The organism is Streptomyces sp. CA-142005, assembly GCF_050942335.1.
In the GTDB taxonomy this organism is placed as follows: domain Bacteria; phylum Actinomycetota; class Actinomycetes; order Streptomycetales; family Streptomycetaceae; genus Streptomyces.
On sequence record NZ_CP192078.1, the window covers coordinates 6,838,799 to 6,952,088 of the forward strand.

Consider the following 113,290-nt stretch of genomic DNA (forward strand, 5'->3'; position numbering starts at 1 on the left):
CCCCGACGGACGGCTACGACGTCGGCGTGGTCGTCGTCGGCGAGACCCCGTACGCCGAGGGCGTCGGCGACGTCGGCAACGGCCACAGCCTCCAGCTGTCGGCGGCCGACCGGGCGGCCGTGGACAAGGTGTGCGCCGCCATGAAGTGCGCGGTGCTGATCGTCTCCGGCCGCCCGCAGCTCGTCGGCGACCGGCTCGACGAGGTCGACGCACTGGTGGCCTCCTGGCTGCCCGGAACCGAGGGCGAGGGCGTCGCCGACGTCCTCTACGGCAAGCGCCCCTTCACCGGACAGCTCCCCGTCACCTGGCCGAGGTCCGAGTCCCAGCTCCCGATCAACGTCGGCGACGCGTCCTACGACCCGCAGTTCCCCTACGGCTGGGGCCTGAGCACGCTCACCGACGTCCCGCGGGGCGGTACGGCCACCCTGAAGGCGCTGGGCGCGGCGGCGACGGCGGCCGAGCGCAGGGGCGACGACCGGGCCGGCCGTGAGCTGGTGACCGAGGCGCGGCTGCTGGTCCAGCAGAAGATCGGTGACCGGATGGCACAGACGGTGGCGAAACCCTTCGCCGACGCCGACCACCTGCTGCTGACCGGCCGCTACGGAAAGGCGGTGGGGAAGCTGATCGAGGCGTACGGGGCCGCGTAGATCAGCGCGGTATGACCGATCAGGGGAGGCTTCGGGTAGCGTCGAAGGATGAAGGCCGTCCTGCGGACCCGAAGCCTCCCAGCCCTGTTGCTGGCCGCCCTCGTCCTGGCCGTCGCGACCCTGTTCGCCCCCGCGGCGGGCGCGGACACGAGCATCAACTCCGTCGCCCAGGCCCTCCGCAAGAGCCCGGTCTACGTCGACCCGGCCGCCTCGGCCCAGCTGCCGAAGGCCGATGCCGACGCGCTCGCGAAACGCATCAAGGACGCGAACAAACCCCTCTTCATCGCGGTGCTTCCGGCCGGCTACCCGACCGCGAACCTCTTCTCGGACCTGCGCGCGGCCACCGGTATCACCGGCCTGTACGGCATCCGCCTCGGTGACCGCTTCGACGCCCGCGCCGACTCCTCCGTCATGTCGGCGACGGCCCGGCGGAACCTGGTCCAGAGCGTCCAGGGCGAGCCGGCCAAGGCCCAGCTCTCCGACTTCACCGACCGCGCCCTGGCCAACATGGGCGGCCATGCCCCGTCGAGCTGGGGCGGCTCCGGCGGGGGCTCCTCCGGTACGGCCCTGATCGTGGTGGCCGCGGTGCTGGTGGCGGGCGCCGCCGGCGCCTACGCACTGGTGCGCCGCAGCCGCCGGCGGCGCGCGGAGGAGCAGCGGGCCGCCCTGGACCGGCTGCGGGTGGTCGTGGACGAGGACATCACCGCCTTCGGCGAGGAACTGGACCGCCTCGACTTCCAGCCGGCCGAGCCCGGCGCCGACGACGCGATGCGCGCCGACTACGAACACGCCCTGGACGCCTACGAGACCGCCAAGCAGCACATGGCCGCCGCGAGCCGCCCGGAGGACGTCCGAACGGTCACCGAGACCCTGGAGGACGGCCGCTTCTCCCTGGCCCGGCTGGCCGCCCGCCGCGAGGGCCGGCCCCTGCCCGAGCGCCGCCCGCCCTGCTTCTTCGACCCGCGGCACGGCCCCTCGGTGACCGACGCCGACTGGACCCCGCCCGGCGGAGCCCCGCGCCAGGTCCCCGTCTGCGCGGCCGACGCCACCCGGCTGGCCGACGGCCGGGACCCGGTCATCCGCGAGGTGGACACCGACTACGGCCGCCGCCCCTACTGGGACGCGGGCCCCGCCTACGGCCCCTGGGCGGGCGGCTACTTCGGCGGCGGCATCCTGCCCGGCCTGCTCGTCGGCACCCTCCTCGGCAGCATGATGGCCACCCCCTCGTACGCGGCCGACTACGGCACCGGGTACGGCGACTTCGGCGGTGGCTACCAGGGCGGCGACGTCTCCGGGACGGACTTCGACGCCCAGGACTTCGGGGGCGGGTTCGGCGACGGCGGCGACTTCGGCGGGGGCGACGGTGGCGGGGGCGACTTCGGCGGGGGGTTCTGAACGCCGGACGCGCCGGACCCTGCCCGTCCGCCACCGGCGCTCGCCCTCTCCGCCCGTCTCCAGCGACCCCAGCCGCTCCACAGCACGGACCGGCGCCGGTCGTCCGTCCCCCGCTCCCGCACCGGTGGCTGTGCCGTTCGCCGGCAGCGTGCCACCAGGCGGCGGAGAAGGTCCGTTGGCCGCCACGTTCCGGCCGTGGGTACCGTCGCCGGCAGGACACGCGAGCGCCCGCCTCCCGCAGCGGCGCTCGCCCTCTCCGCCCGTCTCCAGGGACCCAAGCCGCTCCATCGGCCCGGCCACTTCCCGCTCCAGTGCCCGCCGTCGGGACTCGGTGAGCGACAGCACGGACCGGCGCCGGTCGTCCGTCCCCTGCTCCCGCACCGGTGGCTGTGCCGTTCGCCGGCAGCGTGCCACCAGGCGGCGGAGAAGGTCCGTTGGCCACCACGTTCCGGCCGTGGGTACCGTCGCTGGCAGGACACGCGAGCGCCCGCCTCCCGCAGCGGCGCTCGCCCTCTCCGCCCGTCTCCAGGGACCTCAGCCGCTCCATCGGCCCGGCCGCCGGCGCCGGCACGCCGCGCTCGGTCTCGCCGACCGACCCGAGGGCCCCGGTCGGCCGGGCGTCCCGCTCGGCCATGTCCCGCTCCAGTGCCCGCCGTCCGGACTCGGTGAGCGACAGCACGGACCGGCGCCGGTCGTCCGTCCCCTGCTCCCGCACCGGCGGCCGTGCAACGCGAGCGCCCGCCTCCCGTTTCCGGGGGCGGGCGCGCTCACGGTGGTGCCGGCCGAGCGGCCGGGGCTCAGGCCTGCTTGATCGCCGAGATGTCGAAGTGCAGCTTGATCTTGTCGGAGACGAGCATCCCGCCGGTCTCCAGCGCCGCGTTCCAGGTGAGGCCCCACTCGGAGCGCAGGATCTCGGCCTTGCCCTCGAAGCCGACGCGCTCGTTGCCGAACGGGTCCTTCGCGGCGCCGTTGAACTCCAGGTCGATGGTGATCGGCTTGGTCACGCCGAGCAGGGAGAGGTCGCCGGTGATGCGGTAGTCGTCGCCGCCCAGGGCCTCCGCCTTGGTGGAGCGGAAGGTCATGACCGGGAACTCGTCGATCTTGAAGAAGTCGGACGACTTCAGGTGGCCGTCCCGGTCGGTGTTGCCGGTCTCGATGCTCTCCATCTTGACGTCGAGCGTGGCGGTGGAGTTGGCGGGGTTCGCCCCGTCCAGGTGCAGGGTGCCGGTGAAGTCCTGGAAGGAGCCCTTGACGTTGGTGACCATCGCGTGGCGCGCCACGAAACCGATCGTGGTGTGCGCGGGGTCGATGGTGTAGTCGCCGGTCAGCGCGGTCAGGTCGGGACCGGCGGCGGGGGCCTGCGGGGTGTTCTCTTTGCGGCTGAAGATGCCCATGACGTTCTCCTGGAGGTATCTGTTTAACGTTCAACGAACCCAACGAGTTCGACCGTAGACCTATTCCGTCCGGTTTTCAACATCATCCGCAGAGTGACTTTGCGGTAACCTTTGGTCACCGAATGTCCCCCGAGCCGACAGGTACGGTGGGGTGCGGTGGTCCTTTCGGCGGGCAGCCGTCCGGGGTCGTCCGTCACCCCGGCGATGGCATGCGCCGGCCGTGAATGTGGGGCGGCTCTCAGGTGACGCCTTTGTGGCGCCCCTACAACCCCGATGCCCTGTGAGCAGTCGGAACGGCTGCACGCGGCCATGGTTCTGTTCACTCGTACCAGGAAAACGGGCCGGAGACTGTACGGAGTCAACGGCCCGCTTTCCTTGGTGTCCTTCGTAAGGTCGCTACATGACCGTTTTGGAAGAGACGACGGGTGAGCCGACCGGCGAGCCGACGGACGCACGCGGACGGGTCGCCGAGCTGCACGACATCCGTGCGCAGGCCGTGGCGGGCCCCGGCGAGAAGGCGACCGAGGCGCAGCACGCCAAGGGCAAGCTGACGGTGCGGGAGCGGATCGGACTGCTCCTGGATCCGGGGTCCTTCCAGGAGGTCGAGCAGCTGCGCCGGCACCGGGCCACCGGCTTCGGCCTGGAGGCGAAGAAGCCGTACACCGACGGTGTCGTCACCGGCTGGGGCACGGTGGAGGGTCGTACGGTCTTCGTCTACGCGCACGACTTCCGGATCTTCGGCGGTGCGCTGGGCGAGGCCCACGCCACCAAGATCCACAAGATCATGGACATGGCCATCGCGGCCGGCGCGCCCCTGGTGTCGCTGAACGACGGCGCGGGCGCCCGCATCCAGGAGGGCGTCTCCGCCCTCGCCGGCTACGGCGGCATCTTCCAGCGCAACACCAGGGCCTCGGGCGTCATCCCGCAGATCTCGGTGATGCTCGGCCCGTGCGCGGGCGGCGCGGCCTACAGCCCCGCCCTGACGGACTTCGTCTTCATGGTCCGCGACACCTCGCAGATGTTCATCACCGGCCCGGACGTGGTCAAGGCGGTCACCGGCGAGGAGATCACCCAGAACGGCCTGGGCGGCGCCGATGTCCACGCCGAGACCTCCGGCGTGTGTCACTTCGCCTACGACGACGAGGAGACCTGCATCGCCGAGGTGCGGTACCTGTTGTCGCTGCTGCCGCAGAACAACCGGGAGAACCCGCCCCGGGTGGAGTCCTCGGACCCGGCCGACCGCCGCTCGGACGTGCTGCTGGACCTGGTCCCGGCCGACGGCAACCGCCCGTACGACATGACCAAGGTCATCGAGGAGATCGTCGACGACGGCGAGTACCTGGAGGTCCACGAGCGCTGGGCGCGGAACATCATCTGCGCACTGGCCCGCCTGGACGGCCAGGTCGTCGGCATCATCGCCAACCAGCCGCAGGTGCTGGCGGGCGTCCTGGACATCGAGGCGAGTGAAAAAGCTGCGCGCTTTGTCCAGATGTGTGACGCTTTCAATATCCCGATCGTCACCTTCCTGGACGTGCCGGGGTTCCTCCCCGGTGTCGACCAGGAGCACGGCGGAATCATCCGCCACGGCGCGAAGCTGCTGTACGCCTACTGCAACGCGACCGTGCCGAGGATTTCGCTCATCCTGCGCAAGGCGTACGGAGGTGCCTACATCGTCATGGACTCCCAGTCGATCGGCGCCGACCTCACCTACGCCTGGCCGACCAACGAGATCGCCGTCATGGGCGCCGAGGGCGCCGCGAACGTCATCTTCCGCCGGCAGATCGCCGATGCGCCGGACCCCGAGGCCATGCGGGCCCGGATGGTGAAGGAGTACAAGGCCGAGCTGATGCACCCGTACTACGCGGCCGAGCGCGGCCTCGTGGACGACGTCATCGACCCGGCCGAGACCCGCGAGGTCCTGGTGAAGTCCCTGGCCATGCTGCAGTCCAAGCACGCCGACCTGCCCTCCCGCAAGCACGGCAACCCCCCGCAGTAACCGAGCGGACCCGCCGCGGCAACCCCGCGGACCTCTCTCTCACGGAGACTGACACCCATGAGCACTCCTGACATCCGCGTCGAGAAGGGCCACGCCGAGCCCGAGGAAGTCGCCGCCATCACGGCCGTCCTCCTGGCCCGCGCGGCCGCCCAGCCGGCGCCTTCGGTCCACATCCACCGAGGCCGTGCCAAGGCCGCTTGGCGCCGCCTGGAGCGCGAAGGCGGCTTCCGGGCCCCGCACAGCTGGCATTAGGCTGCGCCGCTCCACCGGTTCTTGAAGGGGCCCCTCCACTGCGGAGGGGCCCCTTCTCGCTGAGTACGCCGCCGAGCAAAAAGAAACCCCGCGCCCCGTGCGGGGCGCGGGGAACCGCGCGAGCGACCAGGAACCACCGCGGACGGCGTACGACCTGCCGTGGCGGCCCAGCGGCCGAACTACCGAAGCCGAGCCATCAGAGCGTGCTCCACGAGAGTGATCAGCGTCGACTTGGCGTCAGCCCTGTGGCGGGCGTCCGTCGTGATGATCGGGGTGTCGGGGCCGATCTGCAGGGCCTCGCGGACCTCGTCGGGGTTGTACGGCTGGTTGCCGTCGAAGCCGTTGAGGGCGATGACGAAGGGCAGGCCGCTGTTCTCGAAGTAGTCGACGGCCGGGAAGCAGTCGGCGAGGCGCCGGGTGTCCACGAGCACCACCGCGCCGATCGCACCGCGTACCAGGTCGTCCCACATGAACCAGAAGCGGTCCTGACCCGGCGTACCGAAGAGGTAGAGGATCAGGTCCTGGTCCAGGGTGATGCGGCCGAAGTCCATGGCGACGGTGGTCGTCGTCTTGTCTCCGGTGTGGGTGAGGTCGTCGATGCCGGCCGAAGCGGACGTCATGACGGCCTCTGTGCGCAGCGGGTTGATCTCCGAGACGGCGCCGACGAACGTGGTCTTGCCCACGCCGAAGCCGCCCGCCACCACGATCTTCGCGGAGGTGGTGGAGCGGGAAGGACCGCCGCTAGAGCTTGCGAAGTCCACTGAGCACCCTTTCGAGCAGTGTCACGTCTGGCTGGCCACCGGCGTTCTCGTCGCCGCCGGGCTGATGGATGGCGACCAGGCCCGCCTCCGCCAAGTCGGCGACGAGGATCCTGGCCACGCCGAGGGGGATCGTCAGGAGCGCGGAGATTTCGGCTACCGACTTGATCTCCCGGCACAGGTTGCAGATCCGCTGATGCTCGGGCAGCTGGCCCTGCATCTGGTGCGGAGCGGCGGTGGTGTGCACCAGTGCCTCGATGGCGAGCTGGTAGCGCGGGCGGGTCCGGCCGCCGGTCATGGCGTACGGACGCACCAAGGGGTTGTTCGATGCGGTCACGGGCGCCTGCTCGGGGCGGCGCTGCGGTTGCACCGGCTGGATCCGCGGGGCCGGCGGCTGCTCGTACGGCGAGGGGCCGGGGCCCTGCGGGGCGTACGGGTGCCGATGGCTCGGGGCGGAGGGAAAGTTGTACCGGTTCGCCGAGCCGCCGTCCTGACCCTGGGCAGGGCCGTACGACCAGTTGCCCGAAGACGAACCGCCTGGGGGTGTTGCCACTTTCTCCTCCTCCGACTGCGCCGGGCACCCATCCGTGTGGAGCCGCGTCCCGAAACCTTACGGCCCCGGGACGCGTATACGCACCGTTCGTCTGTTAGTTGAGAAGGCTTCCCTGGAGCTCTGCGCGCAGATCCGGGGTGAGGACCGTGCCCGCGCGGTCCACCAGAAGGGCCATCTCGTACCCGATGAGACCGATGTCCGCTTCCGGGTGGGCCAGTACGGCGAGGGACGAGCCGTCGGAGATGGACATGATGAAGAGGAATCCCCGCTCCATCTCCACAACCGTCTGATTCACGCTGCCCCCCTCGAAGATCCGGGAGGCGCCTGCCGTCAGAGACGTCAGACCGGAGGCGACGGCCGCGAGCTGGTCGGCGCGGTCGCGGGGGAAGCCTTCGGACATCGCCAGAAGGAGTCCGTCGGCGGAGACCACCACCGTGTGGGACACCCCCGGGGTGTTGTCCACGAAGTTGGTGATCAACCAGTTCAGGTTCTGTGCCGCCTGGCTCATCGGGCTCACACTAACGCTCCTGGTTGTAGGTGCTGTCAGGACCGAAGCCCTGGCCGTTCGTTTCACTGCCTGCACTGCGTCCGCGCTGGACGCCCCTGCGCAGGTTGCTCAGCCTGCCCCGGACGTCCTCCGGGGCGCGGGAGACCTGTGGGCCCCCCTGGGGGGTGGTTTCGGCGGAACCCGAGACCAGGTTGGCCTTGGGCACCCGCCGCGGCAGGCCCGAGGCGGTGACCCCGCCTGCCTTGGGCTTCCGGAGCTGCGACGCCTGCTGCCAACGCTCGTCGTTCTGCGAGCGCCAGCCGCTGTCGCCGCCCGCCGCCGGGGTGTTGCCCGGTGCCGGAGCTTCCTGCTGCACGCGCGCCGTGCCACCCGTGGGGGCCGAGCCGTTGGAGCCGCTCGCCGCGGATCCGCGGCGGGGCAGCCCGGCGTCGGTCAGCTCGTGGGCGGCGGGAGAGGCCGGTCCCGGACGGTCGAAGCCTACGCGGTTCCGCTCACTCGCGTCACCGGCCTGCGAGGATTCCGTTTCCGGAGCGTAATGAGCCGGATAGCCGTTGCGGAAGCCGTCCTGCTGCGGCTGCTGCGGCCAGTCGTCCTGGAAGGACGGGGCCTGCGGCTGCTCCGCATAGGCGGGGTCCGGGTAGCCGCCGTTGGGCGCGTAGTACTGCTCGTCGTACGGCTTGTCGTACGACTGCTCCTCGAACGAGGCCTGCTGCGGCTCGGCGTACGTCTGCTCCTCGTACGTCTGCTGCGGCTGCTCCTGGTAGGCCTGCTCCTCGTACGACGGCCGCGGCTGCTCCTGGTAGCCCTGCGGGCCGTCGAAGAGCGGGTCGGCGTAGTCGGCGGGGGCCTCCGTGGCCTCCTGCTGCGGCAGGCCCGGCTGCTCGCCGTGCGTCTGCGCCTCCAGGGCCGCCCGGCGCTCCTCGCGCATCAGGGAGCGGCCGACCGGGTCCAGCTCGCGGATGTCGTCGGGGACGTCCACGTACCGGCTGTCGTCGAAGCCCAGTTCGGCGGCGGTGCGCAGGGGCTGCTGATGGTTGAAGTTCTCACCCTGGAACTGCTGCTCCGGGATGATCTGCGAGACGGTGAACTCCTCGCGGTCCAGCGGGACTTCGCCGCCGCCGCCGTGCGTGATCGCGTCCGGCAGCATGACCAGCGAGGTGGTGCCGGCCTGCTCGCCCGAGGGGCGCAGCTGGACGCGGATGCCGTGCCGGTCGGACAGCCGGCCGACCACGAACAGGCCCATGCGCTGGGAGATCGCGGCGTCCACGGTCGGCGGGTTGGCCAGCTTGTGGTTGATGTCCGCGAAGTCCTCGGCCGTCAGGCCGATGCCCTTGTCGTGGATCTCGATCATGATGCGGCCGTCGGGCAGCCGCGTCGCGGTGACGCGGACCTTGGTCTGCGGGGAGGAGAACGTGGTGGCGTTCTCCAGCAGCTCGGCCAGCAGGTGCACGAGGTCGGTGACCGCACGGCCGTGGATCTCGGCCTCGGGGACACCGGACAGCTCGATGCGCTCGTACTGCTCCACCTCGGAGGAGGCGGCGCGCAGCACGTCGATCAGCGGGACCGGCTGGTCCCAGCGGCGGCCGGGCTCCTCGCCGGCGAGGACCAGGAGGTTCTCGCCGTTGCGGCGCATACGGGTGGCCAGGTGGTCCAGCTTGAAGAGGTTCTCCAGCTGGTCCGGGTCGGCCTCGTTGTTCTCCAGGTCGGTGATCAGGGTCAGCTGGCCCTCGATCAGCGACTGGTTGCGGCGCGAGAGGTTGGTGAAGATCGCGTTGATGTTGCCCCGCAGCAGGGCCTGCTCGGAGGCGAGCCGGACCGCCTCGCGGTGGACCTGGTCGAAGGCGCGGGCGACCTCGCCGATCTCGTCCTTGGTGGTGATCGGGATCGGGGCGACCCGGGTGTCGACCCGGCCGGGGTCGGTGCGGGAGAGCTGGTCGACCAGCATCGGCAGGCGCTGCTCGGCGATGCCGAAGGCGGCGTTGCGCAGCTGGCGCATCGAGCGGCTCATCTGCCGGGCCACCGCACCGGCCAGGACGAAGGCCAGCAGCAGGGCGACCACGACGACGGCACCGGTGATGAACGCCGAGGTCTTGGCGTTGTCGGCGATGTCCGAGGCCTCGTTCACCGCCTTGTCGGCCATGTCCGACTCGATGTGGCGGTAGGCGTCGAACTTGAGGGTGTTGACCGCCCACCAGTTCTCCGGGGTGACGCCCTTCAGAGCGAGCCCTTGGAGCGAGGCCGGAGACGGGGAGTCCAGCGAGGCGAGGTCCGTGACCATGGCCTGCGGCTTGGACGGCGGGGGCACATAGTTCGGGTTCTTGCTCTTGGCCTGCTGCGCCATCGCCGCGGCCTTGGTCTCGATGTCCCTCTTCTCGGCGTCCAGCCTGTCGGCGTCGGCCTGGGTGCCACCGCCGAGGTACTCCTCGACGGCAATGCCCTCCAGGTAGGCGTAGGAGGAGAGGGCGACCCGCTGGCTCGCCAGGTTGGGGGCGTCCGGACCCGGCTTGACCAGCATGTGCATGCCGATCGAGCGGTCCAGCGACAGCGCCGCCTTGGTGAGCGACATGGCGTAGACGGTACGGCCGTAGGAGGTGATGTTGCCGGTGCCGAGGCCCAGTTCGTTGGCGAACTCCATCAGCGGGTGGGCGACCTTGACGTAGCCCTCCTCGGTGTCCACACCCTTGAACGTGCTCGTGTACGCGCCCGCACGCAGCGTCCGAAGGTACGGCTCGACCTGCCGGAACAGCTTCAGCCGGCGCTGCAGGCCGGACTCGTTCGGCATGTTCTGCGCGGCCTGGTCGAAGGCGTCGGCGGCCTGGTCGGTCTCGTTGCGGGCCGCCTTGATGGTCGCCTTGTCCTCGGGCTTCGCCAGCTTGCCCTTCAGCAGCGGGGCCGCGGTGACGTCACGCTCGTTCTCGAGCGCGTTGGCGTACGTGAGGGAGGCACGCACCAGGCGGGCGGTGTTCTCGGCGTCGCGGGCCTGCTGCCAGGTGTCGATCGAGCTCTTCACCTGGAAGCCGCCCATGACGAGACCGACCGTCACGGGTATCAGCAGGATCGCGTTCAGCCTGGTCGGTACGCGCCAGTTGCGCGGGGAGAACCGGCCGCCGCTCGGCGCGGGAGCGGCCGCCGGCTCCGCACCGGTCACAGGGGAGGGCGCCGCAGCGCGCGGCGGCGGGGTGAAGTTGCCCCGTGCCGACGGCTCGGGACCGTTCTTGCTTCGCCTCACTCGACCAACAACCTCTCGGCGGTCGGCACCTACGTCGTGCCGCAGTCTCTCAGAGCCCGCTTCGTCATCGACACTTGAGTACGTCTTTGACTATTGGGCAGTTCAGGCATTCCAGCACGTGGACCAGTGCTCTTCCAAACAGCGGAAACCCGTTCGTGATGCTCTTGTAAGGCCCAGATAAAACGGTCATAAAGAGCGAGGCCCGGCAAAAGGCGGGGCGATTGTGAGCACAGCGGTACGGCGCGACCGCGTCGCGTGGTGATACCGGGGGATTCCTCTGCCGAACTGTTATGAACACCGGAGCCGACCGTGTCAAAGGCCACAGTCGGCTCCGGCTTTCTTTACGACAACTGCCGTATGTGACGTCGTACTTGAGTACGTACGCCCGTGCTACTTGAGGCGCGCCATCAGGGCGTGCTCGACCAGCGTGATCAGCGCACTCTTGGCGTCCGCGCGATGCCGGGCGTCCGTCGTGATGATCGGGGTGTCCGGGCCGATCTGCAGCGCTTCCCGCACTTCCTCGGGGGCGTAGGGCTGCTGTCCGTCGAAGCCGTTGAGGGCGACGACGAACGGCAGGCCGCTGTTCTCGAAGTAGTCCACCGCGGGGAAGCAGTCGGCGAGGCGCCGGGTGTCCACGAGCACCACCGCGCCGATCGCACCGCGCACCAGGTCGTCCCACATGAACCAGAACCGGTCCTGACCGGGGGTGCCGAACAGGTACAGGATCAGGTCCTGGTCCAGGGTGATACGGCCGAAGTCCATGGCCACCGTGGTGGTGGTCTTGTCCCCGGTGTGAGTGAGGTCGTCGATGCCGGCCGAAGCGGACGTCATGACGGCCTCGGTGCGCAGCGGGTTGATCTCGGAGACGGCGCCGACGAAGGTCGTCTTGCCGACGCCGAATCCACCCGCCACCACGATCTTCGCGGAGGTGGTCGCCCGCCCTCCGTCAGAGCTTGCGAAGTCCACTGAGCACCCTTTCGAGCAGCGTCACGTCCGGTGCGCCGCCGTTGTTCTCGTCGCCACCCGGCTGGTGGATGGCGACCAGGCCGGCCTCGGCGAGGTCGGCGACCAGGATCCGGGCCACTCCGAGCGGCATGGTCAGCAGCGCGGAGACCTCCGCGACCGATTTGACCTCACGGCACAGGTGGCAGATGCGCTGGTGCTCCGGGAGCAGTCCCATGAGCGCTGCCGGGTCGGCCGTGGTGCTGATCAGCGCCTCGATCGCGAGCTGATACCGCGGCCGGGTCCGGCCACCGGTCATCGCATACGGCCGTACCAGTGGCTGGTCGCCCTCGTCCCCGTACGGCTCCGCGTACGGATCGTGATGGGCGGTGGGCGGGGTCATGAATCCTCCGGGCGGGACAGCAAGTCGGTCAGTCAAGCCGTCGGACGAGGCCGGTGGGGGGATTGTGGCGGCCGGACGGTGGTTTGGTGAGGTGGGTGGTGCCGGGGCCGGTCAGTGAAGCAGAGTGCCTTGCAGTTCGGCTCGCAGGTCCGGCGTGAGTACCGCCCCTGCGCGGTCGACGAGCAGAGCCATCTCGTAGCCGACGAGACCGATGTCGCACTCCGGGTGGGCCAGCACCGCGAGGGACGACCCGTCCGAGACGGACATCAGGAAGAGAAACCCGCGCTCCATCTCGACGACCGTCTGCGCCACGTCGCCGCCCTCGAAGATCCGGGAGGCCCCGGCCGTGAGGGAGGTCAGACCGGAGGCGACGGCCGCGAGCTGGTCGGCGCGGTCGCGCGGGAAGCCTTCGGACATCGCCAGCAGAAGGCCGTCGGCGGAGACCACCACCGTGTGCGACACCCCTGGGGTGTTGTCCACGAAGTTGGTGATCAACCAGTTCAGGTTCTGTGCCGCCTGGCTCATCGGACTCAACTAACGCTCCTGCTGGTGAGTGGGGCTCGGGAAGCTGCCGGTCTGGCCGCTGCCGGCCTGACGGCCCTGAGCGATGCCCCGACGGAGATTGGTCAGCCGTCCGCGTACGTCATCGGGCGCACGCGAGACCTGCGGACCGGTTTGGTGCTGTTGCTGCTGAGCCGTGCCCGGGACGAGGTTCGCCCGGGGCACCCGGCGCGGCAGGCCGGAGGTGGTGACACCGCCCGCCGCGGGCTGCCGGACGCGTTCTGCCTGGCGGACGAACTCGTCGTTCGGCGAGGTGCGCCAGGAGCCGGTGGTGGAGCCGTTGCCGTTCGTGCCCGCGGGACGCTGCGGAGCCGGGGCGGACGCCGGCTGCTGCTGCGCGGGCTCCTGCTGCTGCGAACCGCCGTGGAACCAGTTGGTCTCCAGCGTGTCGTACAGCGGGGTACGGCCGTCGACCGGGCCGCTCGCCGGCGGCAGGGCCTCCGGCTCACGGTGGACCGGACGCTGCTGCTGCGGGACCTGCGGACGCTGGCCGCCGAAGCCGTCCCGGCCGGTCGGCTGCGGGCGCTCGAACTGGCCGGTGTGGGCCGGGTTCTGGCGCCCGGGCAGGGCGTGGCGGCCGGTGGAGCTGCCGTCGTAGCCGCCCTCGTAGCCCTGCGGGGCCGCGAACTGGCCCGTGTTGTGGCCCGAGTTGCGCGCGGGGTCGTCCTGCCGCGGCGCCGGCGTGCCGAAGACGTCGGAGCGGACGAACTGACCCGAGCCGTCCCCGGCGCCGGGACCGTCGAACCGACCGGGCAGCTGAGGAGCGTCGGGGCGGGCGAACTGACCGGTCTGCTGCGGGTTTTCGGGACGCGCGAACTGGCCGGTCTGGTGCGGGTTCTCGGGACGCGCGAACTGACCGGTGTGCTGGGGACCGCCCAGGCCGTTCAGGTCCGGGCGCGGGAACTCGCCCGTGGCGGACGGGCCCTGTGCGTCGATCCGGGGCATCTCCGCGGTCGAGCCCGGACCCTGCCGGTCGTCGACGCGGGGCATGCGCGCGGTGTGCGCCGGGTCCTGCTCGTCGTGGCCGCGCGGGGCGTCCAGCGAGGCACGCGACAGCGGGCTCTGGGCGTCGGCCCAGTCCGGGGTGCGCGGCTGCTGGTCACCGCCGGGCAGCTCGGCCCGCGGGCCGCCGCGCGGCGGCAGCTGGGGCTGGCGGCCCTGGTCGGAGGCGGCACCGGGCCGCTGCGCGCCACGGCCGCCGAAGGCGTCCTGCTGCGGGCCGCCCGGGTTCGCGGACTGCATGCCCTGCGGGGCGCCGGGCGCCTGACCGCCGAAGCCGCCCGCACCCGCGCCCGCGGGCGCCGGCCGGCCCAGCGGGCCACCGAGACCGGGACCGCCCTGGGGGCCGCGGGCACCGCCCGGCGCACCGGGACGGCCACCCTGACCGGTACCGGGCAGCGCGGCCCGGGGACCCTGGCCGGCGCCGACCTGGCCGCGCGGAGCGGAACCCGCACCGTGCAGACCGCCACCGGACGGGGCACCACCGAGGGCACCGCCGCCCCCGTTGCCGGCCTGGCGCCGGGCCGCGGCCGCACCGGCGGCCGCCTGCGCGGCGGCCGGGCCACCGGTCGCGACGGGCGCGCCCGGCTTGCCGGAAGCCGGCTTCTTGCCGCCCTGGGCCACGTCCACCGGCAGCATGACCAGCGCGGTCGTACCACCGGAGTCGGACGGGCGCAGCTGGATGCGGATGCCGTGCCGCTGGGAGAGCCGGCCGACCACGAAGAGGCCCATGCGGCGGGAGACGGAGACGTCCACGGTGGGCGGCGAGGCGAGCCGCTCGTTGATCGCCGCGAGGTCCTCGGGGGACAGGCCGATACCGGTGTCGTGGATCTCGATCAGCACCCGGCCGTCGGGCAGCGCGTGACCGGTGACCTTGACCTTGGTCTGCGGCGAGGAGAACGAGGTGGCGTTCTCCAGCAGCTCGGCGAGCAGGTGGACGAGGTCGTTGACCACGCGGCCGGCGACCTCGGTGGTCGGCACGGAGGCCAGCTCGATGCGCTCGTACTGCTCCACCTCGGACGCGGCGGCGCGGAGCACGTCGACCAGCGGGACCGGGCGGGTCCAGCGGCGGCCGGGCTCCTCACCCGCGAGGACGAGGAGGTTCTCACCGTTACGGCGCATACGCGTCGCGAGGTGGTCGAGCTTGAACAGCGAGGACAGCTGGTCCGGGTCGGCCTCGCGGGACTCCAGCTCGGAGATCAGCGACAGCTGGCGCTGGATCAGACCCTGGGAGCGGCGCGAGAGGTTGGTGAACATCGCGTTGACGTTGCCCCGCAGCAGGGCCTGCTCGGCGGCGAGGCGGACCGCCTCGCGGTGCACGTCGTCGAAGGCCGCGGCCACCTGGCCGATCTCGTCCCGGGAGTGCACACCGACCGACTCCACGGAGGTGTCGACGTCCTGCGGGTCGGACTCCGACAGCTGCTTGACCAGCTCGGGCAGACGGTCCTGGGCGACCTTGGTCGCGGTCTCCTGCAGACGGCGCAGCGAGCGGATCATGGAGCGGGCCACGACGAAGGCGCCGACCAGCGACACACCGAGCACGAGGAGGATCAGGGCACCGGAGATGATGGCGTCACGCTGGGTGGCGCTCTTCAGCTCGCGGGCCTTCTGCTCCATCTCCTCGAGCAGCGTGTGCTCGATCTTCTTCATCTGATCGATCTTGGTCGAGCTGTCGTCCACCCAGTCCTTGTACGAGCGGGCGTTCAGGCTCTGGAGGCCGTCGGGGGAGTCGAGGACGCGCTTGGCGTAGGTGTCCGCGGCCTCGATCGTCGGGTTGCCCTCGTCGATCGGCTTGAGGAGTTCCTCGGCGTTGTTGTTCGCGTAGATCTTCCGGAAGATCGCGATCTCGGAGTTCTCGCTCTGGTACGCCGACTGGCCGTAGAGGCGGTCGTTCGTCGACAGGTCGCCCTTGGTGGACGGGGTCGCGGGCAGCGCGGCGGCGATCGTGGCGCGCTGCACGGAGGCGTACTCCTTGGCGGTGGAGAACGCCGCCAGGGCGCGGGTGCGCGAGATCATCTCCGGGTTGCTGGACGCCTGGGCCATGTCCTGGGACAGGTCGATCAGCTGGGTGATCAGCCGGTGGTAGGACTCGATCGTCTGGGTCGAGTTGTCCTTGGTCGAGTAGGCGCCCTTGCGGATCTTGGCCAGCTGGTCGAGCTGGTTGAAGATGCCGACGAGGTTGTCGCGAACGCCCTGGAGCTGACCGTCCTTGCTGGCGGCGTCGATGTCCTGGGTGGAGTTCTCGAAGTTCGACAGGGCCCGGTCGGTCTTGCCCCGGTAGGCCTTGACCGTGTAGTCGTTCGCGCTCAGGCCGTGCGCCATGGGACCGGCGGACTGGTCGCGCTCGTCCTGGAGCGCCTGGGCCAGCTCGGTCGCCTGCTTGGTCATGTCCGTCAGCAGCTTCATGTTGTCGAGCTGCTGGATGTCGGTGATGTTCTGGTCGATGCGCAGCGCACCCAGCGAGGTCGCCGCGACCACGGGGAGCGCGAGCAGCGACACCAGACGCGTGGAGATGCGCCAGTTGCGCAGCGCCATGCGGGAGCCGGGGCCGGTGGAGCCCTTGACGGGCTTGATGGCCGGCGCGGGGGCGGCGCCGGAGGTGCCGGTCCCGGTCGCGGCCGACGTGACCGACACGCCGGGCCGTCCGCCGCGCTCACCGCCGTCCGCGGACGGGGCCGGGCCCGGGTTCTGGGCGTGCTGGGGCGAGGAGCTGCCCTTCATGGGGCCAGTCCCGTCGTGCGACTCCGGCTCCGCCGAAGCGCTGCCATCCCTCTTGAAACGTCCCTGCACTAGCGTCGCAACCTCTGGACCAGGCGCCCCTCCGCGCGAACGGAGGGACACGGTGTCGGCGTGTGGGGAGCGCCCTGAAAACGCCCCCCGATGGTCTTGAGTGACCGGCGCTGGTTCCCCCTGTCTCACCCGCCACTCGGCGCTGCTTCGCGCCCCTTGTGCGCCGGCTCGATCCCCGCGGCGGTCCGTGGAATTCCAGCACAGTGCCGGATCTCCAACAAGAGCCGTGCCCCGAGCTGTGACCTCCGTGACGGGCTGTGAGTGCCGCGTCACCAGCAGTGGACGCAGATCCCCAACATAACGGGCGTATCCCTGCGACTCGCCGCTCGGTGTCAGGTGTCTGAGTCGCCATGATCAGGAGCGGAATGATGGCTTCAGTGGGTCAATGTCCGTTTCGCTGGGCTGTATTGACCAGGAGGTTTGACCGAATTGTCCGCGAGCTCGTGAGCAAACTCACACCCACCTCGGGGGCGGTTGGCGCCGTCGGTGGGGAATTGGATGTTTAGCCTGACGCTTTACAAGAGGGACGACTCTGACAACCCACTCGACCCGAGGGCACAGGATCACAACGGTGAAGACGACGATGATGTTCCACAAGATCGCCAACCCGCGACGCACCACCCTGGCGCATCTGGCGGACGCCGACGAACTGCAGACCCCCGAGTCGCCGGAGCACTCCCTCGAGCTCCCCACCCAGACGGCCAACCCGCGGCGCACGGTGCTGGTGGACGTCCCGGCCGGTGCGACGGCCACCGCCGGAGAGTAGCCGACCTGCCCGGACGGCAGCCGACCGGCGCTCACCTATTCCGCTGAATTTCCGGGATCCCGTTTTCGTACGACACCCGGCCCGGCGGTGACGCGCCCCCCGGAATTCCCTCCGGACCGCTTTCCGGGGCGCCTCGGCGATCATCCGCAGCACGCCGGTGGCCGTGCTCCCACGGCCGCCGGCGCACCGTACGGCCGCAGGCCGGGGCCCGCCGGGGCGCACGCCGAACACCGCGAACCCCGAATTCCGGGCGGCCCGATTCCCGCACCGGAAAAACGCCGGGAGCCCCGTCGCACCGGCCGAACGTCCGGCGGCCCGACCGGTTAACCTGGGGCGTCAGTACGCCGGTTCTCAGTAAGGGGCGCAAGGATCCCGTGCGCATCGCCAGGTTCTCCATCGACGGGAACGTAGCCTTCGGCGCGGTCGAGGGCGACAAGCAGGACGAACTCGTCCTCGACATCATCAAGGGCATCCCGTTCGCGGACTACGAGCTGTCCGGCACGAAGGTGCCGCTGAGCAAGGTCAGGCTGCTCCCGCCGGTACTCCCCAACAAGGTCGTGGCGTTCGGCCGCAACTACGCCGAGCACGCGCGCGAGCTGGGCAACGAGGTGCCGGACGCCCCCTTCGCCTTCTTCAAGCCGTCCACCTCGGTGATCGGCCCCGGCGACGACATCCAGTACCCCTCCTTCTCCGAGGAACTGCACCACGAGGCCGAGCTGGCCGTCGTCATCGGCCGCATGTGCCGCGAGGTGCCGCGCGAGCGCGTCAAGGACGTGATCTTCGGCTACACCTGCGCCAACGACGTCACCGCCCGCGATGTGCAGCGCCGTGAGAAGCAGTGGGCCCGGGCCAAGGGCTTCGACACCTCCTGCCCGCTCGGCCCCTGGGTGGAGACCGGCCTCGACCTCGACCGCGCGAACGACCTCACCGTCCAGCTCACGGTCAACGGCGAACAGCGCCAGCTGGGCCGTACGAGCGAGATGGTCCACCCCATCGAGGACCTGGTCGTCAACATCTCCGAGGCCATGACCCTGCTCCCCGGCGACGTCATCCTCACCGGCACCCCCGCGGGGGTCGGCCCCCTGAACGTCGGCGACGAGGTCGCCGTCTCCATCGAAGGCATCGGCACTCTCACCAACAAGGTTGTCAAGCGTGGCTAGCGCATCCGGCTCACCCGTACGCGTCCGTTTCTGTCCCTCGCCCACCGGTAACCCGCACGTGGGCCTGGTCCGCACCGCCCTGTTCAACTGGGCGTTCGCCCGGCACCACCAGGGCACCCTGGTCTTCCGCATCGAGGACACCGACGCCGCCCGCGACTCCGAGGAGTCCTACAACCAGCTGCTCGACGCGATGCGCTGGCTCGGCTTCGACTGGGACGAGGGCCCCGAGGTCGGCGGCCCGCACGCGCCGTACCGCCAGTCGCAGCGCATGGACATCTACGCCGACGTCGCCCGGAAGCTGCTGGACGCCGGCCACGCCTACCACTGCTACTGCTCCCAGGAGGAGCTGGACACCCGCCGCGAGGCCGCCCGCGCCGCCGGCAAGCCCTCCGGCTACGACGGCCACTGCCGCGATCTGAGCGCCGAGCAGGTCGAGGAGTACCAGGCGCAGGGCCGCACGCCCATCGTCCGCTTCCGGATGCCGGACGAGACGATCACCTTCACCGACCTGGTGCGCGGCGAGCTGACCTTCACCCCGGAGAACGTGCCGGACTACGGCATCGTCCGCGCGAACGGCGCCCCGCTGTACACGCTGGTGAACCCGGTCGACGACGCCCTGATGGAGATCACCCACGTCCTGCGCGGCGAGGACCTGCTCTCCTCCACCCCCCGCCAGATCGCCCTGTACAAGGCGCTGACGGAGCTGGGCATCGCCAAGCAGACTCCGCAGTTCGGGCACCTGCCCTACGTGATGGGCGAGGGCAACAAGAAGCTCTCCAAGCGCGACCCGCAGTCGTCGCTGAACCTCTACCGCGAGCGGGGCTTCCTGCCCGAGGGCCTGCTCAACTACCTGTCGCTGCTGGGCTGGTCGCTCTCCGCGGACCAGGACATCTTCACGATCGCCGAGATGGTCGCCGCCTTCGACATCTCCGACGTGAACCCCAACCCGGCGCGCTTCGACCTGAAGAAGTGCGAGGCGATCAACGGCGACCACATCCGCATGCTGGATGTGAAGGAGTTCACCGAGCGCTGCCGCCCGTGGCTGAAGGCCCCGTTCGCCCCCTGGGCGCCCGAGGAGTTCGACGAGGCCAAGTGGCAGGCGATCGCCCCGCACGCCCAGACCCGTCTGAAGGTGCTCTCGGAGATCACCGACAACGTCGACTTCCTCTTCCTGCCGGAGCCGGTCGAGGACGAGGCGTCCTGGGCCAAGGCGATGAAGGAGGGCAGCGACGCCCTGCTCCGCACGGCCCGGGAGAAGCTGCAGTCGGCCGACTGGACCTCCCCCGAGTCCCTGAAGGAGGCCGTCCTGGCCGCCGGCGAGGTGTACGGCCTCAAGCTCGGCAAGGCCCAGGCCCCGGTCCGCGTCGCCGTCACCGGCCGCACCGTCGGCCTGCCGCTCTTCGAGTCCCTGGAAGTCCTGGGCAGGGAGAAGACGCTGGCCCGGATCGACGCGGCGCTGGTGAAGCTCACCGCGTGACCGAAGCGTGCCTAAGGGGCGGCACCCGAGGTTCCGGGCGCCGCCCCTCAGGCGTTGGTCACTGCGTGTCGGCTTCGTCGATCAGGTAGTGGCTCATGAACATGCTTCTCCACGGCATCGCGAACCCGGACGGGCGCCGAGTCCGGGGGCGACGGCCGAGTACCTTCACGCCGCCATGACCCATCCGGCCGAGCGGAGGCGTGTCCGGGCTCTCGCGTCCGGCAGTGCCGCTTCCACGGCCCCTCGAACCGCAGCAGAGCGGCGAACACGCGCACACGCCGTGTGACCTCCGTCACACCCTGTGGTCACGCTTGCCCGGACGCGGGCCGCGGCCCGGCAGTACCGTCGGTGGCATGACGATCAGAGCCGTGGTCTGGGACGTCGACGACACCCTCTTCGACTACACCTCCGCCGACCGTGAGGGGATGCGGGCGCATCTGGCGGCGGAGGGGCTGCTCGCGGGGTACGGCAGCCCCGAGGAGGCGCTCGGCCGGTGGCGGGAGATCACCGACCGGCAGTGGGCGCGGTTCTCGGCGGGGGAGGTCAGCTTCGAGGGGCAGCGGCGCGACCGCGTGCGGGTGTTTCTGGACGCGGAGCTGACCGATGCCGAGTGCGACGCCTGGTTCCAGCGGTACATCGGGTACTACGAGGCCGCCTGGACCCTCTTCCCGGACGTCCTGCCCGCTCTGGAGGCACTCTCCGCCAGCCACCGGCACGCGGTGCTGTCCAACTCCAGCCTCACGGTCCAGGAGCACAAGCTGCGCACCCTCGGCCTCCTCGACCGCTTCGAGGTCGTGCTGTGCGCCGCCGAGCTGGGCGTGTCCAAGCCGGAGGCCGGCGCCTTCCTGGCGGCCTGCGAGGCGCTGGGGCTGCCTCCGTACGAGGTGGCGTACGTCGGTGACCACCCGGAGATCGACGGGCGGGGCGCCGCGGAGGCCGGGCTGCTGTCCGTGTGGATCGATCGCGGGACGGGCGCCGTACAGGCCGTCGGGGAGGTCGTCTGCCGTCGGATCTCGACCCTCGCCGAACTCCCCGCGCTCGTCCGCGCGGATACCCGTTTTGGAGCCCCGTCCACCTTCAGGTAATGTTCTTCCTGCGCCGAGGGGAGCGGGCCGGAAGGCCGGAGCCCCACGGAGCACGCTAGAACGAGACCCCGCAGGGGCTTGAGTTCCAGTGGCCTATGGTGTAATTGGCAGCACGACTGATTCTGGTTCAGTTAGTCTTGGTTCGAGTCCAGGTAGGCCAGCTCGCAGAGCTTATCTGCAAAGCCCCCGTTGTGTAGCGGCCTAGCACGCTGCCCTCTCAAGGCAGTAGCGCCGGTTCGAATCCGGTCGGGGGTACTGATCCTGATCCATTCGGGATCGCTAGGGCCCCCGTTGTGTAGCGGCCTAGCACGCCGCCCTCTCAAGGCGGTAGCGCCGGTTCGAATCCGGTCGGGGGTACGACTGGTCTAAACCATCATTGGTCTATGGTGTAATTGGCAGCACGACTGATTCTGGTTCAGTTAGTCTTGGTTCGAGTCCAGGTAGACCAGCTCGGACCTGCGGAAACGCAGAGTCCACGCCCCCGTTGTGTAGCGGCCTAGCACGCCGCCCTCTCAAGGCGGTAGCGCCGGTTCGAATCCGGTCGGGGGTACGCACAGGGAAGGCCCTCCACCTCGGTGGGGGGCCTTCGCCGTACCCGGTTGCCCTACTCGAAGCCGTACCGCCGGCCCGACTCCTCCTCCTGGGCCAGCCGGCGCAGCGCCTGCAGCATCGGCTCGGTCAGTACGGCCCCGAGCACCGCCGTCTCCACCTTCTCCGCCTCCGACGGATGCGTCTCCACGAAGTCCAGGTCGAGTTTCGCCACCTGGTGCATCAACTTCCCGTACTCCAGCAGCAGTTCGGTGCCCCAGTCGTAGCCGAGCCGGCGGAACGCGGCCACCGCGACCACCAGGGAGCGGTACGCGGGCGAGATGGTCGTCAGCAGCCGGGCGTTGGACCAGCCCAGCGTCTCCAGCAGCCCGTCCGCCTCCTGGTGCGCGGCCCGCACGAAGTCGTCCTCCTCGTCCGGCTCCGGCACCTGCGGCAGCGCCCACAGGGCTGCGCCCAGCCGGATCGTGCGGCTCAGGGACTCGTCGTCGACGTTCCGCAGCACCTCCCGGACCGTGGCCACCGGGAGCCCGCCGACCTGGATCATCGCCCGCACCAGCCGCAGCCGGCGCAGGTGCTCCTCGTCGTACTCGGCCGTGGTCGTGTTGAGCTGCCGGCCCGGCGGCAACAGGCCTTCGCGCAGGTAGTACTTGATCGTCGCGGTGGACACACCGCTGCGTCTGCTCAGTTCGGCCAGCCGCATGTCTTGCGCCCCTTCTTGGATAACGGCACTATCCAATCATTGACACTTGGATAGCGCCGCTCACCAATGAGGGGGAAGTCACGTCATGGTGTCCCGTACGACCGCCGACGCGAAGGGCGAGGTCGTCGTCCTGCTGATCGGCATGCGCATCAACCGCTTCCGGGCGGTGCGTCTGTGGCTGCCGGTGATGCTCGCGATGCTCCGGATGCTGCGGGAGCTTGGAAAGGAGCCCGCACGGGGCCTCCGCAGCCATGTGCTGCTGACGGCTTCGCCGCGCACGTACTACGTCGTGCAGTACTGGGAGTCGAAGGAGAGGCTGTACGCCTACGCGACCGCACAGGACGCCTTCCACCACCGGGCGTGGGCGACGCTCAACCGCAAGGAGCGCAGCGGGAAGCTGCGTGGGCAGGTCGGGATCTGGCACGAGACGTACGTCGTGCCGGAGGGCTCGTACGAGGCGATCTACGGGGACATGCCGGCCTTCGGCCTCGCGGCCGCGCACGGGCAGATTCCGCTGGAGAAGCGGGGCCGGTACGCCAAGGACCGGTTCGCGTACCGCTCACAGCAGGGCGCGGTGACCGAGAAGACCGGCTGACCGGGGGGACCGGGGGAGCAAGGAGGGCCTGCCGCGGCGTTGAGGCAGGCCCTCCTCGGCGTTTCCTCGAGTTCCCGGGTGCGGGCTCAGCCCGAGCGGCGCAGGGCCTCCGAGAGACGGCCGGCGGCGTCGATGACCGCCTGGGCGTGCATACGGCCGGGATGGCGCGTCAGACGCTCGATCGGGCCGGAGACGGACACCGCGGCCACGACGCGGTTGGAGGGGCCGCGCACCGGCGCGGACACCGACGCGACGCCCGGCTCGCGCTCGCCGATGGACTGGGCCCAGCCGCGCCGCCGTACGCCCGACAGGGCCGTCGCCGTGAAGCGGGCGCCCTGCAGGCCGCGGTGCAGGCGCTCGGGCTCCTCCCAGGCGAGCAGGATCTGCGCCGAGGAGCCGGCCTTCATCGTGAGCGTGGAACCGACCGGGACGGTGTCCCGAAGGCCGGACAGGCGTTCCGCCGCGGCCACACAGATCCGCATGTCACCCTGGCGTCGGTAGAGCTGCGCACTCTCGCCGGTGACATCGCGGAGGTGGGTGAGCACGGGGCCCGCCGTCGCGAGCAGGCGGTCCTCACCGGCCGCCGCCGCCAGTTCCGCGAGGCGCGGGCCGAGAATGAAACGGCCCTGCATGTCGCGTGCCACCATGCGGTGGTGTTCCAAAGCCACGGCCAGGCGGTGAGCCGTGGGTCGTGCCAGTCCGGTCGCGCCGACCAGACCCGCGAGGGTGGCCGGACCGGACTCCAGAGCGCTCAGGACGAGGGCCGCCTTGTCCAGAACGCCGACGCCGCTACTGTTGTCCATGCAACGATACTCGCGTCTCACTCTGTGAAACGCAAGTTCAATTTTCCGTGGAACGCGCCACTCTGGAATCACACAGCGGCCCGCAGACCAACGGGCCCGGTGGTGGACGCCCGGAATCACGACACCTGGGGCGCGGGCGTCTCCTCCTCAAGATCTCTAGTTGGGCCGGTGCACGCTTGCCGGCCGGAGGGAAAGCGATGGGTAGGACACTCGCGGAGAAGGTCTGGGACGACCACGTCGTCCGGCGCGCCGAGGGCGAGCCCGACCTCCTCTTCATCGATCTGCACCTGCTGCACGAGGTGACCAGCCCGCAGGCCTTCGACGGGCTGCGCAAGAACGGCCGTCAGGTGCGCCGCCTCGACCTCACCATCGCCACCGAGGATCACAACACCCCGACCCTCGACATCGACAAGCCCATCGCGGACCCGGTCTCGCGCGCCCAGCTGGAGACGCTGCGCAAGAACTGCGCCGAGTTCGGGGTGCGGCTGCACCCGCTGGGCGACGTCGAGCAGGGCGTCGTCCACGTGGTGGGCCCGCAGCTGGGCCTGACCCAACCCGGTACGACCGTGGTCTGCGGTGACTCCCACACCTCCACGCACGGCGCGTTCGGCGCGCTGGCGTTCGGCATCGGCACCTCCCAGGTCGAGCACGTGCTGGCCACCCAGACGCTGCCGCTGGCCCGCCCCAAGACCATGGCCATCACGGTCGAGGGCGAGCTGCCCGAGGGCGTCACCGCCAAGGACCTGATCCTGGCGATCATCGCGAAGATCGGTACCGGCGGCGGCCAGGGCTACATCCTGGAGTACCGCGGCTCCGCCATCGAGAAGCTCTCGATGGAGGCCCGGATGACCATCTGCAACATGTCGATCGAGGCCGGCGCACGCGCGGGCATGATCGCCCCCGACGAGACCACCTTCGCGTACCTCAAGGGCCGCCCGCACGCCCCCGAGGGCGCCGACTGGGACGCCGCGGTCGAGTACTGGAAGACGCTGCGCACCGACGACGACGCCGAGTTCGACGCCGAGGTCGTGATCAACGCCGACGAGCTGTCGCCGTTCGTCACCTGGGGCACCAACCCCGGCCAGGGCGCGCCGCTTTCGGCGTCCGTCCCCGACCCGGCTTCGTACGAAGACGCTTCGGAGCGCCTCGCCGCCGAAAAGGCCCTGGAGTACATGGGGTTGGAGGCCGGCCAGCCGCTGCGGTCCATCAAGGTGGACACCGTCTTCGTAGGCTCCTGCACCAACGGCCGGATCGAGGACCTGCGCGCCGCCGCGGACCTGCTGCAGGGCCGCAAAGTCGCCGACGGCGTACGGATGCTGGTCGTCCCGGGCTCCGCGCGCGTGGGTCTGCAGGCCGTCTCCGAGGGCCTGGACGTGGTCTTCAAGGAGGCCGGCGCCGAATGGCGGCACGCGGGCTGCTCGATGTGCCTCGGCATGAACCCCGACCAGCTGGCCCCGGGCGAGCGCTCCGCCTCCACCTCCAACCGCAACTTCGAGGGCCGGCAGGGCAAGGGCGGCCGTACGCACCTGGTGTCGCCGCAGGTCGCGGCCGCGACCGCCGTCCTGGGCCACCTGGCCTCGCCCGCCGACCTGTCCGACGCCCCTGTGCCCGCTGGAGTCTGAGAAATCATGGAAGCCTTCACCCACCACACCGGCCGGGCCGTCCCGCTGCGCCGCAGCAACGTCGACACCGACCAGATCATCCCTGCTCACTGGCTCAAGAAGGTCACGCGCGACGGGTTCGAGGACGGGCTGTTCGAGGCCTGGCGCAAGGACCCCGAGTTCGTCCTCAACCGCCCCGAGCGGCAGGGTGCGACCGTCCTGGTCGCCGGCCCCGACTTCGGCACCGGCTCCTCCCGTGAGCACGCCGTCTGGGCGCTGCAGAACTACGGCTTCAAGGCCGTGATCTCCTCCCGCTTCGCGGACATCTTCCGGGGCAACTCGCTGAAGAACGGCCTGCTCACGGTCGTCCTGGACCAGAAGATCGTGGACGCGCTGTGGGAGCTCACGGAACAGGACCCCACTGCTGAGGTCACTGTGGACCTTGAGGCTCGTGAGGTTCGTGCGGAGGGCATCACCGCCTCCTTCGAGCTGGACGAGAACTCCCGCTGGCGGCTGCTGAACGGCCTGGACGACATCTCCATCACGCTCCGGAACGAGGCCGACATCGCCGCGTACGAGGCCAAGCGGCCGTCGTACAAGCCGCGGACGCTCCAGGGCTGATCCGGACCCGGCCGGGTCGCGTTTCGGCCACCCCAACACACCCTCTGTACCCCCGATCGCCACGATTGGGGGTACAGCCGTGTCTGCACCCGAACGGCCCCGTGAGCTTCTCACTCGACGCTCAACTCGCCACGTTACGACGGTGGTTGTCTGGGTACGCGAGTGCTGGGATCGCGCCCTGCGCAAGTGCCTGGAAGGCCATTCGAGGCGGCAGTTGCCCCCTGAGCAGGCGACAACTCGCCCCAGATGGCACAATCTGTGCATGGAACACGACGGCCAACTCCAGCTCTATACGGCGGTCGCGAACCAACTGAAGGAAGCGCACGCAAGGGTGCGCGCACTGCAAGTCCCGGAGGGCGTACGGATGGCGCTGACCCGGAAGCTGCTGGTCATTACGGCCGCGGCCAAGCACGATCTCGCCGCTGCGGCAAGGCGGCTCGAGCGGTTCAACGCGGACCTCGACGAGGGTCGGATCCCCGGCGAGGACGACTGAACAGCCCGAGACCACCGAGTCTGTTGCGGCACAAGGGTGATTAGCCCGTTTCGTGTTTGATTTGCGGTATATATCTGCCTAACGTGCGAAAAAGCTTGAACACTTTCGTTCTGGCGATGTCTCCGAAGGGGAAGACGTGAACAAGGCGCAGCTCGTAGAAGCGATTGCCGACAAGGTGGGTGGCCGCCAGCAGGCCGCCGACGCTGTCGATCATGTCCTGGACGCCATCGTCCGCGCGGTCGTCGCGGGCGAGCGGGTCTCGGTCACCGGCTTCGGGTCCTTCGAGAAGGTGGACCGCCCCGCCCGCTACGCCCGCAACCCCCAGACGGGCGAGCGGGTTCGGGTCAAGAAGACCTCCGTGCCGCGCTTCCGCGCCGGTCAGGGCTTCAAGGACCTGGTGAGCGGCTCGAAGAAGCTGCCGCGCGGTGGCGAGGTCTCGGTCAAGAAGGCGCCGAAGGGCAGCCTGACCGGCGGCGCCGCGGCGACGGTCAAGAAGGCCGCCGCGAAGAAGACCACCAAGGCGGCCGCGAAGAAGACCACGGCCAAGAAGGCGGCGCCGGCGAAGAAGGCGCCCGCCGCGAAGAAGACCACGGCGAAGAAGGCGCCCGCCAAGAAGACCACGGCGGCCGCCAAGACCACCGCGGCGAAGAAGACCACCGCCAAGAAGGCGACGGCCAAGAAGGCCCCGGCGAAGAAGGTCACCGCGAAGAAGGCCCCGGCCAAGAAGTCGACGGCCCGCAAGACCACCGCCAAGAAGGCCACCGCCCGCAAGGCGACGTCGTAAGGACGCCAGGCACCCACGCGCCGGGCCGGACTCCCCTGGGGAGCCCGGCCCGCGGCGTATGTAAGGGCAGTTACAGGGTTTGGAGGGTTACGAGGGTGATGCGCAGGGCGTCACCGGTTCCCTCCGCCTCGATCCGCACGCGCTGTCCGGGGCGCAGCAGCAACAGGCCTCCGGCGGTGAACGCGGCGGTGTCGAAGGGCACCGGGGTGCCGTCGTCGAGGAGCACCTGTCCGCTGCGGGTTTCGGGGTCGAAGGTGTATGCGGTGGCCTGCATGGCAGCAGCCTAGTGGCGTCTTCGGATTCGGGGCTCGCCGTGGGGCTGCGGACGTCCGCGCCGCGGGTCCGTCGTGGCTGGGCGCGCCCACGCGGCGCAGCCGCACATCGGCACAGCCCCGCGCCCCCGACAGGGCTCAGGACCCCGGGATCAGCAACCCCGCCGAAACCGCAGCGGTATGCGGGCCGACGCCCAAGGCCAGCGCCGCCCGCAGGTCGTCCCCGGTGTCCACGTCCTGCCGTACCGAATCCACCCCCGCCAGCCGGATTTCCGCCGCTCCGGACGCGCGATGTCGGGAACGGGAATCCACGCCGAACTCCGGCCGCAATTCCCGGTCCGGCCCCGCGGCCAGCAGCGTCGTGCCCAATTGCGCCGCATCCGCGAGAAACGCCCGGGAGAACCCCGCCGCCGCGCCCAGGACGACGGCCAGTTCCGCCGGGCGCAGTGCCGGCAGGTCGGCGTTCAGGGCCGCGACCGGTGTGCGCGGGCGTATGTCCCGTACGACGGCCGCCCCGTGCGCCAGCGCGGCGTTCAGACCGCTCGCCGGCGTGTCCGGGACGATCCGCGCGCCCAGCGCCGCCAGCGCGCGCGCCGCCCGCTCGTCGTCCGTGACGACCGCCACATCCGCCACGGCCGTGCAGGACAGCGCCGCGGCCACCGTGTCCTGAGCGAAGGCGAGCGCCAGCCCGGGGCGCACCCCGTCGCCCGCGGTGTCGGAGAGCCTGCTCTTGGCCCGCGACAGGGGCTTCAGGGGGATGACCAAGGTCCACTGCACCGGCGTACCGTCCCTCTCTGTTCACGATCATTGTCCCCCGCGCCATCTGGCGCCTTCGGCGGCGGGGCGTACGGTGTTCTCGACAGACCGGCGGCCCGGAGCGACACTTGTGCGGCCCCCCGCCGAGGTGACAGCCCTAGAGGAAGGTGTCCTTGTGCCCCGCCGCAGAATCGGCTTCTGGTACCGCTTCGCCGCGGTGATCTGCAAACCGCCGCTGGTGGTTCTGATCAAGCGGGACTGGCGCGGAATGGAGCACATTCCGGCCGACGGCGGATTTATCACCGTGGTGAACCACAATTCCCACGTGGACCCCTTCGCGTACGCGCACTATCAGTACAACACCGGACGGGTTCCGCGATTCCTGGCGAAGAGCGGGCTTTTCAAGAAGGGATTCGTCGGCGCCGCCATGCGCGGCACCGGGCAGATCCCCGTCTACCGCGAGTCCACGGACGCGCTCAGCGCCTTCCGGGCCGCGATCGACGCCGTGGAGCGCGGCGAGTGCGTCGCCTTCTACCCCGAGGGCACCCTCACCCGCGACCCGAACGGCTGGCCCATGACCGGCAAGACCGGTGCCGCCCGCGTCGCCCTGCAGACCAAGTGCCCGGTCGTCCCCATCGCCCAGTGGGGCGCCAACGAACTCCTGCCGCCGTACGCCAAGAAGCCGAACCTCTTCCCGCGCAAGACCCATCACGTGCTCGCGGGACCGCCCGTGGACCTCTCGCGCTTCTACGACAAGGAGATGACCCCGGAGCTGCTCAAGGAGGCCACCGAGGTCATCATGGCGGCCATCACCCGCCAGCTGGAGGAGATCCGCGGCGAGAAGGCGCCCGAGACGCCCTACGACCCGCGCCGCGAGCGGATCGAACAGCGGCGCCGCACCCAGGCGCAGACGTCGCAGACGGCACAGACGGTGCAGACCAAGGGCAAGGAACCGGAGGGGCAGGGCAAGTGAGCAAGGCGGTTAAGGCGGCGGTCTTCAGCGCCGGTTCGTGGGGCACGGCCTTCGGCATGGTGCTCGCGGACGCCGGCTGCCAGGTCACCCTGTGGGCGCGTCGGGCCGAGGTCGCGCAGGCGATCAACGAGACCCGCACCAACCCCGACTACCTGCCGGGCGTCGAACTCCCCGAGAACATGCGGGCGACCACCGACCCCGCCGAGGCCGCGGCCGACGCCGACTTCACGGTCCTGTCCGTCCCCTCCCAGACCCTGCGCGCCAACCTCGCCGAGTGGACCCCGCTGCTCGCCCCGGACACCGTGCTCGTCTCCCTGATGAAGGGCGTCGAACTCGGCTCCACCATGCGGATGAGCGAGGTCATCGACGACGTCGCCAAGGTCGGCTCCGACCGCATCGCGGTCGTCACCGGGCCCAACCTGGCCCGCGAGATCGCCGCCCGCATGCCCGCCGCCGCCGTCGTCGCCTGCACCGACGAGGCCGTCGCCCAGCGCCTCCAGGCCGCCTGCCACACGCCGTACTTCCGGCCGTACACGGAAACCGACGTGGTGGGCTGCGAGCTGGGCGGTGCGGTGAAGAACGTCATCGGGCTCGCCGTCGGCATCGCGGACGGCATGGGGCTCGGCGACAACGCCAAGGGCTCGCTCATCACCCGGGGCCTCGCCGAGACCGCGCGGCTCGGTGTCGTGCTCGGCGCCGACCCGCTGACCTTCTCCGGACTCGCGGGCCTCGGCGACCTGGTGGCGACCTGCTCCTCGCCGCTGTCGCGCAACCACACCTTCGGCACCAACCTCGGCAAGGGCATGACCCTGCAGGAGACCATCGCGGTCACCAAGCAGACCGCCGAGGGCGTCAAGTCCTGCGAGTCGGTGCTGGATCTGGCCCGCAGGCACGGCGTCGACATGCCCATCACCGAGACGGTCGTCGCCATCGTCCACGAGGGCAAGTCCCCGGTGGTCGCCGTCAAGGAGCTGATGTCGCGCAGCGCCAAGTCCGAGAGGCGCTGAAGGAGCCTTCCGCGCGACGCTGAGCGACCGCCCGGGGGACACGGAGTCACGGCGGCCGAGCGGGCGCTGACTCGGGGGATACCAACGGGTACTCTCATCGCGATATGAGCACCGAGAACCTTCCCCAGAGCCCTGAGCAACCGTCGCGCAAGCCGCGCGTGGCCGTCGTGTTCGGCGGACGCAGCTCCGAACACGGGATCTCCATGGTCACCGCCGGCGCCGTCCTGAAGGCCATCGACCGGACGAAGTACGACGTGCTGCCGATCGGCATCACGCGGGAGGGCCGTTGGGTGCTCACCGCCGACGAGCCGGAGCGGATGGCCATCGCCGACCGCCGCCTGCCCGCCGTCGAGGAGCTCGCGGAGTCGCACGAGGGCGGTGTGGTGCTCCCCGTCGACCCCGCCAACCGCGAGGTCGTCTACACCGAGCCCGGCTCGGTGCCCAAGGCGCTCGGCGAGGTCGACGTGGTCTTCCCGGTGCTGCACGGCCCGTACGGCGAGGACGGCACCCTGCAGGGCCTCCTTGAGCTGTCCGGGGTGCCCTACGTGGGCGCGGGTGTGCTCGCCTCGGCCGTCGGCCAGGACAAGGAGTACATGAAGCGGATCTTCACCTCCTACGGGCTCAAGGTCGGCCCCTACGTGGTGATCCGGCCGCGCGAGTGGGAGCGGGACGAGTCCGCCGCCCGCAAGAAGATCATCGACTTCGCCGGCGAGCACGGCTGGCCGCTGTTCGTGAAGCCCGCGCGCGCGGGCTCGTCCATCGGCATCACCAAGGTCGACGACCTGTCCGGCCTGGACGAGGCGATCGCCACCGCGCAGGCCCACGACCCGAAGATCCTGGTCGAGGCCGCCGTGCGGGGCCGGGAGATCGAGTGCGGCGTCCTGGAGTTCGAGGACGGCCCGCGCGCCTCCGTCCCGGCCGAGATCCCGCCGCCGGACGCGCACGCGTACTACGACTTCGAGGCCAAGTACATCGACTCCACGCCCGGCATCGTCCCGGCGCCGCTCACCGGGGAGCAGACCGCCGAGGTGCAGCGGCTCGCGGTCGAGGCGTTCGAGGCGGTCTCCTGCGAGGGCCTGGTCCGCGCGGACTTCTTCCTCACCGAGGACGGCGAGTTCGTGATCAACGAGATCAACACCCTGCCCGGTTTCACACCGATCTCGATGTACCCGCAGATGTGGCAGGCCAGCGGCGTCGGTTACCCGGAGCTGATCGACCGCCTGGTGCAGGCGGCGCTGCGCCGCTCGACCGGCCTGCGCTGAGCGGCCGGCCGGTCACCCGCGCATGGAGGCGATCCCCTCGGGGATCGCCTTCTTCACGGCCGCCGCGAGATCCGTGAGCACCGCCGTGCCCTCCTCCTGCGCGGACATCCCCTTTGGCAAGGCGATCTGCACATAGGCCACGCGGCCCGCGGTGGTGAACCGCCAGGTGCCGTCGCCCTGCTTCTCCATCAGCCAGTCGACGCCGTTCACCCCACCCGCGATGGCGTCCGGGTCGTCGCCCTTGGCCACCTTGGGATCGACCATCTTCGGCGGCCGTACGACACCGCAGCGCAGTATGATCGCCGGGTTTCCCCAGCCCGCCGTGTAGGCGGACCGGGGTTCGGGGTCGTTGCGGCTTCGCCCGTCGAGCTTCCGCGGCAGCACCCGGTGCAGCTCCCGGCACACCTTCGCCGTCTTCGCGTCGGGGCTGGGAACCGCGACGGTCGCGCTGTCGTCTGCCGAGGAGCAGCCCGCGACCGCGATCAGCAGCGCGGGCGCGAGCAGGCCGAAGGGCCGGTGAGCGAAGAACTTCACCGGCCAAGCGTAGACGGGGGCTACAGATGCACGACCGGACAGGTCAGGGTGCGGGTGATGCCGTCCACTTGCTGGACCTTGGCGACCACCATGCGACCGAGGTCGTCGACCGTGTCGGCCTGGGCGCGCACGATGACGTCGTACGGTCCCGTCACGTCCTCGGCCTGGATCACTCCAGGGATCTTGCTGATCGTCTCGGCGACGGTCGACGCCTTGCCGACCTCCGTCTGGATCAGGATGTACGCCTGTACCACGGAACCTCCAGGGCGGCCACGAGGATCATGTGGGGAAAAGGAACGCCACGGTATCGCGTCGCCGCTCCCCGCGGGGAGACCTGCGGGAACCGGGCTTGCGCGCCAGGGCGCAGGCACGACGGAAGTTGACGGTCGCAAGACCGTTCCGACGGTCATCCGGACCGTATCGACAGTCATCTCGACGGTATCGGGGACACTGATGACGCGCGACTGGGCACGGCATGGCAGAGAAGGGGAGCAAGGGCAATGAAGGGCACTGTTGGTGAGCTCGGGGAGTTCGGGCTCATCAGGGAGCTCACCTCCCGTCTCACCACCACCCCGGCGGTCCGGATCGGCCCCGGCGACGACGCCGCGGTGGTCGCGGCGCCCGACCGCCGGGTGGTGGCGAGCACCGACATCCTGCTGGAGGGGCGGCACTTCCGCCGCGACTGGTCCACGGCGTACGACGTCGGCCGCAAGGCGGCGGCGCAGAACCTCGCCGACATCGCCGCGATGGGCGCCGTACCGACCGCCCTGCTGCTCGGCCTGGTCGTCCCGGCCGAACTCCCGGTGACCTGGCCCAGCGAGCTGATGGACGGCCTGCGCGACGAGTGCCAGGTCGCGGGCGCCTCCGTGGTCGGCGGTGACGTCGTGCGCGGCGACACGATCATGGTGTCGATCACCGCGCTCGGCGATCTGCGCAACCAGGAGCCCGTCACACGCGCCGGCGCCCAGCCCGGCGACCTGGTGGCCGTCACGGGCTGGCTGGGCTGGTCCGCGGCCGGTTACGCGGTCCTCTCCCGCGGTTTCCGCTCGCCGCGCGCCTTCGTGGAGGCCCACCGGCGCCCCGAGCCGCCGTACCACGCGGGCCCGGCGGCCGCCGCGCTCGGCGCGACCGCGATGTGCGACGTGAGCGACGGGCTGATCGCCGACCTCGGGCACATCGCCGAGGCGAGCAAGGTCCGCATCGACATCCGCTCGGGCGCGATCGACATCCCGACCCAGATGAACGACATCGGGCAGGCCGTCGGCGTCGACCCGCTGCAGTGGGTGCTGACCGGGGGAGAGGACCACGCGATCGTCGCGACCTTCCCGCCGGACACCAAGCTGCCCGCCCGCTGGAAGGTCATCGGCGAGGTCCTCAACCCCTCCGCGCTGCCTCAGGTGACCGTCGACGGGGCGCCCTGGACCAGCAAGGGCGGCTGGGACCACTTCGGCGGCATCGAGTCATGAGCACCCTGAAAACGCCGCCGAGGGTCCTCACCGTGGCCGGCTCCGACTCCGGGGGCGGAGCGGGGATCCAGGCCGACCTGAAGACGATGCTGGCGTTCGGCGTGCACGGGATGAGCGTGGTCACGGCGGTGACCGCGCAGAACTCCCGCGGCGTGCAGGGCGCCTGGGAACTGCCCGTGGAGGCGGTCCGGGCGCAGTACCGCAGCGTCGCGGACGACATCGGCGTCCAGGCCGTGAAGACCGGCATGCTGGCCTCGGCGGAACTGGTCGAGGCGGTCGCCGAGTTGATCTCCGCCACGGACGCGCCGGCCGTGGTCGACCCCGTGGGCGTCTCCAAGCACGGCGACCCGCTGCTGGCCGCGTCCGCGCTGGACTCCGTACGCACGAAGCTGCTCCCGGCGGCCACCGTGGCGACCCCGAACCTCGACGAGGTGGCGCAACTCACCGGGGTGCGGGTCGAGTCGGAGGACGATCTGCGACGGGCCGCGGCGGCCGTGCTGGAGTACGGGCCGCGCTGGGTGCTGATCAAGGGCGGGCACCTGGCGCCAGACGCAGCGCGGGCGGGCGGGAACCAGGCCGTCGACCTGTTGACCGACGGCTCCAGTGAGCACTGGCTGCGGGCCCCGCGCCACGACAACCGGCACACGCACGGCACGGGCTGCACCCTGGCGTCCGCCGTCGCGTCGGGGCTGGCGAAGGGACAGAGCGTGCCGGAGGCGGTCACGGCGGCCAAGGAGTACGTCACGGGGGCCATCGCGGCCGGGTTCGCACTGGGCGCGGGGATCGGGCCGGTGGACCACGGCTGGCGGTTGAGCGGCCGAACGCGGGCCTGACCCGGGCCCGGGTACGGCAAAAAGCCGGTCCACCCTCGGGTGGACCGGCTCAGTGCAGCGAACCAGGCAGTGGCCGCGCGCTCAGCTGTAGCGTCAGCGCGAGACCTTGCCGGCCTTGATGCACGAGGTGCAAGCGTTCACGCGCTTCGGCGTCCCGCCGACCACGGTACGCACACGCTGGATGTTCGGGTTCCAGCGGCGGGACGTACGGCGGTGCGAGTGCGAGATGTTGTTGCCGAAGCCCGGCCCCTTGCCGCAGACGTCGCAGTTGGCAGCCACGGGTCACTCCAAAGACTTCAGATGCACTTACGGTTAATCCCGGCATGCCGGGATCGAGATCCTAAAACCTGAGATCTTGAGTGGCGTTGCCAGGGGAATGGCCCGATCGGATCGGGCAACCGGAGCAGCATACAACGGCTGCGCCCGTACAACGAAACTACCATGGCAGCTCAGGGCCCCGCCCGCGGCCCTCTTCCGGTGGACACCGCTTCGGGGTCTACGCTGCGTCCCACGTCCAGCCAGCTCAGGGAGGCGCAGGTGGCGCAGGTGCCGCAGACATTCCTCGATGCTCTCGCGGTGCGCACCTGGTGCGGTCTGGCGCTCGGAGCGCTGGGCCGCGCGCGTGAGGAGATCGACGCGATCAACGTCTATCCGGTGGCCGACGGCGACACCGGGACGAATCTCTACCTCACCCTGGAATCGGCGGCCACGGCCGTGGAGGCGGTGTTCGCCGGGTACGAGACGGGCGCCGGGAAGCCGTCCCTGGCGGACGCCGTGCATGCGATGGCCCACGGGGCGCTCATCGGGGCCCGCGGCAACTCCGGGACGATCCTGGCGCAGCTGCTGCGGGGCATGGCGCAGGTGCTGGCGGAGGGCGGTGAGGCGGCGCACATCGACGGCGCGGGCCTGCGGCTGGCGCTGCGGCGGGCCGCCGACTCCGCGTGGCAGGCCGTGGCCCATCCCGTCGAGGGCACGGTGCTGACCGTGGCCTCGGCCGCCGCCGAGGCAGCCGAAGAGGCCGAGGGCGACTGCGGCACGGTCGCGCGGGCGGCCTACGAGGGCGCGCTGACGGCCCTGGCGGCCACTCCGGGCCAGCTGCCCGTACTCGGCCGGGCCGGGGTGGTCGACGCGGGCGGACGCGGGCTCGTGGCGGTGCTGGGGGCACTGGTGGAGGCGTTCACGGGGGAGGCGGTACGGGAGGCTCCGGCGGCACCGGAGAGCCTGGCGGCGGCGGAGGAGAGCGGGCAGGCCCCGGACGCGGTTGCCGGCGGGCACGCGCGCGTGGAGAGCATGGGCGATGCGGACCTCTGTGCCGAGGGGAGCGAGAACGGCGGGCCCGCCTACGAGGTGATCTATCTCCTGGAGGCCGGCGACACGGCCGTGGCCCGGCTCAGGGAACGCCTCGACGCGCTCGGCGACTCCCTGGTCGTGGTCGGCGGCGACGGGCTGTGGAACGTCCATGTGCACGTCGACGACGCGGGCGCCGCCGTGGAGGCGGGCGTGGAGGCCGGGCGGCCGTACCGGATCCGGATCACCCACTTCGGGCTCGGGGACGTCCACACCGGCGGCGAGCGGCCCCCGCGCGAGCGCGCCCAGCGGGCCGTCGTCGCCGTCGTACCGGGCGAGGGACTGGCCGGGCTGTACACCGAGGCGGGCGCCACGACCGTGCTCGCGCGCCCCGGGGAGCCGCCCGCCAGCGGCGAGCTGGTGCAGGCCGTACGGCGGGCCCACGCGCGCGAGGTCGTCCTGCTGCCCAACGACGCCGAACTGCGCCACACGGCCGCGGCGGCCGCCGAGCAGGCCCGCGCCGAGGGCATCCGGGTGGCCCTGATCCCGACCCGCTCGGCGGTCCAGGGCATCGCCGCGCTCGCCGTGCACGCGCCGGACCGCCGGTTCGACGAGGACGTGGTCCAGATGACCGCGGCGGCGGGCGCCACCCGGTACGCCGAGCTCGTCGTCGCCGAACGCCAGTCCTGGACGACGGCCGGCATCTGCCAGGCCGGGGACGTGCTCGGGCTGATCGACGGCGATGTGGCGGTGATCGGCCCCGACGTCACCGCCACCGCCCGGACCGTCCTGGACCGCATGCTCCAGGCCGGCGGCGAGCTGGTCACCCTCGTCGTCGGCGACGGGGCCCCCGAGACCGTCGCCGAGCAGCTGGAGGCTCGCGTACGGGAGTCCTACCTCGCCGTGGACACGGTCGTGTACCGGGGCGGCCGGCAGGGGACCCTGCTGCTCATCGGCGTGGAGTGAGCACGCGCGGGACTCACCGTTCCGGATCGAGCAGCCGGCCGGCCTCCACCCGCCGCGCGCGGACGGTCTCGTCCCCGTCGTCGGCGTCGTCGTAGGCCGCGAGTACGGCACGCGCACGTGCCGCCGCCGAGGCGGGCCGGCCGAGGTCCGCCTCCAGCCATCCGGCGGCGAGTTGGGCACCGGTACGCTCGTGCAGCCCGTCCATGCCCAGCGTGCCGAACAGCGTGGCCGCCCGGTCCAGCTGGACCAGCGCCGCCTCGAACACGGCCTGGATCACACGGTCTTCGGCCTCTTCGGCGGGCTCGGCCCCCTCGGTCGCCGAGCGGGCCAGCAGGTCGCCGAACTGCCGGTGCGTCTGGGCGAGTTCGGCCGTGAGCTGTTCGCGGGACACCGGGTCGGCCGCGGCCTCGCGTGCCCGTTCGCACGTGCGCACCGCCTCCGCCATCAGCTCCTGGGCGCCCTCGGCTGCGCCGTCCACGCCCAGCGCCAGCCAGCCGCGGGCGCGCAGCGAGCGGACGAGGAAGGCCGGGTTGCCCAGCGCCCGCCACAGCTCGCCCGCACGCGCGTAGGCCTGATCGGCCTCCTCCAGCAGACCGGCCTTGCTCAGGGACTCGGCGGCGAGGTGGGCGAGCGTGGCGTGGTCCTGCTGCTCGGGCCAGTGCCGGGCGATCTCGGCCGCCCGCAGCCGGTGTCCGGCGGCCGCACGGTGGTCGCCCAGCTCGCTCAGGCAGTCACCGAGCCACCACTGCGCCTGTACGACGGTCCCGTCCCCGTGCGTCCCGGCGGACAGGTCGGCCAGCGCCGACTCCAGCACCTCGGCGGCCTCCGCCCAGCGGCCCTGGCGCAGCAGCAGCCCGCCCAGCGCATGTCGCGCCCAGGCGCCCAGCGTGCCGCTCTCGCCCGCCTCGTCGGCCCAGTGCGCGGCCTCCAGCGCGTGCCCGGCGGCCTCGACGACCTCGCCCCGGGCACCGACGATCTCGGCGAGCTGCAGATGCAGCTGCGCCCGCCCGACCGGCTCCACGTACGGCCCGCCGTGCTCCAGCGCGGCCCGCAGCGCCCACTCGGCCCCGGCCGGGTCACCGGCCTGGTGCGCCAGTGCGGCGACCTGCACCTCGTACTCCACGGCGAACCACGGCAGCCCGGCGCTCACGTAGGCGTCGGCCGCCCGCCGGAACAGCTCCGCGGCCCTCTCGGCGTCCCCGCGCAGCCCGGCCAGCTCGGCGAGCATGGCCCGCGCCTCCGCGGCCCGCGCGGCCAGCCGCACATCCCCGCCGGTCCGCCCGCCCACGAGCGCCAGCACCTCACGCACGGCCTGCTCGGCCTGCGCGAACGCATCCGGCCCCCGCCCGGACACCGACCCGTCGAAGCCCACCCCGCCCGGCACCGGCCCCTCGCTCAACGGCCGGCCCGCGACCGACGCGTCGGGGACCGGCCCGCCCGGCACGGCGTCGCTGGGCGTGAGGTTGCCAGCGTCCGGTCGGTCTGGTTCCGGGACTTCGGGTCTTGGCCGGGGCGTGGCCAGAGCGTCGGGGACTGGCCCGTTCGTTACGGCGTCCCGCGGCGCGAGATTGCCCGCGTCCGGCCCGGCCGGTTCCGGGACTTCGGGTCCTGGCTCGTCCGCGGTCGCCGACGTGTCGGGGACCGGTCTGTCGGTCGGCGTGCCCTCGGGTGCGGGACCGTCCGGCGTCGGGACCTCCAGCACCGGCGCCCCCTGATGTACCCGCCGCATCAGAACGCGTGCCCGGCTCGTCACCACCGACGCCGTCTGCCGCAGTCCGGTGGCCTCCTCGGCGTACAGCGCGAGGGCCTCGTCGTACAGGGCGGTGACCGTCTCCAGGGCCGCGTCCACCTCGCCCGTCAGGGCGCGGACGTAGGCTCCACGCGCGCGTGCCGCGAGGGCCTCGCCGGGGTCGCCCGCCTCCGCGTACAGGGCCGCCGCCTGCTCGAACAGCTCGATGCCCTCGGGGCCGAGGGCCATCGCCTCGTGGTCGGCGAGCTCCGCGCGGTCGCGCAGCTCCAGCTCCGTACCGTGCGCGGCCCGCCGGACCGCCGCCCAGGCCTCCAGGGCATGCGGCTGCAGGGTGTCCGACAGCCGCCGTGCCTCGGCGAGCAGGGCCGTCAGATCGGGCTCGCCGTCCACCTCGGTCGGCGGGGGCGCGGCCACCGCGCCCGGCGCGGGGCGCACCGTGCGCACGCCCAGCGGCAGGCGGTCCACCAGTGGCCGCTGGTCCATACGCCCGCGTGCCCGGTCGCCGACGCGGGAGGTGCCGTTGCGCCGGTCGAACCGCCCGGCCAGCTCCAGTGTCTCCACGCGCGCGTGGGCGGCGAGTTCCCGCGCCGTCCAGGTCCGCCCGGCCGGCCCCGGCACCCGCTGTCCGGCGAGCCCCAGCTCGGTCAGCCGGTCCATCAGCAGCGTCACCACGGCCATGAAGTCCAGCCGGCTGCGCGGATGTCCGGTGTCCGTGAAGTAGGCGGGCCGCTCGGCGAGCAGCTCCAGAGCGCGTGCCTCGTTCCCGGTCAGCGCGCAGAACTCCACATGGTCGGCGTACGCGCCGCGCATCGACTCCATGGGCCGTACGAGCCGGAAACCGCGCAGATGGTTGGCGCGGGCCTCGTCGAGCCGGCCCAGGCGCAGCAGCGGGACCAGCGAGGAGGCCAGCACGGTGTGCGGTTCGTGCGCGCAGGCGAACTCGCCCTCCAGCACCGGCCGCCACAGCCGGAGCGCCTCCTCGTCCCGCCCGCGCTCGACCTGCCAGAAGCCCTGCCCGTGCAGCTCGCAGGCGTGACAGTCGGCCATCTCGTCGCGGTCCGCGGCGAGCCAGGCCGCGTACGCCCGCTCCGCGCGCGCCAGGTCACCGACATGCGCGGCCACACCGAACTCGGCGCTGCGCACGGCCCGTTCGGAGTGCCCGGCGAGCCGGTAGCGGTGCTCCATCTCGCCGAGCCACTTCTCGATCGAGGCGAGCGGGACGTGCGGCTGGTCCAGCATGCCCGCCGACATCCACTTGAAGACCCAGTGCAGCGAGTGCGCCTCGTACGCGTCGAAGTCCTCGGGCCGTTCGTCCCACATGCGCAGCAGCCGCGCGAACGGGACGAACATCTTGTCGTTCTCGGAGCTGTAGTTGTAGACCCTCAGCTGGTGCCCGAGCGCCTCGATGACGGCCAGCGGGATGCCGAGGCCCTCCGCCGCGGCCAGCAGCCGCTCCGCGCGCGCGTTGCGGGCCGGACCCTCCGGCTGCTCGGAGTTCTCCGCCATCGCCCGGCGCAGCGCGTCGAGGTCCGCGATCTCACTCATCGCCCCTCACCCTCCCCGTGGGTCGCCCACTCCAGCAGGCCGATGAACGCCCGGTTGAGCAGCGCAGAGTCGGCCGGCCTGAGCGGGCGCTGCGCCATCAGCAGGGCCTGCCCGTACAGCGACTCGCTGGCGGTGCCGATCAGTTCCGGGTCCTTCAGCGAACCGATGTGCCGCACCAGCGGGTTGAGATGGTTGAGTACCAGACGCGCGCGTGGTGCGCTGCCGCGCAGCGAGCCGAGGATGCCCGCCCACAGGTCGCCGGCCTGCTCCTCGGCCGCCGCGCGGGCCTGCTCGTGCCGCGCGGAACGGTCGTCCAGGTGCAGCGCGGGCACGGACAGGGGGTGGAAGGCCCGCAGGACCACGTCACAGCCCAGCGGGTCCAGCTTCGCCCGCGCCGCCGTCAGGAAGCCGGACAGGGCGAGCTCCTCGCCCGGGTCGACCGCGTCCAGGTGCGCGGTCACGGTGTCCGCGTCCAGCTCGGCGACCACCGTCCCCGGCCGCACCGACGGCAGCGCCTCGACCAGGTCGCCGTCGTACGTGTAGCCGCCGTTGACCACCCCGACGCCCTGCGCGGAGGCGATCGGCGCGACCTGCCGGTATTCCTCCACGGTCCGCGTGAAGTGCACCACCGGGTGCCGCTGCGCGAACTCCTCCAGGGACAGCTGCCCGTCGGTCGTCTCGAACGGCAGCCAGGGCAGCATCGTGCGCAGCATCTCGCGGTCGTGCCGGGCGAGGGACTTCACTCCCAGGTGGTGCACGGCGAGAAACGCCGTCAGCCGTTCGGGGTCACCGGCCGCGAGGCCCGTGAGCCACGAGCGGATCCTCTCCCCGAGCGCCTCCCGCACCGCGGCCAGCGTCTCGTCCTCGTACAGCGACTCCCGCGAGGCGGTCGGCCGCAGACTCTCGGCGTCCAGCACACAGCGCACGAAGAACGCCCAGTCGGGCAGCAGCTGTTCGGCCCGCTCGGTCAGCAGCATGCCCTTCAGATGCACCCGGTGGGTCGCCCGCTGGGCGGGGCTGACGGCCGCCGGCAGCACGTACGCCACCCCGCGGATCCCGGCCGGCGGCAGGGCCAGGTCGATCGAGTCCAGCGGCGTGAACCCGAACAGCTCGTGACAGTGCCGGGCCAGTGCCACCCTTCTGCTCGAAGGGCTCGGATACGGCCGGTCCCAGGGCGCGGGCAGATCGGTGACCGGCTCCTCTCCCACCCGGACGTCGTACGGCAGCAGCGCGCCGAAGTCCCGGGCCAGGGTCAGGACACGCTCCGGCGCCAGCCACTCGGCCGCCCCGGGGCGCGCGGTCAGGTGGACGGTCGTGCCGGGCTCGGGCCGCGCGGAGCCGGGCAGGCTGCGCACGGTGTACGAGCCGTCGTCGCGCGCCGTCCACTCCACCGGCGGCGCGCCGGGGGTACGGGCGCTGCGGCTGACCACCCGGATCCGCTCGGCGACCACGAAACAGGCGAGCAGACCGATGCCGAACTGGCCGAGGAAGTCCGAACGGGCCTCCTGCAGGCCCTCGGCCCGCTTGGAGCTGCGCCCGATGGTGGCGAGCAGACTGTGCACGTCCGACTCGGTGAGCCCGACGCCGGTGTCCTCCACCCGCAGGCCCCCGCCCTCGGCGTACAGCCGCACCCGGGCCGGGGCGCCGGGCTCCTCGTCCCGCCGTGCCGTGATGGCGTCGACGGCGTTCTGCAGCAGCTCACGCAGATAGACCTTGGGGCTGGAATAGAGGTGATGGGAGAGCAGGTCCACCAGACCGCGCAGGTCGACCTGGAACGTACGGGGTGAGAGGGAACCTTGGGATGGCTGTGAGCTCTGGTAGTCCATCGTCGCGGCGCCGGAGGGGGAGCATCGGCGCGGGGTCGGGCGGTCCCGGGTGGGGCGGTGACCGCGAAGGATGGCCGGAGCGCGCCATCCTAGAGCCCGAACAGCCCGTCCGACCAGGTCCTTCCCAGGACGTATACGGCATTGTCAGTGCCGTGGTGTGCAATGGATCTCGTGCCCGCACTGCAAGAACCACTGAAGCAGCCACTGAAGTCGGTGCTCGGCCCCGCCACCGCGAAGGTGATGGCCGAGCACCTCGGCCTGCACACCGTCGGCGACCTCCTCCACCACTACCCGCGCAGATACGAGGAGCGCGGCCAGCTCACCCAACTCGCCGAGCTCCCCATGGACGAGCACGTCACGGTGGTGGCCCAGGTCGCCGACGCGCGTCTGCACACCTTCGCCTCCGCCAAGGCCCCCCGCGGCAAGGGCCAGCGCCTGGAGGTCACGATCACCGACGGCAGTGGCCGGCTCCAGCTGGTCTTCTTCGGCAACGGCGTCCACAAGCCCCACAAGGAGCTGCTGCCCGGCACCCGCGCGATGTTCGCCGGCAAGGTCTCGGTCTTCAACCGCCGCCTCCAACTCGCCCATCCTGCCTACGAGTTGCTGCGCGGCGACAGCGAGGAAACGGTGGAGAGCTGGGCCGGCGCCCTGATCCCCATCTACCCGGCCACCGCCAAACTGGAGTCCTGGAAGATCGGCAAGGCGGTTCAGACGGTGCTGCCCACCGCCCAGGAGGCGCTGGACCCGCTTCCCGCCTCCCTCCGCGAGGGTCGTGGCCTGGTCCCGCTCCCCGAGGCCCTCCTCAAGATCCACCGCCCGCACACCAAGGCGGACATCGCCGACGCCCGCGCCCGCCTGAAGTGGGACGAGGCCTTCGTCCTCCAGGTCGCCCTGGCCCGCCGCCGCCACGCGGACACCCAGCTCCCGGCCGTCCCCCGCCGACCCGAGCCCGACGGTCTCCTCACGGCCTTCGACGACCGCCTGCCCTTCACCCTCACCGAGGGCCAGCAGAAGGTCTCCAAGGAGATCTTCGACGACCTCGCCACGGAACACCCGATGCACCGGCTGCTGCAAGGAGAGGTCGGCTCGGGAAAGACGCTGGTGGCCCTGCGCGCCATGCTCGCCGTGGTCGACGCGGGCGGTCAGGCGGCCATGCTCGCGCCCACCGAGGTCCTCGCCCAGCAGCATCACCGGTCGATCACCGAGATGATGGGTGAGCTGGCCGAGGGCGGCATGCTGGGCGGCGCCGAGCACGCCACCAAGGTCGTCCTGCTCACCGGCTCCATGGGCGCCGCCGCCCGCCGCCAGGCCCTGCTCGACCTGGTCACCGGCGAGGCCGGCATCGTCATCGGCACACACGCCCTGATCGAGGACAAGGTCCAGTTCCACGACCTCGGCCTGGTCGTCGTCGACGAGCAGCACCGCTTCGGCGTCGAGCAGCGCGACGCCCTGCGCGGCAAGGGCAAGCAGCCCCCGCACCTGCTGGTCATGACGGCCACCCCGATCCCGCGTACGGTCGCCATGACGGTCTTCGGCGACCTGGAGACGTCCGTTCTCGACCAGCTCCCCGCCGGCCGCTCCCCGATCGCCAGCCATGTCGTCCCGGCCGCCGACAAGCCCCACTTCCTCGCCCGCGCCTGGGAGCGGGTCCGCGAGGAGGTGGCGAACGGCCACCAGGCCTACGTCGTCTGCCCCCGCATCGGCGACGACATCGACGAGGCGGCCGATGCCAAGAAGGCCGGCCAGAAGAAGTCCCCCGAGGACGAGGCGGAGAAGCGCCCGCCGCTCGCGGTCGTGGACATCGCCGACCAGCTGGGCCGCGGGCCCTTGCAGGGCCTGAAGGTGGAGGTCCTCCACGGCCGTATGAACCCGGACGACAAGGACGCGGTGATGCGCCGCTTCGCGGCCGGCGAGACTGACGTCCTGGTCGCCACCACGGTCATCGAGGTCGGTGTGAACGTCCCCAACGCCACGGTGATGGTCATCATGGACGCCGACCGCTTCGGCGTCTCCCAGCTCCACCAGCTCCGCGGCCGCGTCGGCCGGGGCTCCGCTCCCGGCCTGTGCCTCCTGGTCACCGAGATGCCCGAGGCCAGCGCGGCCCGCCAGCGGCTGAACGCCGTCGCCTCCACCCTCGACGGCTTCGAGCTCTCCCGCATCGACCTCGAACAGCGCCGCGAGGGCGACGTCCTCGGCCAGGCCCAGTCCGGCGCCCGCTCCTCCCTGCGCGTCCTCGCGGTCATCGAGGACGAGGAGGTCATCGCGGAGGCGAGGCAGGAGGCGACGGCGGTGGTGGCTGCGGATCCCGAGCTGGAGAGCCTTCCGGGCCTGCGTACGGCTTTGGACGCCCTCTTGGACGAGGAGAGGGAGCAGTACCTCGAAAAGGGCTGAGGTGCAGCGCCCCGAAAGGGGCGCGGGGCTGCGTCGATTGCGGCTGCGCCGCGCGGGCGCGAGCAACCACGACGAACCTGCTGCCAAACTGAATCCGTAACCACCCCCGAACAAGGACCGAAGATGACTCGCGTGATCGCCGGCCGGGCAGGCGGACGGCGCCTCTCAGTACCGCCCGGCACCGGAACCCGGCCGACTTCGGACCGCGCACGCGAGGGCCTCTTCTCCACCTGGCAGTCCCTCCTCGGCGGCCCCCTCGACGGCGAACGGGTCCTCGACCTCTACGCCGGCTCGGGCGCTGTGGGCCTGGAAGCCCTCTCCCGGGGCGCGAGCCACACCCTCCTCGTCGAAGCCGACGCTCGCGCAGCGAGAATCGTGCGCGAAAACGTGAAGAACCTGGGCCTTCCCGGCGCCGAAGTCCGAGCGGGCAAAGCGGAACAGATCATCAAGGGCCCGGCCCCGGATGAGCCGTACGACCTGGTCTTCCTCGACCCTCCGTACGTGGTCACAGATCACGATCTTCGCGAGATCCTGCTCACACTCCACTCGGAAGGCTGGCTCGCTGAGCAAGCGCTCGTCACCGTGGAGCGCAGCACCAGAGGCGGCGCATTCCAGTGGCCGGACGGCTTCGAGGCGATCCGGTCCCGTCGCTACGGCGAGGGAACGTTTTGGTACGGTCGCGCCGCCTCTACGTGCGAAGACGCACGATGACCGGACCGGAGAGCGAGGGATCACAAGTGCGCCGAGCCGTCTGTCCCGGGTCGTTCGACCCGATCACCAACGGACATCTCGACATCATCGCCCGTGCCTCCCGTCTCTACGACGAGGTCTACGTCGCGGTGATGATCAACAAGGCCAAGAAGGGCCTGTTCGAGATCGACGAACGGATCGAGCTGATCCGCGAGGTCACCGCCGACTATGCCAACGTCCGGGTCGAGGCCTTCCACGGCCTCCTCGTCGACTTCTGCAAGCAGCGCGACATCCCCGCCATCGTCAAGGGCCTGCGCGCCGTCAGCGACTTCGACTACGAGCTGCAGATGGCCCAGATGAACAACGGCCTCACCGGCGTCGAAACGCTGTTCGTGCCCACCAACCCCACCTACAGCTTCCTCTCCTCCTCGCTGGTCAAGGAGGTCGCGGCCTGGGGCGGTGACGTCTCCCACCTGGTGCCCGCACCCGTGCTGGAGGCACTGAACAAGCGCCTGCGCAAGGACTGATGGGGCTACAGTCGTCCCGTCCGTCTTCAACCCGGCTGTAGAGAGTGGCGAGCACAGGTGGACGTGCAGAAGAAGCTCGACGAGATCGTCTCCACGGTCTCCGGCGCCCGGTCCATGCCCATGTCGGCGTCGTGCGTGGTCAACCGCGCCGAGCTGCTCGCGATGCTCGAAGAGGTGCGCCAGGCGCTGCCCGGCTCCCTCGCGCAGGCGCAGGAGCTGATCGGCGACCGTGAGCAGATGGTCGAGCAGGCCCGCCTGGAGGCCGAGCGGATCATCTCCAACGCGCACGCCGAGCGCGGCTCGCTGATCTCCGACACCGAGATCGCCCGCCGCTCCCAGGCGGAGGCCGACCGGATCCTCGCCGAGGCCCGCAAGGAGGCCGAGGAGATCCGCGCCGAGGCCGACGACTACGTCGACTCCAAGCTCGCCAACTTCGAGGTCGTCCTCACCAAGACCCTCGGCTCGGTCGGCCGCGGCCGGGAGAAGCTCCTCGGCACCGGCCCGGGCCTGGACGAGAACGGCTACGAGGACGAGGACGCCCCCGAGCGCAGCCACGACCCGGAGACCCTGCGGCACAACGCCGACCAATACGTCGACGTCAAGCTGGGCGCCTTCGAGGCGGTACTCGCCAAGACCCTGGAGGCCGTCGGCCGCGGCCGGCAGAAGCTGCACGGCCGGATCGCCACGGACGACCTCGGCGCCCTCGCCGACGACACCACGACCTTCCAGCACTCCAGCGACGCCGACTACCTCGCCGACCTGGCCGCGCTCGCCGACCAGGACGCCTCGGCCGAGCGCCCGGCCCAGCCCGAGCAGCAGCCGCAGCAGCAGCCGTCGTACGAGCCGCAGCCGGCGTACGCGTACGACCAGCAGCAGCCGGACCCCTACGGCGGCTTCCCGCAGCAGCCCGCCTACGGCCAGCAGGACCCGTACGGCTACCAGCAGGCCGACCCCTATGCCTACCAGGGCTATGACCAGCAGCAGGCCGCCTACGACCCCCAGCAGGCCCATCAGCAACAGCAGCCCCAGCACCAGCAGCAGGGCTACGCTCTCGACGAGACCAGCCTCTTCGACACGAGCATGATCAGCGCGGAGCAGCTGAGGGCGTACGAGCAGGGCCGGGGCCTGTAGCGAGCGGAAGGCCGCCGCGCGACCGCCCGCCGACCTCCGGATTGGGCCCTGAGCGAAAGGTCCAGTATCCTGGCTCTTCGGTCGCGCGTACGTCCGCGATCTCCGCTGCCCGCGATACCGAGGGGCGGCGGCCCTCCGAGTTCGAAGATCGAAAGCAGGAATGGCTCCCAACGCCCGCCTCGACCACCGCAACCCCCTCGTGTTCGACACGCACGAGCTGGGTCGGCGTCCTGGCGCGCTGCAGCGCCTGACCCGCACGATCGACGCTCCCGCCGATCTCGGCATCCAGGGGGTCATCGGAGTGCCGGAAGGCGCCCCGGTGGAGCTCGAACTCCGCCTCGAGTCGGTCATGGAAGGTGTGCTCGTCACAGGCACCGCCCGTGCACAGGCCGAGGGGGAGTGCGTAAGGTGTCTGGAGCCGGTCGGGCTGGAGCTCGAAGCGGACTTCCAGGAACTGTTCTCGTACCCTGACGCCGACGACCGGGGCCGTGTGATCGCGGAACCGGGCGACGACGCCGAGGACGACGAGGACAGGTTCTTCCTCGAGGACGGACTGTTCGACCTCGAACCTCTGCTGCGCGATGCGGTGGTGCTCGCACTGCCGATGCAGCCGGTGTGCCGGGAGGACTGCCCGGGCCTGTGCTCCGAGTGCGGAGCGCGGCTCGCGGACGACCCGGACCACCACCACGACGCCGTCGACATCCGTTGGGCGGCTTTGCAGGGACTCGCCGGTTCACTCGAAGACGGCGAGAAGGACGAGATGAGCGGCGCCGAAGCGGGCGTCGACGAGAAGCAGGAGAAGTAGCCGTGGCTGTTCCGAAGCGGAAGATGTCGCGCAGCAACACGCGCCACCGCCGGTCGCAGTGGAAGGCTGCGGTCCCCACCCTGGTTGCGTGCGAGCGCTGCCACGAGCCCAAGCAGCAGCACATCGCGTGCCCGTCTTGCGGCACCTACAACAAGCGCCAGGTCCTCGAAGTCTGAGCGGGCTGGTGAGAGGCACTGTGTCCAGTCCCAAGAAGGCGGAAGACGCCAAGGCGGACGCACCCGCCAGGAAGAAGGCGGACAACCAGGCCTCGTCCCACACGCTTCTGGAAGGGCGGCTCGGCTACAAGGTCGAGTCCGCCCTTCTGGTGCGCGCGCTGACCCACCGTTCGTACGCGTACGAGAACGGCGGTCTGCCGACGAACGAGCGGTTGGAGTTCCTCGGTGACTCCGTCCTCGGCCTCGTCGTCACGGACACGCTGTACCGAACCCACCCCGACCTGCCCGAGGGCCAGCTGGCCAAGCTGCGGGCCGCGGTGGTCAACTCGCGTGCGCTGGCGGAGGTCGGGCGCGGCCTCGACCTGGGTTCCTTCATCCGGCTCGGCCGCGGTGAAGAGGGCACGGGCGGCCGGGACAAGGCGTCCATTCTCGCCGACACCCTGGAAGCGGTGATCGGCGCGGTCTATCTCGATCAGGGCCTCGACTCGGCGTCCGAGCTGGTGCACCGGCTCTTCGACCCGCTGATCGAGAAGTCCTCGAACCTCGGTGCCGGCCTGGACTGGAAGACCAGTCTCCAGGAGCTCACCGCGACCGAAGGCCTCGGCGTGCCCGAGTACCTGGTCACGGAGACCGGTCCGGACCACGAGAAGACCTTCACTGCTGCCGCCCGCGTCGGAGGCGTCTCGTACGGCACCGGCACCGGCCGCAGCAAGAAGGAGGCGGAGCAGCAGGCCGCCGAGTCCGCCTGGCGGTCCATCCGGGCCGCGGCGGACGAGCGCGCCAAGGCGGCCAGGGAAGCGGCCGCCGCGGACGCCGAGGCGGTCAGGGCGGCCAAGGAAGCGGCCGCCAAGGACGGCGACCCGGCAACCGGGGAAACCGGCGCCAAGGACGGCGACCCGTCGTCCGCTCCCGCCTGATCCACAGCAGTACCGAGCGCCCGCCCCGCCGTTCCCGAGGGGGCGGGCGCTCGGCTCGTCCACCGCTTCGTACGGGGGTCCCGATGCCCGAGTTGCCCGAGGTCGAGGTCGTCCGGCGCGGCCTGGCGCGCTGGGTCGCCCACCGCACCGTCGCCGAGACCGAGGTGCTGCACCCGCGCGCCGTACGCCGGCACCTGGCTGGGTCCGACGACTTCACGCACCGGCTCAAGGGCCACCACATCGGCACGCCCAGCCGACGGGGCAAGTACCTGTGGCTGCCGCTGGAGGAGACCAACCAGTCCGTCCTCGCCCACCTCGGCATGAGCGGTCAGCTGCTGGTGCAGCCGCACGAGGCGCCGGACGAGAAGCACCTGCGCATCCGGATCCGGTTCGCCGACTCGCTCGGCACGGAACTCCGGTTCGTCGACCAACGCACCTTCGGCGGGCTGTCGTTGCACGACAACACCCCCGACGGCCTGCCCGACGTCATCGCGCACATCGCCCGCGACCCCCTAGACGAGCTCTTCGACGACGAGGCGTTCCATCTGGCGCTGCGCCGCAAGCGGACCACCATCAAGCGGGCCCTGCTGGACCAGTCGCTGATCAGCGGGGTGGGCAACATCTACGCCGACGAGGCGCTGTGGCGCTCCCGCATCCACTACGAGCGCCCGACGGCGAACTTCACCCGTCCCGTCACCACCGAACTCCTCGGCCACGTCCGGGACGTGATGAACGCCGCCCTCGCCGTGGGCGGCACCAGCTTCGACAGCCTGTATGTCAACGTCAACGGCGAGTCGGGCTACTTCGACCGGTCCCTGGACGCGTACGGCCGTGAGGGCCTGCCCTGCAAGCGGTGCGGCACGCCGATGCGCCGCCGCCCCTGGATGAACCGCTCCAGCTACTTCTGCCCGAAGTGTCAGAGGGCGCCGCGCGTCTCGTCGTAACGCGCGCGTGCCGCGAGGACGTCGTCCATGGCGCCCTCCACGCAGTGGATGAGCGCCAGCAGCCGCTCGGCCACCTGACGGCCCAGGGGGGTCAGTTCGTAGTCCACGCGCGGCGGGTTGGTCGGCTGCGCGTCGCGGCGCACCAGGCCGTCGCGCTCCAGCGCGTGCAGCGTCTGGGACAGCATCTTCTCGCTCACCCCGTCCACGCGGCGGCGCAGCTCGTTGAAGCGCAGCGAGCCCTCGTACAGCGCGCCGAGCGTGAGACCGCCCCAGCGGCCGGTGACGTGCTCCAGCGTGCCGCGTGACGGGCAGGCCTTGGCGAAGACGTTGTAGGCGAGGTCGTCGTGGTCCTGGGCGATCTGGCTCATACCGGCGGTCATGGCACGAGGGTACGCGTGCGCAGCGCTAACCGCCAGGTTGCACTAACTAGAAGTTAGTGCTTTCCTGAAGTCACTGCTTCTGAGCTGCCATGCAGCCGGTGCAGCCCAAGCTGCCCATGCGGCCCATGCGGCCCATTCGAGGAGTCTCTGTGACCACCCCTGTCGTTTCCATCGCCTACCACTCCGGCTACGGCCACACCGCCGTCCTCGCCGAGACCGTCCGCGCCGGTGCCGCCGACGCCGGTGCCGAGGTGCACCTGATCAAGGTCGACGAGATCACCGACGAGCAGTGGGAGACGCTGGACCGCTCCGACGCGATCGTCTTCGGCTCGCCCACCTACATGGGCACCGCCTCCGGCGCCTTCCATGTCTTCGCCGAGGCCACCTCCAAGCGCTGGTTCGGCCAGGACTGGAAGGACAAGCTGGCCGCCGGCTTCACCAACTCCGGCTCCAAGAGCGGCGACAAGCTGCACACCCTGCAGTTCTTCCAGATCCTCGCCGCACAGCACGGGATGAACTGGATCAACCTCGGCCTGCACCCCGGCTGGAACAACAGCGCGGGCTCCGAGAACGACCTCAACCGCCTCGGCGTCTTCGCGGGCGCGGCTGCTCAGACCAACGTGGACGAGGGCCCGGACGCCGTGCACAAGTCCGACCTCGCCACGGCCGAGCACCTGGGACGCCGCGTCACCGAGACGGCGCGGGTCTTCACGCGGGGGCGCGCGGCCTGAGGGGTCAGGGACGCCTCAGTAGCCGAAGTCCTGTGTCCACCAAGGTCCGCCCGGGCCCAAGTGGACGCCGACGCCCAGGGTCTTGAAGTCGCAGTTCAGGATGTTGGCACGGTGGCCGGGGCTGTCCATCCAGGCCTGCATCACGGCCGCCGCGTCGGCCTGGCCGCGGGCTATGTTCTCGCCGCCGAGGTCGGTGATCCCCGCCGCCGCGGCCCGGTCCCACGGCGTCTTGCCGTCCGGGTCGGTGTGGTCGAAGAAGTCCCGCGCCGCCATGTCGTCGCTGAACGACTCGGCCAGCTCGGACAGGGAGGAGTTCGCCGCCAGCGGGCTGCACCCGACCTTCGCCCGCTCCTCGTTGACGAGCTTCAGCACCTCCGCCTCGGCGGCGCTCGCCGTGGAGACCGCCACCGGTGGGGCACTCGTCTTCGGAGCCTTCGGTGCCTTCGGAGTCTTGGACGGCGTACGCGACGGGGTGGCCTCGGGCTTGCCGGCCGGCGTCGCCGGCGGCGTCGGCTGCCCGGTCGCCGTGTTCGACGGGGTGGGCGTGGGCGAGACCGACGCGGACGCGGACGCCGATGCGGACGCGGTCGGGCTCGGGGACGTCGAGCCCCCGGAGTTCAGGCCGGTGCCGCCCCCGGAGGTGTCGGCGCTGCCCGAGGTGCCGCCCTGCTCGGCGGCCGTGTTGCTCGGCGTGTCCACCGTCTGCACCCGCTCGCCGCCGGTGGTGTGCGTGGCGCCGCCGAGCCGGTAGTTCTGCAGGCCCGGCACCACGCCGGTGGCCACCGCGGCCGTACCGAGGGCCACGGCCACGGACACCCCGAGCAGTCCTCCACGCACCGGCCGCCTCGCGGCCTTCTTCCGGCGCCGGTGGCCGGGGGAGGGGTGGCCGGCCGGGGTGAAGTCACCACCCCAGGGGCCGTCCGGGCCGTCGCCCTCCGCCGCGAACAGGTAGGCGTGCGCCCTGGCGGTGGCGTCTGCGTAGTCCAGCGGCCGCAGACCGGTCGCCGGGGTGTAGGCCTCCGGGTTCAGATACGGCGCGATGCCCCGGGGCGCCGGTTCCCGCCGGAGGACCTCACCCGGGACGATCTCACCCGGGTACGAGTCCTGCCACGCCACACCCGCGTACGACCCCTGCCGGGCGCCGCCCGCGTACGAGTCCTGCCACGACGCCTCACCGGTGAAGGGGTCCTGCCACGGCTCACCGGTGAACGAGTCCTGCCACGGCTCACCGGTGAACGAGTCCTGCGGGGTGCCGATCCCGGTGGTGGACCGCCGCGTGGGTATGCCGCCCGTGGGGCGGTTCCTGGCGGCGCGGCCGGCGGCGGAGCGGCGGTGGCGTCCCATGTCCTTGCCCTCTTCCTCGTCCTCGCGGTCGACCGGCGCCTGCGTGGCGAGTGACTCCGCATGGCCAACCCGACTCACTCGATCGAGTGAGTTTCATATGAGATTCATCGGGCGGGACGGTACCGCATGCCGCCGACGGGCGATGTGTCCCGAGCGACATCGGCTGGTTAGGTTGCACCCATGAGCGAGGATGTACGACTGGTGGCCTGGGTGCGTGGACGCGTCCAAGGTGTGGGTTTCCGCTGGTTCACGCGGGCCAAGGCGCTGGAGATCGGCGGCCTGAGTGGTTTTGCTCTCAATTTGGCCGACGGCCGCGTCCAAGTCGTCGCGGAGGGCGCGCGCGAGGGCTGCGAGGGACTGCTCGACTGGCTCCAGGGCGACGACACGCCCGGACACGTGGACGGAGTCACCGAGATCTGGGACACACCCCGCGGCGGCTACGACGGCTTCGCCATCCGCTGAACCGATTCTGTAAAGGGGCGCAGGCGGGCGCACGGGAGACTGCCGGGGGCACATGCGCACAGCAGAAACGACCTGGTGGTTGCCAAGAACGGCCCGGCATGGCAGGCTCCCCAGGAACAGCTGATCGCCACGCCCTGAAGGCCCCGGATGACTCGCTGCGCCGCCGTTTTTCCGGCCGCGCGCCCCGGTTTGCCCGCCAATACAGGGCGTGATCGTGTTGACCGTCAAACTTTTTGGTGAGACGCTGAAAGCCCCGCGCACCTTAGCTGTTTGGCATGGAGCAACAGCAGAGCAACACCCGGATGTGCCAAGCACCGCGGGTGCAATCCCTCACGACCCAACCGCATCGGTCGGTCACTCATTGTGGAGGACCATCCATCATGGCAAAGGCGCTTCTCGGTTACGTCGGCGGCTCCGACCCTCGACTCCTCGCCGAGATGCGACGGCTGCAGCAGCGCGTTCAGGACCTGGAGTCCGAGCTCGTCCGGATTCAGGCGGAGAACGAAGCGCTGACGGCTGCCGCCTCTCAGGACAGGATCATGGAGAGCATCGACGCACACCAGGCGGAGCCTGCGCTCACCTGATCACTGCATCGCTCCACGACAGCAGTCGCAGCGATCGGGCTGCCGTATCAACCGCTCAGTTGATCGGACGACCGCAACCCGGCCGTCAGAGTTTGCAAGGGACGCTTCGGCGTCCCTTCTTTCTTGCCCCGCGCATCCTTTCACTGTCTTTAACGTACGGTGTGCCCTGCATGTTCAATGGCGAAACCGTGGGGTTGCGAGTGTTCGTGGAGTGAGATAGCGGCGCCAGGTAGAGTCCAGCGGCGTGCACCTCAAGGCCCTGACCCTCCGCGGGTTCAAGTCGTTCGCCTCGGCGACCACGCTCCGGTTCGAGCCGGGGATCACGTGTGTCGTCGGCCCGAACGGCTCGGGCAAGTCCAATGTCGTGGACGCGCTCAGCTGGGTCATGGGCGAACAGGGCGCCAAGTCGCTGCGCGGCGGCAAGATGGAGGACGTCATCTTCGCCGGCACCACCGGCCGCCCCCCGCTGGGCCGCGCCGAGGTGTCCCTGACCATCGACAACTCCGACGGCGCGCTGCCCATCGAGTACGCCGAGGTCACCATCACGCGGATCATGTTCCGCAACGGCGGCAGCGAGTACCAGATCAACGGCGACACGTGCCGCCTCCTGGACATCCAGGAACTCCTCTCCGACTCGGGCATCGGCCGCGAGATGCACGTCATCGTCGGCCAGGGCCAGCTCGACTCCGTCCTGCACGCCGACCCGATGGGACGCCGCGCCTTCATCGAAGAGGCGGCCGGCGTCCTCAAGCACCGCAAGCGCAAGGAGAAGGCCCTGCGCAAGCTGGACGCGATGCAGGCCAACCTCGCGCGCGTGCAGGACCTGACGGACGAACTGCGCCGCCAGCTCAAGCCCCTGGGCCGGCAGGCGGCGGTGGCGAGACGGGCCGCCGTGATCCAGGCGGACCTGCGCGACGCACGCCTGCGCCTGCTGGCCGACGACCTGGTACGCCTGCGGGAAGCGCTCAAGGCCGAGATCGCCGACGAGGCCGCCCTGAAGGAGCGCAAGGAGGCGGCCGAGCAGGAGCTGAAGAAGGCCCTGCAGCGCGAGGGCCTCCTGGAGGACGAGGTACGGCAGCTCACGCCCCGCCTCCAGCGCGCCCAGCAGACCTGGTACGAGCTGTCCCAGCTGGCCGAGCGCGTCCGCGGCACGATCTCGCTGGCCGACGCGCGCGTGAAGAGCGCGACGTCCGCGACCCCCGACGAGCGGCGCGGCCGCGACCCCGAGGACCTGGAGCGCGAGGCCGCCCGCATCCGTGAGCAGGAGGCCGAGCTGGAGGCGGCCCTGGAGGCGGCCCAGCACGCCCTCGACGACACGGTCGCCCACCGCGCCGAACTGGAGCGGGAACTGGCCGTCGAGGAACGCCGGCTGAAGGACGTCGCGCGCGCCATCGCCGACCGCCGCGAGGGTCTGGCCCGCCTGTCCGGCCAGGTCAACGCGGCCCGCTCCCGAGCGGCCTCGGCCCAGGCCGAGATCGACCGCCTGGCCACGGCCCGCGACGAGGCACAGGACCGCGCGGTGCGCGCCCAGGAGGAGTACGAGGCGCTGAAGGCCGAGGTGGACGGCCTCGATGCCGACGACGCCGACCTGGCCGAACAGCACGAGGCGGCCAGGCGCCGGCTCGCCGAGGCCGACGCCGCCCTGAGCGCGGCCCGCGAGGCCCTCACCACCACCGAGCGCACCCGCGCCGCGACCCAGGCCCGCCACGAGGCGTTGGCCCTGGGCCTGCGCCGCAAGGACGGCACCGGCATACTCCTCGGCGCCCGCGACCGCCTCACCGGGGTCCTGGGGCCGGCGGCGGAACTCCTGACGGTCACCCCCGGCTACGAGGTCCCCCTGGCCGCGGCCTTCGGCGCGGCGGCGGACGCGATCGCCGTGACCACCCCGGCAGCGGCGGCCGAAGCGATCCGCCTCCTCCGTAAACAGGACGGGGGCAGGGCAGCACTCCTGCTGGCGGCGGAAGCGCCTCATGGGGGCACGGGGAACGGCGCGACCAGCCCCGACGCACCCGCGGACGTCCCACCATCGGGCGCCCCCCTCCCCGCCGCCGACCTGGTCCGCGGCCCCGCCGACCTCCTGCCCGCCGTCCACCGCCTCCTGCAGGGAATCGTCGTCGTAGGCACCCTGGAGGACGCCGAGGACGTCGTCTGCGCGCACCCGGAACTCACCGCCGTGACCGCCGAAGGCGATCTCCTCGGTGCCCATTTCGCACATGGCGGATCGGCGGGGGCGCCGAGCCTGCTGGAGGTGCAGGCCTCCGTCGACGAGGCCGCGGCCGAGCTGGCCGAGCTGGCCGTGCGGTGCGACGAGCTGGCCCAGGAGCAGCGGGCGGCGGCGGAACGGCGTACCGAGGCCGCCGGCCTCGTGGAGGAACTCGCGGAGCGGCGTCGCGCGGCCGACCGGGAGAAGTCGGCCGTCGCCCAGCAGCTCGGCCGGCTCTCCGGGCAGGCCCGGGGCGCCGCAGGCGAGGCCGAGCGGTCGGCCGCGGCCGCCGCACGCGCGCAGGAGGCGCTGGAGAAGGCCGTACAGGAGGCCGAGGAGCTGGCCGAGCGGCTGGCGGTCGCCGAGGAGATGCCGGTCGAGGAGGAGCCCGACACCTCCGTACGCGACCGGCTCGCCGCCGACGGTGCCAACGCCCGGCAGACCGAGATGGAGGCCCGCCTCCAGGTCCGTACCCACGAGGAGCGGGTCAAGGGGCTCGCCGGGCGGGCCGACTCGCTCGACCGGGCCGCCCGCGCGGAACGCGAGGCACGCGCGCGTGCCGAGCAGCGCCGCGCCCGGCTGCGGCACGAGGCGGCCGTGGCGGAGGCCGTCGCCTCCGGCGCCCGGCAGCTGCTCGCGCACATCGAGGTGTCCCTCGCCCGCGCCGAGCAGGAGCGCACCGCCGCCGAGGCCGCGAAGGCCCGACGGGAACAGGAGCTGGCCACCGCACGGACCCAGGGCCGCGACCTCAAGGCCGAGCTCGACAAGCTCACCGACTCCGTCCACCGCGGCGAGGTGCTCGGTGCCGAGAAACGGCTGCGCATAGAGCAGCTGGAGACCAGGGCGCTGGAGGAGCTGGGCGTCGAACCGGAGGGGCTGGTGACCGAGTACGGCCCGCACCAGCTCGTGCCGCCCTCGCCCCCCGCCGAGGGCGAGGTGCTGCCCGACGACCCCGAGCACCCGCGCAACCAGCCCAAGCCCTTCCACCGCGCCGAGCAGGAGCGGCGGCTCAAGGCAGCCGAGCGCGCCTACCAGCAGCTGGGCAAGGTCAACCCGCTGGCGCTGGAGGAGTTCGCGGCGCTGGAGGAGCGGCACAAGTTCCTCAGCGAGCAGCTGGAGGACCTGAAGAAGACCCGCGCCGATCTGCTCCAGGTGGTGAAGGAGGTCGACGAGCGTGTCGAGCAGGTCTTCACCGAGGCGTACCGGGACACCGCCCGCGAGTTCGAGGGCGTCTTTAGCCGTCTCTTCCCGGGCGGCGAGGGCCGCCTGGTCCTGACCGATCCCGACAACATGCTCACCACGGGCGTGGATGTCGAGGCCCGTCCGCCCGGCAAGAAGGTCAAGCGGCTCAGCCTCCTGTCCGGCGGCGAGCGCTCGCTGACCGCCGTGGCGCTGCTCGTGTCGATCTTCAAGGCCCGGCCGAGCCCCTTCTACGTCATGGACGAGGTCGAGGCGGCGCTGGACGACACCAACCTCCAGCGGCTGATCCGGATCATGCAGGAGCTGCAGGAGGCCTCGCAGCTCATCGTGATCACGCACCAGAAGCGCACGATGGAGGTCGCCGACGCGCTCTACGGCGTGTCGATGCAGGGGGACGGCGTCTCCAAGGTCATCTCCCAGCGCCTTCGTTAGCGTCGGCCATTCAAGATCAACTCCCTCTGTGTTCAAGAAGTGAACATGGAGACCTGGGCCACATCCGAAAACTCACAGCAACTGAACTATTGACTTCGAAACTTGAAGGCATAGTCTCTGCAACGTTGCTTTTACCTTCAGGTCTCACTACCTGAGAGGGCTCACCCCACCCGGCAGCGTTGCCGTGGCCCGAGGAGTTTTTCGTGACCAGCACAGCGCAGGCACCTCAGCAAGGAGCCAGGACGGCTCAACCCGAGCATCTCGGGCACGTCATCTTCATCGCGGCGGCTGCCGCCATGGGCGGTTTCCTGTTCGGTTACGACAGCTCCGTGATCAACGGCGCGGTCGAGGCCATCCGCGATCGCTACGACATCGGCTCCGCGGCCCTCGCCCAGGTCATCGCGATCGCCCTGATCGGCTGTGCCATCGGCGCCGCGACCGCCGGCCGCATAGCCGACCGGATCGGCCGCATCCGGGTCATGCAGATCGCCGCGGTCCTCTTCGTCGTCAGCGCTGTCGGCTCCGCACTGCCCTTCTCCCTCTGGGACTTCGCCCTCTGGCGCGTCGTCGGCGGCTTCGCCATCGGCATGGCCTCCGTCATCGGCCCGGCCTACATCGCCGAGGTCGCACCGCCCGCCTACCGCGGCCGGCTCGGCTCCTTCCAGCAGGCCGCGATCGTCGTCGGCATCGCCATCTCCCAGCTGGTCAACTGGGGCCTGCTCAACGCCGCCGGCGGCGACCAGCGCGGTCACCTGATGGGCCTGGAGGCCTGGCAGGTCATGCTCGGCGTCATGGTCGTCCCCGCCGTCCTCTACGGCATGCTGTCCTTCGCGATCCCCGAGTCCCCGCGCTTCCTGCTCTCCGTCGGCAAGCGTGAGCGCGCCAAGGAGATCCTCGCCGAGGTCGAGGGCAAGGACGTCGACCTGGACGCCCGCGTCGCCGAGATCGAGCACGCGATGACGAGCGAGCACAAGTCCACCTTCAAGGACCTGCTCGGCGGCGGCTTCTTCTTCAAGCCGATCGTCTGGGTCGGCATCGGCCTGTCGGTCTTCCAGCAGTTCGTCGGCATCAACGTCGCGTTCTACTACTCCTCGACGCTGTGGCAGTCGGTCGGTGTCGACCCGACGGACTCGTTCTTCTACTCCTTCACGACGTCGATCATCAACATCGTCGGCACCGTGATCGCGATGATCTTCGTGGACCGCGTCGGCCGCAAGCCGCTCGCCCTCATCGGCTCCGTCGGCATGGCCGTCGGTCTGGCCCTGGAGGCCTGGGCGTTCTCGTACCACCTCGTCGACGGCAAGCTCCCGGGCACCCAGGGCTGGGTCGCCCTGATCGCCGCCCACGTGTTCGTCCTCTTCTTCGCCCTGTCGTGGGGCGTGGTGGTCTGGGTCATGCTCGGCGAGATGTTCCCGAACAAGATCCGCGCCGCCGCCCTGGGCGTGGCCGCCGCAGCGCAGTGGATCGCCAACTGGGCCATCACCGCGAGCTTCCCGTCGCTGGCCGACTGGAACCTCTCCGGCACCTACGTCATCTACACGGTCTTCGCCGCGCTCTCGATCCCGTTCGTCCTGAAGTTCGTCAAGGAGACGAAGGGCAAGGCGCTGGAGGAGATGGGCTGACCCGCCCCGTGGACTCGGGGAGAAGGGCCAAGTCCCCGCTGCCCCTCTCCTCGTACCTTCCGCCGCCCCCGCACCGGCCACTGCCCGGTGCGGGGGCGGCGGTGTCGTACGGCCCCGCCGTTCCGCCCGTCGTTCCGGAGCGCCCCCGTTGTCAGTCGCGCCCTGCCCTCGACCGGTTCTACGGCGCGGTGCACCACCAGGGCAGCGTGTACCCGCCGACGGCGGCGAGCCTGCCGTTCCTGTTCGAGCCGGCCGGCGACGACACCACGCCCGACCGTGCCCCCGTCGTCACGCTGATCGTCAGCATCGGCCGGGAATCCCTCGACAGAGCCTTCGAGGACGACGGCAGCGAGATCGAGTACCACCCTCCGATGGGCTACTGCGCGAGCTGCTGACGGACGACTACGAATACGAATGGGTCCGGGTGCACGCGCCGCCGCGCTCTGGGAGATCGGCGGCGAGGCCGAGGCACCGGCCGTCCTGGACACCCTGCTCCAGGCCTGGGCACAGAACCCGTCGACGGCCAACCACGTCGTGACCTGCCTGGACCGGATGGACGCCCGCGCGGCCCGAGCCACCCTGCCGCTGCTCCGCGAGCAACTGTCCCTGCCCCGGCGCGGCGGCCGGTTCCGGAGCGTCGACCACGACGAGGAACTCCAGCGGCTCGGCCGCGCCCTCATCGCGCGGCTCGATCCTCCAGCACCGGAAGCACCCGCTCCGCGAAGAGCCTGAGGCTGCGCCACCCTTCCTCAACCGGCATCCCGCCCGCCAGCGGATGCAGGACGAGACTGTCGGCACCCAGCGCCACGCACTCCTGCGGGCTGAGGATGCGGTACACGCCCTCCGTGCGCAGCTCCTGCACCGTCGTGGCCGCCGACTTCACCGCCGAGCGGATCCGGCCCGACTGCCAGGAGGCGTAGGTCCGCGCCTCGTGCAGGAAGTGCTCGCCGTACTCCGCCCACGCCCGGTCCGGATCCTCGGCGATGTGCAGCAAGGGAGTCTCGGCCGCGGGCATCATGACCCAGCCCTCGGTGCCGTACTCGGCGAGCTTCTCTTTGTAGTACGACTCCAGCTCCGGCAGATGCGCGCTCGGGAAGAACGGCAGGCCGAGCCGGGCGGCCCGGCGGGCGGCGGCCTTGGAGGAGCCGCCGACCAGGAGGAGGGGGTGCGGATCGGTGAAGGGGCGCGGGGTGAGCCGTACCGTACGGCCCCGGTAGATGAACTCCTCGCCGGACCACGCCTTGAGCAGGGTCTCCAGCAGCTCGTCCTGGAGCCGGCCCCGGCGCCGGAAGTCGACGTCGAACAGGGCATACTCCTCGGGCCGGTAGCCGATCCCGGCCACCGTCACCAGCCGTCCGCCGCTCAGCAGGTCCAGTACGGCGATCTCCTCGGCCAGCCGCAGCGGATCGTGCAGCGGGCCGATCACCGCCGACACGGTCACCGCGATCCGGCGGGTCGCCCCGAACACCGCGCCCGCGAAGGCGAACGGCGACGGCAGCCAGTTGTCGTCGGCGCCGTGGTGCTCCTCGGTCTGCACGGTGCTGATCCCGCGCTCGTCCGCGTACGCGGCCATCTCCAGGGCGGCCCGGTAGCGCGCGGAGAGGGCGGCGGGAGTGGCGCCGGGAGCGACGAGGTTGAAACGGACGACCGTGACGGGCATGGGAAATCCCCCTCCGGTGCGATGCGGTGGAGGGGGACGGTAGCTGACGCAGCGTCAGATAGCCATGCGAAGGCGGGAGATAGGCTCGCCAGATGACCGACACCGTACCCACCGATCCGCGGGCGGAGGCCGGCCGGGGCCGGGTCGCGCTCTGGCTCGACCCGGACGACCTGCGGTGGCTCGCCCGGCACTGCTGCTGCCCGGACGACGCCGGCCAGGAGACGACGGACCGCTGCTCCCGCCTCCGCTTTCGCGCGAGCGCGGCCCTGCACAAGAACGGCCCGGCCGGCTGACGCCGTCAGGCGTCGACGGTCGCCCGCTCCTCGGCCCGCTCGACGACCTCCGCCGGCCGCGTCACCGCCGGCTTCGGCAGCACCAGGTACAGCGCGCCCGAGATCACGATCGTGGCCACCCAGCCGAGGCCGTACTCGCCGATGACGTTGTTCTTCGCGAGCGGGCCGGTGAACCAGTCCGAGGTGGTGAACATCAGGCCCGACGCCAGGCCGATCGCCCAGGCGGCCACGGCCGCGGGGGAGAAGCCGCCCTTGTACCAGTAGGCGCTGGTGCGCGTGGTGTCCGTCATGGCGCGGCCGTCGTACTCGGTACGGCGCAGCATGTCCGCGCCGAAGACGCCGACCCAGGCGGAGAAGGCGACCGCCAGCAGCGACAGGAAGGCGATGAACGAGCCCATGAAGCTCGTCGCCACCAGCATCAGCACACCGCCGAAGACCAGCGAGATCACCGCGTTCACCGAGACCGCCCAGTGGCGCGGCACCTTGAAGCCGAGGGTCTGGGCGGTGAAGCCCGCCGAGTACATCGACATCGAGTTGATCAGCAGCATGCCGATCAGCGCGATGAACAGGTACGGCACCGCGATCCACGTCGGCAGGATCTCGCCGAGGAAGGACACCGGGTCGGTGGCCGAGGCCAGGTCCGGCGTGGCGACCGCCATCACCGCGCCCATCAGGACCATGGGAAGCACGACGACACCGGCGCCGCCGACCGCCGTGCCGACGATCGCCTTCGAGGAGGCGGTGCGCGGCAGATAACGGGTGAAGTCCGGCGCGGACGGGATCCAGCTGACACCGCCGGCCGCGATCATGCCGATCCCGGTGATCACCGCGGCCGTCGAACCGGCGCTGTGGTGCATCACCTTCGACCAGTCGGTGTTCGCCACCAGGTAGACCAGGACCAGCACCGAGAAGACGCCGAAGAGGTACGTGGCGTACTTGTTGCACTTCTGTACGGCGTTGATGCCGAGGCCCGAGATCGCGAAGGTCGCGACGACGAACACCAGCAGCGTCACCATGTCCAGCACGCTGTTGGCCTTCAGCCCGAACAGGATGTCCAGGATGGTGAGCATCGCGTAGGCGCCGGTGACCGCGTTGATCGTCTCCCAGCCCCAGCGCGCCACCCAGATCAGCGAACCGGGCAGCAGGTTGCCGCGCTGGCCGAAGACCGCGCGCGACAGCGCCATGCCGGGCGCGCCACCGCGCTTGCCCGCGATTCCGATCAGACCGACCAGGCCGTACGACACGATCGGCGCGGCCACCGCGACGACGAGGGCCTGCCAGATGTTCAGGTGGTACGCCACGACGAGGCTCGCGCCCATCGTCAGCAGCAGCACGCTGATGTTGGCGCCGACCCAGGTGGGGAACAGCTCACGGGTCTTCGCCGTGCGCTCGTGATCGGGGACCTGTTCGATACCTCGGGTCTCGAGAGCGCCTTCGGTGTCGACGGTTTTGCTCATGAAAAAGGGGCACCAGACGTGGGGGGACAGGGACGCTCGGGACTCTACGCGCGTCAATAGAGTCGCCACCATCGTACTTTGCTCCGAGTCATCGCATTAAGTGGCGTTTGTCTCTCGGACGAAGGCACAAACAGCTTTCTGCGCAAACCCATGACTGATACTGGACGCGTTATGGAAACCGTCATCCTTGCTGTAGTCATCGCCGTGGTCGTGCTCGCGGCGCTCGGCGGGCTGTTGGTGGGCACCCGGCGCAAGAAGCCGCTGCCTCCTCCGCCGCCGAAGACGCCCGACATCACCGCGCCACCGGCCGAGCCGCACGTCGGCGAAGAGGCCGAGACGCCGCGCGAAGAACCGCGCCGCACCATCGAGGAGGTGGATCTCCCCGGCGGCCCCGCACCGGTCGTCGTGGAGGAGCCCCCTGCCGCCGTCGAGGCTCCCGAGATCGAGATCCCGGAGCCCACCGCGGGCCGGCTGATCCGGCTGCGCGCCCGCCTGTCCCGCTCCCAGACCGCCCTCGGCAAGGGCCTGCTCACGCTGCTCTCGCGCGAGCACCTGGACGACGAGACCTGGGAGGAGATCGAGGACACGCTGCTCACCGCCGACGTCGGTGTGCAGCCCACCCAGGAGCTGGTCGACAGCCTGCGCGAGCGCGTGAAGGTGCTCGGCACCCGTACGCCCGAGGAGCTGCGCGGCCTGCTGCGCGAGGAGCTGCTCAAGGTGATCGGCACGGACTTCGACCGCACGGTCAAGACCGAGCCCGCGGACCGCAAGCCCGGCATCGTGATGGTCGTCGGTGTCAACGGCACCGGCAAGACCACCACCACCGGCAAGCTCGCGCGCGTGCTCGTGGCCGACGGCCGCACCGTCGTGCTGGGCGCCGCCGACACCTTCCGCGCCGCCGCCGCCGACCAGCTGCAGACCTGGGGTGAGCGGGTCGGCGCCTACACCGTGCGCGGGCCGGAGGCCGGCGATCCCGCCTCCGTCGCCTTCGACGCGGTGAAGGAAGGCAAGGAGATGGGGGTCGACGTCGTCCTCATCGACACCGCCGGCCGCCTGCACACCAAGACCGGCCTCATGGACGAGCTCGGCAAGGTCAAGCGGGTCGTGGAGAAGCACGCGCCGCTGGACGAGGTGCTGCTCGTCCTGGACGCCACCACCGGCCAGAACGGCTTGGTGCAGGCCCGCGTCTTCGCGGAGGTCGTGGACATCACCGGCATCGTGCTGACCAAGCTGGACGGCACGGCCAAGGGCGGCATCGTCGTCGCGGTCCAGCGCGAGCTGGGCGTCCCGGTCAAGCTGGTCGGCCTCGGTGAGGGTGCGGACGATCTCGCGCCCTTCGAGCCGGAGGCGTTCGTGGATGCTCTGATCGGTGACTGAGTGGTTACCGGTTGCGGTGACTGACGGGAAGCGCCCGCCCCAAGGTGCAGTGGGGTTCGGGCGCTTCGCCTTGCCGGTGGGGCTGGTGCTGGTCAGGGGCGCCCGCCCCAAGGTGCAGTTGGGGACGGGCGTTTCGCGTTACGTGCTGGTCAGGCCCGCGCTCGCGACCGGTGGGCCACATAGGCCAGCGTGCCCAGCAGCAGTCGCGCCGCCGGGGGACGGGTCGCCGAGTCCAGCGCGGGCGGGCGCAGCCAGCGCACCGGGCCCAGGCCGCCCCGGTCGGAGGGCGGCGCGGTGATGTGCGTACCGGGTCCGAGGCCGCGCAGGTCCAGGGCCGAGGGGTCGTCCCAGCCCATGCGGTAGAGCAGCCGGGAGAGCTCGGCGGCGGCGCCGGGTGCGACGAAGAAGTGGGCGCGGCCGTCCGGGGTCGCGGTCACCGGGCCGAGGGGGAGGCCCATCCGCTCCAGGCGGGCCAGGGCGCGGCGGCCCGCGGCCTCGGAGACCTCGACCACGTCGAACGCCCGGCCCACCGGAAGCATCACCGCGGCGCCCGGCACCTCCGCCCAGGCCTTGCTCACCTCGTCCAGCGTGGCCCCGGCCGGCACCTGGGCCGCGAACTCCAGCGGATGCGCACCCGGCGCCGGGCAGTCGGCGCGTCCGCACGAGCAGGCGCCCGCCGCGGCCCGGGCTCCCGGCACCACGTCCCAGCCCCACAGTCCGGTGAACTCGGCGACGGCGGTGCACTCCGACGAACGGCCGCGCCGACGCGTGCTGGAGCGGATCTCGCGAATGCCGCCGATCGTGAAGTCCATGCCCCCTCCAACGGGTCCAGCGCGCCGGTGGTTACGCCACGGAGCGAGACGGAAGCGGAACGTAACGCTACGGCTCCGCATTCCCCGGTCGCCGCGAGGCCAAGGCGGCGCCTTGAGGTGCTACGGGTGGCGCATCGGGGTGTTCGCGCCCCCGGGTGCACCACTCCGCCCACTTCCGGCCGTCCTATGTCAAGTGAATCGCGTACCGGCGACGGTGAGTTCATTCGAAGGGGTGGCGAATGGTGGCGTTTCAGGGATCCCGGTGGTTGAGCGGGTGATCGTAGGATTACTGTGAGTGCGCGAGTCCGGTCGGCATATGCATGGATGGGTATGCCGGGGGCGAGGCGTCAGCTCGTTCGAAGGGTGAGAACCGGCGGACAAGAGGCCGTATTTACCGGCATTCTGATAAGGCTTGGCGCACTCGACGACAAGTGGTCTCAGGGATGGGGGCGTTCCAGTGAGCGGCAACGGCGGTAGCGGAGCGAACGCTGACAGGCGCCCCAACGACCTGCTCGGCTCGTGGTTCGTGCGGAGCGGCTGGTCCAAGGGCGAGCTGGCCCGCCAAGTGAACCGCCGGGCACGCCAGCTGGGTGCCAACCACATCTCCACGGACACCTCGCGCGTGCGCCGCTGGCTGGACGGGGAGAACCCGCGCGAGCCGATCCCGCGCATCCTCTCGGAGCTGTTCTCCGAGCGCTTCGGCTGTGTGGTCTCCATCGAGGACCTCGGCCTGCGCGCCGCCCGCCAGTCACCCTCCGCGTCCGGTGTCGACCTGCCCTGGACGGCGCCGCAGACGGTCGCCCTGCTCAGCGAGTTCTCGCGCAGCGACCTGATGCTGGCCCGGCGCGGCTTCCTCGGCACCTCGCTGGCGCTGTCCGCCGGGCCCTCCCTCATCGAGCCCATGCAGCGCTGGCTGGTCCCGAACCCCACCTCCCCGGTCCCCGCCGAGCCGGAGCCCGTCCTCGACCTCCGCAGGCCCGGCCGGCTGTCCAAGCCCGAACTGGACCTGCTGGAGTCCACCACGCGGATGTTCCGGCAGTGGGACGCCCAGTGCGGCGGCGGTCTGCGCCGCAAGGCGGTCGTCGGCCAGCTGCACGAGGTCACGGACCTGCTCCAGGAACCCCAGCCCGAGGCCACCACCCGCAAGCTCTTCAAGGTCGCCGCCGAACTCGCCGAACTGGCCGGCTGGATGTCGTACGACGTGGGCCTCCAGCCCACCGCGCAGAAGTACTTCGTCCTCGCCCTGCACGCGTCCAAGGAGGCCGGCGACAAGCCCCTCGGCTCGTACATCCTCTCCAGCATGAGCCGGCAGATGATCCATCTCGGCCGGCCCGACGACGCGCTGGAGCTGATCCACCTCGCCCAGTACGGCAGCCGCGACTGCGCGAGCCCGCGCACCCAGTCCATGCTGTATGCGATGGAGGCCCGCGCCTACGCCAACATGGGCCAGCCCGGCAAGACCAAGCGCGCGGTCCGCATGGCCGAGGACACCTTCGCCGAGGCCGACGAGTGGGACGAGCCGGACCCCGACTGGATCCGCTTCTTCTCCGAGGCCGAGCTGTACGGCGAGAACTCCCACTCCTTCCGCGACCTCGCCTACGTCGCCGGACGCAGCCCCGCCTACGCCTCCCTCGCCGAGCCGCTGATGCGCAAGGCGGTGGACAAGTTCGCGGAGGACAGCGAGCACCAGCGGTCGTACGCGCTGAACCTGATCGGCATGGCCACGGTGCACCTGCTCCAGCGCGAGCCCGAGCAGAGCACGGCCTACGCCTCCCAGGCCATGGAGATCGCCAGGAAAGTCCGCTCCGAGCGTGTGAACACTCGTATTCGAAAGACCGTCGACACGGCCGTACGGGACTACGGCGATCTCGCCGCCGTCGTCGACCTCAGCGATCAGCTCGCCGTCGACCTGCCGGAAACCGCCGCAGCGGTCTGACGCACCCGGCTCCCCTGCCCCGGCCGCGGCCGGTCCTCCCGAACTGCCCGACTCGGCTCCCCCACGCCAGGTCATCGGAGAGGCCCCGCCGCGGCCGGCCTGTTTCCCCGTACGTGTCACCACGTGCCGACCGGAGCAGGTTGCGTCACGATAACGATCGGCAGGGTCGAGATCCGGCAGTTCATGGACGCGTAACACGCCAGGCGCCTTCGTCACCCCGGCGAAACAACGAGGGGCTTCCACCGAAACCGCGCTGCGCCAATCTCATGGCGCATAACCGGCCCACACCCCACGACCCGCCGGACCGCTCAGGCACCGCCCGCACGGGGCCGTACCAACCGACGAGGAGACGCCGATGGCACCAGCCATCACGCTTGCCGCGGAGGCACCCAAGCTGTCTGCCGCGAACACAGGCTTCATGCTCATAGCTTCTGCCCTGGTACTGATCATGACGCCGGGTCTCGCCTTCTTCTACGGAGGCATGGTCCGCGTCAAGAGCACCCTGAACATGCTGATGATGAGCTTCATCAGCATGGGCATCGTCACCATCTTGTGGGTGCTCTACGGCTTCTCCCTCGCCTTCGGCACGAACAACAGCTTCATCGGCTGGGACTCCGACTGGTTCGGCCTGCGCAAGATCGGTCTGACGGAGCTCTGGCCCGGCTACACCATCCCGATCTTCGTGTTCATGGTCTTCCAGATGATGTTCGCGATCATCACGCCGGCCTTGATCAGCGGCGCCCTCGCGGACCGCGTCAAGTTCTCGGCCTGGTCGCTGTTCATCGCGCTGTGGCTGACGCTCGTGTACGTCCCGGTCGCCCACTGGGTGTGGGGTGCCGACGGCTGGGCCTACAAGCTCGGCGTGATCGACTTCGCGGGTGGTACGGCGGTCCACATCAACGCGGGTGCCGGAGCGCTCGGCGTCATCCTCGTCATCGGCAAGCGCGTCGGCTTCAAGAAGGACCCGATGCGCCCGCACAGCCTGCCGCTGGTCATGCTCGGTGCCGGCCTGCTGTGGTTCGGCTGGTTCGGCTTCAACGCGGGCTCCTGGCTCGGCAACGACGACGGCGTCGGCGCGCTGATGTTCGTCAACACGCAGGTCGCGACGGCCGCCGCCATGCTGGCCTGGCTCGCCTACGAGAAGATCCGGCACGGCGCGTTCACCACGCTGGGCGCCGCCTCCGGCGCGGTCGCCGGTCTGGTCGCGATCACCCCGTCCGGCGGCGCGGTGTCCCCGCTCGGCGCGATCGCCGTCGGCGCCATCGCCGGTGTCGCCTGCGCCGCGGCCGTGGGCCTGAAGTTCAAGTTCGGCTACGACGACTCCCTCGACGTCGTCGGCGTCCACATGGTCGGCGGCATCATCGGCTCCCTGCTGATCGGCTTCTTCGCCACCGGCAAGGGCCAGTCCACCGCGACCGGTGTCTTCTACGGCGACCACAGCTGGACCCAGCTGTGGAAGCAGTTCGCCGGTGTCGGCGCGGTCCTCGCCTACTCGCTGATCGTCTCCGCGGTCCTCGCCTTCCTGCTCGACAAGACGATCGGCATGCGGGTCACCGAGGACCAGGAGATCTCCGGTATCGACCAGGCCGAGCACGCCGAGACCGCCTACGACTTCAGCGGTGCCGGCGGCGGTGTCATCGGCTCCACCGCCCACGCCCCCGCCGTGGCCGCCACGCAGACCAAGAAGGTGGACGCATGAAGCTCATCACCGCCGTCGTCAAGCCCCACCGGCTGGACGAGATCAAGGAGGCCCTGCAGGCCTTCGGCGTCCACGGCCTGACGGTCACCGAGGCCAGCGGTTACGGTCGTCAGCGGGGCCACACCGAGGTCTACCGCGGTGCCGAGTACACCGTCGACCTGGTCCCCAAGATCCGCATAGAGGTCCTGGCCGAGGACGACGACGCGGAGCAGCTGATCGAGGTCATCGTCAAGGCGGCCCGCACCGGCAAGATCGGTGACGGCAAGGTCTGGTCCCTGCCGGTCGAGACGGCCGTACGGGTCCGCACCGGCGAGCGCGGGCCGGACGCGCTCTGATCACACCTTCTCAGAACGGGAGTCGCTGGGTGACGGGAACGGACGAGCGGATGGCAGAGGACTCGGGACCCAGCGGCTACGCGGCGGCCCGGCTGCGCCTCCTCACCGAGGGGGCGCGGTCCGGGCCGCCGCGCCGTGCCGCCCTCGCGGGACTGACCGACGACTGGCTCGCCGGGCTGTTCAAGGCGGCCGCCGAGGGATTCCCGGGTGCCTCCCTGGTCGCCGTCGGCGGCTACGGCCGCGGCGAGCTGTCCCCGCGCAGCGACCTGGACCTGCTCCTGCTGCACGACGGCAGTGACACCAAGGCCGTCGCCGCCCTGGCCGACCGCCTCTGGTATCCGATCTGGGACATGGGCCTCGCCCTCGACCACTCCGTGCGCACCCCGGCGGAGGCCCGCAAGACCGCCGGGGAGGATCTGAAAGTCCAACTCGGCCTCCTGGACGCGCGCCATCTCGCCGGCGACGCCGGCCTGACCGCCGGCCTGCGTACGGCCGTCCTCGCCGACTGGCGCAACCAGGCCCCCAAACGCCTGCCCGAACTCCAGGAACTCTGCGCCGAGCGCGCCGAGCGCCAGGGCGAGCTGCAGTACCTGCTGGAACCCGACCTCAAGGAGGCGCGCGGCGGCCTGAGGGACGCCACCGCCCTGCGCGCCGTCGCCGCCTCCTGGCTCGCCGACGCCCCGCGCGAGGGCCTCGCGGACGCCCGCCGGCGGCTGCTCGACGTACGGGACGCGCTGCACCTGGCGACCGGCCGTGCCACCGACCGGCTCGCGCTGCAGGAGCAGGACCAGGTGGCGGCCGAGCTGGGGCTGCTGGACGCGGACACCCTGCTGCGGCAGGTGTACGAGGCGGCCCGGGTCGTCTCGTACGCCAGTGACGTCACCTGGCGCGAGGTGGGGCGCGTGCTGCGATCGCGCGCCGTCCGTCCCCGTCTGCGCGCCATGCTGGGCGGCGGCAAGCCCGTCGCCGAGCGCTCCCCGCTCGCCGAGGGCGTGGTGGAGCAGGACGGCGAGGTGGTGCTCGCCCGCGCCGCACGCCCCGAGCGCGACCCCGTGCTTCCCCTGCGCGCCGCGGCCGCCGCCGCGCAGGCCGGCCTCCCGCTCTCCCTGCACGCCGTACGGCGCATGGCCGCCACCGCGCGCCCCCTGCCCACGCCCTGGCCCGCCGAGGCCCGTGAGCAGCTGGTGACGCTGCTCGGCTCCGGCCGCCCGACCGTCGACGTCTGGGAGGCGCTGGAGGCGGAAGGCCTGATCAGCCGCCTGCTGCCGGACTGGGAACGGGTCCGCTGCCGCCCGCAGCGCAACGCCGTCCACATCTGGACGGTCGACCGGCACCTGATCGAGACGGCCGTCCGCGCCTCCGAACTGACCCGCCGGGTCAGCCGCCCCGACCTCCTCCTGGTGTCCGCCCTGCTGCACGACATCGGCAAGGGCTGGCCCGGCGACCACTCGGTGGCCGGCGAGATCATCGCCAAGGACGTGGCGGCCCGGATCGGCTTCGACCGCACGGACGTGGACGTGCTGTCCGTCCTGGTCCGCCACCACCTGCTGCTGATCGAGACGGCCACCCGCCGCGACCTCGACGACCCGGCCACGGTCCGCTCGGTCGCCGAGGCGGTCGGCAGCCAGAGCACCCTGGAGCTGCTGCACGCCCTGACCGAGGCCGACGCCCTCGCCACCGGCCCCGCGGCCTGGTCCTCCTGGCGCGGCTCCCTCGTCGCCGACCTGGTGGGGCGGGTCTCCGCCGTGCTCGCCGGCGACGCCCCGGCCGAGCCGGAGCCAGCCGCGCCCACGGCCGAGCAGGAGCGGCTGGCGATCGAGGCCTACCGCACCGGCGGCCCGGTCCTCGCGCTGCGCGCCCAGACGGAACCGGTCCCCGATCAGGAGTCCGTCCAGGAACCCCTGGGCGTCGAGCTGATCATCGCCGTACCCGACCAGCCCGCCGTCCTCCCCGCCGTCGCCGGTGTCCTCGCCGTGCACCGGCTCACCGTCCGCACGGCCGAGCTGCGCACCCTGCGCCTGCCCGACGACGTCGACGACGGCTCGGTGCTGCTGCTGAACTGGCGGGTGGCCGCCGAGTACGGCTCCCTGCCGCAGGCCACCCGGCTGCGCGCCGACCTCGTCCGCGCCCTCGACGGCACCCTGGACATCGCCGGCCGCCTCGCCGAACGGGACGCGGCCTACCCCCGCCGGCGCGGCTGGGTGGCCCCGCCGCCGAGGGTGACCGTCGCTCCGGCGGCCTCCCACCACGCCACGGTGATCGAGGTCCGCGCCCAGGACGCCCCGGGCCTGCTGCACCGGATCGGGATGGCCCTGGAGAAGGCGGGGGTGCGGGTGCGGAGCATGCACGTGTCGACGCTGGGTTCCAACGCGGTGGATGCGTTCTATGTCACCACCGGCGCCGGGGAACCGCTGCCGGCGGAGGACGCCGGGTCGCTGGCACGGGTCCTGGAGGAGACGTTGCGGGCGTGACCCCGGCGGGCGCCAGGTGTGTTCCCGGTCGCCGACGAGAGCAGGCGGGGACGATTTGCTTGCGGGTCCGGATACCCTGGAGGGCAGCCCGAACCGTCTCCGACTTCCGAGGACCGACGCCACCGTGTTCGATACCCTCTCCGACCGCCTCAGCGCGACATTCAAGAATCTCCGCGGGAAGGGGCGCCTCAGCGAGGCGGACATCGACGCCACGGCGCGCGAGATCCGTATCGCGCTCCTCGAAGCGGACGTCGCCCTCCCGGTCGTCCGGACCTTCATCAAGAACGTCAAGGAGAGGGCGCTCAGCGCCGAGGTCTCCAGGGCGCTGAACCCGGCCCAGCAGGTCCTGAAGATCGTCAACGACGAGCTCGTCACCATCCTCGGTGGCGAGACGCGGCGCCTGCGCTTCGCCAAGCAGCCGCCCACCGTGATCATGCTGGCGGGTCTGCAGGGTGCCGGTAAGACCACCCTCGCGGGCAAGCTCGGCCGGTGGCTGAAGGAGCAGGGCCACTCGCCGCTGCTGGTCGCCGCCGACCTCCAGCGCCCGAACGCCGTCAACCAGCTGAGCGTCGTCGCCGAGCGCGCCGGCGTCGCCGTGTACGCCCCCGAGCCGGGCAACGGCGTCGGTGACCCGGTCAAGGTCGCCAAGGACTCCATCGACCACGCGAAGACCAAGGTCCACGACATCGTGATCGTGGACACCGCTGGCCGCCTCGGCATCGACGCCGAGATGATGCAGCAGGCCGCGGACATCCGGGACGCGGTCTCCCCGGACGAGATCCTGTTCGTCGTCGACGCGATGATCGGCCAGGACGCCGTCAACACCGCCGAGGCCTTCCGCGACGGCGTCGGCTTCGACGGTGTGGTGCTCTCCAAGCTCGACGGTGACGCCCGCGGTGGTGCCGCCCTGTCGATCCGGCAGATCACCGGCAAGCCGATCATGTTCGCGTCGAACGGCGAGAAGCTGGACGACTTCGACGCCTTCCACCCGGACCGGATGGCCTCCCGCATCCTCGACATGGGTGACCTGCTCACCCTGATCGAGCAGGCGGAGAAGACCTTCAGCCAGGAAGAGGCCGCCAAGATGGCCTCGAAGCTGGCGTCCAAGAAGGGCCAGGACTTCACCCTGGACGACTTCCTGGCCCAGATGGAGCAGGTCCGGAAGATGGGCAGCATCAGCAAGCTGCTCGGCATGCTCCCGGGCATGGGCCAGATCAAGGACCAGATCCAGAACATCGACGAGCGGGACGTCGACCGCACCGCCGCGATCATCAAGTCGATGACCCCGGGCGAGCGCCAGGACCCGACGATCATCAACGGCTCCCGTCGCGCCCGTATCGCCAGGGGTTCCGGTGTCGACGTCAGCGCGGTGAAGAACCTGGTCGAGCGGTTCTTCGAGGCCCGCAAGATGATGTCCCGCATGGCCCAGGGCGGCGGTATGCCGGGCATGCCGGGGATCCCGGGCATGGGCGGCGGCCCCGGCCGGCAGAAGAAGCAGCAGAAGAAGGCCAAGGGCAAGCAGCGCTCCGGCAACCCGATGAAGCGCAAGCAGCAGGAGCTGGAGGAGGCCCAGCGCCGCGAGGCCGCCGCGCAGGGCGGCGCCTTCGGGCTCCCGCAGCAGGGCGGTCAGGACTTCGAGCTGCCGGACGAGTTCAAGAAGTTCATGGGCTGAGCCCCGTTCGTACGTCCCTGAGGGCGCCCCCCGGCCGTGGGGGGCGCCCTCAGCGCATGCCGACGTCCGCCATATGCCTTAACGTCCAGATATGAGCGATGCGGCGCCACCACGCAAGACTCCGGATCAGCCGTGGCGCACCGAGGGCACCCCCGACGAATCGCCCCGGCGGCCCGGCGGTGGAAGGATCCGCGGCGGCAAGTGGTGGGGACTGCTCGTCACCGCGGTGATCGTCTTCCTGCTGGCCTATGTCGGACTGAACTATCTCGGCCAGGGCAACCAGCCGACGATCTCGTACACGGAGTTCAGCAGGCAGGTCGCGGCCGGCAACGTCGCCAAGATCTACTCCAAGGGTGACGCGATCCAGGGCCAGCTCAAGAGTGCGCGGGCCAACCCCGAGGACGGCGGCTCGTACACCCGGTTCAAGACACAGCGCCCGGCCTTCGCGGACGACAGGCTGTGGCAGAACCTGAGCAGCCACGGGGTGACGGTGACCGCGCGGCCGGTCGTGCAGGAGCGCAGCCTGCTGTCCAACGTGCTGATCTCCCTCATCCCGATCGCGGTCCTGGCCGTGGTGTGGATCTTCTTCGCACGGCGGATCGGCGGGGCCCTGCCCGGCGCGGGTGGCCTGTTCGGCCGCCGGGCGCCGCCCAAACCGGTCGGGTTGCGGCCGGGCACCGAGCGCACGACCTTCGCGGACGTGGCCGGCATCGACGAGGTCAAGGGCGAACTGGACGACGTCGTCGACTTCCTGGAACACCCCGACGTCTACCGCAGGATGGGTGCGAAGCTGCCCCGCGGCGTGCTGCTCGCGGGTCCGCCCGGCACCGGCAAGACCCTGCTGGCCCGCGCGGTCGCGGGCGAGGCCGGCGTGCCGTTCTTCTCCGCCTCCGCGTCCGAGTTCATCGAGATGATCGTCGGCGTCGGCGCGTCCCGCGTCCGCGAACTCTTCGCCGAGGCCCGCAAGGTGGCGCCGTCGATCATCTTCATCGACGAGATCGACACCATCGGCCGGGCGCGCGCCGGCGGCGCCTCCATGAGCGGGCACGACGAGCGCGAGCAGACGCTGAACCAGATCCTCACCGAGATGGACGGCTTCTCCGGCGCGGAGGGCGTCATCGTCATCGCGGCGACCAACCGCGCGGACATCCTGGACCCGGCCCTGACCCGTCCCGGCCGCTTCGACCGGGTGGTCAACGTGGCCCCGCCGGACCGCACCGGGCGCGAGTCGATCCTGCGCATCCACACCCGGGACATCCCGCTCGGGCCCGACGTCGACCTGACCCAGCTGGCCCGTGTCACCCCCGGCATGACGGGCGCGGATCTGGCCAATCTCGCCAACGAGGCCGCTCTGCTCGCGGTCAAGCGCAAGCAGGAGCAGGTGACCGCCTCGGACATGTCGGAGGCGCTGGAGAAGGTCCAGCTGGGGGCCGAGCGCACCCTGGTGATGCCCGAGGACGACCGCCGGCGCACCGCGTACCACGAGAGCGGCCACGCCCTCCTGGGCATGCTGCAGCCCGGCGCCGATCCGGTCCGCAAGATCACCATCGTGCCGCGCGGCCGGGCACTCGGGGTGACCATGTCCACGCCCGAGGTGGAGCGGTACGCCCACTCGGAGGACTACCTGCGCGGTCGCATCATCGGCGCCCTGGGCGGCATGGCGGCGGAGGACGTCGTCTACGGGGTGGTCACCACGGGTGCGGAGAACGACCTCGAACAGGTCACCAACATCTCGCGCGGGATGGTGGCCCGCTGGGGCATGAGCGAGCGGGTCGGCCGCCTGTCCGCCCTCCCGAGCGACGCCCAGCAGGCCTACGGCCTCTCCGCCGCCCCGCAGACGCTCGACGTGATCGACGTCGAGATGCGGCGGATCGTGGACGAGTGCTACGAGGAGGCGTGCCGCAAACTCCGCGACCACCGCGGCCAGCTGGACGCCCTGGCGCAGGCGCTGCTGGAGAACGAGACGCTGGAGGAGGCGGAGGCGTACCGGATCGCCGGGATCACGCGCCTGACCAAGGAGGGCGACTCCTAAGGCACACGGGCGACCAGGTAGCGGAAGACGTTCGGCATCCACACCGTCCCGTCCGGGCGCCGGTAGGGGTGCAGGGCCTCCGTCAGCTCCTTGTCGACCTGCTTGGCGTCCGTCGCCGCGATCGCCGCGTCGAACAGACCGGTCGACAGCAGCCCCCGTACGGCGCTGTCGACGTCGGCGTACCCGAACGGACAGGCCACCCGCCCCGAGCCGTCCGGCTTCAGCCCCGCCCGCTGGGCGACCTCCTCCAGGTCGTCCCGGCGGGCCGGCCGCCAGCTGCGCGCGCTGCGCAGGGGATCGGCCAGCTTCGTCGCCACCCGCAGCACCGAGGAGGTGGCGCAGCGCTCCGGCGGACCCCAGCCGGCCAGCACCACGGCGGCACCGCGCGCGGCCAGCGGCAGCGCGTCCGCCAGCAGTTCCCCCAGCCCCTCGGAGTCGCCCGCAAGGCACCCGATCGGCTCGAAGACGGTCACCAGGGTGTAGGCGGCGTCCTCCGCGCCGGCCGCGTCGCCGGGCGAGCCGGCGACGAGTTCCGCGGCGGCACGCGCGCGTGTACGGCCGCTTGTGCCGAGCCCGCCGTCGCCGCGCGCGCCGGACCGGCCGGGAGCACCCTGCGGGCCGGGGGCACCGGACGGGCCGTCCGCTTCGGCGCGCGCACCGCGCCCGCCGGGGTGGCCACGCCCGTCGCGGCCTCCGCCGTGGGCACCGGTGCCGCCGAGGACGCCTCCGTTCGCGCCGCGCCGGGCGTCCGGCAGCAGGCGTTCGCGGGCGAGGTCGAGCCGTTCGGGACAGGCGGCGTCGACACCGGTCACCTCGGCACCTCTGCCGGCCGCCAGCAGCAGCGCGAGCCCGGCGCCGCAGCGCAGGCCCAGCAGCCTGGTGGCGGGGCCCACTTCGAGTCGCTCGTAGACGGCTTCGTAGAGCGGCACCAGCATCCGCTCCTGGATCTCGGACCAGTCACGCGCGCGTGCGCACAGGTCCACGCGGGGTGCGGAGTCCGCGTGAGGCACGTGCCGCCGCACGAGCGTAGGTGTCATAGGTAAGCGCCCCAATCCGCCGACAGTTCACCGCTGTGCCCGGTTGCGTGGCCCCCGTACCGTGCGCGCGCACTTCCCACGTATGCCAGGTAACTCCCGGCTCGCTGCCCCGTCCAGGGGTCGTGGGGCCCGGCTTGGGGCCTTGGCGCGGGTGTGGCGAGATTTCACATCCCGGCAATCTGGATGGCCGTACGGTGACCGCTCCGGGCAAACGGGCCGGTGCCGCAGGCCCGGAGCACGCGGGGTAACGTCACGCGCGGCACGGACGCTGACCGGAGTGAGACGTCACGGCGAGAGCGGCCGAAACATCTCTTGCGCGACGGCCGACCCCACTCGCATCGGGGTCTACATGCCGGGTCGTACGGCGGCCTACGCACCAACTTGGTACGAGCTGTGTGGCTTCTCCGCAGATCAGCGCACCCGCCCTCGTCCGGACGCATCAGCGGCAACTGACGGGTACGTGCAAAATTATTTGGGATGCCCCGGAATAGGAACACATTCGAGCTCCCGCTCGTTGTCATTACGTGAGCACGACACAGACACCACCTGTTCTCGCCGCAGAGCTGGCGCAGGCGTGGGCCGACATTCAGCGGTACCACCCCGAGCTGCCTGACCTCGCCGCGCCAGAATCCCTGATCGGAGAGTCGTCGTCCGCGTGCGGACACGAGCTCTCCTTCGAGCGACTGCTGCATGAGGCAGTCCACGGCATCGCCGCCGCCCGTGGGATCCGCGACACCTCCCGCGCCGGCCGCTACCACAACCGCCGTTTCCTCGCGATCGCCGAGGAGCTGGGCCTCGACCACCCGGAGGAGCCGCACCCGAGCAGCGGTTTCTCGCTGGTCACGCTCAACCCCGAGGCCAAGCGGCGCTACCGCCCGACCATCGAACGGCTGCAGCGCGCACTGAAGGCCCACACGGCGGCGACCTCCTCGGACACCACCCGCAGCTTCCGCGGCCCCGCCGCCCGGCACGGCTCCTCCGGCGGCGGCGTCCGGGTCAAGGCGGTCTGCGACTGCGGCCGCAACGTCCGCGTGGTCCCCTCGGTCCTCGCCCAGGCGCCCATCGTCTGCGGCGGCTGTGGCAAGCCCTTCAGAATCCCGGAGGTCGCGGGAGCGGCGTGACGCGGGCCGCGGGAACCGGCATCTCGTGGGTGCCGGTGGCGGCCCTCGGCCGGCAACTTCACAGCACCGGGCAGCGCACCCGACGTGACCTCACCTCCACGCCGGGTGCCTCCCAGGCATGCCCGGGACCGACCGGCTCACCCTCGGCCGAAGGCGACCCGCTGCGTATGGCACAATGGCTAGCTGTACTCGACAGCCGCACAGGACCCCTCTCTCCTCCGGCTGACGCGTCCATCGGGCACTCGGGTACCGCAACCCCACGCGGCAGCTCGCCGTGCCCAACCACGTCAAATCCAGGAGAACCCACTCCCGTGGCAGTCAAGATCAAGCTGAAGCGTCTGGGCAAGATCCGTTCGCCTCACTACCGCATCGTCGTCGCCGACTCCCGTACCCGCCGTGACGGCCGGGCCATCGAGGAGATCGGCAAGTACCACCCGACCTACAACCCGTCGGTCATCGAGGTGGACGCCGAGCGCGTGGCGTACTGGCTCGGTGTCGGCGCCCAGCCGACCGAGCCCGTTCTCGCCATCCTGAAGAAGACCGGCGACTGGCAGAAGTTCAAGGGCGAGCCGGCTCCCGCGCCGCTGCTCGTCGCCGAGCCGAAGCCGGCCCGTCCGTCGTTCGAGGCTCTCGGCGGTGACGACGAGGGCAAGGGTGAGGCGATCACCCAGAAGAAGAAGGCTGAGAAGAAGGACGAGGCGGCTGCCGAGTCCGAGTCGACCGAGGCCTGAGCAGCATGCTCGAAGAGGCGCTTGAGCACCTCGTGAAGGGCATCGTCGACAACCCTGACGATGTGCAGGTCGCCTCGCGCAACCTGCGCCGCGGGCGCGTGCTCGAGGTCCGGGTCCACCCGGACGACCTCGGCAAGGTGATCGGCCGCAACGGCCGCACCGCGCGTGCCCTGCGCACCGTCGTGGGCGCCATCGGCGGTCGCGGTGTCCGCGTCGACCTCGTCGACGTGGACCACGTCCGCTGACGCTTCATCGCAACCGGCTCGGGCCGGGGAGGGCCACTGGCCGTCCCCGGCCCGCAGTCGTATGAGCAGGACGCCGGCAGGAGATGACAGGAGAATTGGACACGTGCAGCTGGTAGTCGCACGGATCGGCCGTGCCCATGGCATCAAGGGCGAGGTCACCGTCGAGGTACGCACCGACGAGCCGGAACTCAGGCTCGCGCCCGGCGCCGTACTCGGCACGGACCCCGCCTCCGCGGGACCGCTGACCATCGAGACGGGGCGCGTCCACAGCGGCCGCCTCCTGCTGCGCTTCGAGGGCGTCACCGACCGCAACGCGGCCGAGGCCCTGCGCAACACCCTCCTGATCGCCGAGGTCGACCCGGAGGAACTGCCCGAGGGCGAGGACGAGTACTACGACCACCAGCTCATCGATCTCGACGTGGTCACCGAGGACGGGATGGAGGTCGGCCGGATCACCGAGATCTCGCACCTGCCGTCCCAGGACCTGTTCATCGTGGAGCGCCCGGACGGGACCGAGGTGATGATCCCGTTCGTCGAGGAGATCGTCACCGAGATCGACCTGGAGGAGCAGAAGGCGGTCATCGCCCCGCCGCCGGGTCTGATCGACGACCGCGCCGAGATCGCGTCCTCCCGCGACACCGGGGAAGACTCCGGCGACACCGGGGAAGAGTCGTAATGCGCCTCGACGTCGTCACGATCTTCCCCGAGTACCTGGACCCGCTGAACGTCTCCCTCGTCGGCAAGGCACGCGCACGTGGGCAGCTCGATGTCCGGGTGCACGATCTGCGCTCGTGGACGTACGACCGCCACAACACCGTCGACGACACGCCGTACGGCGGCGGCCCCGGCATGGTCATGAAGACCGAGCCCTGGGGCGACGCCCTGGACACGATCCTCGCCGACGGCTACGAGACGGGCGCCACGGCCCCCGCGCTGATCGTGCCCACCCCCAGCGGCCGCCCCTTCACCCAGGAACTCGCCGTGGAGCTCTCCGAGCGCCCCTGGCTGATCTTCACGCCGGCCCGCTACGAGGGCATCGACCGGCGCGTCATGGACGAGTACGCCACGCGCGTGCCCGTCTACGAGGTCTCCATCGGCGACTACGTGCTGGCCGGCGGCGAGGCGGCCGTACTGGTCATCACGGAGGCCGTGGCGCGGCTGCTGCCCGGCGTCCTCGGCAACGCCGAGTCCCACCGCGACGACTCCTTCGCGCCCGGCGCGATGGCGAGCCTCCTGGAAGGCCCCGTCTACACCAAGCCGCCCGTCTGGCGCGGCCGGGACATCCCGGACGTGCTGCTCAGCGGCCACCACGGCAAGATCGCCCGCTGGCGCCGCGACGAAGCCCTCAGGCGCACGACCGCCCACCGGCCCGATCTGATCGAGCGCTGCGACCCCAAGGCCTTCGACAAGAAGGACCGCGAGATGCTCTCCATCCTGGGCTGGGAGCCGGATCCGACCGGCGAGCCGTACGGCCGATTTTGGCGGCGGGCCGACGGCGTGGAACAATAGACCGCTGTTGTGCGCCCGTCCGGTGTGCGCCCCTGCCACAGGGGGACACGACGCCCGCCCCGACCCGCACACGGCTTCGTGCAAACACCTAGTTTCCGTTGATGACCTGTGGCATCAGCGAAGAAAGCAGACGAAATGTCTCACCTGCTCGACTCCGTCGACGCCGCGTCGCTGCGCAGCGACATCCCGGCCTTCCGCCCGGGTGACACCGTCAACGTCCACGTCCGCGTCATCGAGGGCAACCGCTCCCGTGTGCAGCAGTTCAAGGGCGTTGTGATCCGCCGTCAGGGCTCCGGTGTCCGCGAGACCTTCACGGTCCGCAAGGTCTCGTTCTCCGTCGGCGTCGAGCGCACCTTCCCGGTGCACACCCCGATCGTCGAGAAGATCGAGCTGGTCACCCGCGGTGACGTGCGTCGCGCCAAGCTGTACTACCTCCGTGACCTGCGCGGCAAGGCCGCGAAGATCAAGGAGAAGCGCGAGAGCTGAGCACTCGCCGGAGCCCATAGCGGGGCGGGATAGCATCTCGCCCCGATGGACACCGAAGCACAGCCGACGGAACGCGACCGCTCCTCCCACCCGGATTCCCCGGGACCGGAGGGACGGTCGCGTTTCGCGTTGGCTGCGCGGATCGCCGACTGGCTGCCGGGCGGCCGGATCACCCTCACGCTCCTCCTCTGCCTGGCGTTTTTGCTCGTCCTCAACGCTTTCGTGGTGCAACCGTTCCAGATTCCGAGCGGATCCATGGAACAGGGCTTGAGGATCGGGGACCGCGTTCTCGTAAATAAGTTGGCGTACCGTTTCGGTGCCCAGCCGCGCCGCGGCGACGTGATCGTGTTCGACGGCACGGGGTATTTCGGGGACGCCGACTACATCAAGCGCGTTGTCGGTGTGGGGGGAGACCATGTGGTCTGCTGCGACAGGCAGGGGAGGATCGAGGTGAACGGCCGCGCCGTCGACGAGTCGGCGTTCCTCTATCCCGGGGACAGCGCCTCCAGCGTGCCCTTCGACGTCGTCGTGCCCGCCGGCCGCCTGTTCGTCCTCGGCGACCACCGCAGCGACTCCAGCGACTCCCGCGACCACCTCGGCTCGCCCGGCGGCGGCATGATCCCGGTCGGCGAGGTCATCGGCCGCGCCGACTGGATCCTGTGGCCGTCCGACCATTGGACGCACCTGACGCGGCCCTCCGCCTACGTGCGCGTGCCCGCGCCGGACGGCGCGCATGGGTAACCGCGGCAAACCGCGCGGGGTGCCCGGCAGCCCCGCCGACAACCTGCTGCCCACCGGATCGCGCCGCACCTCCGCGCCCGGCGGCGGCCGCACGCGCGCGGAGCGACGCAAACTCCAGCGCAAGGTCAAACGCAAGCGCCGGCGTTCAGCCGTTCGGGAGATCCCTCTTCTGGTCGGTGTCGCCGTCCTCATAGCGCTCGTCCTGAAGACCTTCCTCGTCCAGGCGTTCGTGATCCCGTCCGGCTCGATGGAACAGACCATCCGCATCGGCGACCGCGTCCTGGTCGACAAGCTCACCCCGTGGTTCGGCTCCAAGCCGCAGCGCGGGGACGTCGTCGTCTTCCACGACCCGGGCGGCTGGCTGGCCGACGAGCAGACGGCCAAGAAGCACGACCCGGTCGTCGTCAAGCAGCTCAAGGAAGGCCTCACCTTCATCGGCCTGCTGCCCTCCGACAACGAGAAGGACCTGATCAAGCGGGTCATCGGGGTCGGCGGCGACCACGTCAAGTGCTGCGACCAGCAGGGCCGGGTCACCGTCAACGGCGTACCGCTCACCGAAGGGGATTACATCTATCCGGGTGACCAGCCGTCCGCCCAGCCCTTCGACATCACCGTCCCCAAGGGCCGGCTGTGGGTCATGGGCGACCATCGCGGCAACTCCGCGGACTCCCGTTTCCACCAGAACACCCCGTACGGCGGAACGGTGTCCGAGAAATCCGTGGTCGGCCGGGCCGTCGCCATCGGCTGGCCGATCGGCCACTGGACACGCCTCCAGGAACCTAAAACCTTCGCAAGCGTCGCCGACTCCCCGTCGGGTGCGACCGCCGGTACCCCGCTGTCGCATAGGGTTGCCTCCGAGAATCCGAACGGAACGACCCAGCTCCCGACCCCTGCGGAACTCCCGCTCGTTATGGGAGTGGTGGGCCTGCGTCGTATGTGGGGCAGGCGGCGGCACAGAGTTAGGAGTTGGCGTGGGGGATGTGGCGGTTGGCGCACGGTCGGGGCACGACGGCGAGGAGCACCGCGGGCACCCCGTGGAAGCGAACGCCCCCGTGCCGGACGGCGCCATGATCTCCGGGAATGACGCGGCGGGCGACGAGGGCGGACCGGACGACGGGCAGCGGCCGAGGGCCGCGGGCGCAGGTGCGGGCGAGGCCGCGGACCGGCCGAGGAAGCCGCGCTCCTTCTGGAAGGAGCTGCCGATCCTCGTCGTCATCGCGCTCGTCCTCGCGCTGTTGATCAAGACGTTCCTGGTGCAGGCGTTCTCGATCCCGTCCGCCTCGATGCAGGACACCCTCCAGGTGGGTGACCGCGTCCTGGTCGACAAGCTCACCCCGTGGTTCGGCTCCCAGCCCGAGCGCGGCGAGGTCGTGGTCTTCCACGACCCGGACGACTGGCTGGCGGGCGAACCGGCGGCGAGCCCGAACGCCGTGCAGAAGGTCCTCAGCTGGATCGGCCTGATGCCGTCCGCCAACGAGAAGGACCTCATCAAGCGCGTGATCGGCGTCGGCGGGGACACGGTCGAGTGCAAGAACACCGGCCCGCTGCTGGTCAACGGCCACGCCCTGAACGAGCCGTACGTCTACCCCGGCAACACCCCGTGCACCGACGACGAGCTGGGCGGCCAGTTCAAGGTGACGGTCCCCAAGGGCTACATCTGGGTGATGGGCGACCACCGCCAGAACTCCCGCGACTCGCGCTACAACCAGTCCGACAAGAACCACGGCATGGTCCCGGTCGACGACGTCGTGGGCCGCGCGATCGTCAAGGCCTGGCCGATCAACCGCTGGGGCACCCTGCCGATCCCGGACACCTTCGACCAGCCGGGCATCAACGAGCAGCCCGCGCAGTCCGCCGCCCTCACGGTGGCCCCGCAGGGCGTGGCCGTCGCCGCGGTGCTGCCGCTGGCCGTGTGGCGGCGCCGGCGCGCGGACCGGCTGGAGTCCAGGACCGAGGGGAAGACGGCCGCGGGCAGCCGGTGACCGGAGAGGCCCCTGCGCTCCCCGGTGGGTGGACGGCGGACCGCCTGCGCGCCCGCTCCGGTGACGCGCGTGCGGTCCCGCACGCCCCGGACCGTCACGTCCACGTCGAGGACGGCAGCGGCGGCGATCCGGAGCCGCTGCGCCCTCGTACGGGTCCGACCGGGCCGAGGCGACACCGGAACCGGTGAGTCCGGCGCCTGCCGGATCTTTGCCCTCGCTCCGGCGGCGGTCGCGGAACAGGGGCTGCCCCTGCCCGGTACTGCCGGGTAGGGTGCGGGTCCATGGGTGGCGAGAGCACGACGCGTACGGCCCCGCGCAGCGGCGGGACAGGCACGGCACAGCCCGGCGGCAGCCGGCTCGGAGAGCGGCTGTCCTCGGTGGCCGTGGCACTGGGTCTGGTGCTGTTCCTCGGCGGATTCGCCTGGGCGGCGGTGAGCTACCGGCCGTACACCGTACCCACCACCTCCATGACGCCCACGATCGACGCCGGTGACCGGGTGCTGGCGCAGAAGGTCGACGGCAGCGAGTTGAAGCGCGGCGACGTCGTCGTCTTCGAGGACAAGAGCTGGGTCACGGGCGCCAAGGTGGTCAAGCGCGTGGTCGCCGTCGGCGGCGACACCGTCTCCTGCTGCACGAACGGCAAGCTGACCGTCGACGGCAAGCAGATCGACGAGCCCTATCTGCCCAAGGGCAGCCTGGCCGAGATCAAGAACTTCCCGACGGTGACCGTTCCCAAGGGACGTCTGTTCCTGCTCGGTGACGAGCGCCAGGGCTCCCTGGACTCCACGGCCCACCTCACCGACGCGGCCAAGGGCACGGTCTCCCGCGACGCCGTGACCGCCCGCGTGGACGCGGTCATCTGGCCCTGGAAGGGCCCGCTGAAGCGCCCCACCGGCTTCGAGACCCTCGGCGCGCTCTCCCAGCCCGGACCGCTGCCCACGATCGAGCTGCTGATCGTCGCCGGCGCCGTCCTGGTGCTGGCCGGCGGCGCCTACGGCCCGATCGCCAAGCGCGTGGGCCGCAGGCGCGCCGGCGCCCGCCCGGAGGCGGCCGGTGTCCGCTGAGACCACGCGGACCGGGGAGGACTCCTACGAGGGCGGGCTGCGCAAGGTGGCCCGGGTGGTCCTCCTCGACCCGGAGGACCGCATCCTGCTCCTGCACGGTCATGAGCCGGACGATCCGGCCGACGACTGGTGGTTCACCCCCGGCGGCGGCCTGGAGGGCGCCGAGACGCGCGAGGAGGCCGCGCTCAGGGAACTCGCCGAGGAGACCGGCATCACCGACGTCGAACTCGGCCCGGTGCTGTGGCGCCGCATGTGCTCCTTCCCGTTCGCGGGCCGCCGCTGGGACCAGGACGAGTGGTACTACCTGGCCCGTACGACGCAGACGGCCACCGCGGCGCAGGGGCTGACGGAGCTGGAGCGGCGCAGTGTCGCCGGGGCGCGTTGGTGGACGTGTCAGGAACTGACCCGGGCACATGAGACGGTGTATCCGACCAGACTCGCCGAGCTGCTGCGCAGGCTGCTCGACGAAGGTCCCCCGCCCAGTCCTGTGACCCTCGATACGGAAATCGTCTGAGGGTCCGTCGGACTGGCGCACAATGGGGGGATCGCACGGCTGAAGGGGAACATGCCATGAGCGCCGAGGACCTCGAGAAGTACGAGACCGAGATGGAGCTGAAGCTCTACCGGGAGTACCGAGATGTCGTCGGTCTGTTCAAATACGTGATCGAGACCGAGCGCCGTTTCTACCTCACCAACGACTACGAGATGCAGGTGCACTCGGTGCAGGGCGAGGTGTTCTTCGAGGTGTCGATGGCCGATGCCTGGGTGTGGGACATGTACCGGCCGGCGCGCTTCGTGAAGCAGGTACGGGTGCTCACGTTCAAGGACGTGAACATCGAGGAGCTGAACAAGAGCGACCTGGAGCTGCCGGGCGGGTGACGGGGTTTTCCACAACCGCCGAGTTGTCCACCGAGATCAACAACTGGTGACGGGATGCGTGACGGTTGGCGCCGGAGGTGGTGCCGACATGAACGCACGAGAAGCCCTCGGCAAGTACGGCGAGGACCTGGCCGCCCGGCGGCTCGCCGAGGCCGGAATGACGATCCTGGAGCGCAACTGGCGCTGCGGCCGTTCCGGCGAGATCGACATCATCGCGCGCGACGGTGACGCGCTCGTCGTCTGCGAGGTGAAGACCCGCAGGGGCGGCGGCTACGAACACCCGATGGCCGCGGTGACCCCCGAGAAGGCGGCCCGGCTGCGCGAGCTGGCCGAGCACTGGCTCCACGCCCACGGAGGCGCACCACCGGGCGGCGTCCGCATCGACCTGATCGGCGTCCTGCTGCCCCACCGCGGCGCCCCGTCCGTCGAGCACGCGCGGGGGGTGGCCTGAATGGGATTCGCCCGCACCTGCTCGGTGGCCCTGGTCGGCGTCGAGGGAGTGGTGGTCGAGGTCCAGGCCGACCTGGAACCGGGAGTCGCCGCCTTCACCCTCGTCGGCCTCCCGGACAAGAGCCTGACGGAGAGCAGGGACCGGGTCCGGGCGGCGGTGGTGAACTCGGGCGGCGAGTGGCCGCAGAAGAAGCTCACCGTCGGACTCAGCCCGGCCTCGGTGCCCAAAGCCGGGTCCGGCTTCGACCTGGCCGTCGCCTGCGCGGTGCTCGGCGCCGCCGAGCGGATCGATCCGCGGGTCCTCGCGGACATCGTCATGATCGGCGAGCTGGGCCTGGACGGCCGGGTCCGACCGGTCCGCGGGATCCTGCCGGCCGTGCTCGCCGCGGCCGACGCCGGCTACGAGCAAGTGGTCGTACCCGAGTGCGCGGCCGCCGAGGCCTCGCTGGTCCCCGGCGTCTCCGTGCTCGGCGTCCGCAGTCTGCGGCAGCTCGTCGCGGTGCTCACCGAGGAGCCCGTCCCGGAGGAGGAACCGGACGAGCAGGGCCGTCCCGACCCCCTCCTGGCCGGTCTGCGCGTGCCGGGCACGGGCGCGGCCACCGGCATGCACAGTGTCGGCGCCGCCCAGCACGAACACGATCACGACCTGGCGGACGTCGTGGGCCAGACCTCGGCCCGTACGGCCGTGGAGGTGGCCGCCGCCGGCGGGCACCACCTGTTCCTCGAGGGTCCGCCCGGTGCGGGCAAGACCATGCTCGCCGAGCGGCTGCCCGCCGTCCTTCCCCGGCTCACCAGGGAGGAGTCGCTGGAGCTTACGGCGGTGCACTCGGTGGCCGGGCTGCTGCCGCCCGGCAAGCCGCTCATCGACGTGGCTCCCTACTGCGCCCCGCACCACTCGGCCACGATGCAGTCCCTCGTCGGCGGAGGCCCCGGCATCGCACGGCCCGGGGCGGTCTCCCTCGCCCATCGCGGCGTGCTGTTCCTGGACGAGGCGCCCGAGTTCCACAGCCAGACCCTGGACGCCCTGCGACAGCCGCTGGAGTCGGGCCACGTCGTGATCGCACGCAGCGCGGGCGTCGTCCGCTTCCCGGCCCGCTTCCTCATGGTGCTGGCGGCCAACCCCTGCCCCTGCGGACGCTTCTCGCAACGCGACTCCCTGTGCGAGTGCCCGCCGTCGGCGATCCGCCGCTACCAGTCCCGGCTCTCCGGCCCGCTGCTGGACCGGGTGGACCTGCGCGTCGAGGTCGATCCGGTCACCCGGGCCCAGCTCGTCGAACCGGGCGCCCGGGGCGAGTCCACGGCGATCGTGGCCGAGCGGGTACGGCAGGCCCGCGAGCGCACGGCGGCCCGCCTCGCCGGGATGCCCTGGCGCACCAACAGCGAGGTGCCGGGCCGCGAACTGCGCAGCCGCTACCAGCCCGTCGCCGGCGCGATGGACGAGGCCGAGCGCAACCTGGAGCGGGGTCTGCTCACCGCCCGCGGCATCGACCGGGTCCTGCGCGTCGCCTGGACGGTCGCCGACCTCGTCGGACACGACCGCCCGGACGCCACCGACGTCGCCCTGGCCCTGCACCTGCGCACCGGAGTGCCGCGCGGGGTGCCGATGGCCATCGGGGCGCTGACATGAGCACGGGCGAGGACCCCGGAGACGAGCCGCTCGGGCGGGTCCTTCTCTGCCGGGTGATCGAGCCGGGGGACGAGGCCGGCGGGCGGTGGGTTCGGGAGTTCGGGGTGGGGGAGGTGGTGCGGCGGCTGCGGGAGGGCGCGCCGGCCTTGCCGGGGGTGAGCGAGACGCGGTGGGCCGGACTGGTCGCGCGGGCCCGGCGGGCCGAGCCGGAGCGGGATCTCGCGGTGGCCGCCGGGGCCGGGGCGCGGTTCGTGGGGCCCGGGGATGCCGAGTGGCCCGGGCAGCTCGACGATCTCGGGGATGCCCGGCCGCTGGGGCTGTGGGTGCGCGGGCGGCCCAGCCTGCGGATGTGGGCGCTGCGGTCCGTCGCCGTGGTGGGCGCGCGGGCCTGCACCGAGTACGGCACCCACGTCGCCGCCACCCTCGCCGGCGGCCTCGCCGAGCGCGGCTGGGTGGTGGTGTCGGGCGGCGCGTACGGCATCGACGGCGCCGCCCACCGAGGCGCACTCGCCGCCCGCGGAGCCACCGTCGCCGTCCTGGCCTGCGGCGTCGACCGGCCGTACCCGCGCGGCCACGCCGCTCTGATCAGCCGGATCGCGGAACAGGGACTGGTCGTGGGCGAGCTGCCCCCGGGCGACCATCCGACACCCAGCCGGTTCATCCTGCGCAACCGTGTCATCGCCGCCCTGACCAGGGGCACCGTCGTCGTGGAGGCCGCCTGCCGCAGTGGCTCGCTGGCCACCGCGCGGGCGGCGGGACGCCTCGGACGGTTCACCATGGGCGTACCCGGTCCCGTCACCAGCGCGCTCTCCGCCGGCGTGCACGAACTGCTGCGCGGAGAGGCCGCTCTGGTCACCGACGCCGCGGAAGTCGTCGAACTCGTGGGTGACATGGGTGAGCTGGCCCCACCCCGCAAGGGTCCCGTCCTCCCGCGTGACCTGCTGCAACCCTCCGCCCGGGCCGTTCTCGCCGCCCTGCCGGGCAGCCGCGCGGCCACCGTCGAGGAGATCGCGCTCGGCACGCCGACCACCCGGGACGAGGCGATCGCGAGACTGTACGAACTACGAGCACTTGGATACGTCGAACGACATGGCGATGGCTGGAAGTTGACACGCCAGGCGGTGATGTCGGTCCGCACCGGCCGCGGTCCGTGCTGACCGAGCGTGTTCGGCCGTCCGGGGGAACCACCGACGCCCTTGAGGTTTCCCGGAGTTGACGCTCCGGCCGGTCACACAGAGCGAGCCGCGGGACCCGCGCGCGACGCCGGCCGGAGCGCCCCGCGCACGGGTGGAGCCTCGCTGTTCGCACACCGCGACACCTCAGTCACGCTACGCTCACGAGGACGCCGACGCAGATCGCGTCAACTCGACACCAGACCGACAGCTCACCCAGGCAGCCCACATCGGCCCACGACCCCCATCCCCTCCCAGTTCGCAGCGCTTCACAGCACTTCACGGCAGAACGGCACAAGGCGACGAATGCCCCAGCACACCTCCGGGTCCGACCGGGCGGCTATCCCCCCAGCCGCCCGCGACGGTGGCAGCGTGCGGCCGCCCGCTCCCTCGACGCTCGACGAGCTGTGGCGGTCGTACAAGGCGACGGGGGACGACCGGCTGCGGGAGCAGCTGATCCTGCACTACTCGCCGCTCGTGAAATACGTCGCGGGCCGGGTGAGCGTCGGCCTGCCGCCCAACGTCGAGCAGGCCGACTTTGTCTCCTCCGGCGTCTTCGGGCTGATCGACGCGATCGAGAAGTTCGACATCGACCGGGAGATCAAGTTCGAGACGTACGCGATCACCCGGATCCGCGGCGCGATGATCGACGAACTGCGGGCGCTGGACTGGATCCCGCGATCGGTGCGGCAGAAGGCGCGGAACGTGGAGCGGGCCTACGCCACCCTGGAGGCGCGGCTGCGGCGCACCCCGACCGAGGGCGAGGTCGCCGCCGAGCTGGGCATGGAGGTCGACGAACTCCACGCCGTGTTCAGCCAGTTGTCGCTGGCCAACGTGGTCGCGCTGGAGGAGCTGCTGCACGTCGGCAGTGAGGGCGGGGACCGGCTCAGCCTCATGGACACGCTGGAGGACACCGCCGCGGACAACCCGGTGGAGGTGGCCGAGGACCGGGAGCTGCGCCGCTTCCTGGCGCGGGCGATCAACACGCTGCCCGAGCGGGAGAAGACCGTGGTCACGCTGTACTACTACGAGGGGCTCACCCTCGCCGAGATCGGCAACGTCCTCGGGGTCACCGAGAGCCGGGTCAGCCAGATCCACACCAAGTCGGTGCTGCAGCTGCGGGCCAAGCTGGCGAGCTTCGGGCGCTGAGGCCGGCGGCACGGTCCGTGCCGTGGCGGCGAGTGGCTGCCGTTCGTGTGGGGGCGTCCGTAAAGTGGTTGACGTGCCAAGGATTCGAGCGGCCTCCGTGGCCGAGCACCGGTCGATGCAGCGAGCCGCCCTGCTGGACGCGGCTCGGTCGTTGCTGTCCGAGGGCGGGACGGAAGCGCTGACGTTTCCCGCGCTGGCCGAGCGGACCGGGCTGGCGCGGTCGTCCGTGTACGAGTACTTCCGGTCGCGGGCCGCCGTGGTCGAGGAGCTGTGCGAGGTCGACTTCCCGCTGTGGGCGGCGGAGGTGGCCGCCGCGATGGAACGGGCCGAGTCCGCCGAGGGCAAGGTCGAGGCCTATGTGCGGCAGCAGCTGGCGCTGGTCGGGGACCGGCGGCACCGGGCCGTCGTCGCCATCTCCGCCAGTGAGCTGGACGCCGGGGCGCGGGAGAAGATCCGGGCGGCGCACGGCGGGCTCGTCGCGATGATCGCCGAGGCGCTCGGGAAGATGGGGCACGAGCAGCCTCGGCTGGCGGCGATGTTGCTGCAGGGGGTCGTGGACGCGGCGGTTCGTCGTATCGAGCTGGGTGCGGCCGAGGATCCTTCGGTGGTGACGGACGCCGCGGTGGCCATGGTGTTGCGGGGTGTGAAGGGCTGACGCCGGCTCCCCCGGGCGGGTGTGGGGTCGCTTGCCGGCCGACTACGAAGGCAGCGGTACCCCCAGCACCGGCAGCAGTCTCGGCGGCCCCCTGTGCAGGAGCCACGGCGGTAGCAAGGACAGCGGGTCCAGGTAGGTCTTTCCATGGAGCAGACCCCAGTGGACGCACGAGGTGGCGCAGTGGGAGGCCGTCGCCTCCACCGTGCCCACCGTCTCGCCCGCCGTCACCTCGTCCCCCTTCCGTACCAACGCACTCACCGGCTCGTACGTCGTACGAAGATCCGTGCCCGTCAGCTCCACGGCGACCACCCCCCTCCCCGCCACCCGCCCGGCGAAGGACACCCGGCCCGGGGCGACCGCCCGTACCGGGGAGCCGGGCGGCGCCGCCAGGTCCACGCCCGGTGGCCTGGGCCGTACACCGTCGCCGGTGGCTCCCAGCCCCGTAACACCAAGGGCCGGACGCCTACCGGCCAGACGCGCGCGAGGGGCGGGACCGGGGCCCGAGGGGGCGGTGAGGGGGCCGGAGGCGGGGAGTCCGCCCAGGACGGGCAGGGCGCCACGGCGGCCAGGGACAGACCGAGGAGCAGACCCACCGACACCAGGACATATCGCATCGCTTCTCGCATGCGACCACCGTCCCGCAGCCCGCCGATCACGGCCGGACACTGTGGACAACCCGCCGGTTGTGGACAGCGGCGTCACCCGGTGCCCCGGCGGTCCCGTACACTTCTTCTGGCGATCCGGGTCACCGGGTCGACTTCGCACGCCCCGACACCGGGCCCTCAACGGTCGGTGTCAGCGCCTCTCGGTCCTTCGCGGCAAGGCGCGTCGCGGGCGTCAGGCGTGGGAGCCGTCCGGCCCCCGCGGCACAACCGAGAAACTCAAGGAGATACGGCCATGGCCGTCGTCACGATGCGGGAGCTGCTGGAGAGCGGCGTCCACTTCGGTCACCAGACCCGTCGCTGGAACCCGAAGATGAAGCGCTTCATCTTCACCGAGCGCAACGGCATCTACATCATCGACCTGCTCCAGTCGCTGTCGTACATCGACCGCGCCTACGAGTTCGTCAAGGAGACCGTCGCCCACGGCGGCACGGTCATGTTCGTCGGCACCAAGAAGCAGGCGCAGGAGGCCATCGCCGAGCAGGCCACCCGCGTCGGCATGCCCTTCGTCAACCAGCGCTGGCTGGGCGGCATGCTCACCAACTTCTCGACCGTCTACAAGCGTCTGCAGCGCCTGAAGGAGCTCGAGCAGATCGACTTCGAGGACGTCGCCGCGTCCGGTCTGACCAAGAAGGAGCTTCTCGTGCTCTCGCGCGAGAAGGCCAAGCTGGAGAAGACCCTCGGTGGTATCCGCGAGATGCAGAAGGTGCCGAGCGCCGTCTGGATCGTGGACACCAAGAAGGAGCACATCGCCGTCGGTGAGGCCCGGAAGCTGAACATCCCGGTCGTCGCGATCCTCGACACCAACTGCGACCCGGACGAGGTCGACTACAAGATCCCGGGCAACGACGACGCGATCCGCTCCGTCACCCTGCTCACCCGTGTGATCGCCGACGCCGTCGCCGAGGGCCTCATCGCCCGCTCCGGCGTCGCCACCGGCGAGAAGGGCGAGAAGGCCGCGGGCGAGCCGCTCGCCGAGTGGGAGCGCGACCTGCTCGAGGGTGAGAAGAAGGACGAGGCTCCGGCCGCCGAGGCTCCGGTCGCCGAGGCTCCGGTCGCCGAGGCCGCCGCCGAGGCCGCTCCGGCCGAGGGCGAGAAGGCCGCCGAGGGCGAGCAGGCCTGACGCCGGTCCGTCAGCGTTCGACGGCGGGGGCGGCACTGCATCCGGCAGCCCCTTCGGCGCGGTGAAGTCCGTCCCCGCTGTTCACCCGCAGGTCGGCATGACGTACGCGTTCCGCGGCTACATGTGGAACGCAACCGTGCGGACCTGAAGATCTTCCAGACTTCGAGAAAGACTCACAGACTCATGGCGAACTACACCGCCGCCGACGTCAAGAAGCTCCGTGAGCTCACCGGCGCCGGCATGATGGACTGCAAGAAGGCGCTGGACGAGGCCGAGGGCAACGTCGACAAGGCCGTCGAGGCGCTGCGCATCAAGGGCCAGAAGGGCGTCGCCAAGCGCGAGGGCCGCTCCGCCGAGAACGGCGCCGTGGTCTCCATCATCGCCGACGACAACTCCTCCGGTGTCCTGGTCGAGCTGAAGTGCGAGACGGACTTCGTCGCCAAGGGCGAGAAGTTCCAGGCCGTGGCCAAGGCCATCGCCGAGCACGTCGCCAAGACGAAGCCGGCCGACATCGAGGCCCTGCTCGCCTCCGAGATCGAGCCCGGCAAGACCGTCCAGGCGTTCGTGGACGAGGCCAACGCCAACCTCGGCGAGAAGATCGTCCTGGACCGCTTCGCGCAGTTCGCCGATGGCTACGTGCTCGCCTACATGCACCGCACCATGCCCGACCTGCCCCCGCAGATCGGTGTCCTGGTCGAGCTCGACAAGCCGAACGCCGAGGTTGCCAAGGGCGTCGCCCAGCACATCGCCGCCTTCGCGCCGAAGTACCTCTCCAAGGAGGACGTGCCGGCCGACGTCGTCGAGTCCGAGCGCCGCATCGCCGAGGAGACCACCCGCGCCGAGGGCAAGCCCGAGGCCGCGATCGCCAAGATCGTCGAGGGTCGTCTCAACGGCTTCTTCAAGGACGCCACGCTGCTCGGCCAGCCGTACGCGCTCGACAACAAGAAGTCGGTCCAGAAGGTGCTGGACGAGGCCGGTGTCACCCTGAAGCGCTTCTCGCGCATCAAGGTCGGCATCTGAGTCCGTTCCGCGATCGACGCGCGACCCGCGGGACATTCTCGGTAGGGTCGACAGCAGTCGTCCGCGCACACCGCCACACCCCGGGGTGGGGCGGACGGCAGCAGATCTGACGAGGAGGCCATTGCCGCGTATGGGAGCGAAAAGCGACCCCACCGGCAATGGCCTTCTTCGTATGTGCAACACGTGAAAGAGGCGGGATCTCCCATGACCACCAAGGCCCAGAAGAGCGACGACGGCAAAGTACACGGCCGGTTTCTGCTGAAGCTGTCCGGAGAGGCGTTCTCCGGCGGCGGGGGCCTGGGCGTGGACCCGGACGTGGTGCACAAGATCGCCCGGGAGATCGCGGCCGTCGTCCGCGACGGCGCGCAGGTCGCGGTCGTCATCGGCGGCGGCAACTTCTTCCGCGGCGCCGAACTCCAGCAGCGCGGCATGGACCGCGCCCGCTCCGACTACATGGGCATGCTCGGCACCGTGATGAACTGCCTCGCCCTCCAGGACTTCCTGGAGAAGGAGGGCATCGACAGCCGGGTGCAGACCGCCATCACCATGGGCCAGGTCGCCGAGCCGTACATCCCGCTGCGCGCCGTGCGCCACCTGGAGAAGGGCCGCGTGGTCATCTTCGGCGCCGGAATGGGCATGCCGTACTTCTCCACCGACACCACCGCCGCCCAGCGCGCCCTGGAGATCGACGCCGAGGCGCTGCTCATGGGCAAGAACGGCGTGGACGGGGTCTACGACTCCGACCCCAAGACCAACCCGGACGCCGTCAAGTTCGACGCCCTCGGCTACGGCGAGGTCATCACCCGCGACCTCAAGGTCGCCGACGCCACCGCCATCACGCTGTGCCGCGACAACAAGCTCCCGATCCTCGTCTTCGAGCTCCTCGCGGAGGGCAATATCGCCCGTGCCGTCAAGGGTGAGAAGATCGGCACGCTGGTGGGTGACCAGGGCAGCCGGGACTGACCCGGCATCAACCCGGCCGGTGGTGCGCGACCCCCTGAGGGGGCCTGACCCTGGCCGGGGGATGGACAATGTCCTGCCGGTCGGGAACCGTGCAGGAAGAAGACGCGACGCAGCCGGCCGCCGCCCGCCTAAGGAACCGCAGCCGGGCCTTACTCAAGACACGCAGGAGCAAGTGGTGATCGAAGAGACCCTCCTCGAGGCCGAGGAGAAGATGGAGAAGGCCGTCGTGGTCGCCAAGGAGGACTTCGCCGCGATCCGTACCGGCCGTGCGCACCCGGCGATGTTCAACAAGATCGTGGCCGACTACTACGGTGCCCCGACGCCGATCAACCAGCTGGCCTCGTTCTCCGTGCCGGAGCCGCGCATGGCTGTCGTGACCCCGTTCGACAAGAGCGCGCTGCGCAACATCGAGCAGGCGATCCGCGACTCCGACCTGGGCGTCAACCCCAGCAACGACGGCAACATCATCCGTGTGGTGTTCCCCGAGCTGACCGAGGAGCGCCGCCGCGAGTACATCAAGGTCGCCAAGGGCAAGGGTGAGGACGCGAAGGTCTCCATCCGGTCCGTGCGCCGCAAGGCCAAGGACGCGATCGACAAGCTGATCAAGGACGGCGAGGTCGGCGAGGACGAGGGCCGCCGTGCGGAGAAGGAGCTGGACGACACCACGGCGAAGTACGTCGCCCAGGTGGACGAGCTCCTGAAGCACAAGGAAGCGGAGCTGCTCGAAGTCTGATGAGCGACTCTTCCTGGGGGGCGCCGCCCGCGGCGGGCCAGGCCGGGTACTGGGGACCCGCCGAGGGCGGGCCGGCCCAGCCTGTCCCGGCCGGCCCGGCAGGTCCCGCGTACGATGCGCCTGAGGCGCAGCAGACCCGCCCCATGCCCATCGTGCCCGAGGACCCCGCGTACGGCGCAGATGCGTACGGCGGGGCCCAGGACGGCGACCGGGGGACCGCTCGCCGGAGCGGCCCCTTGTTCCAGGAATTCCACCACGAGTTCCGCCCCGAGCCCCCGCAGGCCCGCAGCCTCCCGGCCGAGAACCAGAATCCGGAGCCCATGCCCGACGCCCACCAGCCGGCCCCAGCGCCGCAGAAGAAGAGCGCGGGCCGTGACCTGAGCGCGGCCATAGGCGTCGGGGTCGGGCTCGGTGTGGTGATCGTCGCCTCCCTGTTCGTCCAGAAGGCCGTCTTCGTCGGGGTGATCGCGGTCGCGGTCGTCGTCGGCCTGTGGGAGCTGACCAGCAGGCTGCGGGAGCGCAAGGACATCAAGGCGCCGCTGGTGCCGCTCGCGGTGGGCGGCGCGGCGATGGTGGTCGCCGGGTACGTCCGCGGCGCCGAGGGCGCCTGGGTCGCCATGGCGCTGACCGCACTGGCCGCCCTGGTCTGGCGCATGACGGAGTCGCCGGAGGGCTATCTCAAGGACGTCACGGCGGGCGTGTTCGCGGCGTTCTACGTGCCGTTCCTGGCCACGTTCGTGGCGATGATGCTGACCGCGTCCGACGGCCCCTGGCGGGTCCTCACCTTCCTCCTCCTGACGGTGGTCAGCGACACCGGTGCCTACGCGGTCGGCTGGCGGTTCGGCAAGCACAAGCTGGCCCCGCGCATCAGCCCGGGCAAGACCCGCGAGGGCCTGGTGGGCGCGGTGCTGTTCGCAATGGTCGCGGGCGCGCTGTGCATGCAGTTCCTGATCGACGACGGCACCTGGTGGCAGGGGCTGCTGCTGGGCCTCGCGGTGGCCGCCAGCGCCACGCTGGGCGACCTCGGGGAATCCATGATCAAGCGTGACCTGGGGATCAAGGACATGGGCACCTTGCTGCCCGGCCACGGAGGCATCATGGACCGCCTCGACTCGCTCCTCCCGACGGCCCCGGTGGTCTGGCTCCTGCTGGTGCTCTTCGTCGGCTCCGCGTGAGTCACGCGTCCGGCTCCGCGTGAGCCTTGTGTCGTACGGCTTCCGGGCCCCCGTCCTGTGCGCAGGGCGGGGGCCCGTCGACGTGGTCGTACGGCCGTTCGGGTGGGACGATCTGGAGAGGAGCCCTCTTCCGGAAAGGAGGCCGGGATGTCCGCCTTCCATGAAGAGTTCGACGTCGACCGGAGTGCCGGTGAAGTGTGGGCGTACCTCAGCGACCCGTCCCACCTGCCGGAGTGGCAGAAGAGCGCGGTGTCCGTCGAGCAGCTCGACGACAGCCCCTTCGGACTCGGGTCCCGGCTCCGGATCACCCGTCACGTCGGCCGCCGCGACGTCCCGCTGACCATGCGGGTCACCGAGTTCGAACCGCCGCGCTCGTGGAGCATGCAGGGCATCGACGGTCCGGTCCGGGGCCGGGTCCACGGCGAGGTCGTCCCGCTCCCCGACGGCCGTACCCGCGTGACCATGGACCTGGACTTCGAGGGCCACGGCGTCGGCAGGGTGCTGATCCCTCTCGTCGTACGCCCCCAGGTCCGCAGGGAACTCCCGGAGAACGAGCGGCTGCTCAAGGAGCGGCTGGAGCACGCCGCCGGCTAGGAGGCCCGGGCTGTCGGCCGGGAGGCCCGGGCCGGAAGAGGCTCACGGCCTCACGTGGCCCGGATGGCGGCGATGTCGAACTGGAGGCGGACCTTCTCGCTCACCATGGCCCCGCCCTGCGCCAGCCGCGCGTCGTAGGTCAGCCCCCAGTCGGAGCGGTTGATGGTGGTGGTGCCGTCGAAGCCGACCCGCTCGTCACCGAACGCGTCGATCACGTGGCCGATGTAGGTGAGCTCCAGGTCGACCGGGCGGGTGGTGTCCTTGATCGTGAGGTCGCCGGTCATGCGGTAGACGTCCTGTCCCGCCAGCTGCACGGACGTGCTCGTGAAGGTCATCCGGGGATGCGCCCCGGCGTCCAGGAACTGCCGCCCGATCACATGCGCGTCGCGCTGCTCGACACCCGTGTCGACGCTGGCCGTGTACAGCACGATGTCGGCCCGGGAGCGGGTCGGCTCACGGCCGTCGAAGTACAGACGGCTCTCGTACTCGGTGAACGCGCCCCGCACCGTCGTCACCATCGCGTGCCGCACGGAGAACCCGATCCTGCTGTGCGCGGGATCGATCAGCCACTCGCCGGTGAGGCCCGCCAGCTCGGGATCGGGCAGAACAGCGGTGGCGGTGGCACCGGCCGCCGGGACGGCGGTCGCCACGGGCGCGGCGGACTGCTGTGCGCGCCGGTGGAAGGAGTTGCGGCCGAAAAGGTTCATGGAATCGTGGGTACGTCAGGGCAGGGAGCCGGACAAGGGCCGATCAGGAAACCCGACCGTTCCCCGACAGAACTTCACAGCTCGCAGCAACGGCGACCGTCCCGTGCCCACGGCAGATCGACGGCACTCCAGGTCACCCTGTGATTGCGTCCCAGAAGGGGCTGCGCGCGCGCCCGAGCCCTGCCATAGTCGCGGCTGTGGGAGACAAGGGGGCTCTGCCTGAGCTGGTGCTGCACGGCAGACGGGGGATCGCACGCTTGACGGAGAATGCCGTTGTGCTGGACCGGTCGGGGATCCGGTCGATGATTCCGCTGAGGGCGGTCGAGACAGTTCGTGTCAGCGGGGCGAGACAACGGACTGCCGAGATCGTGCTGACCTCGGGCTCCGCACAGGCTGATGCGGCGGCTGTGTACGCGATCCGATCCAGCAGCGCCGAGGCCGTCGCGGCTTTTGCGCATGCCGTCAACTCGGCCATTCCCGAGCGGGACGAGGTGGAGCGGCGCTTCGACGGCGCGGTACTGGTCAAGACGTCGGCCAGTCCGCCGGTGGTCAAGGAGCGGCGCTGGTCGCCGCGTGAGCGGGCAGTCGGCGGCGTGTTCGCAGGAGTCTTCGTCCTTGGGCTGGTGTTGCCCGGCCTGCGGGGGGACGGGGAGCTCATGAAGGTGTGGGCTGCGGCCTTCGCGGCGTTTTTGTCGGGGTGCGCGGTCGCCCACGGCACGTGGAACGCATGGGTGGTGTGGTGGATACTGCGGCGTCGTGGCATCACCGTTGTCGGTACGTACGTGGATTTCGAGTACGGGTCGACGGACGACACCCCGGGCACCCGGGTGTACGCCTTCACCGACGTGACGGGGGCGGCGCATGAATTCCGTGGCGACGGCAGGATCGTGAGCCGCGACCCGGACCGGATCGAGATCACGTACGACCCCGCCAGACCCGAGCGCGCGATCGGCCGGAAAGGCCCGTGGGTCAAAACTCTCCACTTGCTGGCATGGCTGTTCCTCGGGGTGCCCGTGACGATCGCCACGGCGGCCTACCTGCTGATCTACTTCTCTGCCGCGCTGTTCGGCGCCTGATCCGGGATCGCAATGGATGAGTACGCCTGGCCCACGGGCCCTGAAGCGCCGACCGCTGACGCGGTCCGGTCGAACTGGGCGGCAACCGTCGCGGCCCTGCCCGTGGGAACCCGGATCACCGGCGAGGTCAGCGGTCGCCAACGCTTCGGGGTCTTCATACGTGTAGACGGCGTGCCGAACGCCATAGCGCTGGCGGAGGTCACAGCCATGCCGCTCGGGATGGACCTCCCGGCCCTCGGGGCCTTCGTCGGTGGGGAGGTCGTCTGGCACGCCGCCCACAACCACCAGGTCAAGGTCCGGCTCGATGAGTGGCCGGCAGCCGACGAGTGATCCCGGCCGGGCCGTCTCCGGGCCGTCCGAGGCCGATCGGCAGCGACCGAGGACGTCTGCCAACGACAGCCGTAGCGACTGACAGCCACAGGTCACCCATTTGGATCTGCGACACTGGTAACGCCATGCCTAAGCCCGGAGAACTCACTTTCGTCGCCCCGCGCGGAGCTCAGAAGCCGCCGCGGCATCTTGCCGATCTCACGCCCGCCGAGCGCAAGGACGCGGTGGCCGAGGTCGGGGAGAAGCCGTTCCGTGCCAAGCAGCTCTCGCAGCACTATTTCGCGCGGTACGCGCACGACCCGGAGCAGTGGACCGACATCCCCGCCGGATCGCGTGCCAAGCTCCAGGAAGCGCTGTTTCCCGAGCTGATGACCGTCGTGCGGCATCTGTCGACCGACCAGGGGACCACCCGCAAGACGCTGTGGCGGCTGTTCGACGGGACCCTCGTGGAGTCCGTGCTGATGCGGTACCCGGACCGGGTCACCATGTGCATCAGCTCGCAGGCGGGGTGTGGGATGAACTGCCCGTTCTGCGCTACCGGGCAGGCGGGGCTCGACCGGAACCTGTCCACCGCGGAGATCGTGCACCAGATCGTGGACGGGATGCGGGCGCTGAGGGACGGAGAGGTGCCCGGCGGGCCTGCTCGGCTGTCCAACATCGTCTTCATGGGCATGGGTGAGCCGCTCGCCAACTACAAGCGGGTGGTCAACGCCATCCGGGCGCTCACCGACCCGGCTCCCGACGGGCTCGGGCTGTCGCAGCGCGGGATCACCGTCTCCACCGTGGGGCTCGTGCCGGCCATCCACCGGTTCGCCGACGAGGGCTTCAAGTGCCGGCTCGCGATCTCCCTGCACGCCCCCGACGACGAGCTGCGCGACACCCTCGTCCCCGTGAACACGCGGTGGAAGGTGCGCGAGGTGCTGGACGCCGGGTTCGAGTACGTCGAGAAGAGCGGGCGCCGGCTGTCCATCGAGTACGCGCTCATCCGGGACATCAACGACCAGGCGTGGCGGGGGGACAGGCTCGGGCGGCTGCTCAAGGGCAGGCCCGTGCACGTCAATCTCATTCCGCTGAACCCGACGCCGGGGTCGAAGTGGACCGCCTCGCGGCCCGAGGACGAGAAGGCGTTCGTGGAAGCCATCGCGGCGCACGGCGTGCCCGTCACCATCCGGGACACCCGTGGCCAGGAGATCGACGGGGCCTGTGGTCAGCTGGCGGCCACCGAGCGGTAATCTGGCCACCGTCATTCACATCTTCATATTCCGACAGGGGAGCGCCACAGCGCTGAGAGTGCGGCGGACAGGGCCGCAGACCCTCTGAACCTCGCCCAGGTCATTCTGGGTAGGGAGTTCGGTCATCACTCAAGCTGTTGCGCCCTGCCCGGGTCTCCCCAGCGGGGCCCGGGCAGGGCCGCGTCTCTTCCTGGCCAACCCCAGGAGGACATCCAAGTGCACAACAAGACCTTCGTGGCCGTGGCGGTCGGGCTCGGCCTGATCACGCTGTCCGCGTGCGGTTCCGCCGGCGGCGCCAAGTCGTCCGCGGACTCCAAGACCGTGACCCTCGTCAGCCACGACTCGTGGGCCGTGTCCAAGAACGTGCTCCGGGACTTCGAGAAGAAGACCGGGTACAAGGTCCACGTCCTCAAGGACGGCGACGCCGGGCAGGCCGTCAACAAGGCGATCCTGACCAAGGACAACCCGCAGGGCGACGTGTTCTTCGGCGTCGACAACACCCTGCTGTCCCGCGCCCTCGACAACGGCCTCTTCCAGCCGTACACCGCCAAGGGCCTCGACAAGACCGGCGCCGCCTACCAACTCGACCAGGACAAGCACCGCGTCACGCCCGTCGACTACGGCGACATCTGCGTCAACTACGACAAGGCCTACTTCAGCAAGCACAAGCTGACCCCGCCGCAGTCCTTCGCCGACCTCGCGAAGCCCGAGTACAAGAACCTCCTCGTCACCGAGAACGCCGCCACCTCCTCGCCGGGCCTCGGCTTCCTGCTGGGCAGCGCCGCGCAGTTCGGGGACAACGAGTGGCAGGACTACTGGAAGAAGCTCAAGGCCAACGGTGTGAAGGTCGTCGACGGCTGGGAGCAGGCGTACTACCAGGAGTTCTCGGGTTCGTCGGAGGGCAGGAAGGCCGGCGGTGACCGGCCGCTCGTCGTGTCGTACGCCTCCTCCCCGCCCGCCGAGGTCATCTACGCCAAGAAGCGGCCCAGCACCGCCCCGACGGGCGTGTCGTACGGCACCTGCTTCCGGCAGATCGAGTTCGCCGGGCTGCTGAGCAACGCCGAGAACCCCAAGGGCGCCAAGGCGTTCATCGACTTCCTGGTCTCCAAGGAGTTCCAGGAGGACATGCCGCTGAACATGTTCGTCTACCCGGTGGTCGAGGGCGCGAAGGTTCCCGCCGAGTTCACCGAGTACGGCAAGGCCGCCGAGCACCCCGAGACCATGGCACCCGGCAAGATCGCCGCCAACCGTGACCAGTGGGTCAAGTCGTGGACCTCGCTCGTACTGAAGTAGCGCCTCGCCCGAGGGACCGGCGCGGGAGCGCGGCACGGCTCGGGCTGATGGCCCTGCCCGTCGCGTTCTTCGCGCTGTTCTTCGCCTGGCCCGTGGCCGCGATCGTCGCGCGCGGCCTCAAGGTCGACGGCGCCTGGCAGTGGGGGCGGATCGCGGACGTCGTCACGCAGCCGGACATCCGGCACGTGCTGTGGTTCACCACCTGGCAGGCGCTCGCCTCCACCGGGCTCACCCTGCTGCTCGCGCTGCCCGCCGCGTACGTCCTCGCCCGTCTCGACTTCCCGGGCAGACAGGTGCTGCGGGCCGTCGTCACCGTCCCCTTCGTGCTGCCGACCGTCGTCGCCGGCAGCGCGTTCCTCGCCCTCGTCGGGCACGGCGGGCTGCTCGACGACCTGTGGGGCGTACGGCTGGACACCACGGTGTGGGCGATCCTGCTGGCCCACGTCTTCTTCAACTACGCGGTCGTCGTACGGACCGTGGGCGGGCTGTGGTCCCAGCTCGACCCCCGGCAGGAGGAGGCCGCCCGGATGCTGGGCGCGTCCGCGCTCGGCGCCTGGCGGAAGGTCACCCTTCCGGCGCTCGGGCCCGCCGTGGCCGCCGCCGCGCTGATGGTGTTCCTGTTCACCTTCACCTCGTTCGGCATCGTGCAGATCCTCGGCGGCCCCACCTTCTCCACCCTCGAAGTGGAGATCTACCGGCAGACGTCCGAGGTCTTCGACCTCTCCACGGCCGCCGTCCTCACCCTCGTCCAGTTCGTCGCGGTCGGCGCGATCCTCGCCGTGCACGCCTGGACGGTGCGGCGCCGGGAGACCGCCCTGCGGCTCGTCGACCCGAAGAGGACCGCCCGCCGCCCGCGCGGCGCCGGGCAGTGGGCCCTGCTCGCCGGCGTCCTCGTCACCATCGCGCTGCTTCTCGTCCTGCCCCTCGCCGTGCTGGTCCGCCGCTCCCTGGACGCGCCGGGCCTCGGCTACTACCGGGCGCTGACGAACTCCGACGGCGGTACGTTCCTGGTGGCGCCCGTGCACGCGGTGTGGACCTCGCTGCAGTACGCCGTCGCCGCCACCGCCATTGCCGTGGGTGTAGGAGGTCTCGCGGCCGCCGCGCTGGCCCGCCGGGACGCCGGGCGACTGGTCCGGGGCTTCGACGCGCTGCTGATGCTGCCGCTCGGCGTCTCCGCCGTGACCGTCGGCTTCGGCTTCCTGATCGCCCTCGACAAGCCGCCGCTGGACCTGCGGCAGTCCTGGATCCTCGTCCCGCTCGCGCAGGCGCTGGTCGGCGCCCCCTTCGTCGTACGGACCATGCTGCCCGTGCTGCGCGCGGTGGACGTACGCCTCCGGGAGGCCGCCGCCGTGCTGGGGGCCTCGCCCTGGCGGGTGTGGCGGGAGGTGGATCTGCCGATGGTGCGGCGGGCGCTGCTGGTCGCGGCCGGGTTCGCCTTCGCCGTCTCGCTCGGCGAGTTCGGGGCGACCGTGTTCATCGCCCGGCCCGACAACCCGACGCTCCCGGTCGCCGTGGCCCGCCTGCTCAGCCGCCCCGGAGACCTCAACTACGGCCAGGCGATGGCCCTTTCGACGATTCTGATGGTGGTGTGCGCCGCCGCGCTGCTGCTCCTGGAGCGGCTGCGCACCGACCGGACGGGGGAGTTCTAGATGCTGCTGAGCCTCGATGCCGCGACCGTGCGCCTCGGTGGGCGGGCCGTGCTCGACGCGGTCGGTCTCGACGTCGCCGAGCACGAGGTGGTGTGTGTGCTGGGCCCCAGCGGCAGCGGTAAGTCGACCCTGCTGCGGGCCGTCGCCGGGCTCCAGCCGCTCTCCGCCGGGCGGGTGCTGCTCGACGGCCGCGACCAGGCGGGCGTGCCCGCGCACCGGCGGGGCGTCGGCCTGATGTTCCAGGACCACCAGCTCTTCCCGCAGCGGGACGTCGGCGCGAACGTGGCGTTCGGACTGCGCATGCACGGCGTCGCCAAGGCCGAACGGGCGGATCAGGTCGGGCAGTTGCTGGACCTGGTCGGCCTGCCCGGGGCCGCACGGCGGGCCGTGGCCTCCCTGTCCGGCGGCGAGCAGCAGCGCGTGGCCCTGGCCCGGGCGCTGGCGCCCCGGCCCCGGCTGCTCATGCTCGACGAGCCGCTCGGCCAGCTCGACCGTTCCCTGCGTGAACGCCTGGTGGTCGAACTCCGGGAGCTCTTCGGCCGGTTGGGTACGACCGTGCTCGCCGTCACCCACGACCAGGGCGAGGCGTTCGCGCTGGCCGACCGGGTCGTGGTGATGCGGGACGGGCGGATCGCCCAGTCCGGCACGCCCCTCGAGGTGTGGCAGCGGCCCGCCGACGCGTTCGTGGCCCGCTTCCTCGGCTTCGGCAACGTGGTCCCGGTGACCGTCGCCGGTACGGCCGCCGACAGCGCCTGGGGCAAGCTGCCGGTCCCCGACGGCTCCCCGCAGGGCAGCCGCACGCTCCTGGTCCGGCCCGCCGGGGTGCGGCTCGTGGCGGCCGACGCCGGCCTGCCGTGCACGGTGACCGCGCGTACCTTCAAGGGCACCCATGTGGCCGTCCACCTGCGGCCCGCGGACGGGCCGCGCCTGGAGGCGGCCTGTGCGCTGCGGGAGGCGCCCGAGGTCGGGGACGGGGTGGGCGTGGAGTTCGACGCGGCCGAAATCGTCGTGCTCGGCTGATCGGCGCGCCCCTAGGGTGAGGGTCATGACCTTGCTCGCGCATGAGCGCTACTGCGACGAAATCGCCGACCAGGTGGGCCGGTTCCGGGCCCTGCTGACCTCCGGCGCCGATCTGACGGCCACGGTGCCGACCTGCCCGGAGTGGACGCTGGAACGGCTCGTGCGGCACATGGGCGGCGCCCTGCGCTGGACGGCCACGCTCGTGGGGACCCGGGCCCAGGAGATGGTCCCGCACGAGCAGGTGCCGCTCGGCGCGGGACCGGACGCCGAGGGGGACGCGGCGGCCCTCGACGCATGGCTCGCGGAGACCGGCGAACTGGCCGTCGGGGCGCTGCGCGAGGCCGGTCCCGACGCCAAGGTGTGGTCCTGGACCGGCACGGCCACGAGCGGGTTCTGGGCCCGCCGGATGACCCACGAGATCACCGTGCACCGCGCGGACGCCGCGCTCACCGTCGGGGCGCCCTACGACGTCGCGCCCGAGGTCGCCGCCGACGCGCTGGACGAGTGGCTGCAGCTCGTGGAGTGGGTGCAGCGCTCCGGGTTGCGGGAGTGGTCGACGGAGCTGCGCGGCCCCGGCCGCAGCATCCATCTGCACGCCACCGACGCCGACCCGGCGCTGAACGCCGAGTGGCTCGTCGAGCTGGGCGAGGACGGCGTCGGTTGGCGGCGCGGCCACGAGAAGGCCACGGTCGCCCTGCGCGGCCCGCTCACCTCCGTGCTGCTCGCCTTCTACAACCGGTTGCCGCTGGACACCCCCGGCCTCGAGGTCCTCGGTGAGCGTGAGCTGCTGGAGTTCTGGCTGAAGCAGGCCACCTTCGGCTGACGCACGACCGCGGCCCGTCCTCTGGGGATAGGGGGACGGGCCGCGGTGGCGTACTGGTGTGAGCGGGTGAGGCGTCAGCTGTTGCCGCGCGCTCCACGACGGCGCATGCCGAAGTAGACGGCGCCGCCGCCGACGACGACCAGGGCGCCCGCGATGCCGGCGATCAGGCCGGTGTTGGAGTTGGCACCGGTCTCGGCGAGGTTCGAGTCACCGGCCGCCGGGGACGGCGCGTTGCTCGACGTGCCCGCCGGGGCGGAGCTGGACTCGGAGGCCGACGGGGTCGGGCTGGCCGACTCGGCCGGGGCGGACTTCGACGGCGACGGCTTCGGCGTCGAGGAGGCCGGCGGGGTCGGGGTGGGGCTGTCGGTCTTGCAGGCGGTGGACGGGGTCACCAGGTCGGGCTGGATGTCCTCGTCGACGATGTTGGCCGCCTTGATGTGGACGCGGTAGGTCGCGCTCGGCTTCCAGTCCTCCGGGAAGCTGACCGGAGTGCCCTCGGCCGAGCCCTTGACCTCCTGCTTGCCCACCTGGGTCTCCACGCCACCGCTGTCCTTCAGGAACACGGTGACGGTGGCGGGGGTGCCGGAGCGGTCGGTGTCGGTGACGACGATGACGCCCTTTTCGCCGTCGCACTTGGCTTCGGCCTTGAAGTCACGGATGTTGCACGCGAGCGCGGAGCTGGACAGACCCAGCACGACCGCGGTCGAGGCGGAGGCGACACCCAGAATGCGCACGGAACGGCGTACGCCACGGTGAGTTATGGACAACGTTTGTCCTTTACAGAGTGCAACTGCGGGGGGTTCGGAGGGTGTTGGGCCACATGATGAGGTGAGTGCCCCACCACCCCCAAGAGGCTCACAGGTTTATAAGCGCTCCGTAAGAGTGTCAACGCATATGCCGCCAACGGCCGTTGACTTTGCCTACTCATTAACCGCCGAGACGTTTGATCGCCTCCGGAGCCTGCTCGATCCGGTCAACGAGGGCGATACGGGACTCCATCGACCGGCCCCGGGCGAGTGCCCGCAACAGGGGCCAGGCGGGCAACTGCCGCGTCCAGTGCTCCTCGTCGACCAGCACCATGGGTGTCGGCTCACCGCGCGACTCGTAGTAGTTCGGCGTCGCGTTGTCGAAGATCTCCTGTACGGTCCCGGCGGCGCCGGGCAGGAAGACGACCCCGGCGTTGGAGCGGGCCAGCAGGCCGTCCTCGCGGGTGGCGTTGGCGAAGTACTTGGCCGTGTGCGCGGCGAAGGCGTTGGGCGGCTCGTGGCCGTAGAACCAGGTGGGGATGCCCACCGAGGCGCCGCCGCCGGGCCAGCGCTCGCGGACCTCGAAGGCGGCGCGCGCCCAGTCGGTGACGGACGGCCGGAACGAGGGGGTCTTCGCCAGGAGCCGGAGGGCGTCGTGCAGCATCTCGTCGCGGAACGGGGCGGCGTACGCGCCGAGGTTCGCGGCCTCCATCGCACCGGGTCCGCCGCCGGTGGCCACCGTGAAGCCGGCGCGGGTCAGTTCGCGGCCGAGCCGGGCGGCGCCGGCGTACTCGGCCGTACCGCGGGCCATCGCGTGGCCGCCCATGACGCCCACCACCCGGGCGCCGACGAGGAGTTCGTCGAGGGCGTCGGAGACGGCGTCGTCGTGGATCGAGCGGAGCATGGAGGCGAAGATGTCGCCGTCGGCCTTGGTCTGCTGGAACCAGGCGTAGGCCCGGGCGTCCGGAGTCGCCTCGTAGCCCTCGTCGAGCGAGTCGAAGAGTTCGCCGGGCGTGTAGACGAAACCGCGGTACGGGTCGAACGGCAGCCCCGGGACGGGCGGGAAGACCAGGGCCCCGGAGGCGCGCACCCCGGCGGCCGCCTCGGCGTCCATGGGACAGCCGAGGAAGACGGCGCCGGTCGTGTCGGTGGTGAGCAGGACGTCCGTACGGTTCGTCAGATCGACGGCCTGGACGCGGTACTGGGCGAGTGTGCCGTGCTCGGCGACGACCTCGTCGAACTCGGCGAGGGACTCGATCTCACGGTCGCGGGTGGCACGGTTCGGCTGGGCGGGTGTCGGATGCACCCGCCCATGCTAGGTGTCAGCCCTGGACCGCCGCCGGGTCCATCCACACGACCTCCCAGCTGTGGCCGTCGAGGTCGTCGAAGGAACGGCCGTACATGAAGCCCTGGTCCTGGACGTCGGGGTTGGCGGTGCCGCCGGCCGCGACCGCCCTGCCCACCAGCTCGTCGACCTTCTCGCGGCTCTCCGCGCTCAGGCAGATCAGCACCTCGCTGGTCTTCGTGGAGTCGGCGATCTCCTTCTTCGTGAAGTCGGCGTAGCGCTGCTTGCTCAGCAGCATCGCGATGATCGTGTCGCTGATCACGACACAGGCGCAGTCGTCGGTGCTGAACTGGGGGTTGATCGTGTAGCCGAGTTCGGTGAAGAACTTCCTGGACGCCGCGACGTCGTTGGTGGCCAGGTTCACGAAGATCATCTGCTGGTACATGAGGTGTCTCTCCCGAGGTGGCCGGCTCGCGCCGGGGTCAGCGTGTTCGGTGGGTAGACCGGGGGTCCCCGGAGAACTCATCGGTCGCCGCGGACCCTTTTTCAGCGGTCCACGGGGAGGGCCGCCAGGGCGGCGACGGCGAGGGTGAGCGGGCCGAACAGCGCCAGCAGGGCCGCCGCGCGCAGGGCCGCGGCCACGCGCAGCATCGAGGCCGGGGCGCCGAGACGCAGCAGCGCGGCGGTCGTGTCGGCCCGGCACTGGCGGGTCTCCACGGCCGCGGTCAGGAGGGTGGCGACCGTGCAGCCGGTGACGAGCAGCGCGCCGAGGGTGGTCAGGGGGCCGAACGCCGGTGCCGAGCCCGCGTACAGCGTGGTCATGGCGTAGCCGGCGGAGCCGACCGCGCAGACGACACCGAGGGGGCGTCCGATGCGGGTGGCCTCCGTCATGAGGACCCGGCCGGCCAGGAGGCGGAGGGCGCCGGGGCGGGAGGCCTGCAGGAGACGGCCGCACAGGTGGGTCAGGCCGGGGGCGGCCAGCACCAGGCCGGTCGCGGTCAGGAGCCAGCCGAGGAGTACGGCGGCGTTCGAGTGGTCGGCGTAGGACTGGACCGCGAGGCCGGTGGCGAGGAGGGCGATGCCCCAGGGGAGGCTGGTGGGGGCGGTGTGCCGGGGGCCGGGCATGACGTCGGCCAGGCTGTCGTCCGCCGTCGGGGGTTCGGGGACGGTGTCGCTGTCCGGCACGGGCGGGGTGCCGCCGTGCTGTGGGTCGGCAGCCGGCCCAGCGGCACGATCGCGAGGGCCCCCGGCATCCGACCGCCCCCGCGCCCCGAACCTGCCGTACGTCCCGAAGGTCTCGCGTGCCACCGAGTAGCCGTACGCCCCGAAACGGCCGTACCTGCGCAGCAGCGGGGTGGCGGGGCGGGGGTCCTTCGGGCGCAGGGTCAGGGCCACCGTGGCCGAGGCGACGGCCGGGACCAGACCCAGCAGGGTCAGGGTCGCCGGGACGGGGAGGTGTCTGCCCGCCGCCAGGAAGTCCGTCGCCGCGCCGCCGAAGGGCAGGCCGGTGAGGTTGCCGCGCAGGTACAGGAAGGCCACTAGGGCCAGCAGCGAGCCCAGGGTGCAGGACAGGGCCGTGGTCAGTGCGGAGACCGCCATCAGGCGTGCCGGACCGAAGCCCACGGCGGACAGGCCCGTGCGCGGCCGGGTGCCGGGGTCGGTGCGGGCGACGGCGAGCGCGAAGTACACGGTGGCGGCGAGCGGCACCGTGCACCAGGACAGCCGCAGCGCGGCGGCGTCCGCGGACTCGGGATGGTTCAGGGCGTAGCCGAGGCAGGAGAGCAGGAGGAAGCCGGTGCCCGCCGAGGCCGCGGCCACCAGCAGGCGGCGCAGCTGGACGGCGGGCCGGGCCGACCCGGTCAGACGGAGAGCGACCACGCGGCGCGGCCTTCCGTCTCGGGGGCGTCCGGCAGGTGCACGGTGCTGACGCGACGGCCGTCCAGCAGGGACACGGTGCGGTCGGCGAGGGCGGCGGTGTCGGGGTCGTGGGTGGCGAGGACCACGGTGATGCCGTGCGAGCGGGCGGCCGTGGTGAGGGTGCGCAGCACGTGGTTGCGGTCGGCGCGGTGCAGCGGAGCCGTGGGTTCGTCGGCGAAGAGGACCGTGGGGGCCGGGGCCAGTGCCCGGGCGATGGCGACGCGCTGGCGCTCGGCGTGCCGGAGTTCGTGCGGACGGTTGCGGGCCCGGTCGCCGACGTCGAGCCGCTCCAGCCACTCCAGCGCCGCGACCTTGGCCCTGCGGCGGTCGGCGCCGCGCAGCATCAGCGGGAGCGCGGCGTTCTCCCAGACGTTCAGCTCGGGGACGAGCACCGGCGCCGGGTCGATCCAGCCGAAGCGGTCCCGGCGCAGCCGCTCCCGGCGCATCGGGCCCAGGGTGTGCATGGGCACGCTGTTGAACCACACCTCGCCGCTGCGCACCGGCACCAGGCCGGACAGACAGCGCAGCAGGGTCGTCTTGCCGCTGCCGCGCGGGCCGGTGACGGCGAGGATCTCGCCCTCGCGCACGCCGAGCGAGATCCCGGTGAGCCCGGGGGAGCCGTCGGGGTGCGTGAAGTGCAGGGAGCGTGCCCAGAGCACGTCGTTGTCCGGCGGGGCCTCCATGGGCGTACACCTCGGTTCTGATCCGTTTTCCCGTGTCTCGTCCCTCGTGTGGGGGAACGAAGGCTGGGCCGATCGGTCACTGGAACGCTAGGCAGCCGCTGGCGGGAGGCCGGACAGCACACGGCCCCGGGCCGCCGTTCTCACTCGAACGGGCGGCACCGGGGCCGGTGTCGATCAGCTGATCGGATGAATGCGGACTACAGCTTGGTCCACGCCTCCGTCAGCGTCGCGCGCAGGATCTGCTCGATCTCGTCGAAGGTCTCCTGGTTGGAGATCAGCGGCGGGGCGAGCTGGACGACCGGGTCGCCGCGGTCGTCGGCACGGCAGTACAGGCCGTTGTCGAACAGCGCCTTGGAGAGGAAGCCGTACAGGACGCGCTCGGTCTCCTCCTCGTTGAAGGACTCCTTGGTGTGCTTGTCCTTCACCAGCTCGATGCCGTAGAAGAAGCCGTTGCCGCGCACGTCGCCGACGATCGGCAGGTCGTGCAGCTTCTGCAGCGTCTGCAGGAAGGCGCCCTCGTTGTCCAGCACGTGCTGGTTCAGGCCCTCGCGCTCGAACAGGTCGAGGTTGGCCAGGCCCACCGCGGCGGAGACCGGGTGGCCACCGAAGGTGTAGCCGTGCAGGAAGGTGTTGTCGCCCTTGTAGAACGGCTCGGCGAGCCTGTCGGAGATGATGCAGGCGCCGATCGGGGAGTAGCCCGAGGTCATGCCCTTGGCGCAGGTGATCATGTCCGGGACGTAGCCGAACTTGTCGCAGGCGAACATCGTGCCGAGGCGGCCGAAGGCGCAGATGACCTCGTCCGACACGAGCAGGACGTCGTACTTGTCGCAGATCTCGCGGACGCGCTGGAAGTACCCGGGCGGCGGCGGGAAGCAGCCGCCGGCGTTCTGCACCGGCTCCAGGAAGACCGCGGCGACCGTGTCCGGGCCCTCGAAGAGGATCTGCTGCTCGATCTGGTCGGCGGCCCAGCGGCCGAAGGCCACCGGGTCGTCGCCGAAGATCGGGGCGCGGTAGATGTTGGTGTTCGGCACCTTGTGCGCGCCCGGGACGAGCGGCTCGAACGGCGCCTTCAGGCCGGGCAGACCCGTGATGGACAGGGCGCCCTGCGGGGTGCCGTGGTAGGCGACCGCACGCGAGATGACCTTGTGCTTGGTGGGCTTGCCGACCAGCTTGAAGTACTGCTTGGCGAGCTTCCAGGCGGTCTCGACGGCCTCGCCGCCGCCGGTGGTGAAGAAGACCTTGTTCAGGTCGCCCGGGGCGTGGTCGGCCAGGCGCTCGGCCAGCTCGACGGCCTTCGGGTGGGCGTAGGACCACACCGGGAAGAAGGCGAGCTCCTGGGCCTGCTTGAACGCGGTCTCGGCGAGTTCCGTACGGCCGTGACCGGCCTGGACCACGAACAGACCCGCGAGACCGTCGAGGTAGCGCTTGCCCTTGTCGTCGTAGATGTAGGTGCCCTCACCCCGGACGATGGTCGGGACGGGGGCGTTCTCGTACGAGGACATGCGGGTGAAGTGCATCCACAGGTGGTCGTACGCGGTGCGGCTGAGGTCCTTGGTGCTCACGGTTATCGGGTCCTCACGGTTATCGGGTTCCCCACATGTAGGTCTGCTTCTTCAGCTTCAGGTAGACGAAGCTTTCGGTGGAGCGCACTCCGGGCAGGGACCGGATGCGTTTGTTGATGACGTCCAGCAGGTGGTCGTCGTCCTCGCAGACGATCTCGGCGAGGATGTCGAACGAGCCCGCGGTCATCACCACGTACTCGACTTCCGACATGTCGGTCAGCGCGTCCGCGATCTTCTCGACATCACCCTCGGCGTTGATCCCGACCATCGCCTGCCGGCGGAAGCCCACGGTGAGCGGGTCCGTGACGGCGACGATCTGCATCACGCCCTGGTCCAGCAGCTTCTGGACGCGCTGGCGCACGGCCGCCTCGGAGAGCCCGACCGCCTTGCCGATCGCGGCGTACGGCCTGCGGCCGTCCTCCTGGAGCTGCTGAATGATGGCGAGGGAGACGGCGTCCAACTGGGGGGTGCCGCCGTTCCTGGACTCGCGGGTGGAGTCCCTCTGGTCTGCGCTTCGACTGGCCACGACCTCACTGTGCACGAGGTCTCGACAGTTTCGCAAGCCCCGATCGATGAAATCCGTTGTTTGAGACTCGCACTCGTGCGGATTTCGCAGAAGTCGCGACCTTGGGGGTGTTGAAAACGTGGGCCCGGCGGCTAGGGTGGGTGTCTCAGTGAGTGGACGCAAAGAACCAGATCAGGAGGCCGGCAGTGAGCACCGAGCTGCGTCGTCTGCGCAACTACATCGACGGTGAGTTCCGGGACGCCGCCGACGGACGGACCACCGAGGTGGTCAACCCCGCGACGGGCGAGGCGTACGCGACCGCGCCGCTGTCCGGCAAGGCGGACGTGGACGCCGCCATGGAGGCCGCCGCCCGCGCCTTCCCGGCCTGGCGCGACACCACCCCCGCCGAGCGCCAGAAGGCCCTCCTCAAGATCGCGGACGCGTTCGAGGAGCGCGCCGAGGAACTGATCGCGGCGGAGGTGGAGAACACGGGCAAGCCGATCGGGCTCACCCGCTCCGAGGAGATCCCGCCGATGGTCGACCAGATCCGCTTCTTCGCGGGCGCGGCGCGGATGCTGGAGGGCCGCTCGGCCGGCGAGTACATGGAGGGGATGACCTCGATCATCCGCCGTGAGCCGGTCGGCGTCTGCGCGCAGGTCGCGCCGTGGAACTACCCGATGATGATGGCGGTGTGGAAGTTCGCCCCCGCGATCGCGGCCGGCAACACCGTGGTCCTCAAGCCCTCGGACACCACCCCGGCCTCCACCGTCCTGATCGCCGACATCATCGGCTCGGTCCTGCCCAAGGGCGTCTTCAACGTCGTCTGCGGCGACCGTGAGACCGGACGGCTGATGGTCGAGCACGACATCCCGGCGATGGCGTCGATCACCGGCTCGGTCCGGGCCGGCATGTCGGTGGCCGAGTCGGCGTCGAAGGACCTCAAGCGGGTCCACCTGGAGCTCGGCGGCAAGGCCCCGGTCGTCGTCTTCGAGGACACCGACATCGCCAAGGCCGTCGAGGACATCTCCGTGGCGGGCTTCTTCAACGCCGGCCAGGACTGCACGGCCGCCTGCCGCGTCCTCGTGCACGAGTCGATCCACGACGAGTTCGTGGCCGCGCTGGCGAAGGCCGCCGAGGACACCAAGACCGGTCAGCCGGACGACGAGGACGTGCTCTTCGGCCCGCTGAACAACCCCAACCAGCTCAAGCAGGTCGAGGGCTTCATCGAGCGGCTGCCCGCCCACGCGCGCGTGGAGGCCGGCGGCAAGCGCGTCGGCGACAAGGGCTACTTCTTCGCGCCGACCGTCGTCTCCGGTGTCAAGCAGGACGACGAGATCATCCAGAAGGAGGTCTTCGGCCCGGTCATCACCGTGCAGACCTTCTCCGACGAGGACCAGGCCGTCGAGTACGCCAACGGCGTGGAGTACGCCCTCGCCTCCTCGGTGTGGACCAAGGACCACGCCCGCGCGATGCGCATGTCCAAGAAGCTCGACTTCGGCTGCGTGTGGATCAACACCCACATCCCGCTGGTCGCGGAGATGCCGCACGGCGGCTTCAAGAAGTCCGGCTACGGCAAGGACCTGTCGGCGTACGGCTTCGAGGACTACACGCGGATCAAGCACGTGATGACGTCCCTGGGCGAGTAGGCACCGGGAACGGCAGTGAGCGGCCCCCGGACGGGTTCACCTCCCCGTCCGGGGGCCGCGCCGTGTCACGACCACAGGCCCGTCGACACGGCGATCAGGACGTCCTGGCGTCCTCGAAGGACGAGGACACCGCGTCCCTCGCCGACAACCCCCTGATCTTCCCGGACTCCGCCATGCGCGAGCGGCTCGTGATCGCCCGGGACATCACGTCCACGGAGCGGGTGGAGTTCGCGAAGCGGTGGAACAAGATCGTGGGGTTGTAGCGTACGGCCCCATGACGACATGGGGGCTGGTCGTGGAGACGACCGTGGGGATGGGTGAGCGCAAGCACGTCGAGGCCCACGTGGTGGCGCACGTCTCCGGGACTCGTGCGGAGGCGCTCGCGGAGTTGGAGCGGCGGGCTCGCGGTTACGCGCCCGAGCACCCCCGGAGCCCCGCGCGCCGGCGGCTGCTGAAGGAGGCCGACGGGTTTCTGCTCGTGGTCGACGGGGCGTGGCAGTCGTTCGCCACCCGGTTCACGGTGGCGGAGCTGCTGGAGGACTCCGCCGCGCCCGTCACCGTCCCGGAACCCGTGGACGCGGACGACGACTCCGGTGACGCCGACGAGCCCGCGGAAGAGGTCGAGCGGTACGCCGACGGCGTACCGGTCAGGCCGGCTTGGCTGGGGCGCGACGACCTGCCGTGAGCGCGTCCGCGCGCGGCGCCGGTGCCGGTGGCAACAGGCGGTTCCTGTCGCACGGTTACGGTCACCGGCCTGCGCCCTCACCACGGGTGACAGCACCTCGCGGTACGGCTGATTCGGCCCATGGCTCACCAACTGCCCTTCCTCCTACGATGGAAGCCACCGCCGGGGGAGGGTGGACGTGACGAACAGCGCACCGCAGGGAGCCGGACGCCGGCTGGAGGAGGCGATCGCCTGGGCGGTCCGGAACCTGGACGGGATCGTCGCCATCGCCGTCGCCCTCGTCGTCGGGCTGATGGACGTCCTCAACCAGAACATGGACGACAACGTCGTCTCCGGCGCCACCCTGCTGGTGCTCGCGGCGCTGGTGTACGGCTCCCTCACCGAGCGCCGCCGTCGGATGGCCGACATACGCGCCGCGAGCGCAGGGACGAGCAGGGCCATCGAGGATCTGGCGATGGTGCGCACGCTCTCCGGCGCCGAGGTCGCCCTCGCGCACGAGCGGGCCCGGCGCACCACCACCCGATGGGTGTTCAAGGGCGGCACCGGCACCTATCTGCGCGCGGTCACCCTGCCCGAGTGCGTGCTGGAGGCACAGCGGCAGCGGCGCTCCCTCACCATGAAGATCGACATCATCAATCCCGCCGACGAGCAGGTGTGCGCCGCCTACGCACGGTTCCGCAGCACCTTCGGCCCCGGTCCCGACGACGCCCAGTGGACCGTCGAGCGCACCCGCAAGGAGGCGTACGCCACCGTCGTCGCCGCCAGTTGGCACCGGCAGCGGCTGGACACCCTGGAGGTCGACGTCCATCTGTCCTCTGTCGCACCGGCGTTGCGGTTCGACCTCTCGGACAGCTGCCTGATCATCACCCAGGACGACCCCAGCCGGGTCAGCCTCTGCGTGGAGCGCGACCGGCCGCTGTACGACTACTACGTCACCGAGCTGCACCAGAGCCGGGAACAGGCGGTCAAGCTGGATCTGCGCGAGGCCGTCCGGCTCGCCGACGAACCGACCGTCGACGAGGTCAGACGTCTGCTCGACCGGCTCGGCCTGCCGCTTCCGCCGAGCTTCACCGACCGTGACGTCGGCGACATCATCGACAAGGCGCTGCGCGCGGAGAACCCGTACCGCAGATGAGCGAGCGCCGTGTTCCGGCCAAGGGGGACCGAGGGGGACCGAGGGGGGAGGAACATG

The 113,290-nt window shown here is 71.0% G+C and carries 108 protein-coding genes, 5 tRNA genes and 2 pseudogenes (2 of these 115 cut by a window edge); 82 read left to right on the forward strand and 33 right to left on the reverse strand.

Translation table 11 applies throughout. From position 1 onward, the window contains the following. A protein-coding gene (locus ACQPXS_RS31965; protein ID WP_433452777.1) for a glycoside hydrolase family 3 protein crosses the window boundary here: on the forward strand, positions 1–647 show its end. 2,368 nt of this gene lie to the left of the window's left edge; the window shows 647 of its 3,015 coding nt (coding positions 2,369–3,015); its start codon lies off the left edge, out of view; it ends in the stop codon at positions 645–647. Positions 648–695: 48 nt separating this feature from the next. Further along, a complete protein-coding gene (locus ACQPXS_RS31970; protein WP_433452778.1) occupies positions 696–2,042 on the forward strand; it encodes a hypothetical protein in 1,347 nt (448 codons plus the stop codon). A 797-nt stretch (positions 2,043–2,839) separates the two neighbouring features. Here ACQPXS_RS31970 and ACQPXS_RS31975 read toward each other — a convergent pair. Next, on the reverse strand, positions 2,840–3,436 hold the full coding sequence (locus tag ACQPXS_RS31975; protein WP_433452781.1) for a YceI family protein: 597 nt from the start codon (positions 3,434–3,436) through the stop codon (positions 2,840–2,842). Between the two features lie 400 nt (positions 3,437–3,836). On the opposite strand from ACQPXS_RS31975, the gene ACQPXS_RS31980 reads away from it, so the two are divergent. Further along, positions 3,837–5,432, forward strand: coding sequence for an acyl-CoA carboxylase subunit beta (locus ACQPXS_RS31980; RefSeq protein ID WP_433452783.1), 1,596 nt, complete (start codon positions 3,837–3,839; stop codon positions 5,430–5,432). Positions 5,433–5,489: 57 nt separating this feature from the next. Then, positions 5,490–5,684, forward strand: a complete 195-nt coding sequence (locus ACQPXS_RS31985; protein ID WP_351807235.1) for an acyl-CoA carboxylase subunit epsilon — start codon at positions 5,490–5,492, stop codon at positions 5,682–5,684. 179 nt (positions 5,685–5,863) lie between these two features. Here ACQPXS_RS31985 and ACQPXS_RS31990 read toward each other — a convergent pair whose 3' ends face one another. The 8 genes from ACQPXS_RS31990 to ACQPXS_RS32025 all read right to left on the reverse strand — a co-directional run bounded on the left by ACQPXS_RS31990 (position 5,864) and on the right by ACQPXS_RS32025 (position 16,427). Then, positions 5,864–6,445 carry a GTP-binding protein gene (locus ACQPXS_RS31990; RefSeq protein ID WP_031224757.1) on the reverse strand — a complete coding sequence of 194 codons (582 nt, stop codon included), beginning with the start codon at positions 6,443–6,445 and terminating at the stop codon, positions 5,864–5,866. Then, the gene (locus tag ACQPXS_RS31995; protein ID WP_433452785.1) at positions 6,426–6,995 is read right to left on the reverse strand and encodes a DUF742 domain-containing protein; all 570 of its coding nucleotides are present in this window, start codon (positions 6,993–6,995) and stop codon (positions 6,426–6,428) included. Before ACQPXS_RS31995 ends, ACQPXS_RS31990 begins: the two co-directional genes overlap by 20 nt. Positions 6,996–7,089: 94 nt before the next feature. Continuing rightward, positions 7,090–7,503 carry a roadblock/LC7 domain-containing protein gene (locus ACQPXS_RS32000; RefSeq protein ID WP_004983065.1) on the reverse strand — a complete coding sequence of 138 codons (414 nt, stop codon included), beginning with the start codon at positions 7,501–7,503 and terminating at the stop codon, positions 7,090–7,092. Positions 7,504–7,513: 10 nt separating this feature from the next. Further along, positions 7,514–10,732: a sensor histidine kinase gene (locus ACQPXS_RS32005; RefSeq protein ID WP_433452787.1), complete on the reverse strand. Its 3,219-nt coding sequence runs from the start codon at positions 10,730–10,732 to the stop codon at positions 7,514–7,516. 390 nt (positions 10,733–11,122) lie between these two features. Then, positions 11,123–11,698 (reverse strand): GTP-binding protein, encoded by a 576-nt coding sequence (locus tag ACQPXS_RS32010; RefSeq protein WP_069778535.1) that lies wholly within the window; start codon positions 11,696–11,698, stop codon positions 11,123–11,125. Beyond that, a complete protein-coding gene (locus ACQPXS_RS32015; protein ID WP_030168425.1) occupies positions 11,679–12,077 on the reverse strand; it encodes a DUF742 domain-containing protein in 399 nt (132 codons plus the stop codon). The genes ACQPXS_RS32010 and ACQPXS_RS32015 overlap by 20 nt, the downstream gene beginning before the upstream one ends. 111 nt (positions 12,078–12,188) lie before the next feature. Continuing rightward, positions 12,189–12,602, reverse strand: coding sequence for a roadblock/LC7 domain-containing protein (locus ACQPXS_RS32020; RefSeq protein ID WP_433456043.1), 414 nt, complete (start codon positions 12,600–12,602; stop codon positions 12,189–12,191). 9 nt (positions 12,603–12,611) lie between these two features. Beyond that, positions 12,612–16,427, reverse strand: a complete 3,816-nt coding sequence (locus tag ACQPXS_RS32025; RefSeq protein WP_433452789.1) for a nitrate- and nitrite sensing domain-containing protein — start codon at positions 16,425–16,427, stop codon at positions 12,612–12,614. A 571-nt stretch (positions 16,428–16,998) separates the two neighbouring features. Here ACQPXS_RS32025 and ACQPXS_RS32030 point away from each other — a divergent pair. The 9 genes from ACQPXS_RS32030 to ACQPXS_RS32070 all read left to right on the forward strand — a co-directional run bounded on the left by ACQPXS_RS32030 (position 16,999) and on the right by ACQPXS_RS32070 (position 21,465). Continuing rightward, entirely contained in the window at positions 16,999–17,193 is a 195-nt protein-coding gene (locus ACQPXS_RS32030) for a hypothetical protein (protein WP_356305839.1), read from the forward strand. Between the two features lie 374 nt (positions 17,194–17,567). Beyond that, on the forward strand, positions 17,568–18,353 hold the full coding sequence (locus ACQPXS_RS32035) for a fumarylacetoacetate hydrolase family protein (protein WP_351807230.1): 786 nt from the start codon (positions 17,568–17,570) through the stop codon (positions 18,351–18,353). Beyond that, a complete protein-coding gene (gene gltX / locus ACQPXS_RS32040; RefSeq protein WP_433452790.1) occupies positions 18,346–19,830 on the forward strand; it encodes a glutamate--tRNA ligase in 1,485 nt (494 codons plus the stop codon). The genes ACQPXS_RS32035 and gltX overlap by 8 nt, the downstream gene beginning before the upstream one ends. A 353-nt stretch (positions 19,831–20,183) precedes the next feature. Continuing rightward, positions 20,184–20,915, forward strand: coding sequence for an HAD family hydrolase (locus ACQPXS_RS32045; RefSeq protein ID WP_433452793.1), 732 nt, complete (start codon positions 20,184–20,186; stop codon positions 20,913–20,915). A gap of 89 nt (positions 20,916–21,004) precedes the next feature. After that, a tRNA-Gln gene (locus ACQPXS_RS32050) sits at positions 21,005–21,076 on the forward strand. Positions 21,077–21,097: 21 nt separating this feature from the next. Then, positions 21,098–21,170 (forward strand) — tRNA-Glu (locus ACQPXS_RS32055). A gap of 29 nt (positions 21,171–21,199) precedes the next feature. Further along, positions 21,200–21,272: transfer RNA gene (locus ACQPXS_RS32060), tRNA-Glu, on the forward strand. Positions 21,273–21,292: 20 nt separating this feature from the next. Next, positions 21,293–21,364, forward strand: a tRNA-Gln gene (locus tag ACQPXS_RS32065). Between the two features lie 28 nt (positions 21,365–21,392). Then, a tRNA-Glu gene (locus ACQPXS_RS32070) sits at positions 21,393–21,465 on the forward strand. 54 nt (positions 21,466–21,519) lie between these two features. Here the strand turns inward: ACQPXS_RS32070 and ACQPXS_RS32075 are convergent. Beyond that, a complete protein-coding gene (locus tag ACQPXS_RS32075) occupies positions 21,520–22,164 on the reverse strand; it encodes a MerR family transcriptional regulator (protein WP_351807226.1) in 645 nt (214 codons plus the stop codon). A gap of 85 nt (positions 22,165–22,249) precedes the next feature. On the opposite strand from ACQPXS_RS32075, the gene ACQPXS_RS32080 reads away from it, so the two are divergent. Continuing rightward, the gene (locus tag ACQPXS_RS32080) at positions 22,250–22,759 is read left to right on the forward strand and encodes a DUF4188 domain-containing protein (RefSeq protein WP_433452795.1); all 510 of its coding nucleotides are present in this window, start codon (positions 22,250–22,252) and stop codon (positions 22,757–22,759) included. 86 nt (positions 22,760–22,845) lie between these two features. On the opposite strand, the gene ndgR is transcribed toward ACQPXS_RS32080, so the two are convergent. Next, on the reverse strand, positions 22,846–23,562 hold the full coding sequence (gene ndgR / locus ACQPXS_RS32085) for an IclR family transcriptional regulator NdgR (RefSeq protein ID WP_014675221.1): 717 nt from the start codon (positions 23,560–23,562) through the stop codon (positions 22,846–22,848). 197 nt (positions 23,563–23,759) lie between these two features. Here ndgR and leuC point away from each other — a divergent pair, with 197 nt between their 5' ends. From leuC to ACQPXS_RS32105, 4 genes are all read left to right on the forward strand, one after another. Next, positions 23,760–25,184 (forward strand): 3-isopropylmalate dehydratase large subunit, encoded by a 1,425-nt coding sequence (gene leuC / locus ACQPXS_RS32090; RefSeq protein ID WP_433452797.1) that lies wholly within the window; start codon positions 23,760–23,762, stop codon positions 25,182–25,184. 6 nt (positions 25,185–25,190) lie between these two features. Continuing rightward, a complete protein-coding gene (gene leuD / locus ACQPXS_RS32095) occupies positions 25,191–25,784 on the forward strand; it encodes a 3-isopropylmalate dehydratase small subunit (RefSeq protein ID WP_365329684.1) in 594 nt (197 codons plus the stop codon). Between the two features lie 262 nt (positions 25,785–26,046). Further along, complete coding sequence (locus tag ACQPXS_RS32100) at positions 26,047–26,277, forward strand: hypothetical protein (protein ID WP_351807221.1); 231 nt, start codon at positions 26,047–26,049, stop codon at positions 26,275–26,277. Between the two features lie 136 nt (positions 26,278–26,413). Next, on the forward strand, positions 26,414–27,061 hold the full coding sequence (locus tag ACQPXS_RS32105; protein WP_433452799.1) for an HU family DNA-binding protein: 648 nt from the start codon (positions 26,414–26,416) through the stop codon (positions 27,059–27,061). Positions 27,062–27,131: 70 nt separating this feature from the next. Here the strand turns inward: ACQPXS_RS32105 and ACQPXS_RS32110 are convergent, their stop codons facing one another. Together ACQPXS_RS32110 and cofC are read right to left on the reverse strand one after the other, a co-directional pair. After that, positions 27,132–27,335: a hypothetical protein gene (locus tag ACQPXS_RS32110; protein WP_433452801.1), complete on the reverse strand. Its 204-nt coding sequence runs from the start codon at positions 27,333–27,335 to the stop codon at positions 27,132–27,134. A 136-nt stretch (positions 27,336–27,471) separates the two neighbouring features. Beyond that, positions 27,472–28,110, reverse strand: a complete 639-nt coding sequence (cofC, locus tag ACQPXS_RS32115; RefSeq protein WP_433452803.1) for a 2-phospho-L-lactate guanylyltransferase — start codon at positions 28,108–28,110, stop codon at positions 27,472–27,474. A gap of 154 nt (positions 28,111–28,264) precedes the next feature. Here cofC and ACQPXS_RS32120 point away from each other — a divergent pair, with 154 nt between their 5' ends. The 3 genes from ACQPXS_RS32120 (at position 28,265) to ACQPXS_RS32130 (ending at position 31,331) form a co-directional block, all read left to right on the forward strand. Next, entirely contained in the window at positions 28,265–29,062 is a 798-nt protein-coding gene (locus ACQPXS_RS32120; RefSeq protein ID WP_351807217.1) for a lysophospholipid acyltransferase family protein, read from the forward strand. Next, on the forward strand, positions 29,059–30,069 hold the full coding sequence (locus tag ACQPXS_RS32125) for an NAD(P)H-dependent glycerol-3-phosphate dehydrogenase (protein ID WP_351807216.1): 1,011 nt from the start codon (positions 29,059–29,061) through the stop codon (positions 30,067–30,069). Before ACQPXS_RS32120 ends, ACQPXS_RS32125 begins: the two co-directional genes overlap by 4 nt. Before the next feature lie 104 nt (positions 30,070–30,173). Beyond that, the gene (locus ACQPXS_RS32130) at positions 30,174–31,331 is read left to right on the forward strand and encodes a D-alanine--D-alanine ligase family protein (protein ID WP_433452804.1); all 1,158 of its coding nucleotides are present in this window, start codon (positions 30,174–30,176) and stop codon (positions 31,329–31,331) included. A gap of 12 nt (positions 31,332–31,343) precedes the next feature. Here ACQPXS_RS32130 and ACQPXS_RS32135 read toward each other — a convergent pair whose 3' ends face one another. Both ACQPXS_RS32135 and ACQPXS_RS32140 read right to left on the reverse strand, forming a co-directional pair. After that, complete coding sequence (locus tag ACQPXS_RS32135) at positions 31,344–31,865, reverse strand: DUF3515 domain-containing protein (RefSeq protein WP_433452805.1); 522 nt, start codon at positions 31,863–31,865, stop codon at positions 31,344–31,346. Positions 31,866–31,885: 20 nt separating this feature from the next. Further along, the gene (locus ACQPXS_RS32140) at positions 31,886–32,119 is read right to left on the reverse strand and encodes an Lrp/AsnC family transcriptional regulator (RefSeq protein WP_003997603.1); all 234 of its coding nucleotides are present in this window, start codon (positions 32,117–32,119) and stop codon (positions 31,886–31,888) included. Positions 32,120–32,365: 246 nt separating this feature from the next. Here ACQPXS_RS32140 and ACQPXS_RS32145 point away from each other — a divergent pair, with 246 nt between their 5' ends. Beyond that, positions 32,366–33,331 (forward strand): thiamine-phosphate kinase, encoded by a 966-nt coding sequence (locus ACQPXS_RS32145; RefSeq protein ID WP_356305862.1) that lies wholly within the window; start codon positions 32,366–32,368, stop codon positions 33,329–33,331. Beyond that, positions 33,328–34,164: a bifunctional hydroxymethylpyrimidine kinase/phosphomethylpyrimidine kinase gene (gene thiD / locus ACQPXS_RS32150; protein ID WP_433452807.1), complete on the forward strand. Its 837-nt coding sequence runs from the start codon at positions 33,328–33,330 to the stop codon at positions 34,162–34,164. The genes ACQPXS_RS32145 and thiD overlap by 4 nt, the downstream gene beginning before the upstream one ends. Before the next feature lie 93 nt (positions 34,165–34,257). Here thiD and rpmB read toward each other — a convergent pair whose 3' ends face one another. Then, positions 34,258–34,443 (reverse strand): 50S ribosomal protein L28, encoded by a 186-nt coding sequence (gene rpmB, locus ACQPXS_RS32155; protein WP_003993230.1) that lies wholly within the window; start codon positions 34,441–34,443, stop codon positions 34,258–34,260. 258 nt (positions 34,444–34,701) lie between these two features. Between rpmB and ACQPXS_RS32160 the strand changes: the two genes are divergently transcribed. After that, positions 34,702–36,417 (forward strand): DAK2 domain-containing protein, encoded by a 1,716-nt coding sequence (locus tag ACQPXS_RS32160; RefSeq protein ID WP_433452810.1) that lies wholly within the window; start codon positions 34,702–34,704, stop codon positions 36,415–36,417. A 13-nt stretch (positions 36,418–36,430) separates the two neighbouring features. Here the strand turns inward: ACQPXS_RS32160 and ACQPXS_RS32165 are convergent, their stop codons facing one another. Together ACQPXS_RS32165 and ACQPXS_RS32170 are read right to left on the reverse strand one after the other, a co-directional pair. Next, positions 36,431–39,712: a tetratricopeptide repeat protein gene (locus ACQPXS_RS32165; RefSeq protein WP_433452811.1), complete on the reverse strand. Its 3,282-nt coding sequence runs from the start codon at positions 39,710–39,712 to the stop codon at positions 36,431–36,433. Further along, positions 39,709–41,538, reverse strand: a complete 1,830-nt coding sequence (locus tag ACQPXS_RS32170; RefSeq protein WP_433452813.1) for an HSP90 family protein — start codon at positions 41,536–41,538, stop codon at positions 39,709–39,711. The genes ACQPXS_RS32165 and ACQPXS_RS32170 overlap by 4 nt, the downstream gene beginning before the upstream one ends. Before the next feature lie 162 nt (positions 41,539–41,700). Here ACQPXS_RS32170 and recG point away from each other — a divergent pair, with 162 nt between their 5' ends. From recG to mutM, 8 genes are all read left to right on the forward strand, one after another. Further along, positions 41,701–43,929: an ATP-dependent DNA helicase RecG gene (gene recG / locus ACQPXS_RS32175; RefSeq protein WP_433452814.1), complete on the forward strand. Its 2,229-nt coding sequence runs from the start codon at positions 41,701–41,703 to the stop codon at positions 43,927–43,929. 123 nt (positions 43,930–44,052) lie between these two features. Beyond that, positions 44,053–44,640, forward strand: a complete 588-nt coding sequence (gene rsmD, locus ACQPXS_RS32180; RefSeq protein WP_433452817.1) for a 16S rRNA (guanine(966)-N(2))-methyltransferase RsmD — start codon at positions 44,053–44,055, stop codon at positions 44,638–44,640. Between the two features lie 26 nt (positions 44,641–44,666). Further along, complete coding sequence (gene coaD / locus ACQPXS_RS32185; RefSeq protein ID WP_356306117.1) at positions 44,667–45,146, forward strand: pantetheine-phosphate adenylyltransferase; 480 nt, start codon at positions 44,667–44,669, stop codon at positions 45,144–45,146. 57 nt (positions 45,147–45,203) lie between these two features. Further along, a complete protein-coding gene (locus ACQPXS_RS32190; RefSeq protein ID WP_433452819.1) occupies positions 45,204–46,277 on the forward strand; it encodes an ATP synthase F0 subunit B in 1,074 nt (357 codons plus the stop codon). A gap of 160 nt (positions 46,278–46,437) precedes the next feature. Continuing rightward, a complete protein-coding gene (locus ACQPXS_RS32195) occupies positions 46,438–47,082 on the forward strand; it encodes a YceD family protein (protein WP_351807204.1) in 645 nt (214 codons plus the stop codon). A gap of 2 nt (positions 47,083–47,084) precedes the next feature. After that, positions 47,085–47,258, forward strand: coding sequence for a 50S ribosomal protein L32 (rpmF, locus tag ACQPXS_RS32200; RefSeq protein ID WP_003951102.1), 174 nt, complete (start codon positions 47,085–47,087; stop codon positions 47,256–47,258). 8 nt (positions 47,259–47,266) lie between these two features. Further along, positions 47,267–48,175 (forward strand): ribonuclease III, encoded by a 909-nt coding sequence (gene rnc / locus ACQPXS_RS32205; RefSeq protein ID WP_433452821.1) that lies wholly within the window; start codon positions 47,267–47,269, stop codon positions 48,173–48,175. Positions 48,176–48,258: 83 nt separating this feature from the next. Beyond that, positions 48,259–49,119, forward strand: coding sequence for a bifunctional DNA-formamidopyrimidine glycosylase/DNA-(apurinic or apyrimidinic site) lyase (mutM, locus tag ACQPXS_RS32210; RefSeq protein WP_356305876.1), 861 nt, complete (start codon positions 48,259–48,261; stop codon positions 49,117–49,119). On the opposite strand, the gene ACQPXS_RS32215 is transcribed toward mutM, so the two are convergent. Beyond that, positions 49,092–49,487: a winged helix-turn-helix transcriptional regulator gene (locus ACQPXS_RS32215; RefSeq protein ID WP_433456045.1), complete on the reverse strand. Its 396-nt coding sequence runs from the start codon at positions 49,485–49,487 to the stop codon at positions 49,092–49,094. The genes mutM and ACQPXS_RS32215 overlap by 28 nt on opposite strands. 161 nt (positions 49,488–49,648) lie before the next feature. Here ACQPXS_RS32215 and ACQPXS_RS32220 point away from each other — a divergent pair, with 161 nt between their 5' ends. Continuing rightward, on the forward strand, positions 49,649–50,230 hold the full coding sequence (locus ACQPXS_RS32220; protein ID WP_433452823.1) for a flavodoxin family protein: 582 nt from the start codon (positions 49,649–49,651) through the stop codon (positions 50,228–50,230). Between the two features lie 15 nt (positions 50,231–50,245). On the opposite strand, the gene ACQPXS_RS32225 is transcribed toward ACQPXS_RS32220, so the two are convergent. Beyond that, a complete protein-coding gene (locus ACQPXS_RS32225; protein ID WP_433452826.1) occupies positions 50,246–51,652 on the reverse strand; it encodes a CAP domain-containing protein in 1,407 nt (468 codons plus the stop codon). A gap of 102 nt (positions 51,653–51,754) precedes the next feature. Here ACQPXS_RS32225 and ACQPXS_RS32230 point away from each other — a divergent pair, with 102 nt between their 5' ends. The 6 genes from ACQPXS_RS32230 to ACQPXS_RS32255 all read left to right on the forward strand — a co-directional run bounded on the left by ACQPXS_RS32230 (position 51,755) and on the right by ACQPXS_RS32255 (position 58,809). Next, positions 51,755–52,036: an acylphosphatase gene (locus tag ACQPXS_RS32230; protein ID WP_190018654.1), complete on the forward strand. Its 282-nt coding sequence runs from the start codon at positions 51,755–51,757 to the stop codon at positions 52,034–52,036. Positions 52,037–52,416: 380 nt separating this feature from the next. Further along, positions 52,417–52,620 carry a hypothetical protein gene (locus tag ACQPXS_RS32235; protein ID WP_014675251.1) on the forward strand — a complete coding sequence of 68 codons (204 nt, stop codon included), beginning with the start codon at positions 52,417–52,419 and terminating at the stop codon, positions 52,618–52,620. Between the two features lie 244 nt (positions 52,621–52,864). Beyond that, positions 52,865–56,455: a chromosome segregation protein SMC gene (gene smc / locus ACQPXS_RS32240; RefSeq protein ID WP_433452828.1), complete on the forward strand. Its 3,591-nt coding sequence runs from the start codon at positions 52,865–52,867 to the stop codon at positions 56,453–56,455. A 203-nt stretch (positions 56,456–56,658) separates the two neighbouring features. Beyond that, positions 56,659–58,077, forward strand: coding sequence for a sugar porter family MFS transporter (locus ACQPXS_RS32245; RefSeq protein WP_433452830.1), 1,419 nt, complete (start codon positions 56,659–56,661; stop codon positions 58,075–58,077). An 8-nt stretch (positions 58,078–58,085) separates the two neighbouring features. Next, a complete protein-coding gene (locus ACQPXS_RS32250; protein WP_433452831.1) occupies positions 58,086–58,472 on the forward strand; it encodes a hypothetical protein in 387 nt (128 codons plus the stop codon). Positions 58,473–58,491: 19 nt separating this feature from the next. Beyond that, positions 58,492–58,809 (forward strand): hypothetical protein, encoded by a 318-nt coding sequence (locus tag ACQPXS_RS32255; protein ID WP_433452833.1) that lies wholly within the window; start codon positions 58,492–58,494, stop codon positions 58,807–58,809. Here ACQPXS_RS32255 and ACQPXS_RS32260 read toward each other — a convergent pair. Continuing rightward, positions 58,754–59,737, reverse strand: coding sequence for an LLM class flavin-dependent oxidoreductase (locus ACQPXS_RS32260; RefSeq protein WP_433452836.1), 984 nt, complete (start codon positions 59,735–59,737; stop codon positions 58,754–58,756). The two genes, ACQPXS_RS32255 and ACQPXS_RS32260, sit on opposite strands and share 56 nt — an antisense overlap. Positions 59,738–59,829: 92 nt before the next feature. Here ACQPXS_RS32260 and ACQPXS_RS32265 point away from each other — a divergent pair, with 92 nt between their 5' ends. Beyond that, on the forward strand, positions 59,830–60,030 hold the full coding sequence (locus ACQPXS_RS32265; protein ID WP_433452838.1) for a hypothetical protein: 201 nt from the start codon (positions 59,830–59,832) through the stop codon (positions 60,028–60,030). Positions 60,031–60,035: 5 nt separating this feature from the next. Here the strand turns inward: ACQPXS_RS32265 and ACQPXS_RS32270 are convergent, their stop codons facing one another. Next, complete coding sequence (locus ACQPXS_RS32270; RefSeq protein WP_433452840.1) at positions 60,036–61,487, reverse strand: cytosine permease; 1,452 nt, start codon at positions 61,485–61,487, stop codon at positions 60,036–60,038. A gap of 171 nt (positions 61,488–61,658) precedes the next feature. On the opposite strand from ACQPXS_RS32270, the gene ftsY reads away from it, so the two are divergent. After that, on the forward strand, positions 61,659–62,864 hold the full coding sequence (gene ftsY, locus ACQPXS_RS32275; RefSeq protein WP_351807190.1) for a signal recognition particle-docking protein FtsY: 1,206 nt from the start codon (positions 61,659–61,661) through the stop codon (positions 62,862–62,864). 149 nt (positions 62,865–63,013) lie between these two features. Here ftsY and ACQPXS_RS32280 read toward each other — a convergent pair whose 3' ends face one another. Then, the gene (locus ACQPXS_RS32280; RefSeq protein ID WP_433452843.1) at positions 63,014–63,676 is read right to left on the reverse strand and encodes a bifunctional DNA primase/polymerase; all 663 of its coding nucleotides are present in this window, start codon (positions 63,674–63,676) and stop codon (positions 63,014–63,016) included. A gap of 457 nt (positions 63,677–64,133) precedes the next feature. Here ACQPXS_RS32280 and nsdA point away from each other — a divergent pair, with 457 nt between their 5' ends. The 6 genes from nsdA to ftsH all read left to right on the forward strand — a co-directional run bounded on the left by nsdA (position 64,134) and on the right by ftsH (position 73,821). Then, the gene (gene nsdA, locus ACQPXS_RS32285; protein ID WP_433452844.1) at positions 64,134–65,612 is read left to right on the forward strand and encodes a transcriptional repressor NsdA; all 1,479 of its coding nucleotides are present in this window, start codon (positions 64,134–64,136) and stop codon (positions 65,610–65,612) included. A gap of 355 nt (positions 65,613–65,967) precedes the next feature. Beyond that, positions 65,968–67,311 carry an ammonium transporter gene (locus ACQPXS_RS32290; RefSeq protein WP_433452846.1) on the forward strand — a complete coding sequence of 448 codons (1,344 nt, stop codon included), beginning with the start codon at positions 65,968–65,970 and terminating at the stop codon, positions 67,309–67,311. Next, positions 67,308–67,646, forward strand: coding sequence for a P-II family nitrogen regulator (locus ACQPXS_RS32295; protein ID WP_030990174.1), 339 nt, complete (start codon positions 67,308–67,310; stop codon positions 67,644–67,646). The genes ACQPXS_RS32290 and ACQPXS_RS32295 overlap by 4 nt, the downstream gene beginning before the upstream one ends. A 29-nt stretch (positions 67,647–67,675) precedes the next feature. Next, a complete protein-coding gene (locus ACQPXS_RS32300) occupies positions 67,676–70,117 on the forward strand; it encodes a [protein-PII] uridylyltransferase (RefSeq protein ID WP_433452847.1) in 2,442 nt (813 codons plus the stop codon). 124 nt (positions 70,118–70,241) lie between these two features. Further along, positions 70,242–71,789, forward strand: coding sequence for a signal recognition particle protein (gene ffh / locus ACQPXS_RS32305; protein ID WP_433452849.1), 1,548 nt, complete (start codon positions 70,242–70,244; stop codon positions 71,787–71,789). Positions 71,790–71,880: 91 nt separating this feature from the next. Continuing rightward, a complete protein-coding gene (gene ftsH, locus ACQPXS_RS32310) occupies positions 71,881–73,821 on the forward strand; it encodes an ATP-dependent zinc metalloprotease FtsH (protein WP_433452851.1) in 1,941 nt (646 codons plus the stop codon). On the opposite strand, the gene ACQPXS_RS32315 is transcribed toward ftsH, so the two are convergent. Further along, a complete protein-coding gene (locus ACQPXS_RS32315; protein WP_433452853.1) occupies positions 73,818–74,858 on the reverse strand; it encodes an SAM-dependent methyltransferase in 1,041 nt (346 codons plus the stop codon). The genes ftsH and ACQPXS_RS32315 overlap by 4 nt on opposite strands. A gap of 524 nt (positions 74,859–75,382) precedes the next feature. On the opposite strand from ACQPXS_RS32315, the gene ACQPXS_RS32320 reads away from it, so the two are divergent. The 17 genes from ACQPXS_RS32320 (at position 75,383) to ACQPXS_RS32400 (ending at position 88,669) form a co-directional block, all read left to right on the forward strand. After that, positions 75,383–75,979 (forward strand): hypothetical protein, encoded by a 597-nt coding sequence (locus ACQPXS_RS32320; RefSeq protein WP_055704355.1) that lies wholly within the window; start codon positions 75,383–75,385, stop codon positions 75,977–75,979. A 311-nt stretch (positions 75,980–76,290) separates the two neighbouring features. Then, a complete protein-coding gene (gene rpsP, locus ACQPXS_RS32325) occupies positions 76,291–76,710 on the forward strand; it encodes a 30S ribosomal protein S16 (RefSeq protein ID WP_030785131.1) in 420 nt (139 codons plus the stop codon). A gap of 5 nt (positions 76,711–76,715) precedes the next feature. Then, positions 76,716–76,955, forward strand: a complete 240-nt coding sequence (locus tag ACQPXS_RS32330) for an RNA-binding protein (protein WP_003973401.1) — start codon at positions 76,716–76,718, stop codon at positions 76,953–76,955. Between the two features lie 103 nt (positions 76,956–77,058). Then, the gene (gene rimM, locus ACQPXS_RS32335; RefSeq protein ID WP_433452855.1) at positions 77,059–77,631 is read left to right on the forward strand and encodes a ribosome maturation factor RimM; all 573 of its coding nucleotides are present in this window, start codon (positions 77,059–77,061) and stop codon (positions 77,629–77,631) included. Continuing rightward, positions 77,631–78,464 (forward strand): tRNA (guanosine(37)-N1)-methyltransferase TrmD, encoded by an 834-nt coding sequence (gene trmD, locus ACQPXS_RS32340; protein WP_351807181.1) that lies wholly within the window; start codon positions 77,631–77,633, stop codon positions 78,462–78,464. The genes rimM and trmD overlap by 1 nt, the downstream gene beginning before the upstream one ends. Positions 78,465–78,599: 135 nt before the next feature. Beyond that, positions 78,600–78,950, forward strand: a complete 351-nt coding sequence (gene rplS, locus ACQPXS_RS32345) for a 50S ribosomal protein L19 (protein ID WP_055704359.1) — start codon at positions 78,600–78,602, stop codon at positions 78,948–78,950. A 45-nt stretch (positions 78,951–78,995) separates the two neighbouring features. Continuing rightward, positions 78,996–79,691 carry a signal peptidase I gene (gene lepB, locus ACQPXS_RS32350; protein WP_433452858.1) on the forward strand — a complete coding sequence of 232 codons (696 nt, stop codon included), beginning with the start codon at positions 78,996–78,998 and terminating at the stop codon, positions 79,689–79,691. Continuing rightward, entirely contained in the window at positions 79,684–80,775 is a 1,092-nt protein-coding gene (gene lepB / locus ACQPXS_RS32355) for a signal peptidase I (protein ID WP_433452860.1), read from the forward strand. Before lepB (ACQPXS_RS32350) ends, lepB (ACQPXS_RS32355) begins: the two co-directional genes overlap by 8 nt. Then, on the forward strand, positions 80,663–81,673 hold the full coding sequence (gene lepB, locus ACQPXS_RS32360; RefSeq protein ID WP_433452863.1) for a signal peptidase I: 1,011 nt from the start codon (positions 80,663–80,665) through the stop codon (positions 81,671–81,673). The genes lepB (ACQPXS_RS32355) and lepB (ACQPXS_RS32360) overlap by 113 nt, the downstream gene beginning before the upstream one ends. Positions 81,674–81,954: 281 nt before the next feature. Then, positions 81,955–82,737 (forward strand): signal peptidase I, encoded by a 783-nt coding sequence (gene lepB, locus ACQPXS_RS32365; protein WP_433452866.1) that lies wholly within the window; start codon positions 81,955–81,957, stop codon positions 82,735–82,737. Further along, complete coding sequence (locus ACQPXS_RS32370; RefSeq protein WP_433452867.1) at positions 82,727–83,251, forward strand: NUDIX hydrolase; 525 nt, start codon at positions 82,727–82,729, stop codon at positions 83,249–83,251. Before lepB (ACQPXS_RS32365) ends, ACQPXS_RS32370 begins: the two co-directional genes overlap by 11 nt. 56 nt (positions 83,252–83,307) lie before the next feature. Continuing rightward, a complete protein-coding gene (locus tag ACQPXS_RS32375; protein WP_003965949.1) occupies positions 83,308–83,616 on the forward strand; it encodes a DUF2469 domain-containing protein in 309 nt (102 codons plus the stop codon). Positions 83,617–83,704: 88 nt separating this feature from the next. Then, positions 83,705–84,067, forward strand: a complete 363-nt coding sequence (locus ACQPXS_RS32380; RefSeq protein WP_351807176.1) for a YraN family protein — start codon at positions 83,705–83,707, stop codon at positions 84,065–84,067. Further along, positions 84,068–85,693 carry a YifB family Mg chelatase-like AAA ATPase gene (locus tag ACQPXS_RS32385; RefSeq protein ID WP_433452870.1) on the forward strand — a complete coding sequence of 542 codons (1,626 nt, stop codon included), beginning with the start codon at positions 84,068–84,070 and terminating at the stop codon, positions 85,691–85,693. Then, complete coding sequence (gene dprA / locus ACQPXS_RS32390; protein ID WP_433452872.1) at positions 85,690–86,850, forward strand: DNA-processing protein DprA; 1,161 nt, start codon at positions 85,690–85,692, stop codon at positions 86,848–86,850. Before ACQPXS_RS32385 ends, dprA begins: the two co-directional genes overlap by 4 nt. Positions 86,851–87,171: 321 nt before the next feature. After that, a complete protein-coding gene (gene whiG / locus ACQPXS_RS32395; RefSeq protein ID WP_399174884.1) occupies positions 87,172–88,014 on the forward strand; it encodes an RNA polymerase sigma factor WhiG in 843 nt (280 codons plus the stop codon). Positions 88,015–88,111: 97 nt separating this feature from the next. Further along, entirely contained in the window at positions 88,112–88,669 is a 558-nt protein-coding gene (locus tag ACQPXS_RS32400) for a TetR/AcrR family transcriptional regulator (protein WP_351807243.1), read from the forward strand. Positions 88,670–88,711: 42 nt separating this feature from the next. Here the strand turns inward: ACQPXS_RS32400 and ACQPXS_RS32405 are convergent. Then, positions 88,712–89,283 (reverse strand): annotated as a pseudogene (locus ACQPXS_RS32405) (murein hydrolase activator EnvC family protein). Positions 89,284–89,566: 283 nt separating this feature from the next. Here ACQPXS_RS32405 and rpsB point away from each other — a divergent pair. From rpsB to ACQPXS_RS32435, 6 genes are all read left to right on the forward strand, one after another. Further along, on the forward strand, positions 89,567–90,454 hold the full coding sequence (rpsB, locus tag ACQPXS_RS32410; RefSeq protein ID WP_351807171.1) for a 30S ribosomal protein S2: 888 nt from the start codon (positions 89,567–89,569) through the stop codon (positions 90,452–90,454). 183 nt (positions 90,455–90,637) lie between these two features. After that, complete coding sequence (gene tsf / locus ACQPXS_RS32415) at positions 90,638–91,474, forward strand: translation elongation factor Ts (RefSeq protein ID WP_356305934.1); 837 nt, start codon at positions 90,638–90,640, stop codon at positions 91,472–91,474. Positions 91,475–91,678: 204 nt separating this feature from the next. Then, positions 91,679–92,437 (forward strand): UMP kinase, encoded by a 759-nt coding sequence (gene pyrH, locus ACQPXS_RS32420; protein WP_351807169.1) that lies wholly within the window; start codon positions 91,679–91,681, stop codon positions 92,435–92,437. A 175-nt stretch (positions 92,438–92,612) separates the two neighbouring features. Beyond that, positions 92,613–93,170 carry a ribosome recycling factor gene (frr, locus tag ACQPXS_RS32425; RefSeq protein WP_014675285.1) on the forward strand — a complete coding sequence of 186 codons (558 nt, stop codon included), beginning with the start codon at positions 92,613–92,615 and terminating at the stop codon, positions 93,168–93,170. Next, positions 93,170–94,345 (forward strand): phosphatidate cytidylyltransferase, encoded by a 1,176-nt coding sequence (locus ACQPXS_RS32430; protein WP_433452874.1) that lies wholly within the window; start codon positions 93,170–93,172, stop codon positions 94,343–94,345. The genes frr and ACQPXS_RS32430 overlap by 1 nt, the downstream gene beginning before the upstream one ends. A gap of 147 nt (positions 94,346–94,492) precedes the next feature. After that, positions 94,493–94,939 (forward strand): SRPBCC family protein, encoded by a 447-nt coding sequence (locus ACQPXS_RS32435; RefSeq protein WP_365329769.1) that lies wholly within the window; start codon positions 94,493–94,495, stop codon positions 94,937–94,939. Positions 94,940–94,989: 50 nt separating this feature from the next. On the opposite strand, the gene ACQPXS_RS32440 is transcribed toward ACQPXS_RS32435, so the two are convergent. Then, positions 94,990–95,646 (reverse strand): YceI family protein, encoded by a 657-nt coding sequence (locus tag ACQPXS_RS32440; protein ID WP_356305941.1) that lies wholly within the window; start codon positions 95,644–95,646, stop codon positions 94,990–94,992. A 257-nt stretch (positions 95,647–95,903) separates the two neighbouring features. Here ACQPXS_RS32440 and ACQPXS_RS32445 point away from each other — a divergent pair, with 257 nt between their 5' ends. The 7 genes from ACQPXS_RS32445 (at position 95,904) to ACQPXS_RS32475 (ending at position 103,069) form a co-directional block, all read left to right on the forward strand. Then, positions 95,904–96,722, forward strand: a complete 819-nt coding sequence (locus tag ACQPXS_RS32445) for a hypothetical protein (protein ID WP_433452876.1) — start codon at positions 95,904–95,906, stop codon at positions 96,720–96,722. 12 nt (positions 96,723–96,734) lie between these two features. Further along, positions 96,735–97,052 carry a hypothetical protein gene (locus ACQPXS_RS32450; RefSeq protein WP_433452877.1) on the forward strand — a complete coding sequence of 106 codons (318 nt, stop codon included), beginning with the start codon at positions 96,735–96,737 and terminating at the stop codon, positions 97,050–97,052. Positions 97,053–97,177: 125 nt separating this feature from the next. Then, the gene (gene rlmN, locus ACQPXS_RS32455) at positions 97,178–98,284 is read left to right on the forward strand and encodes a 23S rRNA (adenine(2503)-C(2))-methyltransferase RlmN (protein ID WP_356305947.1); all 1,107 of its coding nucleotides are present in this window, start codon (positions 97,178–97,180) and stop codon (positions 98,282–98,284) included. Between the two features lie 216 nt (positions 98,285–98,500). Next, entirely contained in the window at positions 98,501–99,577 is a 1,077-nt protein-coding gene (locus ACQPXS_RS32460) for a thiamine ABC transporter substrate-binding protein (RefSeq protein ID WP_433452879.1), read from the forward strand. A 47-nt stretch (positions 99,578–99,624) separates the two neighbouring features. After that, on the forward strand, positions 99,625–101,226 hold the full coding sequence (locus ACQPXS_RS32465; protein WP_433452880.1) for an ABC transporter permease: 1,602 nt from the start codon (positions 99,625–99,627) through the stop codon (positions 101,224–101,226). Beyond that, positions 101,227–102,246 (forward strand): ABC transporter ATP-binding protein, encoded by a 1,020-nt coding sequence (locus ACQPXS_RS32470; protein ID WP_433452882.1) that lies wholly within the window; start codon positions 101,227–101,229, stop codon positions 102,244–102,246. Positions 102,247–102,271: 25 nt separating this feature from the next. Next, a complete protein-coding gene (locus ACQPXS_RS32475) occupies positions 102,272–103,069 on the forward strand; it encodes a maleylpyruvate isomerase family mycothiol-dependent enzyme (RefSeq protein WP_433452884.1) in 798 nt (265 codons plus the stop codon). A gap of 74 nt (positions 103,070–103,143) precedes the next feature. Here the strand turns inward: ACQPXS_RS32475 and ACQPXS_RS32480 are convergent, their stop codons facing one another. From ACQPXS_RS32480 to ACQPXS_RS32510, 7 genes are all read right to left on the reverse strand, one after another. After that, on the reverse strand, positions 103,144–103,836 hold the full coding sequence (locus ACQPXS_RS32480; RefSeq protein ID WP_433452886.1) for an LAETG motif-containing sortase-dependent surface protein: 693 nt from the start codon (positions 103,834–103,836) through the stop codon (positions 103,144–103,146). A 160-nt stretch (positions 103,837–103,996) separates the two neighbouring features. Further along, complete coding sequence (locus ACQPXS_RS32485; RefSeq protein WP_433452888.1) at positions 103,997–105,121, reverse strand: LOG family protein; 1,125 nt, start codon at positions 105,119–105,121, stop codon at positions 103,997–103,999. Positions 105,122–105,137: 16 nt separating this feature from the next. Beyond that, a complete protein-coding gene (locus tag ACQPXS_RS32490) occupies positions 105,138–105,545 on the reverse strand; it encodes a VOC family protein (RefSeq protein ID WP_351807156.1) in 408 nt (135 codons plus the stop codon). Positions 105,546–105,646: 101 nt separating this feature from the next. Beyond that, entirely contained in the window at positions 105,647–106,978 is a 1,332-nt protein-coding gene (locus tag ACQPXS_RS32495) for a hypothetical protein (protein WP_433452890.1), read from the reverse strand. Continuing rightward, positions 106,960–107,700, reverse strand: a complete 741-nt coding sequence (locus ACQPXS_RS32500) for an ABC transporter ATP-binding protein (RefSeq protein ID WP_433452892.1) — start codon at positions 107,698–107,700, stop codon at positions 106,960–106,962. Before ACQPXS_RS32500 ends, ACQPXS_RS32495 begins: the two co-directional genes overlap by 19 nt. Before the next feature lie 197 nt (positions 107,701–107,897). Further along, positions 107,898–109,262, reverse strand: a complete 1,365-nt coding sequence (locus tag ACQPXS_RS32505; protein ID WP_433452894.1) for an aspartate aminotransferase family protein — start codon at positions 109,260–109,262, stop codon at positions 107,898–107,900. 19 nt (positions 109,263–109,281) lie between these two features. Then, the gene (locus tag ACQPXS_RS32510) at positions 109,282–109,803 is read right to left on the reverse strand and encodes an Lrp/AsnC family transcriptional regulator (RefSeq protein ID WP_323376913.1); all 522 of its coding nucleotides are present in this window, start codon (positions 109,801–109,803) and stop codon (positions 109,282–109,284) included. A 170-nt stretch (positions 109,804–109,973) separates the two neighbouring features. Between ACQPXS_RS32510 and ACQPXS_RS32515 the strand changes: the two genes are divergently transcribed. The 5 genes and pseudogenes from ACQPXS_RS32515 to ACQPXS_RS32535 form a co-directional block, all read left to right on the forward strand. Further along, positions 109,974–111,413: a gamma-aminobutyraldehyde dehydrogenase gene (locus tag ACQPXS_RS32515; RefSeq protein WP_433452895.1), complete on the forward strand. Its 1,440-nt coding sequence runs from the start codon at positions 109,974–109,976 to the stop codon at positions 111,411–111,413. Between the two features lie 95 nt (positions 111,414–111,508). Further along, a pseudogene (locus ACQPXS_RS32520) lies at positions 111,509–111,676 on the forward strand (spermidine/putrescine ABC transporter substrate-binding protein); the annotation flags it as partial. Positions 111,677–111,687: 11 nt separating this feature from the next. Continuing rightward, entirely contained in the window at positions 111,688–112,098 is a 411-nt protein-coding gene (locus ACQPXS_RS32525; protein ID WP_433452897.1) for a hypothetical protein, read from the forward strand. Between the two features lie 178 nt (positions 112,099–112,276). Continuing rightward, positions 112,277–113,233 (forward strand): hypothetical protein, encoded by a 957-nt coding sequence (locus ACQPXS_RS32530; RefSeq protein ID WP_433452898.1) that lies wholly within the window; start codon positions 112,277–112,279, stop codon positions 113,231–113,233. A gap of 54 nt (positions 113,234–113,287) precedes the next feature. Then, positions 113,288–113,290: the 5' end (the start) of a hypothetical protein gene (locus ACQPXS_RS32535; protein ID WP_433452900.1), read on the forward strand. It continues 654 nt past the right edge of the window; only the first 3 of its 657 coding nucleotides appear in the window; its start codon is at positions 113,288–113,290; the stop codon falls past the right edge of the window.

Bases quoted from the DNA above. Each gene is read 5' to 3' on its own strand.
- rpsB (WP_351807171.1), top strand. From the start codon at position 89,567: ATGGCCGTCGTCACGATGCGGGAGCTGCTGGAGAGCGGCGTCCACTTC.
- ACQPXS_RS32235 (WP_014675251.1), top strand. From the start codon at position 52,417: ATGGCAAAGGCGCTTCTCGGTTACGTCGGCGGCTCCGACCCTCGACTC.
- ACQPXS_RS32145 (WP_356305862.1), top strand. From the start codon at position 32,366: ATGAAGGGCACTGTTGGTGAGCTCGGGGAGTTCGGGCTCATCAGGGAG.
- ACQPXS_RS32375 (WP_003965949.1), top strand. From the start codon at position 83,308: ATGAGCGCCGAGGACCTCGAGAAGTACGAGACCGAGATGGAGCTGAAG.
- ACQPXS_RS32500 (WP_433452892.1), bottom strand. From the start codon at position 107,700: ATGGAGGCCCCGCCGGACAACGACGTGCTCTGGGCACGCTCCCTGCAC.
- lepB (WP_433452860.1), top strand. From the start codon at position 79,684: ATGGGTAACCGCGGCAAACCGCGCGGGGTGCCCGGCAGCCCCGCCGAC.
- ACQPXS_RS32430 (WP_433452874.1), top strand. From the start codon at position 93,170: ATGAGCGACTCTTCCTGGGGGGCGCCGCCCGCGGCGGGCCAGGCCGGG.
- ACQPXS_RS32290 (WP_433452846.1), top strand. From the start codon at position 65,968: ATGGCACCAGCCATCACGCTTGCCGCGGAGGCACCCAAGCTGTCTGCC.
- ACQPXS_RS32265 (WP_433452838.1), top strand. From the start codon at position 59,830: ATGACCGACACCGTACCCACCGATCCGCGGGCGGAGGCCGGCCGGGGC.
- lepB (WP_433452858.1), top strand. From the start codon at position 78,996: ATGGACACCGAAGCACAGCCGACGGAACGCGACCGCTCCTCCCACCCG.
- ACQPXS_RS32435 (WP_365329769.1), top strand. From the start codon at position 94,493: ATGTCCGCCTTCCATGAAGAGTTCGACGTCGACCGGAGTGCCGGTGAA.
- ACQPXS_RS31985 (WP_351807235.1), top strand. From the start codon at position 5,490: ATGAGCACTCCTGACATCCGCGTCGAGAAGGGCCACGCCGAGCCCGAG.
- dprA (WP_433452872.1), top strand. From the start codon at position 85,690: ATGAGCACGGGCGAGGACCCCGGAGACGAGCCGCTCGGGCGGGTCCTT.
- ACQPXS_RS31980 (WP_433452783.1), top strand. From the start codon at position 3,837: ATGACCGTTTTGGAAGAGACGACGGGTGAGCCGACCGGCGAGCCGACG.
- ACQPXS_RS32230 (WP_190018654.1), top strand. From the start codon at position 51,755: ATGAGCGAGGATGTACGACTGGTGGCCTGGGTGCGTGGACGCGTCCAA.
- ACQPXS_RS32280 (WP_433452843.1), bottom strand. From the start codon at position 63,676: ATGGACTTCACGATCGGCGGCATTCGCGAGATCCGCTCCAGCACGCGT.
- ACQPXS_RS32015 (WP_030168425.1), bottom strand. From the start codon at position 12,077: ATGACCCCGCCCACCGCCCATCACGATCCGTACGCGGAGCCGTACGGG.
- whiG (WP_399174884.1), top strand. From the start codon at position 87,172: ATGCCCCAGCACACCTCCGGGTCCGACCGGGCGGCTATCCCCCCAGCC.
- ACQPXS_RS32130 (WP_433452804.1), top strand. From the start codon at position 30,174: ATGAGCACCGAGAACCTTCCCCAGAGCCCTGAGCAACCGTCGCGCAAG.
- lepB (WP_433452866.1), top strand. From the start codon at position 81,955: ATGGGTGGCGAGAGCACGACGCGTACGGCCCCGCGCAGCGGCGGGACA.
- ACQPXS_RS31975 (WP_433452781.1), bottom strand. From the start codon at position 3,436: ATGGGCATCTTCAGCCGCAAAGAGAACACCCCGCAGGCCCCCGCCGCC.
- ACQPXS_RS32330 (WP_003973401.1), top strand. From the start codon at position 76,716: ATGCTCGAAGAGGCGCTTGAGCACCTCGTGAAGGGCATCGTCGACAAC.
- pyrH (WP_351807169.1), top strand. From the start codon at position 91,679: ATGACCACCAAGGCCCAGAAGAGCGACGACGGCAAAGTACACGGCCGG.
- ndgR (WP_014675221.1), bottom strand. From the start codon at position 23,562: ATGGACAACAGTAGCGGCGTCGGCGTTCTGGACAAGGCGGCCCTCGTC.
- mutM (WP_356305876.1), top strand. From the start codon at position 48,259: ATGCCCGAGTTGCCCGAGGTCGAGGTCGTCCGGCGCGGCCTGGCGCGC.
- ftsY (WP_351807190.1), top strand. From the start codon at position 61,659: ATGGAAACCGTCATCCTTGCTGTAGTCATCGCCGTGGTCGTGCTCGCG.
- ACQPXS_RS32475 (WP_433452884.1), top strand. From the start codon at position 102,272: ATGACCTTGCTCGCGCATGAGCGCTACTGCGACGAAATCGCCGACCAG.
- ACQPXS_RS32165 (WP_433452811.1), bottom strand. From the start codon at position 39,712: ATGAGTGAGATCGCGGACCTCGACGCGCTGCGCCGGGCGATGGCGGAG.
- ACQPXS_RS32380 (WP_351807176.1), top strand. From the start codon at position 83,705: ATGAACGCACGAGAAGCCCTCGGCAAGTACGGCGAGGACCTGGCCGCC.
- rlmN (WP_356305947.1), top strand. From the start codon at position 97,178: ATGCCTAAGCCCGGAGAACTCACTTTCGTCGCCCCGCGCGGAGCTCAG.
- thiD (WP_433452807.1), top strand. From the start codon at position 33,328: ATGAGCACCCTGAAAACGCCGCCGAGGGTCCTCACCGTGGCCGGCTCC.
- ACQPXS_RS32260 (WP_433452836.1), bottom strand. From the start codon at position 59,737: ATGCCCGTCACGGTCGTCCGTTTCAACCTCGTCGCTCCCGGCGCCACT.
- ACQPXS_RS32195 (WP_351807204.1), top strand. From the start codon at position 46,438: ATGGCTCCCAACGCCCGCCTCGACCACCGCAACCCCCTCGTGTTCGAC.
- ACQPXS_RS32525 (WP_433452897.1), top strand. From the start codon at position 111,688: ATGACGACATGGGGGCTGGTCGTGGAGACGACCGTGGGGATGGGTGAG.
- ACQPXS_RS32080 (WP_433452795.1), top strand. From the start codon at position 22,250: ATGGTGTCCCGTACGACCGCCGACGCGAAGGGCGAGGTCGTCGTCCTG.
- ACQPXS_RS32170 (WP_433452813.1), bottom strand. From the start codon at position 41,538: ATGGACTACCAGAGCTCACAGCCATCCCAAGGTTCCCTCTCACCCCGT.
- leuC (WP_433452797.1), top strand. From the start codon at position 23,760: ATGGGTAGGACACTCGCGGAGAAGGTCTGGGACGACCACGTCGTCCGG.
- ACQPXS_RS32100 (WP_351807221.1), top strand. From the start codon at position 26,047: ATGGAACACGACGGCCAACTCCAGCTCTATACGGCGGTCGCGAACCAA.
- ACQPXS_RS32450 (WP_433452877.1), top strand. From the start codon at position 96,735: ATGGATGAGTACGCCTGGCCCACGGGCCCTGAAGCGCCGACCGCTGAC.
- ACQPXS_RS31970 (WP_433452778.1), top strand. From the start codon at position 696: ATGAAGGCCGTCCTGCGGACCCGAAGCCTCCCAGCCCTGTTGCTGGCC.
- trmD (WP_351807181.1), top strand. From the start codon at position 77,631: ATGCGCCTCGACGTCGTCACGATCTTCCCCGAGTACCTGGACCCGCTG.
- tsf (WP_356305934.1), top strand. From the start codon at position 90,638: ATGGCGAACTACACCGCCGCCGACGTCAAGAAGCTCCGTGAGCTCACC.
- ACQPXS_RS32215 (WP_433456045.1), bottom strand. From the start codon at position 49,487: ATGAGCCAGATCGCCCAGGACCACGACGACCTCGCCTACAACGTCTTC.
- ACQPXS_RS32020 (WP_433456043.1), bottom strand. From the start codon at position 12,602: ATGAGCCAGGCGGCACAGAACCTGAACTGGTTGATCACCAACTTCGTG.
- ACQPXS_RS32255 (WP_433452833.1), top strand. From the start codon at position 58,492: ATGGGTCCGGGTGCACGCGCCGCCGCGCTCTGGGAGATCGGCGGCGAG.
- ACQPXS_RS32465 (WP_433452880.1), top strand. From the start codon at position 99,625: ATGGCCCTGCCCGTCGCGTTCTTCGCGCTGTTCTTCGCCTGGCCCGTG.
- rplS (WP_055704359.1), top strand. From the start codon at position 78,600: ATGTCTCACCTGCTCGACTCCGTCGACGCCGCGTCGCTGCGCAGCGAC.
- ACQPXS_RS32315 (WP_433452853.1), bottom strand. From the start codon at position 74,858: ATGACACCTACGCTCGTGCGGCGGCACGTGCCTCACGCGGACTCCGCA.
- ACQPXS_RS32110 (WP_433452801.1), bottom strand. From the start codon at position 27,335: ATGCAGGCCACCGCATACACCTTCGACCCCGAAACCCGCAGCGGACAG.
- ACQPXS_RS32490 (WP_351807156.1), bottom strand. From the start codon at position 105,545: ATGTACCAGCAGATGATCTTCGTGAACCTGGCCACCAACGACGTCGCG.
- ACQPXS_RS32045 (WP_433452793.1), top strand. From the start codon at position 20,184: ATGACGATCAGAGCCGTGGTCTGGGACGTCGACGACACCCTCTTCGAC.
- rsmD (WP_433452817.1), top strand. From the start codon at position 44,053: ATGACTCGCGTGATCGCCGGCCGGGCAGGCGGACGGCGCCTCTCAGTA.
- ACQPXS_RS32295 (WP_030990174.1), top strand. From the start codon at position 67,308: ATGAAGCTCATCACCGCCGTCGTCAAGCCCCACCGGCTGGACGAGATC.
- ACQPXS_RS32270 (WP_433452840.1), bottom strand. From the start codon at position 61,487: ATGAGCAAAACCGTCGACACCGAAGGCGCTCTCGAGACCCGAGGTATC.
- ACQPXS_RS32470 (WP_433452882.1), top strand. From the start codon at position 101,227: ATGCTGCTGAGCCTCGATGCCGCGACCGTGCGCCTCGGTGGGCGGGCC.
- leuD (WP_365329684.1), top strand. From the start codon at position 25,191: ATGGAAGCCTTCACCCACCACACCGGCCGGGCCGTCCCGCTGCGCCGC.
- ftsH (WP_433452851.1), top strand. From the start codon at position 71,881: ATGAGCGATGCGGCGCCACCACGCAAGACTCCGGATCAGCCGTGGCGC.
- ACQPXS_RS32000 (WP_004983065.1), bottom strand. From the start codon at position 7,503: ATGAGCCAGGCGGCACAGAACCTGAACTGGTTGATCACCAACTTCGTG.
- ACQPXS_RS32440 (WP_356305941.1), bottom strand. From the start codon at position 95,646: ATGAACCTTTTCGGCCGCAACTCCTTCCACCGGCGCGCACAGCAGTCC.
- ACQPXS_RS32385 (WP_433452870.1), top strand. From the start codon at position 84,068: ATGGGATTCGCCCGCACCTGCTCGGTGGCCCTGGTCGGCGTCGAGGGA.
- ACQPXS_RS32075 (WP_351807226.1), bottom strand. From the start codon at position 22,164: ATGCGGCTGGCCGAACTGAGCAGACGCAGCGGTGTGTCCACCGCGACG.
- recG (WP_433452814.1), top strand. From the start codon at position 41,701: ATGGATCTCGTGCCCGCACTGCAAGAACCACTGAAGCAGCCACTGAAG.